This is a genomic window from Rhodococcus sp. BP22, assembly GCF_014281965.1.
Classification (GTDB): domain Bacteria; phylum Actinomycetota; class Actinomycetes; order Mycobacteriales; family Mycobacteriaceae; genus Rhodococcoides.
Map to the genome: position 1 here is coordinate 345,100 of NZ_JACFTB010000004.1, position 115,343 is coordinate 460,442.

The following is a 115,343-nucleotide window of genomic DNA, read 5'->3' on the forward strand; positions in this document are numbered from 1 at the left end:
GTCGCTGCAGTAGGCGCAATTCTGCTGGTAGGACTTCGTGCCGATGGCGGCCCTGCATTGTTCATCGCCGGATTCGTACTGGTCGGTGCCGGCGCAGGTACAGCACTGACTCTCACCTCGGACCTGGTCGTGAGCGCGGTCGAGCCCGAGCGCGCAGGTGCCGCGTCCGCAGTATCGGAAACAGCGTACGAACTCGGAATCGCACTCGGCGTCGCGATTCTCGGCACCGTCGTCATGTCGTACTTCCGTGGAGGCCTCGACGTGTCCGGGCTCGATCCGGTTCAGGCGTTGTCCGCCCAGGAGACGCTCGGTGGATCGGTTGCCCTCGCCCGCACGCTTCCTGCCCAGGCCGCTGAACTTCTATCCGAATCCGCTGACGCGGCATTCATCAGTGGCATGCACGCTGCATCGGTGGCTACCGCTGTTGTCATGGCTGCCACTTCGATTGCGGTATTCGTGCGGCTGCGAGGCACCACAACGCATGCGTGACGGGTCGGCTCAGCTGTAGCTCACTACTTTCTAGCTGCAGGCACGTCGGCTGCGAGGATAGTGAACGAATAACCGGGAATGGTTGTGGCCGAACCTGTTTCATCCGAGGTCGGCGGACTCCAAGACAGGAGAGGGGTGCCGCCGACCGGGACCGTCACCTCGTGCGGTGCGAGGTTGCAGGCCAACCGAAGCGATCCGCGGTGCAGTACGATCCAGCGCTCGTCCTCGTCGTAGTCGACGGAAAAGTTCTCGAGCCAGGGATCGGTCAGCTCTGGGTGTTCACGCCGTAACGACAGCAGATCGCGGTAGATCCGGAGTAGCTGCGCGTGTTCGCCGGTGCCGAGTTCGGACCAGTCCAGTGTCGATCGCTGGAATGTCTGCGGGTCCTGAGGGTCGGGAATGTCTGCGCTGTCCCAACCATGCTCGGCGAACTCCGCTTTGCGGCCCTCGGCAGTGGCCTTACCCAGCTCGGGCTCGGGGTGTGAAGTGAAGAATTGGAACGGCGTCGACGCGCCCCACTCTTCGCCCATGAACAACATCGGTGTGTAGGGGGAGGCCAACACCAGTGCAGCCTTGACTGCCAACTGGCCGGGTTCGAGATAGAAGCCCGGTCGATCACCGATCGCACGGTTGCCGATCTGATCGTGGGTCGTGGTGTAGGTCACGAACGAACTCGCTGGAATTCGGCGGGTGTCGATGGGACGGCCATGCGTCCGGCCTCGGAAGCTCGAGTACGTTCCCGCATGAAAGAACCCATGGCGGAGGGTAGTCGCCAACGTCTGCAGCGAACCGAAATCTCCGTAGTAGCCCTGTCTTTCACCGGAAACCGCAGCATGGATGGCATGGTGAATGTCATCGTCCCACTGAGCATCCAGGCCGTAACCGCCGCCGGACCGCGCAGTGATGAGGCTCGGGTCGTTGAGGTCGCTCTCGGCGATCAAAGTCAGTGGGCGTCCGAGATGAGCCGACAGTCGACGCGTGTCCATTACCAATTCTTCGAGCAGGTGGACGGCAGTGTGGTCGACGATGGCATGGACAGCATCGAGGCGGAGACCGTCGATGTGGAATTCGGAGAACCATCGAAGCGCGTTCTCGATTGCGTAGCGCCGCACCGGCCCCGAATCGGCCTCGGCGTAGTTGATCGCCTGGCCCCACGAATTGGACCCCTGAGCGAGATACGGTCCGAATCGGTCGAGGTAGTTGCCGGATGGGCCGAAATGGTTGTAGACCACGTCGAGTACCACTCCGAGTCCCCGTCGGTGGCAGGCATCGACGAAGCGCTGCAAACCTTCAGGCCCACCGTACGGCTCGTGAACGGTGTACCAGAGCACACCGTCGTAACCCCAGTTGTGGGTGCCGTTGAATCCGTTGACAGGCATCACCTCGACGAAGGTGACACCGAGGTCGACGAGGTGGTCGAGTTTGGCGATTGCCGCGTCGAATGTGCCTTCGGGAGTGAAGGTTCCGATGTGCAACTCGTACAGTGCGCCACCGGGTAGTTGACGGCCGGTCCATGTCGAATCGGTCCACTTCGACTCGTCCACACTGTGCAACTGCGAAGGAGCGTGCACCCCGTCCGGTTGACGCGGCGAACGGGGATCCGGAATCACGGTGTCGTCTTCGTCGAGAAGGAACCCGTATCGGCTGTCCGGCTGAGCTTCCTTTTCGGTGAACCACCAACCGTCGGATCGGCGCTCCATGTCGTGGACGTCGCCGTCCAGATGCAGTCGAACCTTCTCGGGGGTCGGTGCCCACACTTGGAAACGGTGGATCATGGGTGCAGCTCCTCAGTTTTCGCGTACCAGCAATGCCACGGGCAGCGAAGCGAAGAGCACCTCCGCTGAAATCTCGCCCGTGAACACGGAATCGGTCAGACGATCGCGCCACTGTCCGTCGGGGAGTACCACCGCTGTCGATCCCCAACCCTGTGATGCGAGTGTCAGCGAATGGCGGGTGGCAAGCGCGATCACATCGGGTTCGGCGAGTACCGATCCGCGGGCGAATCCGAGAACGTGCGTTGCAGCGGATCCGACGGCGTAGACGGGCGCGTAAGTTCCGCCGACGAAACTGTCGGGCCGCTCACGGCGGAGTCGGAGGGCGGTGCGGACGATATGAAATTTCGCCGAACCGCTGCCGTCGACGACGGGTATTGCGGTGTCCGCGAGATGTTCACGACGCACCGAGTAGTCGACGGGACGCCGATTGTCCGGGTCGACGAGCGAATCGTCCCACAGTTCGGTGCCTTGGTAGACGTCGGGCACGCCGGGCCCGACCAGGTGCAGAAGCTTCTGTCCGAGTGCGTCGTTGCGGCCGTGGGGATCGAGCCTCGAGACCAGCATGCTGACCGATTCAGCGATCGACCCCGCAGTGATGGAGTCGAGCCAATCGTGGACGGAGGATTCGAATATCGTCTCGACGTCGTTCCATCCGGTGCGGAGACCGGCTTCGCGGACGGCCTTTTCGGCATAGGCGTGAAGCCGTGCTCGAAATTCTTCGGTGATCGTGCCGTCAGCAGGCCACACACCGAAGACGTTCTGCCACAAGAACAGCCCGGTTGCCCCGTCCGGGCTCGGCGCGAGCAGTTCCCAGTCCGTCAGGCATCGCGCCCAGAGTTCGGGCGTCTGCGAAAGCACGCCGATGCGGGCGCGAACATCTTCTCCACGCTTGGTGTCGTGTGTGGACAGTGTCGTCATCGCGGCCGGCCACCGCACTGCTCGATCCGCGGACGCGAGATGGAATTGCGCTGGGCTGATACCGAATTCGGCGGGATCACCGCCGACCTCCTGCAGCGAGATGAGCCGCGTCGCGCGATAGAACAGGCAATCCTCGACGCCTTTGGCTGTCACGGCCCCGCAAACCTGCTCGAACCGCACGGCTGACTCGGCACCACGAATCAGCGCAGTTGTCACCGCATCGAGGCCTGCTTCGAGGGCCGGGTCGTTCGCGCTGACCTCGCCGACCACTCGTGCGACGGTGCCGGCGAGAGGGCCGTAATCAGATCTGTAGTACGGCATCCGAGCCACCAGTGCGACCACCGCAGCGCTGATGTCTTCGTGAGAGATGGCCGTTGAAGACTCGCGCGCGATCGCACGGCTCAGACGAGAAACCTCGGGTGCGAGATCGCCTTGTGCAACAGAGATTTTCAATGCCCGCTCGGTCTCGTGCAGCCATCTCGCATCGTTGACCACACCCGTGTAGACCCGCGACAGCTCGCCGAGCGCCTCCGCGCCGTCCGGGTCGACGAACACCCCGCCGAGATCGGCAAGAGCGTCGTATCCGGTGGTTCCGTCGACCGGCAGCGTTTCGTCCAGGGGTTCGCCGCGCGCGAGGATCTTTTCCACTACCAGCCAACGGTCCGGCCCGATCAGCTCGCGTAGTTCGGTCAGGTAGCCGGCTGGATCGGCGAGGCCGTCCGGGTGATCGACTCGCAACCCGTCGACGAGCCCGTCCGACATCCAGCTGCTCACCTGCTGGTGGGAGGCGGTGAATACGTCGTAGTCTTCTTGGCGAAGTCCGGCAAGACCGTTGACCGAGAAGAATCGTCGGTAGCCGACCAGGCCCGACTTCCAGCTGACCAAACGGTAGGCCTGACGGGCGTGTACCTGCTCCGCGTCACCGTTCTCGGTTCCCTCGGCGATGGGAAACCTGTGTTCGTAGTACGCGAGAAGAGGCTTCTCACCGGAGACATCGATCACCAGTTCTCGTGTGTCCTCTTCGGATCCGAGTACCGGGAGGGCGATCTTTCCATCGGTGCCGTTGTCGCTGCGCCAGTCGATGTCGAACCAATCGGCGTAGTCGGAATTTCTGCCGCGAGCGAGAACATCCCACCACCAGGCGTTCTGCTGTGGGTCCTCGACACCGACGTGATTGGGCACGATGTCGACGATCACACCCATTCCTCGTGAGTGAAGCTCGGCCACAAACGTCTCGAATGCTGCCCGACCACCGAGAGCGGACGAGATCGTCTGTGGATCCACGACGTCGTACCCGTGCGTCGACCCTTCGGTAGCTGTCAGGATTGGAGACAGGTACGCGTGGGTGACGCCGAGATCGTCGAGGTAGTCGACGAGGTCTCGGGCGTCGTCGAGAGTGAATCCATCCCCGCGCAGTTGAAGTCGATACGTGCTGGACGGGATCGGCATAGGTCAGTCCGTCTTTCGTAGAACGAGGAGCGACCGGGCGGCCACCTTGACCGGTGTACCCGCTTCGATGACATTCTCACTCAACCCGGTCGGCGTGGCAGTGTCGAGTGCGACAGTCCATTCCTTCGCGTAGTTCCCATCGGGTGTGACGAACTCGATGGCCTCGTGATGGGCGTTGAAACACATCAGGAACGAGTCGTCGACCACTCGTTCACCTCGCTGATTCGGTTCGGGGATGCCCTCGCCGTTCAGGAACACCGTCAGGCTCTTGCCGAACCCGCTGTCCCAGTCCTCCGGCGTCATCTCCTCGCCCGAAGGCGTCAGCCAAGCGATGTCGCGAGCCTGTTCACCGCTACGAATCGGTCGACCCTCGAAGAATCGACGACGGCGAAACACCGGATGGTCGTTACGCAGCGCGATGGCGTTGCGGGTGAACTCGATGAGGTCGGCATTGGTCTCGGCGAGCGACCAGTCCATCCATGCCAACTCCGAGTCCTGGCAGTAGACATTGTTGTTGCCCTGCTGCGTTCGGCCGAGCTCGTCGCCGTGCGCAATCATCGGCGTGCCCTGGCTGAGCAACAGCGTGGCCATGATGTTGCGGACCTGGCGACTGCGAAGTTCGAGAACCTCGGGGTCGTCGGTCGGGCCCTCGACGCCGCAGTTCCAAGAACGGTTGTGACTCTCACCGTCGTTGTTGCCTTCGCCGTTGGCCTCGTTGTGTTTGTCGTTGTAGGAAACGAGGTCGTTGAGCGTGAAGCCGTCGTGCGCGATGACGAAGTTGATGCTCGCCCCGGGGCGGCGTCCTGTCGCCTCGTACAGGTCCGAGGATCCGGTCAGTCGCGATGCGAACTCACCGAGGGTGGCGGGTTCGCCTCGCCAGTAGTCGCGCACGGTGTCGCGGTACTTGCCGTTCCACTCGGTCCACAAGCCCGGGAAGTTTCCGACCTGATATCCGCCTTCGCCGATATCCCACGGCTCGGCGATCAATTTGACCTGACTGACGACCGGATCCTGTTGCACCAGATCGAAGAACGCGCTCAGACGGTCCACGTCGTGGAGTTCACGAGCCAGTGTCGATGCGAGGTCGAATCGGAAACCGTCGACGTGCATCTCGGTGACCCAATAGCGCAGCGAATCCATGATGAGCTGCAGGGTGTGTGGATGCCGGGCGTTGAGGCTGTTACCGGTGCCGGTGTAGTCCATGTAGTGCTGTTCGTCACCGTCGACCAAACGGTAGTAGGCGGCGTTGTCGATGCCGCGAAAACTGATGGTCGGGCCCATGTGATTGCCCTCGGCGGTGTGGTTGTAGACCACGTCGAGAATGACTTCGATGCCGGCAGCATGGAACGCCCGAACCATCGCCTTGAACTCCGTCACTGCGCCACCGGCGGTGGGATTGGACGAGTAGTCGGCGTGCGGTGCAAGGAATCCGAAGGTGTTGTAGCCCCAGTAGTTTCGTAGACCTTGATCGAGCAGGGTCTGATCCTGCATGAATTGGTGGACCGGCATCAATTCGATCGCGGTGATCCCGAGGTTCAGCAGATGGTCGATGATCGCCGGGTGCGCCAGCCCCGCGTACGTGCCGCGAAGCGACTCCGGGATGTCGGGATGTGCCACCGTCATACCTTTGACGTGGGCTTCGTAGATGACCGTCTCGTGGTACGGCCGCTTGGGCGCTCTGTCGGACTGCCAGTCGAAGAACGGGTTGATCACCACGCTCGTCATGGTGTGACCGAGGGAGTCGTATTGCGGGAAGTCCTCGCGCGGCGAATCGTCGTGCGCGATCGGCTCTTCTTCGATTACTTCGCTGTCCGGATCGTCGAGATCGGTCTCGTCTTCGAAGGCTGTGCCGGCGCTCGGTGCCACCGGTTCCGCGGGAATTTCCGCTGTAGGTTCGGGGACGTCGAGGCTGTAGGAGAACAAGGAGCGGTCACCGTCGAAGTCGCCTTCGAACGCTTTCCCATACGGGTCGAGGAGCAGTTTGCTCGGATCGCACCGGTGTCCGTTGCTCGGATCCCACGGTCCGTGAACGCGGAATCCGTACTTCTGCCCGGGTACCACCGAGGGCAGATACCCGTGCCAGACGTAGCCGTCGGACTCCTCGAAACGGACTCGAGTTTCGGTGCCGTCGTCGGCGATCAGGCATAGATCGACAGCGTCGGCGACCTCGGAGAAGAGTGCGAAGTTGGTACCCGCACCGTCGTAGGTTGCTCCCAGTGGATAGGCGGAGCCCGGCCAGACTGCGATCTCGAATGTTTCGGTGGGAGCGTCCTCAGGCATGGATCAACCTTACTGTGGCCCGGTGCAACCGGCTCACCACCAACCGGTGGCCGACGCAATCTGCCGACTCAACTCGGTGGTCAGAGTGCGAACGTACGTTGCGGTGAGGTGGTGCTCGTCGCGATAGACAAGGACGTTCCCCTGGATCACCCGGCATACCGGACCGTCGCACAATGCGTTGGAAAGGTCGAGTAGATGTACGGCTGGGTAACGGAACGACGCGGCCAGCGCCGGGTCGAGGGGGGACAAAGCGTTCTGGCGGGGCACTCCGCACGAGGTAGCAGTGCCACCTTCGGCCAAACAGTCGGCCGCTCGGTACGCAACGCCGTCGCGATCGAGCCATGGATTGTCGCGGATGCCGAGAACCGGTACTCCGTGATCGGCCAACTGGGCCCACACCTGCACGTACGAATCCGGGGTGAAGTCGCCGGGGCCGTCGGGGCGTGGGCGCGTCGAGTTGGAGAAGACGTAGTCGGGTTTGCTTCGCTCGATCTCGCCGAGAACGGAGTCGGTCCAGTCGAGACAACCGGGGTATTCGCTGTCGCCGAGCATCGGCATGCTTCCGACGGTGAGTGGACAGCCCATCTTCAGATAGGTGACTACGCGGAAACCCTTCTCGCGTCCCAGTTGATCGAGGGCGGTGATCCAATGTTCGGCGTGCGAACCTCCGGCCAGGGCTATCGTCCGTTCGGCCTCCTTGTTCCCGTACTCGCAGCTGATGACATCACGGGTATCGAAGTCCGCGATGCATCCCTCGACTGTCGTGATGGGGAGGTCTGCGGGAGCGGAGAACAATGCGGGTACTACTTCGGCGTCCTCGGCGAGTGCGCCGTCGGTGAGGACGAGTGCGCCCGGATGCGTCGATGCATCGACGATGGCGCCGGCTTGCAGATCAGCGACGGAGCGGTCGATGTAATAGTTCCATCCGACCGAACCACAGACCACGACCGCTGCCGTCGCTGTTGCCACGACGGTGATCAACACCTTGGGAATCGACGGTCTCGGCGCTTGCAAGGGCTTTTCGACCAACCGAACTGTTGCCATTGCGAGAAGTACCGACAAGCCGACGACGACCAAACCCAGAGTCGGGCCGGCGGATGGCTCGCCGGTCAAGAACAGTGCGAAGATCAGGATCGGCCAGTGCCACAGGTACAGGGGGAAGGCAATCGAGCCCAGCCACACCCCGAACCGTGTGCTCATCAGGCGCGCGACGGGGGTCGCCGGGCCGGCGAGAATCAGCGCGACGGTCGCCGAGACTGGCAGCAGCGCCCACGGGCCGGGGAACTCCCGGACGCCGTCGAGAACGAACCCGCACAAGACGATGGCCGTCAGTCCGGCGACGGCGAGCAGCGTGCGTGCGGACCTACCGACCCACGACTGCCCGTCCCGCCATCGGTGTGCCGGGCGGTCGCGGGCTTGTCGGGCCGCGAACAATGCTGCGATTGCGGCTCCGACCAAGATTTCCCACAAGCGTGCTCCGGTGTCGTAGTAGTTCCACGACTGCATTTCGCTGGTGCCATCGGCGGCGTAGACGAAGGACAGGAGCGCGGCACCTGCGAACAACACGAGGTAGAGACCGGCAGGCGGGCTCATCGGCTGCCCACCCCTGGAACGTCGGACGATCCAAGCGAGTCCGAAGACGACGGCGATCGCGAGCAGATAGAACTGGAACTGCACGGCTACGGACCAAAGATGTTGAACCGGGCTGACATTCTGGTCGGCTGCCAGGTAGTCCTGTGCCGTCCACGCAAGTTCCCAGTTCGTGTAGAAGAACACTGCAGACACCAGCTGATCGCCAACGTCGGCCCATCGAGTGCGGGGCAGAAGAGTCAGGGTGGCAACTGCGACTGCAGCCAGAACCACCATCAGCGGGGGGCCGAGCCTGCGCAGAATTCGCCGCACCCGCGTGATGGGATCGATACTTCCGCCGGATTGCGCAGTGCGAATGAGCGAGGCGGTGAAGAAGAAGCCGCTCAACGTCAGGAAGACGTCGACGCCGCCGGAGACCCGTCCCATCCAGATGTGGAAGACGACGACGAGGGCGATAGCGATCCCACGGAGCCCGTTGAGATCGACTCGTACGTCGGAGGTCGAGGTCGGGCGCGGTGGAGCCGTCGCCTCGTTCTCGTCGCCGACGAGAAATTGGGGCTGGACATGCATGGGAAGTTGAATGCTCCGACTTTTCGGCGGTACTCGGTCGTTGATCGTTGATGAGGCCTGTTCGCGCCCACGATACTGGTCCACCCCACCAGACGAGCAATCAGCGGATCGTCACCGGGATTTCGAGTAGCGACCCTTCACGCGCAGTGGCCCCGAGCTCGAGCTCGGGGCCACTGCGGGTGAAGGGGTGCTCGTCAGCTGGTGGCGGCTTCGCGGTGTGGAAGCTTCCAGCCGGGACGAACGAAGTGACACGTGTAGCCACTCGGGTAGTTCTGCAGGTAGTCCTGGTGCTCGGGCTCTGCCTCCCAGAACGGACCGGCCGGCTCCACCTCGGTGACGACCTTGCCCGGCCACAAACCCGACGCGTCTACATCGGCGATCGTGTCGAGGGCGACGCGTTTCTGCTCCTCGCTCGTGTAATAAATAGCCGAGCGGTAGCTGACACCGACGTCGTTGCCCTGACGGTTCTTCGTGGAAGGGTCGTGGATCTGAAAGAAGAACTCCAGGATGTCGCGGTAGGAGATCTGCTCCGGATCGAAGACGATTTCCACGGATTCGGCGTGGGTTCCGTGATTGCGGTAGGTCGCGTTGGCGACGTCACCTCCGGAGTATCCGACGCGAGTCGAGACAACGCCCGGCCGATGCCTGATCAGTTCTTGTGCTCCCCAGAAGCAGCCTCCGGCGAGGATGGCGGTCTCGGTAGATGTGGTCACTTCTGCGCTCCTTCGTCTGAACTATCTTCGATGCTGTCGAACTGTGCGCGATAGTCACCGTAACCCTCGGCCTCGAGGCGATCGAGGGGGATGAACCGTAGCGCTGCCGAGTTCATGCAGTACCGCAAGCCGCCGTCGACCTTCGGACCATCTTTGAAAAGGTGTCCCAGGTGAGAATCGCCGGTCGCGGACCGTATTTCGGTGCGCACCATCAGGTGGCTGAAATCCCGCTTCGCAACCACATTCTGCGGCTCGACGGGCTTGGTGAAGCTGGGCCACCCGGAGTGAGATTCGAATTTGTCCGCCGATGAGAACAACGGTTCGCCCGTTACGACATCCACGTACAGACCGGCCTCGTGGTTATCCCAGTATTCGTTGTCGAAAGCTCGCTCGGTGCCGTTCTTCTGCGTGACTCGGAACTGCTCGGGAGTCAACCGATCGAGTGACTGCTCGTCCTTGCTGTACGAATGCGACATCTTCTCGTCCTTCCTGCGGTTCTCTTCGCTGAAGAACCCAGTTGAATCAACAACTGTGTCTTCGCATAATTCCCGTCCCCGTCGGCTCATCAGGTAAGGGCTTGCCGCTTCAGTAGGCTGGGAGAAAGAAGTGCCGAGGCACCGTTGATTCTTCTTCGTAGGTAGGGATTGGTAGATGGCATTGGGTTCTGATCGACTCTGGCGAGTACTCGGCCGTTCGGCGCAGAAGGGTCAAGCTCGCTCCAGAAGTCGGGTGGACCTGGCGTCCGAACATCAGGACTGGGCGCGCGGTCTCACCGACTCCGAACTCACCGCGGCGGCGACATCGCTGCGCGTCGACAGAAGCGAAGACCTCGATGTTCCGCGCTACCTGGCGCTCGTTCGTGAAGCGAGTGATCGGGCCGTCCAGCTGCGGCCTTTCGACGTTCAGTTGCTCGCGGCCGTCCGGATGATGGCGGGCGACGTGGTCGAGATGGCAACCGGTGAGGGAAAGACGCTCGCGGGCGCGGTCGCGGCAGGCGGATATGTGCTCTCCGGCCGTAAAGTGCATGTCATTTCCATCAATGACTTCCTCGCCCGACGCGACGCCGCATGGATGGCACCGCTGTACGAGATGCTGGGTCTGACAGTCGGGTCGGTCACCGAATCCTCGACTCCGGAGGAACGACGGAAGGCGTATGCCTGTGACGTCACGTATGCCTCGGTCAACGAGATCGGATTCGACGTTCTTCGTGATCATCTGGTCGACGACATCGCCGATCTGGTAGCGCCCACTCCTGATGTTGCGCTGATAGACGAGGCCGATTCGGTGCTCGTCGACGAAGCACTCGTTCCCTTGGTCCTTGCGGGGTCGGTACAGAAGGATGTGCCGGCGTCGAAGGTGTTCGAGGCAATTCGCGGCTTGGCGAAGAGCACCGATTTCGACACCGACGCCGACGGCAGAAACGTCTTTCTCACCGACGAGGGCGCTGCCCGGTTGGAGAAGGAACTCGGCGATATCGATCTGTACTCCGAGGAGCATGTCGGGACCACCTTGGTTGCGGTCAATGTCGCGCTGCACGCTCAGGTCCTTCTCCAGCGCGATGTGCATTACATCGTCCGGGACGGGAAGGTCCAGTTGATCAATGCATCTCGTGGGCGCGTTGCGGAGTTGCAACGGTGGCCGGACGGTCTGCAAGCAGCGGTGGAGACCAAGGAAGGACTGAAGCCGACGGAGACGGGAGAGATTCTCGACACGATCACCGTGCAGGCTCTGATCGGTAGATATCCGACAGTGTGCGGAATGACCGGTACTGCGCTCGCCGCCGGCGAACAGCTCAAGAAGTTCTACGGGCTCGGAGTCTCGCTGATTTCGCCCAACCAGCCGAACATTCGAATCGACGAGGCCGACCGTGTCTACGACACTGCCTCGAACAAAAATGCGGCGGTGGTGGCCTTCGTGAAGGAGGTTCACGAGCGAGAACAACCGATTCTGATCGGCACCCACGACGTTGCGGAATCCGAGGACCTGGCCGAGCAGCTTCAAAAGCAGGGAGTTCCGGTCGTCGTGTTGAACGCGAAGAACGACGCCGAGGAAGCCGGCGTCATCGCGGCTGCGGGCGTGATCGGAGCTGTCACAGTGTCGACTCAGATTGCCGGACGAGGAACCGATATCAAGCTGGGTGGACCCGGTTCCGACACGAAAGCCGCCAAGGACCGAGTGGCCGAACTCGGCGGGCTGCTCGTGGTAGGAACCGGTCGGCACACGACCGAGAGGCTCGACAATCAACTTCGTGGCCGCGCAGGCCGCCAGGGTGATCCGGGACGTTCGGTGTTCTTCTCCAGCTGGGAGGACGACGTCGTGACGGCGAATATCGGACCCAAGGATCAGCCCAGGAAGCACGACGACACCGGGCTGATAACTTCGGCGGGTGTTGCCGGAAAGATCGACCATGCGCAGCGGATAGCCGAGGGCACGATGCTCGAAGTGCATTCGCGTACGTGGCGGTACAACCAGCTCACCGCTGCGCACCGCGACATCCTCGATCGGAGGCGTACTACGTTGCTCGCAACTGCCGAAGCGTTGGACCTTCTGACTGTCGCTGCGCCGGAACGGGCTTCGGAGCTCCGCGCCGAGGTATCGGAGGACACATTGGTTGTTGCAGCCCGTCGAATCGTGCTGTTCCATCTCGACCGGGCGTGGTCGGATTACTTGGCACACCTCGCCGATGTGCGCGAGAGTATCCACCTGCGCGCACTCGGTCGAGAGAACCCATTGGACGAATATCACCGAATCGCTGTCGAGGCGTTCAAGACCGTCTCGGACAAGGCGATGGAACAAGCTCAGGTGACGTTCGAGACGGCCGAGATCACTTCCGAGGGAATCGATCTCGACAATGCGGGTCTGCAACGCCCGACGTCGACCTGGACGTACATGGTGCACGACAACCCGTTTGCCTCGAGTGCGGGCAACAGTGCCGGACTAGGTGCCGTCTTCGGCGGCTAGAGCCGCGCGGAGGCGCCCAGATTGTGCCGGACTCCGTCGATGAACAGCCCCAGACCGAAATCGAATCTGCTTGTCGAATCGGGACTTTCGAACAGCGGGGACGCTTCTTCGGTGAGGGCGCCGACGGAGTCCATCTGCATACGTGACTGCTCGTCGACAGTCTGGCCCAGCACGTAATACAGCAGCGTGTCAGCTGTGAGTTCGGCGTCGCTGCGGCTCGAACCTGCTCGGATGCAGACTGCGGCGATGCGCTCGCGAACCCGGTTGGTAGTCAGTCGCGACGCATAGGTCGCGGCAACCAGTTCGGCGCCGTCTCGGCGTGAAAGCAAGGCATCGCGTAAGCGATGGGCCAGTTCGCGGACCTGCTCATCCCATCCGGATCGAGTCGGGGGTGCGTCGACATCAGTGAGAAGGTGGTCGGCGATCGCGCCGAGAAGAGTCTGCTTGTTGGGGAAGTGCCAATACAGCGCACCAGGTTGAACGTGCAGAGACGTTGCCAACCGCCGCATCGTCAGATCGCCGAGGCCGTATTCGTCGAGGATCGATATCGCGCCGTCGAGGACGTCCGCTCTCCGCAGTTGCACTCGGCACTCCTGTTCTTCGGTTCGGCTTTGACAGTATCCGACCGCCAGCTTAACCTGAACACCGTTCAACTTGAACGGTGTTCAATTATGCCCGTGTGACCGAAGGAGCAGTTCGTGACCCAGATATCTGTGCAGTCCGACATTGTCGACAGAGCGCGTACGCAAGTGCTCGAGAACGGTGAGGGGCTGACACAGAGCCAGGTGCTCGAGATCCTTCGGTTGCCGGAGGAACGGTTGGAGGAAGCGCTTGCCCTGGCGCACGAGGTGAGAATGGCCTGGTGTGGTCCCGAGGTCGAGGTCGAAGGGATCATCAGTCTCAAGACCGGCGGATGCCCCGAGGATTGCCATTTCTGCTCGCAATCAGGCCTGTTCGAGTCGCCGGTTCGCGCTGCACGCCTCGACATTCCCTCCCTCGTGGAGGCTGCCAAACAGACGGCCAAGTCCGGAGCCACCGAATTCTGCATCGTCGCTGCAGTTCGTGGTCCGGATGAGCGACTGCTCGCCCAGGTGGCAGCAGGCATCGAGGCGATCCGCAACGAAGTCGACATCGACATCGCGTGCTCGCTCGGCATGTTGACCCAGGAGCAGGTCGATCAGCTTTCTGCGATGGGAGTTCATCGCTACAACCACAATCTCGAAACTGCCCGCTCGTACTTTCCGAAGGTCGTCACCACCCATACGTGGGAAGAGCGTTGGGGCACATTGGAAATGGTGCGAGCGGCAGGAATGGAGGTGTGTTGCGGAGGGATTCTCGGGATGGGGGAGTCGCTGGAGCAGCGAGCGGAGTTCACCGCGGATCTGGCTGCCCTGGAACCGGACGAGGTGCCACTGAACTTCCTCAATCCGCGACCTGGAACTCCGTTCGGAAACCTCGACGTACTACCACCGTCCGAGGCGCTCCTGGCTGTTGCGGCATTCAGACTGGCTCTGCCGAGGACGATTCTGCGATTCGCCGGTGGGCGCGAGATCACCTTGGGTGACCTAGGCGCACAAAAGGGCATTCTCGGCGGCATCAATGCCGTGATCGTCGGCAACTACCTGACCACTCTGGGACGGCCCGCGGAGGAAGATCTGGACCTCCTCGGCGAGCTTCGGATGCCGATCAAAGCCTTGAACTCGACCATCTAAGGTGGAGGCGTGACTACCGATCAGCGCTACAGCCTGCACACGGGAAAGCCTCTGGTCCCCGGTGTTGACGAGACCGTCACCGAGGCGGCTCGGCTGGGTCTGGAACCCCCACGGTTCTGCGCAGAGTGTGGTCGGCGCATGGTCGTGCAGATACGTCCAGACGGATGGACCTCGAGGTGCTCGCGTCACGGATCGAACGACTCCGCGGCCTCGGGAAGGCGATAGGGCCTGTGGAATCGACGATGGAATCGGACCGCGCCACCTTCGACGGGGACGCGGCACCGATACCTCGGTTCCGGATCTTGGCCATAACTGTCGCCGTTGCTGTCGGGGTCGGCGTTCTCGCAGGCGTGTGTTGGGCACTTCTGGCCCCGGCGGAACATCTCGTCGTTCTCGCACCCGGACGGGGTGCGCCGTTGACCGGCGAGAGCCTGCACCGATTCGATTCGGTCGCCATCTTCTTGTGCATCACCCTCGTCGCAGGTGTACTTCTCCCGGTCGGATTCTGGACGTGGACCGAGCGCCGCGGCCCTGCAATGGGTCTGGGGTTGGTGCTCGGTTCCTTCCTGGGGTCGGCAACGACGCTGGGCGTCGGGGTGTGGATCTCCGGAATCCTGCATACCCGACCGGACGATCCCGCCGTCGGATCCGTCGTAGCGCGGGCTGTGGGCGTGGAATCCCCGCTCGTGCTGATCGTGCAGGCTCTGGCGACCTCGTTCGTCGTACTGCTCCTGGCGGCCATGAACCCGCACGACAATCTTCGATTCACGCTGGACGACGAGGAGCCGGAGCCCAGAGCGAATTCTGTCGCCGAGGACAGGGTCCCGGGTCCACTATGGAACGACGAACCTTCTGACCTAACTGGGCGGGCGTAAAGCGGCGAACTCGTCGGTGACGCGCAAGGAAGCGTCGGCGAACCGGTAGAGGGCGGGTGGACGACCACCTGCCTTGCCCGACGGCGAGGTCTTGCCCGTCGCCTCCAGGACTTTTCGACGCCCGAGCACGCGCTGGAGATTTGTCGCATCCACCTGGTAGTCGAGGGCAGCGGCGTAGATCTCGCGCAACGTGGACATGGCGAATTCGACTGGCGCAAGCGCGAATGCGATGTTGGTATAGGACAGTTTCGCTACCAATCGGGTTCGTGCGTGGCGAACGACGGTCCGGTGGTCGAAGGACATCTCGGGAAGCCGCGCGACCGGATGCCACTCGGTGTCTTCCGGCAGTTTCGGGTCCGTGGAGATCGGGACCAGACCCAGGAAGGTCGAGGCGATCCGTCGGTCTCCGGGTACCCGATCGGGGTCGCTGAAGATGGACAGTTGTTCGAGGTGGGCGACTTTTCGGACGTCGACCTTCTCGGCGAGCTGGCGACGAGCGGAGGAGGGGAGGTCCTCGTCGGATTCGAGGACACCGCCGGGAAGGGACCACGAGCCCAACTCCGGCTCGAGTGCACGCTGCCAGAGCAGGACTCCGAGTTCGGGGCTCTGGCCTGCGGTGAAGGTCCGAACCTGGAACACCGCGATGAGTACTTCGTGGACGGTGCTACGATGAATCATGTTTTCGATCATAAGTCGAAAACCCCATCATAGGAAATCCGGACTTTTCGGGCCGGATGATCGGCGAAGGAGTTCCGCCATGGCGAGCAGTGCAATCGGCTACGAGACCAGTGGCTCCACGGCCACTGCTGCGATGGTCAGTGCGTCGACAACGAGCGGCTCCATGCAGCTGGAATCGAGCTGGGGTGGAGTGTCCGACATCGTCGACGGACCGGGAGGATACGGCGGCGTGGAGCCGACACAGGAGTGGGCGGCCGAGATCAAACGGCTTGCGCGCCGGCGGGGAGCCACCATTCTGGCTCACAACTACCAGGTTCCCGCCATCCAGGACATCGCCGATCACGTCGGGGATTCGCTTGCGCTCTCGCGGCTGGCCGCGGAGGTTCCGGAAGACGAGATCGTCTTCTGCGGTGTGCACTTCATGGCGGAGACCGCCAAGATTCTGAGCCCGAACAAGACCGTCCTCATTCCGGATCAGCGTGCCGGCTGCTCGCTTGCGGACTCCATCACCGCCGAGCAGCTGCGCGAGTGGAAGTCCGACTACCCGCACGCCGTCGTCGTGTCCTACGTCAATACGACCGCAGAGATCAAAGCACTGACCGATATCTGCTGCACGTCCTCCAATGCCGTCGAGGTCGTCGAATCGATCGACCCGAGTCGTGAAATTCTGTTCCTGCCGGACCAGTTCCTCGGTGCGCATGTAAAGAGGATCACCGGTCGAGAGAATCTCCACATCTGGGCAGGCGAATGCCATGTCCACGCCGGCATCAACGGTGACGAACTCGCCGAGAAGTCTCGCATGCATCCCGATGCCGAACTGTATGTCCACCCCGAATGTGGTTGTGCCACATCGGCTCTCTACTTGGCCGGCGAGGGTTTCGTCGCGCCGAACAAGGTCAAAATTCTTTCCACCGGCGGGATGCTCGACGCCGCGCGAACCACCGGCGCCAAGCAGGTACTCGTTGCAACCGAGATCGGCATGTTGCATCAACTGCGGCGCGCAGCACCGGACGTCGACTTTCAAGCGGTCAACGATCGAGCATCGTGCGGTTACATGAAGATGATCACCCCGGCTGCATTGCTGCGCTGCCTCGTCGAAGGTAAGGACGAAGTGCATGTGGATCCCGAGACCGCACACATCGCAAGCAAGTCGGTGCAACGGATGATCGAGATCGGTAACTCCGGCGGCGGCGAGTGACGCTGTCCTTCGGGGGAGGGACCACGCCGGTCTCGATCACGTGGGAGGCGTCGGCCGATCTCGTGGTGGTCGGCGGTGGCGTCGCGGGCCTCAGTGCAGCAATTGCAGCCGGTCAGCGGGGATTGCGGGTCATCACCGTGAGCAAGGGCGGTTCGGCGGACACGGCGACGCAGTACGCCCAGGGCGGGATTGCAGTCCCCGGTTCGGGCGCCTCCGGTGATTCCATCGACGATCACGTTGCCGATACCTGCGTGGCCGGAGCAGGCCTGTGTGACGAGCCTTCGGTTCGTTCCATCGTCTCCGGCGGTCCCGACGCAGTCGCGGCATTGGAAGCATTGGGTGCGGTCTTCGATCGAGGCGCCGACGGCACGGTGGCGCGGACACTCGAAGGCGGACACTCGAGAAGTCGGATCATTCATGCGGGAGGTGATGCGACCGGCGCTGAAGTGCAACGGGCACTTGATGTCTCGGGGCAAGCTGTATTGTTCGGCACCGCTGCCGTGTCCGTGCTCACTGCGCGAGGCGGGGTCAGCGGACTGCTTGCATCCTCTGCCGAGGGAATGGGCGTGATCCATTGCCCTGCCGTACTGGTGGCCACTGGTGGTGTGGGCCAGTTGTACTCGTGCAGTACCAACCCGCCCGGCTCGACTGCCGACGGAATTGCGCTCGCGCTCGCTGCTGGTGCGGAAGTGTCGGATCTGGAATTCGTACAGTTCCACCCGACGGTGCTGTTCGCTCCTGGTTCGGAGGGGCGACGACCATTGGTCAGTGAAGCTGTACGCGGCGAGGGCGGACACCTTGTCGATCTCGATGGCATCCGGTTCATGGACGGTGTCCATCCGCTCGGGGACCTGGCTCCACGCGATGTGGTCTCGCGAGCTATCGCCGAACGACTTCGTATCACCGGTACCGACCATGTTCTACTCGACGCACGCGCGATCCCCGGGTTTTCCAGACGGTTTCCTACCGTCACCGCCTCGTGCCTTGCAGCCGGAATCGATCCCGCCGAGGACCTGATTCCTGTCGCCCCCGCGGCGCACTACTCCTGCGGTGGCATCGTCACCGATGTATGGGGTCGCACCACTGTCCCAGGTCTTCTCGCTGCCGGTGAGGTGGCACGAACAGGCCTGCACGGCGCAAACCGATTGGCGTCGAACAGTCTTCTCGAAGGACTGGTCGTCGGGAGACGTGCTGGAATTGCAGCCCTGGAACGACAAGGCAGCCCCCGCGTCGATGCCGAACCCACCCTGCCGTCGATGCGCACAGTGCCGCGGCGAGAACTACAAGCTCTGATGACCGAGCACGTGGGAGTGGTCCGCGACGAAAGCGGCCTGGCCCACACGGCGTCGGTGCTGGGCTCGGCTGTGGACCTGGCGTGGCCGGACACCACACGCTCGCCCGATGCAGTCGCCTCGATCGAGGATGCAGCACTGACGGTCACCGCATCGGCAGTGGTGAAGGCGGCAGCTGCGCGACCCGAAAGTCGTGGGTGCCATACCCGTAGAGACCATCCAGCACCTTCGGACGCACTGCGGCACAGCACGCGAATTCGACAGGCCGAGGACGGTTCACTCGAATTCGTGTTGTCTTCCAACAAGATACGGCCACCGGCCATGACAGGAGTGAGTTGACAGTGAGTGCACTGACCGAACAGGGACTCGACCCACACGAGGTGCGTGCACTCATCCGAACCGCCCTCGACGAGGACCTGCGCTACGGGCCGGACGTGACCACCATCGCAACGGTCCCCGCCGACGCCATCGCGTCGGCATCCGTAGTCGCCCGCCAGGCCGGGACTGTGGCCGGGATCGACGTAGGGCTGCTCGTCCTGGACGAGGTCATCGGTGAAGGGGCATACCAGCTCGTCGATCGAGTTGCAGACGGAACCGAAGTCGAAGCCGGACAGTCGGTTCTGAGCCTGACAGCGCCGACGCGTTCCCTGTTGACAGCGGAACGGACGATGCTCAATTTGATGTGCCATCTGTCCGGCATCGCCACCACCACCGCGGCATGGGTTGCCGAGGTCGCCGACAGTGACGCGAAGATCCGCGACAGCCGCAAGACCTTGCCCGGTCTTCGTGCCCTGCAGAAATACGCCGTCCGCGCCGGGGGAGGAGTGAACCACCGGATGGGCCTCGGTGACGCTGCGCTGATCAAGGACAACCATGTGGCCGCTGCGGGCTCGATAGTCGCCGCTTTGCGGGCGGTTCGCGCTGCCTCGCCCGATATCGACTGCGAAGTCGAGGTCGACAGCCTCGAGCAGCTGGACGCAGTACTCGCCGAGGGCGTCGAATTGGTGCTGCTCGACAACTTCGCGCTGTGGCAGACCCAGATGGCGGTCCAGCGACGTGTGAAACTCTCACCACACACCAAGCTCGAGTCCTCGGGTGGACTCACCTTGGATGTGGCGCACGACTACGCGAAGACCGGTGTCGATTTCCTTGCGGTCGGGGGTCTCACGCATTCGGTGACGGTTCTCGACCTCGGTCTCGACATGTAGGTTGTGTTGTCGATGGTCGAAACACAGAGTGTGCGGGTAGACAGCTGGGTTTGGGCTGTCCGGCTGTTCAAGACGCGGTCGGCTGCTGCGGCAGCCTGCCGATCCGGTCATGTCCGCGTCAACGGCACCCCGGCCAAGGCCGGGCAACGTATCGGTCCTGACGACGAGATCCGCTTGCGCGTCGACGGTGCGGAGAAGATTGTCGTGGTCACGCGAGCAATTGCCAAACGTGTCGGTGCCGGTGTCGTGGCGGAATGCATGATCGATCGCAGCCCACCGCCACCGCCGAAGGAAGTTCTCGCCTCGCAGCCGCGGCGAGACCGCGGTGCAGGCCGGCCGACCAAACGCGAGAGACGCGACCTCGACAAGCTCCGAGGTATGTGAGTTCTGGGACATTTCGACACCATGTGGTTTGTCGACGAAACGGCACCAGAACGTGGAGGTCCGGTCACAGGACGTCCGCAACGGTCGAAGCCAATCTGCGTGACATATCGATCCCACGTCGGACTTGCACGTCGTGTGGGAATGACGGCCCGTACACGGGCCGCGCCCTGAATATGACCGCCGGGGCAGTTCGGCTTGCGCAGCAAAGGCGCTGACCAATCTGCGGTCGGAGTCTATCGCCGGGGTAAGCGAACACCCTTTTTATCGAGTGAACCCCCAAGCTCTTTCGAGAGCAAGGGGGTTCACTTGGCAAATAAGGTGCGCGGACAGCGCGGCAGCGGCCTATACACCGAGCCGACTAGTCCACAGGCGCCAACGGGACTGCCCCGGGTCCAGCCGACTCTCCATCGACCGAAGGGCAGCCCCTGGCGGACCTACTCGATCCAGGCCTGGTCGAGCAACATGATGGCGTCGAGCGACGGGACCACACCGTAGACGTTGTCGGTCCATGGCACGAAACTGACACCGGCCGCAAGTGGCAGGAACGGGGCCGTGGAATTGACCTCCGTCTGCAGGTCGGCCAACGCTGCGCGCTTCGCATCGTCGTCCTTCGCTGTCTGGACATCACTCAGGATTTTGTCCATCGTCGGGTCGTTGACTCCGATGATGTTGTTGCTCGACGTGCTGTTCAAAGCGCTGTACAGACGCGTGAATGGGGCAGGATCAGCGATGCTGTACGAGCCGGTGGCAATATCGAAGTCTTTGTCGACGTACAGGCGCTTGACGACATCGGTGACCGATGCTCCGTATTCGATGCTCACGTCGATACCGACAGGCTGCAACATCGCCTGGATGGCAAGAGCGGTGGCCTGTCCGGACTGCGTCTGGGTTGTGAAGTACGTGATCTTCCCGTCGAAGCCGTCTGCCTTGGCCTCGTCGACGAGTGCCTTAGCCTTGTCGGTATCGAGCGGCACAGGGGCGATGTCGTTGTGCCACTTGGACCAGGACTGGAACATCTCGGTGCCGGGCATGCCCTCACCGTTCTTGGCGCGCGTGTCGACGACGGTGGGGTCGATGGTCATTTGCATCGCTTTGCGCACCCGTACGTCGGCACCGGGACGGCCCTCGCGCTGGTTGATCTGCACAACGGAGTTGCCGAGGCTGACGGTCTCGAGGTACCCGGGCAGGGTGGCCTTGGCAGTGTCCACGGCGTCGTCGTTGATGAGGAACGCCATCTGGATGCCCCCGCTTTTGAGGGCGTCGATCTTGGGTTGCTCATCCTTGATGGCTACGAACTTGAGGGTGTCCAAGTGCGGTTTGCCGTTCCAGTAGTCCTCGCGGGCTTGAAGCACCAGATCGGCACCGGGGGTGAGACTCTCCATCGTGTAGGCGCCGGCACCGATCGGCTTGAACGTGCCGTCCGGCTGATCCGAGCTGGGAGCGACGACCATGCCGTGGCCGAAGGCGAGCATGGAGGGGAACTCGGTCCACGGTTGGTTCATCGTGTAGGTCACGGTGGAGGCGTCGGTGGCCTCGACGGACTTGACGCCGGCGGTGAACGCCTGGCTGTTGCCGCCGCGATTGGTGTTGAAGCGGTTAGTGCTGGCGACTACGGCTTCGGCGTCGAGCGGGGTGCCGTCGCTGAACTTGACGCCGTCACGGAGCTTGAGGGTCCAGACCGTCGCATCGTCGTTCGCGTCGAGTGATTTAGCCAACTGCGGCTCGAAGCCTTCGGTGGTTGCGTCGTAGCGGACGAGTAGGTCGTAGACCGCTGCCATCTCGGTGCCGCCCGTGGAACCCGCAGGCTGGGTCTTGGCGGGATCGAGCGTGGAGACCGGTGAGTAGCCGGCGAAGCTCAGCGTGCCGCCCTCAACCGGATCGCCGCCCTTGCCTTGGTCGCCAACGATGCCGATAGACCCGGGCTCGGACTGGGCGTCGGTCGAACCAGAGCCGTCGTTATCGCCGTTACTCGTGCAGCCTACGAGTAACAGGCCGCTGGCCATCGTGGCGATGGCTATGGTGCCAAATCGTCGTTTGCCAGGAAATAGCATCGTGCTCCTCCAGCTTGTTTGGGGCGGTCCATCACTGAGTTAAGTTGAGCAAGCGCTTGATTGCCCACTTGCGGATTTACATTACCAAGGAGAATGCGTCGCCGAGGGCTAAACGCAATCTACGAAGAGCATCTGCATTCAGGCACTCACACGGATCGATGACCGGCCACTCCAGCAAGAGTGGCGACGATCGAACACAGCTCATCTTCGACACTTCCGATAGCCACCGCAGTCAGTGGCTACGCGACCAATGGTCCACAACCAGCAATAGGAAAAAGCATGCAGAATATCGATCTTTCGGGCCGCTCCGTCATCGTTACCGGGGCGGGGTCCGGTCTTGGCCGGGCCGAAGCGTTGGGCCTGGCAGTGCGTTGACGCTGTCGACCGCCCGTGGGCTATCGCGCTACGGGGTGACGGCGAACGCCATTTGCCCGCGCGCTCGCACCGAGATGACGGCCGCAGTCTTCGGCGAGGGCGCCGAGCGAGGTGGTCTGGACATCATGGCCCCCGAGCGAGTCGTCGAATGGCTCCCGACGCTGCCGTCGACGGAACCAGCTCCGGGTTCAGGGGTTCAGGGGTTCAGGGGTCGATTGGTCCATGTCCCGTTCGGCCGCGCGAACCAGCCACCAGCGGCATCGCTGCCTCCATCTACGTGCAAGGTGGTGCCGGTGACGTACCGGGACATCTCCGAGGCCAGAAACAGCGCCGGCCCCGCTACGTCCTGCGGGGTACCCGGGCCGCCCAGTGGGGCCCACCGGGGCCAGCGGTGCCGATCCTCTTCGGCGACCAACCTCGTGTAGGGCACCTGCGGGGTTTCGATCAGGTCGGGCGCAATGTTGTTGACCCGGATGCCATGAGGTCCTACCTCCAAGGCGAGGCTGCGGGTGAAGTGCCGCAGCGCCGCCTTGTAGGTGGAGTACACGGTGTGGCCGGGGATGCCGCGGTGTGCTTCGACGGTGGTCAGGTTGATGATGGACCCGCCTCGTTCACGCTCGATCATGCCCGGCAGAACCGCGTGCGTAGCGCGCATGGCGTGGCCAAGATTGATCTCTCCGAGCTGGACCCACTCGCTGGGGTCGGCCTCGACGAAGGTGGTCGGGGGCCGCAGGAAGTGGCCGACGTTGTTGACGAGGATGTCCGGCTGATGCGCGGCGAGATCGAGCGCCACGGCCGGGTCGGTGGCGTCCGCGATGACGGCCGTGATGGCGGGCACCTCGCGGGCCAATGCTGCGGCCGCCACATCGTTGTCGACGACCACCACCGCAGCCCCGTGCGCGGCGAACAGCCGGCTGATTGCGGCCCCGATTCCTTGTGCCCCACCGGTGACGATGGCCAACTTGCCGATGAGCAGCGGCCCGAGCAGCGCGTCGGTATCGGTCATGCCAGGCCGGCGCGGGTCTGGGCGACCATTTCTGCGATCGCGCGGGGCGCGTCGCCCTGGGTGTAACCGAGCGCGGCCGTCTGCGCGGGGTCGGTCTCGTAGGAGATGACGTTGCCGCGGCCCTGCACGATGAACGCGTCGGGCAGCATCGGGTGCTCTTCGTCGCGCGCGACGAGCGTGATGGTGCTGCCCGCCGCGTCGAAGATCATCTGGAAGTACTCGCGGAAGGCGAGGTTCGCGTCGCCCAGCAGGTACGCCGTGCCGGTCTCGGCGTTGCGCAGCGCACCTCCGACCGCCTCGGCGAGCGAGCGCACCGACATGTAGTTGGTGCCGCCCGCGGGGGTGAAGTTCGGGATCTCGGGCTTGTTGCCGTCGGCCCAGTCGAGGAATCGGCCGATGCGGGCCATCGAGGGGCCGGGGGTGACGCCGAGGATGTTGGGCGCGTTGAGGGTGGAGACGGTGAACTGGTCGTCGCCGAGGGCTCGAGCGCGCTCATCGGCCAGCGCGCGGGCGCGGACGTAGTCGTCGGTCTCGACTAGCTCCGGCAGGACCTGGTGGTAGTAGCTTCCGAGTTGGACGAAGTTCGGGACGCCCGCCTCCTTGGCCAGCGCGGCGAACCGCGGCACGCCACCGATCTGCATCTTCTCCCAGAACTCGGCCCGGTCGGCGTCGGCGGGGATGTGTCGGATGTCGTTGCCCGCGGCGAAGACGATTCCCTCGAACGGGGCCAGGTCCGAGGCGTTGAAGCCTCCCTCGCTGTAGTCGCCGAGCAGGACGGGGAACTCGTTGGCGACCGTGCCCGGCGCCGGCGCAGTGCGGGCGGCAACTGTCACGTCGTTGCCCTGCTCGCGCAGGTATGTGGCGGTGGCGGTGCCGATCATGCCGGTACCACCGATAATTAGAACCTTCATCAGTCTCCTTGGATTTTCAACGATTCGAGGCCACTGGGCGCCCAGTGCTGTTTGTCGGGTTCGCTTGTCGAGGCCGGAGTGGTCCGACAATGAACCCTCTGAACTAGGACTGTGTCAGTTCGTTGCTGGTGCGGCTTCGGGTAGGTGGGCAGGCAAGAGTCCGGCGCGGCCGTGGCTGAGGAAATCGGCCTCGATCGCTGCCCGCTGAACGTCATCGAGTTTGCCGTAGGAGCTGGTCTTGCCGACCCGGATATAGACGGGGTCGGGGGTGTTCCACGCGGCACTACGAAGCGGTGCCTTGTTGACCTTGCCGCTGCCGGTCAACGGGATCTGGTCGATCACCCGCACATAGGTGGGCCACCACTTGGCACCCATATCCGGCTGCTCAGCGATAAACGCTCCGAAGTCCGCGGCATCGAACTGCTCGCCCGCGGCCATCTCCACTGCGCACATCACTTGATCGCCCGTGCTGGGGTCGGGCACCGCGAATACGGGTGCCGCAGCAACGCCGGGGACGCGCTGGAGAACTCGCTCCACTGGTGCTGCGGAGAAGTTCTCGCTATCGACCCGTAGCCAATCCGAGGACCGTCCGGCGAAGTAGAAGTACCCCGCCGCGTCTCGGTAGCCCAGGTCGCCGGACCAGAAATCCTCGCCTCGGACGCGGTCGCTCATTGCCTCGGGGTTTTTGTAGTAGCCCTCGAACCTGTGGGCAAGGCCAACGGCGACCATCTGGCCTACCGCCCCGGGATTGGTGAGCCGGCCGCTCGTGTCGAACTCCGCTCGCGGGCACTCCTCCCCGGTCTGCTCATCGAGCACCCGGATGTCGAGGTCGCCTTGAGGCCTACCCAAAGAGTAGGCCGGGGAATCGGGGGTGCGACCAAGGCGGAACACTCCTTCGCTGAGCCCGTAGCCCTCCATGACCTCGCAACCGAACCGCTCGGTGAAGCGTGCGACATCAGCTTCCGAGGCCTCGGTGCCGAAGGCAAGCTCGAGGGTGCCCGTCCGGTCGCGGGGATTCTCCGGTTGGCTGAGGACATAGGACAGTGCCCGACCGACGTAGTTGACGTAGGTCGCCCCGAAGCGGTGGATATCGTCGGCGAACCTGCTGGCGGAGAACTTTCTGGTCATGCCCACCGTCGCGCCGACTCGCATGGCGACCGCGAGGTTCATCATCACGGCGTTGCCGTGGAAAAGCGGCATGCACAAGTAGGTGACCGAATCCCTGCGCATCGACACCCGGTCGACGAGTACCTCGGCCAGACGGCCCAGTCTGCCCTGTCCGACGATGACAGCTTTGGGTGCGCCGGTCGAACCTGAGCTGAACAGGAGCAATGCCAGCTGATCCGGCGTCGTGATGGATTCGGGCAGGCCTGCGCCCCGGTACGGGGCCAGCGTCTCCAGGTAGGACGGCTGGTCGACATTGAGGACCAGCTCCGGCGGTACGCCGTGGCCGGTGCCCTCCACCAGGTGTGCGAGCTTGTCCTCGGTGATGATGATGTCGACGTCGGCGTGCTGGATATCGTGCGCCAACTCGGGCCCGCTGCGGCTGGCGTTGATGCCGACGACGGCCGCGCCGGCGAGCGGCCCCGCGGTGAGCCAGAAGACGAAGTCCGGCACGTTCTCCAGGAGCACGCCGATGTGGATTTGGCGGTCAGCCGGCGCGGGCGAGACGAGTCCCACGAGGGCTGCTGCGCGGTCGGCGCCTTCCTGGACGACCTGGCGCCATGTCCAGGACTGGTCGTCGAACCGGAGCCCGACCTTGTCGTCCTCGGCGCGCAGCCGGACGATTTCGGTGAATGTTTCCAACGTGCATTCTCCAAGATGATTGTGGCTCTCGCCGCCAGGGATGGGGCGGCACCAGGACCCAACAAATTTTCTGGGCCGCGAGGTTCGCGGGCCTGTTCACTCAGGCGAGCCGATCGATGCGCCCCTCTCGAGCGCATCGCCCAGCTCGGCGCCGATCGAGCCGGCGCTGCCCAAAGTGAACGCGATCTGCCGGCCCCACAGGAAGTAGCGGTGGATCGGGTAGTCGATGTCCGCGCCCATGCCGCCATGCAGGTGCTGGGTGGCGTGGACGGCGCGCAGGCCGCCCTTCGAGGCCCAGTACTTCGCGACCAGGGCCGCGGCCTCCGCCTCGTCCTCCTTGCCGAGGTCCATCAGCCAGGCGGCGCGCTGGGTCGTGAGCCGGATGCTCTCGGAGTCGAGATAAGCATCAGCGGCGCGTACGGCGACGGCCTGGTTCGTCGAGAGCGGACGACCGAACTGAATTCGCTGCGAGGTGTAGGCCGCGGTTTGCGCGAGCGCCTCCGAGCACACACCAATGGCGATCGACGCGAGTGCGACCCGTGCACGCCGGACCGTCCACGCCAGGATCTGCGCGCCGTCGCCGGGAAGGACGTCGCCGGCGGCCACGGAGACGCCGTCGAAGCTCACCGCTGCGCTGCTCTCGTAGTTGGTGACGCTGAGCGGGGTGCGGGCCAGGCCGTCGGCGTCGGTGCGCACCAGCACGACGGCGACGCCGCCGTCGGGTAGTCGGACCGGCGCCAGCAGGGCGGCGGCCACGTCGGCGGCGGGCACGGACGCGATCTCACCGTGCAGGCGCCAGCCGTCACCATCGGCCTCGGCGCGCACGGGGACGTCGTATCCGAAACCGGTCTCGAGCGCGCCGGTCACGATGTGTGAGCCGTTGATCAGACCCGGCAGCCAGGCCGAGATCTGCTCGGGGCTGCCGAACTCGGCAATGGGCAGCGCCGCGCCTGCGATCGAAGACCAGAGGGGCACGGACGCTACGCGGCGACCCTGCTGCTCCAGCACGGCCATCAGCCCGAGCATGCCCAGGCCAGCGCCGCCAGGTTCTTCGGGTAACGCGATGCCAAGTAGGTCGGAGTCCGCAAGGCTCTTCCACAACTTGGCGTCGTGGCCGCCGCTCTGCTCCACCGTCCGCAGGTGCGTCACATCGGACTGGGCGGAGAAGATCTGGTCTGCCAGGCCGCGGACGTCGGACAAATCCTCATTGAATTCGAATTCCATGTTACTTCGCTCCCGTTGTCGTCTTGGTGGCGTCGGTCTTGGCGGCGTCAGGGCTGCGACGTGCGCCCATCGTCATACCGAGGGTCTTGCCCGCGACGATCTCCCGCATGACCTCGTTGGTGCCGCCGCCGAAGGTGTTGTTCTGCGCACGCCGGCCGAGCTGCTCGACGCGGCCCTCGAGGGCCGCGCCCGGGGTACCGGGGCGCAGCAGGCCCTTGGCGCCGAGGACCTCCTGCAGCATGCCGTAGGCGCTCACGACGCCCTCGGTACCGAAGACCTTGGCGGCCGCGGAGTCGCCGCCGCCCAGGGTGTTGGAGGCTACGTCCGCGACGAGGCGCAGATTCATTAGATCCGCGGCGCTGAGCAGCGCGTACACCTCGGCCATCTTGTCGCGCACCCACGAGATATCGAAGACGACGCCCTCGCCGGCGGGCTCGGCCTTAGCCCACTCGAGCACCTCGGCGAACATTTCGTTGGCGATGCCGCCGCGCGCGGCCAGCGCCACCCGCTCGTGGTTGAGCTGGTTGGTGATCAGGCCCCAACCCTGGTTCAGCTCGCCCACCACGTTGGACAGCGGAACTCGCACGTCCTCGTAGTAGGTGGCAGAAGTGCTGATGCCGCCGACGGTGTGGATCTCGGTGACCGAGAACCCGGGTGCGCTGGTGGGGACGAGCACCACGGAGATTCCCTTGTGTCGGGGCGCGTCGGGGTCGGTTCGCACGGCCAGCCACACCCAGTCGGCGAACACTCCGGCACTGGTGTAGATCTTGTTGCCGTTGATGACCAGCTCGTCGCCCTCGACGCGCGCCCGGGTCTCCAGAGCCGCGAGGTCGGTGCCCGCGTTGGGCTCGGTGTAGCCGATCGCGAAGATGAGCTCGCCCGCCAGGATCGGCGGCAGGAAGAAGTCCTTCTGCTGCTGGGTGCCGTTCTTGATCAGCGCGGGGCCGACCGTGTTCAGCGTGACCAGCGACAGCGGGGCGTTCGCGCGCACGACCTCGTCGTAGAAGACGTAGAGCGCCTCGGGGTCCTCGCCCCGGCCGCCGAACTCCTCGGGCCAGCCGAGGCCGAGCCAGCCGTCGGCACCCATCTTGCGCAGAATGCGATCGAAGGTGGGTCCGCCCTCGGTCTGTGTGACCAGGTCGCGGCGGTCCTGTTCGTTGATGTTTTCGGCGAAGTACGCGCGAAGCTCCGCGCGGAGGGCCTTCGAGTTGTCGGACAAGTCCAGGTACATGTAGGTGTCTCCTGTTCAGGAATTTCTACGGAGTTTTCATGGGGTTCGAGAACGGTGGGTCGTCAGCGTGGCAAACCCAGAACACGTTGTGAGATCACGTTGAGCTGGATCTCCACGGTGCCGCCACCGAAGAGGACTGCCGGAAGGCCGATGTGGTCGATCACGTGGTCGGCGTCCGGATCCAAGACCGCAGCCTGTGGTCCCAGCAGTCGCAGCAGGTCCCGCGAGCCCTCGCGCTGGGCGAGTGCGTTGTAGACCTTGGCGACGCTGATCTCCGCCCCCGGACTCTGGCCGGAAAGCCGAGCCAACACACCGCGCAGATTGAGCGCAGAGAGCGCGAGCTCGCGGCTCGTGCTGTAACCGAGGGCACGTACGGCGTCCTCACGGGAGCAACTGTGCGCGCCCTTCGCCAGGACATCGCGGAAGCGGTTGCTCGAGCCATGGTCCAGGGCTCCGCCCATGCTGAGGCGTTCGTTCGAGAGTGTCGTCACCGCAAGGCGCCAACCCTTGCCCGGTTCGGAGACCAGGCACTCGTCGGGCACGAAAACTTCGTCGAGGAATACCTCGTTGAACTCGGAGAACCCGGTGGCCTGCCGAAGTGGACGCACATCGACACCGGTGCTGCGCATGTCCACCAGGAAGTACGAAATGCCCTTGTGCTTGGGCGCATCTGGATCCGTCCGCGCCAGGCACACGCCCCAGTCGGCCTCGTGAGCCATCGAATTCCATACCTTCTGGCCCGAGAGAATCCAGCCGCCGTCGACTTTGCGGGCCGCGGTGGACAGCCCCGCAAGGTCCGAGCCCGCGCCGGGCTCGGAAAACAGCTGGCACCAAACGATCTCGCCACGCAGCGTCGAGTGAACGAACCTCTGCTGCTGCTCAGCGCTGCCGTACTCGAGGATCGTGGGCAAGACCCACTCACCGATCACGGTTGTCGGCTGTTTCAGCCCGCGCACCGCGAATTCCTGCGCGATGACGGCCTGCTGTTCCGGGCCCGCGCCGAGACCGAACGGCTTCGGATAGTGAGGCGCCACCAGACCCGCGTCCGCGAGTAGAGCGCGACGACTGCCGCCACGCTCCGGGGCCCAGCCCTCGCTGCGCACAGCGTCGTCGGGCAGCGCGTCGAGCTGGTCTAGCACCGCCGCTACCTCTGCCCGGAGCGCAGGCAAGGTGTGCGTACCGATGAAGGAGAAGTCCCGGGTCGTGGTGATCGCGAGTTCGCCGAGTCGCTTGGCCCACATCTGATCGGAACCGGCGAGGGTGGCCAGGCTGATCGCGCGACGCCAATACAGGTGCACATCGTGCTCCCAGGTGAAGCCGACCCCACCCAGAAGCGTCACACATTCGAGGCAGTTGTCGATGCCGGCCGCTAGCGCGGCGACCACCGCCTGCGCGGATACGAGCGCCCGCTGGTCGGCACCATGCTCCTGTGCACGAGCGGCATCCCAAGCCGCAGCACACGCCACCTCAGCCCGCACCAGCATCATCGCGGACTTGTGCTGGACGGCCTGGAAAGTCCCGATGGCCCGGCCGAACTGCTCACGGGTTTTCACATAGTCGACGGCTGTAGAAAGCGTCCAGGACGCGATACCACTCGCCTCTGCAGCGAACAGGGTGTTACGCAACCATTCTGCATCCGCATCAGTGATGTCACCCAGCACGTCGGCCTGCGCAACCTCGTGCCCGTCGAGCGTGAGCACCCCGATGGCACGGGTCAGGTCGACGCCTTCCTCGGCGGTGACTTTGGCAGTCTCGCCCGACACCAGCCGGAACCACACCGACGAACCGTCGGAGTCGAGCGCGCGGACCAGCACGATTGTCGCACCGGGCAGGCCCAGGATGGGCTCGGACGCACCGTGCACGAGCCAGCCGGCAGCGGTGCGCTCAGCAGTCAATCCAGAGCCGAAGGCGGTCGCGCCCGTTGCGCCGTCCGCAAACTCCTCGAGCAACCCAACCGAAGGTTCCGAGTCCTCCGCGGGATCGAAGGCGCAGGCGAGAATGGCGCTCGTGATCACGGTCGGCAGGAACGGCCCTGGATACAGGGCTTTGCCCAGCTGCTCGACGACGACGGCCAACTCGGTGATCCCGGCCCCGTCCCCGCCGCTCTGCTCGGGTAAGTGGATGGCATGAAGGCGCTGCTGTACCAGCTGATCCCACGTGTCCGGCCGGTCTCCGGCCGCAAGGCCGGCGGTGTTCGCTCGACCGTGCGCGATGGCGTCGGCGCGGACGCCGAAAGCCGCCACCGAGTCGGCGAGGTGCCGATGTTCCTCTTCGAGTGCTAGTGCCACGATATGCCCCTCAGATCCGCTCGAGAATGAGCGCGGTGGTCGACGCGGAGGCGCAGATGGCCACCAACGCTGTGGATGCGTCGCGGCGCTCGAGCTCGTCGAGTGCCGTCGCGAGCAGTCGGATGCCAGTCGCACCGGCCGGGTGACCGACGGCGATCGCGCCCCCGTTGACGTTCAGCCGGTCCTCGCTGACACCGTGTACCTGGGCGAAGGACATCGGGACCGACGCGAAGGCCTCGTTGATTTCGAACAGGTCGATGTCGGCGATGGTCATGCCACTGCGCGCGAGCACTTTGCGGCCTGCGTCGATCGGGCCGTCGAGTAGGTACTCCAGATCACCTCCGATGATGCACTGGGCAACGATCCGTGCCCTGGGTTTCACACCGAGGTCGCGAGCGCGGGCAGCGGACATCAACAGGGCAGCGCTGGCACCGTCGGAGATCTGCGAGGAACTGCCCGCCGTGTGCAAGCCACCATCGAGGACGGGTTGCAGCCGTGCCAGCCCCTCCAGGGTGGAATCGCGCAGACCTTGGTCGCGGGTGACGCGGACCGGCTTCTGGCCCGGCTCGAGACTCGGAACCGTGACGGGGATGATCTGCGCATCGATCCGACCCGCGTCCCATGCCGCCTTCGCGAGCTGCTGCGAGCGCAGACCGAACGCGTCGAGATCCTCGCGTGTGAACCCGCGGTTGCGGGCTATGCGGTCCGCGCCCGTGTACTGGTCGGGATACTCGACCGACCAGGATTCGGGCCGCGGCGTGCCCAGGCCCGTGCCGACCTTCGCGGTCAGCGGTGCACGGGTCATCAGCTCTACGCCGCAGGCGACGCCCACATCTGTTGCGCCGGCAGCAATTTGACCAGCTAGTAGCTGCACAGCGCGCTGCGCAGTGCTGCACTGGGCGTCGATTGTGGTCGCGCCGGTATGCGGGGGTAGACCGGCGTGCAGCCATGAGGTGCGGGCGATGTTGCCGTATTGCTCACCCAGGGGGGTAACGCAACCGCCGATGACCTCCTCGACGATCTCCGGATCGATCCCGGTGCGCTCGAGCACTCCGCGCTGCGCCAAGCCGAGTAGCTCGGCAGAGTGGATCGTGGACATCCAACCGTTGCGCTTGCCGAACGGGGTCCTGGCAAGGTCGACGATCACCGGTGTCATGACAGCTCCTCAATTTTGCCCAAGACGTTCCGTCGAGGCTCATCCGAGACGTTTCGTCCGGGGTTGTTCCAGGACTTACCGTCCAGGCCGCGGGTGGTCAGGTTCCACTGGTCGATCAAGTCCAGGCTCACGCACACTCGCCCCGTCACGTCGGCGGCGCAGTCGCAGAGCGCGAGAACGCCCTCGACCATCTCCTCGATGGCTTCGATCTGGTCCGGACGGACAGTGGCACCGACCAACGCGGTGGCGCCCTCGCTGAGAACGGCTGCACGCGGCTCGACGGTATTGACCCGCACGCCCGTGCCGTAGAGCTCCGCGCCCATGCCGTGCGTGATCCGGTTCAGGGCGGCTTTGGATGCGCCGTAGACCGCCATCGAAGTGCCAGGGGGAACCAGGTCGAACGGCGGACCCTCACGGTGGCGGGCCGTTGCGCTCGAGACGTTGACGATCCAGCCCTCGCCGGCCTCGACCATCGACGGGATCGCAGCCTGCATAAGGTCGAGCGGAGCGTGCACGTTCGCTTCGAACGTGAGTTGGCGCCGCCGCAGCGGGTAGTCCGCGAGCGGCTGGTAGATCGCAGCTGCCGCGTTGTTGACCAGAATGTCGATCGGGCCGCCGAGCAACTCGGCCGCCTTCGCGATCACCTGCGAGCGTTCCTCGGGGTCGGTCAGGTCGACGACGATCATCTCGACCCTGCGGCCGTATCGGCGCAGCCGATCTGCGGTCTCCTCCAAGCTGCCGGGCAGGCGCCCGCCCGGACCGAGAGTGCGCGCGATGAGAACCACGTCGGCACCCTCGGCGACAAGCCGCTCCGCGACGCCCGCGCCGATGCCTCGGCTGGAACCGGTGACGACCGCGCGTCGTCCCTCGAATCGCTTGCCCATCATTTACTCGAACTTCGAGGCGAAGCGGTGGATGCTCTGACCGATGCGGACTACCTCTTCATCGGTGAGCCCGTGGCTCATACCCAAGGTCATGCCGCGGGCGAAGACCTCGTCGGCCACCGGCAAGCCCTCTGGGGGCTGACGGAACTCGACGTTGTTCATCATCGGGTGTCGAGTGATGTTGCCGCTCCAGACGGTGCGGGTGTCGATGCCGTCGCCCTCGATGGCCTCCTGCATCTGGCTGCGGGTGAAGGGTGCGTCGGCGTTGATCATCACCGGATAGCAGAGCCACGCGGTGTCCAGGCCTTCGAGCTCGACGGGCGTGGTGAAGAACTTCGGGAACGCGCTATAGGCCTCGGTGTAGGCGGCCCAGGTTGCCTTGCGGGTCTTGTAGTTGTCGGCGAGCTTGTCCAGCTGCACGACACCGTACGCGGCACCCAGCTCGGAGGGCTCGAAATTCCACGGCATGACGGCGTCGAAAATGAAGTCGTTGTCGTAGTCGACACCGTCGAGCTGCTCGCGGAAGACGCGGCCGATATCCTTGCCGCTGCCGAACAGGTTCGGCTCGCTGCGCCGGCCCCAACGACGCAGAAGCAGCGCCTTGTCGCGGCTTGCCTCGTCGTCGACCAGGACCATGCCGCCGGTGCCGGCGCACGTGATGATGTGCGCCATCGAGAAGCTGGTGACACTGATGTCGGCGCGGGCGCCGGTGGGGGTGCCGCGGAGCGTCGGGCCGATGGCGTCGCAGCAATCCTCGACGATTTTGAGGCCGTGGCGATCGGCGATCTCGCGGATCGCGTCCCAGTCGGGGCAGTTGCCGGCGAGGTTCGGCAACAGAATGGCACCGGTCTTCTCGGTGATCATCGCCTCGATCTTGCTGACGTCGATATTGACCGTGTTCGGCTCCACGTCCACGAAGACCGGGACCATACCGGCGCGAACGATGGGCGCAATATCAGTGGAGAACGTCAGGGGTGAGGTGATGATCTCGCTGCCCTTGGCCAGGTCCAGCAGTTCGACGGCGACATACAGGGCCGAAGAGCCCGAGTTCACCATCACGCCGAACTTCTTACCGCTGAGTTCCGCGATGCGGCGCTCCATCTCGGCGACGTTCTTGCCGATACGCAGGCCCTGATGGCCACTGCGCAGCACGTCGACGACTGCCTGAATCTCTTCCTCACCGTGAGTCGCGCGGGCGTAGGTGATGCGGTCGGTCATGGGAAAACTCCTCGATGGCTGATCGTGAAACAAGAAGGTGGGGAGTGCTAGCGGTCGGCTGAGAGCACGAGAGCGCTGTGGGGTACGGGGGAGCCGCCGGTGACCAGGACGTTGTCCAAGGTCTTGGTGGGCTGGTTCACAGAGGTGCCGCGGATCAGGCGCACGCCCTCTGCGATGCCGTTGACGCCGTGGATATAACCCTCGCCGAGCTGGCCGCCGTTGGTGTTGATCGGCAGGCGGCCGCCGAGTTCGAGGTTGCCGTCGGCGATGAAGTCCTTCGCCTCGCCCTTGCCGCAGAAGCCATACTCTTCGAGCTGGAGCAGCACCATCGGAGTGAAGGCGTCGTAGAGAATCGCGGCGTCGATGTCGGCGGGGCTGAGGCCGGACTGGCTCCACAGCTGCTGGGCGACGAGGTCGACTTCCGGCATGGAGTCGATGTCGTCGCGGTAGTAGCTGCTCATCGAGATCTGCTGCGGGCCCACGCCCTGCGCTGCGCCGGTGATGATGGCGGGCTTGTTCGGCAGGTTCCGCGCACGCTCAGCGCTGACGATGACCAGCGCGACGCCACCGTCGGACTCCTGGCAGCAATCGAGCAGCCGGATCGGATCGGCGATCAGGCGCGAATTCTGATGGTCCTCGATGGTGATGGGTCGCTCGTGGAACCAGGCCTTCGGATTGTTCGCCGCGTGCTTGCGCGAGAGTACCGAGATCGCCCCGAAGTCGGCGCTGGTGGCACCGTACTTGTGCATGTACAGCTTGGCCAGGAACGCCTCCTGCTGGGCGGGGGTGAGCAATCCGTAGGGGTTGATCCAGTTGCGGTACTCCTGGTCCGTGTTCTGGTTGTATGCGAAGGCGGGCGGGCCTTGGCCGAATCGGTGTCCCGACCGTTCGTTCATCGCGCGGTACACCACAACGACGTCGGCCACCCCGGTTGCGACCGCGAGCGCGGCCTGTTGCACGGGCGCACACGCGCCACCGCCGCCGTGCGGGATGCGGCTGAAGAACTTGAGCTGAGGAATGCCGAGCGCGCGGGCGACGGCGATCTCGGGGTTGTTCTCCATGGTGAAAAGGGAGAATCCGTCGACCTCCTCGATTCCGATCTGTGCGTCCGCGAGTGCGGCGACTACCGACTCGCAGGCCAGCTGCCACTCACTGCGTCCGGAGTTCTTGGAGAACTCTGTCGCGCCGATACCGGCGATGGCGGCGGCGCCTGAGAATCCGCGGGTCATGTGCTCTCTCCTTGTTGTGGGGTCGGCTCCACGGTCACCGTGGCGGTCACATGGGGGCCCCGCGCGTTGCTACCGATCACCTTGACGGTCACTGCGTCGCCGTCGACCGCGGTGACCTCACCGGTGAACGTCATGGTGTCGCCAGGGAAGTTCGGCACGCCCAGGCGCAGGGAAGTCTTCTTGATGCGGGAGGCGGGCCCGGACCAGTCGGTGATGTACCGGTCGATGAACCCGTTCGTGGAGTTGATGCTCATGAAGATGTCGGGGGTGCCGCGTCCCTGGGCCGCGCCCGGGTCGTGGTGGACATCCTCGTAGTCCTGCGAGGCCATAGCGGCCGCGACGATCAGCGTCCGGTCCAGGGGAAGATCGAGCTCGGGCAGCTGGTAGCCGACCTGGCACTTTGGCATGCTCATGACTGGGCCTCCCCGTCGAGACCAGCTGCGCTGCGGCGGCGCAGCTGCGGCAGGATCTCCCCGTGCGCATGCTCGGAGAACGCGACCTCGAGTTCCATGCCGAACTCGAGGTCGTCGTGGTCGATGCCGGCGATATCGGCAACCAGCCGTGTGCCCTCCTCGAGATCCACCAACCCGACGGCCAGTGGGTACTCGAACGCGGGGTCCTTCGGGTGGTGCAGCACAGTGAAGCTGTGCAGCGTGCATTTACGCGTCGACTCCACGGTGTCCCACTCGAAGGAGCGACACGCGGGGCATGCCGGGGCCGGGGGGTGGCGCAGCGTCCGGCAGTCGACGCAACGCTGGATCTCCAGTCGACCTTCCTTGGCCGCGGTGAAGAAGAAGTCGTTGTCCTGCGTCACGGTCAACCGGGGGACCGAGGTGTGCCGACCCTGTTCGGTGCTCTCGCTCATGAGTGGGTCTCCTGATTGTTGGGGTTGAACCGGAGCAGTCGGAACCGCTCCTCTACCAGCGTGTCGCCGACGTCATTGACGTAGTTCTTCAGCAGAGTGATGAAGCATCCATGACCGAGGCCCGTCTTTTTGAACGGCGAGATCGATTCGATGGTGAAGTAGGCCGTTACGTGATCGCCTGGGTACAGCTCTGCGAAGTACTCCTGCTCGACGTTGGTGGCTACCACCGAGGTGAAACCCGCGTCGTCGAGCAAGGCGAGCAATCGCGAATAGGCGAAATCCTCGATCACGCCTTCCGCGCGGAGACGCTGCACCTCGCGGTAACGGCGGTAACCGGACATGACCCAGGTAGAGATCATCGCGGGTGGACAGATGACATCTCTGCGGCCGGTTGCGCGTGCAGCCTCGGGGTCGACGTAGATCGGGTTGAAGTCGTCGTGGGCCTCGGCCCAGTTGCGGATCATGGCGGCATTGACGTCATAGCGAGCCACACGGGGCGGCTCGGCTTCCACTCCGATGAAGTCGGCGAATTGTTTTTCCAAGTTTTCCATTGATGCCCTTCGCAATTCCATACTTGAGCAAGCGCTTGATTTTGAGAGTATCAGCGCCTCGCAGAAATGAAAACAATGGTCCGAACAAGGGGCCCGTGGGGCAGACCAGCCCGTCCAGTCGGTTACGCTGAGCCCACGTCGCCGGCTAGCGAGGGGTGGATAACCTAGCCATGGAGTTCTTGCGGCCATAGTCGTGAATACGCTGCGGCACGCCTCCGGCCAGGGCGTATCTAGCTGGTCCTAGGCACCAAGAATTCATGACGCTGAGGCATCGGCGTGATTGTGTCCGACAACAGACAAGAAGTGATGACTTGACAACAACGACCCCGGACCGCAGGGCACAGATCCTTGATAGCTCGGCGGAGTTGTTTGCCAGGAAGGGCGTCGCGGGGACCACCGTGCGCGACATCGGTGAAGCGGCTGGAGTCTTCTCCGGAAGCCTGTACCACTACTTCAAGTCGAAGAACGCGATCGTGGCCGAATTACTCGCTGACTTGATGGGCGATATCTCAGCAAGGTTCAAACTGATCGAGGCGACGGCGTCGAGTCCCGTCGAGATCGTTCGCGGGCTGATCCGTGAGACGCTTACGGTGATCGAGTTGCATCCGTATGCGACCGCGATCTACCAGAACGATCGCAATTATCTTCGCGAACACGAACTACTGGAACCGGTCGACCGTGCGTCACGAGGGATCCGCGAGCACTGGCTCGAGGCGATCAAGCGGGGCGCGGACGAGGGTGCGTTCCGGGCCGATATCGCGCCGGAAATCGTCTACCGGACTGTGCGAGACACTCTCTGGTCGACCACTCATTGGCCGGACCGAAAGCAATACACGCTGGCAGAGTTCTCTGAGCTGATGACGACGCTATTTTTCAGCGGCTTCTGGCTCGTACAGGACGAGTAGCTCAGACGAGACTCCGAGCGCAGCGGACGGTTCCGTGTCCCGCCCATCGAGATCGGCGCGGTGACGCGCCCGGTGCTGTGCTTACAGTCGCCAGTGATGTAAGCGCCCCTGTTTTCATCACTTTTAGGAGGCCTGATGGGGACACCCGTAATTGTCGATGCCGTCCGATCGCCCAACGGAAAACGCGGCGGTTGGCTGTCCGGCTTACACGCGGCGCAACTGCTCGGTCAGGTTCAACGCGCAGCGGTGGAGCGAGTCGGTGTCGAATCCGCGATGGTGGAGCAGGCTATCGGTGGCTGCGTCACCCAAGCTGGCGAGCAGGCCTCGAACGTGACCCGCACAGCCTGGCTCAATGCCGGGCTTTCCGAGCAGACCGGCGCTACCACTATCGATGCCCAGTGCGGCTCGGGCCAACAGGCCGCGCACCTGATCGCTGGTCAGATCGCGCTGGGCGCGATAGACGTGGGCATGGCGTGCGGGGTCGAGATGATGTCGCGGGTGCCGCTGCTGTCGAACATTCCCGATGGCCTCGGCGGGCCGAAGCCGGCCGATTGGACGCTGGACCTCCCGAACCAGTTCGTCGGTGCCGATAGAATCGCGCGCCGGCGGTCCTTCACCCGTGAGGATCTGGACTTGTTCGGCCTGCGTTCGCAGCAGCGTGCGGCTGCGGCGTGGAGCGAGAAACGCTTTGATCGTCAGATCGTTCCGATTACAGTGCCCGGGCCCGATGGCTCCGCTGTCATCGATCACGACCAGGGCCTGCGGGAAACCTCCATGGACGCACTGTCCATGTTGCGTCCGGTGATAGACGGTGGGCTGCACACCGCAGGTACCGCCTCGCAGATCTCGGATGGTGCGACCGCAGCGATTCTGATGGACGAGTCCCGCGCCCGGCACCTCGGACTGCGTCCGCGCGCCCGCATGGTGAGCCAATGCCTGATCGGTGCCGAGCCCGAGTTTCTACTCGACGGGCCTGTGCAAGCTGCCCAACGGGTGCTCGATCGGGCCCGGATGAGCATGTCCGACATGGATCTGGTCGAGGTCAACGAGGCTTTTGCCTCGGTGCCCATGTCAATGGCGCAGGTGCACGCGGTGGATCCGGACAAACTCAACGTCAACGGCGGCGCGATCGCGTTGGGCCATCCGGTGGGCTCGACCGGTATCAGGTTGATCGCGGCGATAATCGACGAGCTCGAGCTTCGTGATCAGCAATTCGGTTTGATCGCAGTCTGCGCGGGCGGAGCCATGGCCAGCGCCGCGATTATCGAGCGGCTATGACGGGCGGCGCGCAGGCGAGCGGGCTCGTCGGCAAGGTGGCGGTGATTACGGGCGCAGGCCGCATACGATCCATCGGCCGCTCCATCGCGATGGAGCTCGCGCGCGAGGGCTGCGATCTGGTGCTCACGGGCACGGGGCGCACTCCCGACCGGTACACCGACGAGGAACGGGCCAGTGGATGGCGTGACATCGAGTCGGTGGCAGAGGAGGCGCGGGGCCTCGGGGTCCGCGCGCTCACCGCGGTACTGGACGTATCCGACGAGGCCGCAGTGGGCGACTTGCTGGACAAGGTGGTCGCGGAGTTCGGTGGAGCCGACATACTCGTGAACAACGCTGCGGCTGCTCGCGCTGGGGACCGCGTCCCGGTCACCGACCTGGCGGCGGACGTCTGGGACTTCGTGATGCGGGTGAACGTACGCGGGACCTTCTTGATGAGCAGGGCATTCGCTCGCCAATTCGTTGCGCAGGGTCGCGGCGGCACCATCGTCAACATCTCCTCCATTGCAGGAAAGATCAGCGGTGCCAACGCGGCGGCGTACTCCGCCTCGAAGGCTGCGGTGCAGTCACTGACCTCGTCGATGGCCAAGGAATTGGGTAGCGAGCAAATCCGGGTCAATGCGCTGTGCCCGGGAATCGTGTCCACTTCACGTCTGGACGATCTGACGGCGGACCAGTGGGGCGTGCTGATCGCAGAGCGAGTGCCGCTGGGCCGAGCCGGCACCCCGCAAGAAATTGCGTTTGCCGTGGCATTTCTGGCCAGCGACAAGGGACGGTGGATTACCGGGCAGTCGTGGAATATCGACGGCGGCCAGATGACGATTCGCTGACCGCGCCGCGTATCCAGCTGCGCCGCGCGCATCTGCGTGTAAAGCGGCTGATCACTATTGAGCTGCGGACCCCGGTAGGTCTGGCTTCTCGAAGGGCGTGATGGCCAGGTTCCGACTGGCCACCCTTGGTCTCGTGGGGCGGGTCTGACGCCTTGTGGCCGCGAGTGTTGATTTCCTTGCGGCCCGTGATCTCGTCCGTCCCACGACCTTGCCCATCCCGCGACCTTGTCCATGTCCTGAAAAGCCTGGTCGCGGGGTCATCACGGGGCGTGGTTCAAATCCCCCCGGCGAATCGATGTTGCGCAATCCCGGTGGCGTGCATCGACGCGGATATGCCTTTGTGACTGGTTTCACTTTGTTCGTATGTTTTTCGTCCGACTGCTGTTAGATTGAAATCAAGCGCTTGCTCAACACGCGCTCGGTTCCGCGCAGCACAGGCTGATCGGGAGAATCGGAACCGGCTTTCGGTGCCGGTGAAACGGCTATCACCTAGGCCGCGCTGCTGGTGCTCACCGCCGCGCACAGTGCATCCCCAAAGCTTTTCGGTCGAGTGTTCCGCGGCTTCGCACCGGTGCAGAGCGATCCCACAGAGAGGAAATCACCATCGAGAAAGTAAGGAAGTCCTCTATGTACGTCAACAAGGAATTGCTGTGGAAGTCGATCGCGGTACCCGTCGCGGCCACGCTGCTGCTTGTCGGCTGCGCCAGCGGGGCCGACACCGGTAGCGGGGCCGCCACCGACGAGTTGAGCGAGGGCATGAGGGGGGCCACCGACAGCGGTGATCCCGTCGCCGGCGGCACCCTTTCCTTCGGGGCGTACTCAGAGCCGGCGGCGCTGGACCCAGCAGTGGCGATCGCCGCAGTCACCACGGGTGGCATAGAGATGCTGAACATCTACGATTCGCTGCTGCGATTCGACACCGAGTCCAACGAATTCGTTCCGCAGATGGCGCAGGGCCTCGACCATAGTGACGACTTTCGGACCTGGACCCTGACGTTGCGGGACGGCGTGAAGTTCTCCAACAACATGCCCGTTGATGCGGCGGCGGTGAAGGCGAGCCAGGAACGTTATGCGGCGAAGCCTGCTCCGGAAGCGGCGCTCTGGAACGACAGCGTGGAGAGCATCGAGACGTCGGGCGACAAGACCGTTACCTACACACTCAATAAGTCCTGGGCCGACTTTCCCGGGTTGCTCACAACCGGACCGGGCATGATCGTCTCCACCGAGTCGGACGGTCCGGACGGAAAGTTCACGCCGATCGGGGCAGGGCCCTTCGCCCTTGCTACCTGGTCTCAGGCTGACAGCATGACGTTGTCGGCACGAGATGATTACTGGGCAGGCGAGCCGAACCTGGATGCGCTGCGCATCGTGTATCTCCCTGGTACACAGGTCGGACTGGAAACCATGTACAACGGAGGCATCGACTCGACGTTCGTCCGCGAGCCCGACGAGGTCCAAGAGGTCGTAGAGCGCGGGATGAGCGGCTATGTGAACATGACCGCCGCCGGAAACGCCGCGCTCATCAATGCCTCGGAGGGCCGTCCCGGCGCTGACCCGCGCGTGCGTCAGGCGATGCAGCTTGCCGTGGATCCGCAGCTCATCACCCAGCGCGCATTCGGCGATTCTGACCTTGGAAACGGCTCGATTTTCCCGGAGTATTCGCGCTGGCATACGCAGACCCAGGCCACACCCGTTGCCCCTGAAAAAGCCAAGCAATTGCTTGCGGAGGCAATGACAGACGGGTATGACGGCAAGCTCGAAGTGATCGACGCATCCGACCCGGCTTCGCAGCAGACTGCGCTCGCCGTCGAAGCGCAACTGGAAGCGGTTGGCTTCGATGTCCAGGTCAACTTGATGCCGACAATCGGAGACCAGGTCCGCACTATCGCCAAGGAACGGAACTACGATCTTGCGGCGTGGGGTCTGGCCTACCGCGAATCCGACCCATTTCCGAAGATGCAGGCAACGATGCACAGCGAGGGCAAGCAGGTCTATGGGATGTACACCAGCCCAGAAATGGACTCGCTGATCGATGAATTGCAGTTGGCCTCCGACAAGGACAAGAAGGCTGAACTGGTCGACCAGATCCAGCAGCAGGTCAACAAGGACGTGCCCTACTTGGTCTACAGCTCCTTCGCTGAGTTCGTCGTCTGGAATCCCACCGTGCACGGAGTAGTGGGCTCGTCCAATTCAATGGTGCTCTTCGGGACGGCGTGGAAGTCGCAGTAGCTCTTGGCCATCCGTGGCGGTGAAAATATCTACGCGGCCGGGGGAGGGAGTGCTGATCGAGCACTCTGCGGTGCGTCAACGCGTGGTGCGCCCTGGTCAGCAAGTTACAAAAAGCCCATTTCTATGGTCGCCGCGGGCGCTTGCCAGAAGAGGAATTCTTCTTGCTTCCTCGTGCGCCCTTGGCCGGCTGGCTCGCCTTCGCGGCCAGTTGCTGCTTCTTCTTTGCCGCACTGTTTTTACGGTTCGCTGCACTGGTGGGTGGCGTCGGAGTTCCCCGCGAGCTTCGGACCGAGCGTCCGCGGACGATGCCGACGAAGTCCTCGACCTCTTCGGTCGTCTTGTCGGTGAGCCATGCAATGGCGATAGGGGAGCCCGCTACGCCGTCGATCGGGCGATACACGAGGTCCTTGCGGCTGTGCAATCGCGCGATCGACTGTGGGAGAACGGCGATACCCAGCCCAGCGGCAACGTACTCGACCAGTTCGGCGTGTGAATTCACCTGCGGCGGTGCCAGTCGCGTGCCGTCGACGATTTCGGTGGCGATCGACGCCCATTCGGGAACCGCAGACGGTTCCTGCAGCAGGTGCTCGTCGGCGAGGTCTGTCACGGCGATGCGATCGAATGCGGCGACTGGGTGATCCTTGGGAACGACCACCACCGCCACTTCCTCGTAGAGGCCGATGACGCTGAGATCGTTCCGGTCGACCGGGAGTCGAACGAAACCGACATCGACCGCGCCCGATCGAAGCGAAGACTCCTGCGTGTCCGCTGTGGTGGGGACCAGCTCCAATGCGATGTCGGGGAATCGCTCGGACCAGATTCGGGTCCACTTGGCCGGCGTCACGCCTTCGGTGAAACCGACGGTGAGAGTGGCGGACTGCTCGTTCGACGCATCGGCAAGCAACGATTCATCTTCTTCGGCGACCATCACGCGTGCGGTCTGGAGGAAGTCGGTGCCGCGATCGGTGAGCTCTGTCGGCGACGCGCCGGGGACGAACAACGAGTAGCCGAGTTCGGTTTCGAGTTCGATGACCGCGGCACTCAACCGAGTCCGGGCGATGTTCAAGGTTTTGGCAGCGCGAGCGAAATGCAATTCTTCCGCGACGGCGATGTACCAGCGGAGGGACTGCACGTCGAAATTCACATCTCAACAGTAGGCGACTCGGACCGTTGTCCTGGACAGTGGCGTCCGGTCCAGCTGTGGGCAGATAGGCTGTCGGGGTGAGCCCGGAGAATAAACCACAGCAGATGAAGCCCCTTACCGCGGCAAACAAGCTCGGCATCTATCTTCCCGCAGCGCCGGAAGAGTTTCAGGCCGCGTCCATTTCCCGCGCCGAACTGGACGCATTGCGCAAAGAACCGCCGCAGTGGCTTGTCGACCTCCAAGAGAACGGCCCGTTCCCGAAGGACGTCATTGCGCGCAAGCTCGGGGTGTCCATCGCAGGTCTTGCACGAGCGGAGATCACCGACGCGCTGACCGAAGCCGAGATCGACACGCTACTTCAAGAGCAGCCCGAGTGGCTGGTTCGAGAGCGCAAGACGCAGGACGAGGTTCGCGCGGAAGCCGTGCGGGTCAAGGCCAAGGACGAAGCCCGACGGGCCGCTACGAACCGGCCACAGAAACAGCGGTAGTACAGGCGCTTACTGCGCCAGGACGCCGTCGAGGTAGACCCATCGGTTGTCCTCGCGAACGAATCGAGAAGATTCCCTGAGCACCCCGTTGCCCTCGGGATGGCGATAGAACGCACTGAACTCGACCTCGCCTGTCTGGTCCATCAGCCCTCCTTCGGAGGTTCGGTGGACGTCCAATCGATACCAGCGTTGCTGCGGGTCGAGCGTCAACTCGGTCGGCGCCGTCGAACTGTGCCAGGTGTTCATCAGGTATTCGGCGTCGCCGACGCTGAATGCGCTGTAACGCGATCGCATCAAGTGCTCGGCCGTCGGTGCAGTCGCCGTTCCGATAAGGAACGGTTCGCAGCAGCGGTCGAAGGGCTCACCGCGCAGACATGGGCAACTGCGACTCATATTACGGAAGCCTCGACGTGGGTCGTCACTTCGCCGTTCTCGCTCTGATCGACGCTCTTCGCTGCGGTCATCGGTCCATTGAACCTCTTCGGTCCGTCGCGGCTCGCATGGATGTACCGAATACGGGTATGAGCACGTCATGGCTTCTACACAGATCGTCGACCAAGGACATCGCATCGTTGCTCGTCGGATCGAGGTACGAGCGCCCGCCGCCGATCTCTTCGCTATCGTGGCGGACCCACATCGGCACGGTGAACTCGACGGCTCGGGAACGGTGAAAGATACGGTCAAGGGACCGGAGCGGTTGACCCAGGGAGCCAAGTTCTCGGTCGGAATGAAGCAGTACGGCGTTCCGTACCGCATCACCAGTACGGTGACCGACTTCGTCGATTCCGGCACCAGCAAGGCAATCGAATGGCGGCATCCCCTGGGGCATACGTGGCGGTGGGAGTTCGAGGAGACGACACCCGGTATGACCACGGTCACGGAATCGTTTCGCTACGCAACCGCCAAGGCGCCGAAAATGCTGGAGATATTCGGGATGCCGCAGAAGAACGCCGACGGCATCGGCGCGACTCTGGACAATCTGGCACGTCGGTATTCCTGACCTGTTCGTCGGGAGGTATGTGCACTAGGACTCGACACGTCGGCGGGTTCCGTTACAGGTCGGAATTGTCAGCCCCGTTCGTAAGTGGCAGTGATACTGTTCGCCGAACTAACGTCAAAGCATCGCCGGAGGGCGGACGCGTGAAGATCAAGAACGCAATCGTGACATGCACAGCGGTGATGTTGTGTGTGCTGACGCCGTCCGCGGTAGGTGTGAGCGTCGTGTCCGCCGAGGACCTACCCGTGACGTCGGCGACATCCGGCGATGGTTCGCGCATCGTGTCGTCCACCCGCATCGATGACCGTCGGTCGACGCTGGAGGTCTACTCGGCGGCCATGGACAAGAACATTCCAGTCCAGGTGATGACCCCCGCAGATGGCTCTGTTCCACGGCCAGTTCTCTACCTGTTGAACGGCGCGGGAGGCGGCGAGGACTCCGCAACGTGGCAGTCCCAGACGGACTCGACCGAATTCTTTGCCGACAAGAACGCTTTCGTGGTCACGCCACAGTCCGGAAAATGGTCCTACTACACCGACTGGATAAGCGATGATCCAGTCCTCGGTCGAAACAAGTGGCAGACGTTCATCGGCGAGGAACTACCACCGTTGATCGATGCACAGTTCGATACCAACGGAATCCAGTCGATAGCGGCCCTCTCCATGTCCGGCACCTCGGTTCTGAACTTGGCCATTGCCTATCCGGGTCTCTACAAGGGCGTGGCCGCCTACAGTGGATGCGCGCAGACGTCGGATCCGCTCGGGCAACAGTTCGTGAAGTTGGTTGTCGAGTTGTACGGCGGCGGAAACGTCGAGAACATGTGGGGACCGCTCGACGGACCGGTATGGCGTGAAAACGACCCACTCCTCAACGCTGAAAAGCTTCGCGGCACCGAGATCTACATGAGCACCGGCACCGGGCTACCCGGCATCCCCAACGACACACCGCTGAATCCTCGATTCGCGGAAGGCAAGGCCAAACTGTTCCCGGACCAGCTACTGGTCGGCGGCGGTATCGAGGCCGTCGTGAATTTCTGCACATCGAACATGGCCAAAGAGCTGTACCGACTCGGAATCCCTGCCGAGGTGAATTTCCGCCCGGTCGGGACTCACTCATGGGGTTACTGGCAGGACGACCTCCACGCGTCGTGGCCGATGCTGGCACATTCGCTCGGCATCTGAGCTAGGCACCTGAAGACACGACTTCTATTACTCCATCATCGGGGTGTTCGATAGAAATCAACTCGCGGCACAGGTTCTCCACGCTCTAGGGTCGGACTCATCCGAGCGTGCTCGACACCAAGCAGTAGTCGAGCGCGGGACGTGAAGCAGTAGCCGAATCCGGGGCAACTATCCTGGAGGTTCGCAACCGGAAACTTTCGACCCTCGAAGGGAAACACTATGTCTGCCCGCATCGAGCTCGCTCGCGTGGATCTGCGCGGTCGAACTCCATCCACTGCCGAACTACGCGGCGCTCTCCCACGAGGTGGAGTGGATGTCGATGCTGTTCTGCATCAGGTGCGCCCTGTCGTCGAGGCAGTTCGCGACCGCGGCGCCGACGCCGCACTCGACTACTCCGAGCAGTTCGACGGCGTCCGCCCGGACCGGGTTCGCGTCCCTGCTCAGGCGCTCGTCGACGCTCTTGCCGAGTTGGACCCCGCAGTGCGCGAGGCACTCGAAGTCGCCATCGCACGGACACGATTGGTGCATGCCGAACAACGGCGCACCGACACCACCACCACGGTGGTCCCCGGTGGAACGGTCACCGAGAGGTGGATCCCGGTCGACCGCGTCGGACTCTATGTTCCCGGCGGCAACGCTGTCTATCCCTCGTCGGTCGTCATGAACGTCGTTCCCGCTCAGACTGCGGGAGTCGGTTCCTTGGTGGTGGCATCCCCACCGCAGGCTGCGTTCGGCGGATTGCCGCACCCGACCATTCTGGCCGCCGCGCAGTTGCTCGGCGTCGAGGAAGTGTGGGCTGTCGGCGGCGGGCAAGGTATCGCGTTGCTCACCTATGGCGGCACGGACACCGACGGAACGGAACTGGCGCCGGTGGACTTGATCACCGGACCCGGCAATATCTACGTCACTGCAGCCAAGCGGCTGTGTCGGGGACTCGTCGGAATCGATGCCGAGGCCGGCCCCACCGAAATCGCAATTCTGGCCGACGATTCCGCTGACCCGAAACACGTCGCTGCCGACATGATCAGCCAAGCCGAGCACGACGTCATGGCGGCGAGTGTTCTCGTCACCACGAGTCCGGAGCTCGCCGACGCCGTCGACGCGGCCCTGGAGGCACAGCTCGCGTTCACCAAGCACGCCGAGCGCGTTGCGACAGCACTGTCCGGCCAGCAGTCCGGAACGATCCTCGTCGACGACATCGACCAAGGCCTTGCTGTCGTGAATGCGTATGCGGCCGAGCACCTGGAGATTCAGACGAACGATGCAGCTGCTGTCGCCGCGAAGGTGCGCAGTGCGGGTGCAGTATTCGTCGGCGCCTGGTCTCCGGTCAGTCTCGGTGACTACTGCGCGGGCTCGAATCACGTTCTTCCGACGGCGGGTTGTGCCCGTCACTCGTCCGGACTCAGTGTTCAGACGTTCCTGCGTGGAGTCCACGTCGTCGACTACTCGGAAGCGGCGTTGAAGGATGTCGCAGGTCACGTGATCGCGCTTGCCAATGCCGAGGACCTTCCAGCACACGGTGAGGCAGTCCGGCTTCGTTTCGAAGGGTTGTCCTCGTGAGCGCTGTCGTTGGTCAGTCGATCACCGTCGACGATTTGCCGTTACGGGACAGTCTGCGTGGGCAGTCGGCGTACGGCGCGCCGCAGCTGAACGTACCGGTGCAGCTCAATACCAACGAGAATCCGTATCCGCCTACCCAGGCCCTGGTGGACGATGTAGCCGAGTCGGTCCGTGCTGCTGCTGCTCAGCTGCACCGGTACCCGGATCGCGACGCCGTCGCCCTTCGTACGGCACTGGCCGAGTACCTGACCTCGCAAACCGGAATTGCGGTGGACACGGCCAATGTCTGGGCTGCGAACGGGTCCAACGAGATCCTTCAACAGCTTCTGCAGGCATTCGGTGGGCCGGGTCGAACATCGCTCGGCTTCGTGCCGTCGTATTCGATGCACCCGATCCTTGCGTCGGGAACTCAGACCGATTGGGTCGAGGCGAATCGGCGAGAAGACTTCTCGCTCGATATCGACTACGCCGTCAGGGTGATCGGCGATCGCAACCCCGACGTCGTCTTCGTGACGAGCCCCAACAATCCGACCGGGCACAGCATCGGTGAAGCGGATCTGCGACGGATACTCGACGCTGCGAACGGCATCGTCATCGTCGACGAGGCGTACGCGGAGTTCTCGGCACTGCCGAGCGCACTGGGTCTGATCGGGGACTACCCGAGCAAGCTCGTGGTCAGTCGGACCATGAGCAAGGCCTTCGCTTTCGCCGGTGGCAGACTCGGCTATCTTGCTGCAGCGCCGGCCGTGGTGGAGGCAATGTTGTTGGTGCGCTTGCCTTATCACCTTTCTGTGATCACCCAGGCCGCGGCGTTGGCTGCTCTTCGGCATGCAGCGGAAACTCTCGAAAGTGTTGCGCGCCTGTCGGCCGAACGTGATCGGGTCATGGCTGCGCTGACCGATATGGGATACGACGTCATTCCCAGTGACGCCAATTTCGTTCTCTTCGGCCGGTTTGCCGACTCAGCGGCGACGTGGCAGCGCTATCTCGACGACGGGGTGCTGATCAGGGACGTCGGCATCGCCGGTTATCTGCGTACCACGATCGGCCTCGACGCCGAAAACGATCGATTCCTCGAAGTGAGTGCGAGACTTGCACGCACCGAACTGCAGACCGAACAAGAAGTGGAGTCCACAAGATGACCACGGCGCCCAGGATCGCGCGTATCGAACGCGCGACGAAAGAGTCCGATATTTCGGTCGAGCTGAATCTCGACGGCACCGGTGTCGTCGACATCTCCACTGGGGTGCCGTTCTTCGACCACATGCTCACTGCCCTCGGCACACACGCCCGGTTCGACCTGACGGTGCACGCCAAAGGTGACATCGAGATCGAAGCCCATCACACCGTCGAGGACACCGCGATCGTGCTCGGCCAGGCACTCGGTCAGGCGTTGGGTGACAAAGCGGGGATCACCAGATTCGGTGATGCGTTCATTCCGATGGATGAGACCCTCGCACATGCGTCCGTGGATGTTTCCGGCCGGCCGTATTGCGTGCATACCGGTGAGCCCGACTACATGGTCCATTCGATCATCGGCGGCTATCCCGGAGTTCCCTACGCGACGGTGATCAATCGTCACGTTTTCGAGTCGTTGGCGATGAACGCTCGCATCGCGCTGCACGTACGTGTGTTGTACGGGCGCGATCAGCATCACATCACCGAGGCCGAGTTCAAGGCCGTCGCTCGAGCGTTGCGTGAAGCAGTCGAGTACGACCCGAGGATGACTGGAATTCCGTCCACCAAGGGCACTTTGTGATTTCGGTTTGAGTTCGTTGTTCGCCATCCGCGGGCTTCCCGCAGCGATGGTCATGGGCGCTGCGGCGTTCGGTGGATTCGGTCTTCTTCTGCCCGTGGTTCCACTGGCGATTTCGGAAAACGGTGGTTCGGACGCGTTGGCAGGCGCAAGCACTGCAGTCTTCATGGCCACCACCGTTGCTACGCAACTGTTGGTTCCTCGCCTTCTGCGACGCTTCGGCCATCGACTCGTCCTCGCCGCCGGTTGCGCATTGTTGGGTTTGCCTGCGATCGTGTTCGCCGTGTCCGTCGCTGCGGGACCCGCGTTGGCTATTTCTGCCGTGCGCGGTGTCGGCTTCGGCATGCTCACGGTTGCGGGTGCGGCCTTGGTCGCCGAGTTGGCTCCGGCGGCGCAGTTGGGTCGAGCAACGGGAGCACAGGGAATCGCTATCGCGTTCTCGCAGATGGTCACTCTCCCCGTGGGTCTTGCTGTCTTTTCCGTTGCCCCGACCCTGGTGTACGTCCTCGGGGCACTGGTACCGATGCTGGGGTTGATCGGGATCGCATTTCTGCCTCGAATTCGTCCGGTACCTCGGTCGAGGGGATCCCATGCCGAGATTCGAACCAGCAGAGTGCAGTTCGTCATCCCGTGCCTCGCCATCGCTGCGGCGTCGGCGTCGTTCGGGGGACTGACGACTCTGTTGCCGATCGCAGAATCCGAGCGCGCTTCGTTGATCGGCATCGCGCTCTCGGTTGTCAGCGGGGCGATGCTCGTCGGCCGTTACGGGGCGGGCTGGATCGCCGATCGGATCGGAATCGGCCGGTCGCTTGCACCGGCATTGGTGGGAGTTGCGGTGGGCGTGGCGGTCTTCGCCTTCGCGGTGTCGGGCAGTACTCCCGGTGCGGTGTTTCTCATCGCCGCCGTCATCTTCGGTGTCGGATACGGAGCCACCCAGAACGACAGCTTGGTGATGGTGTTCAACGCCGCAGGACCGGAGCGATACAGCCAAGCCAGTGCCGCCTGGAACATCGGTTTCGATGCCGGCACCGGCGCCGGTGCAATGGCTCTGGGGCTCATCGTCGGAACGGCCGGGTACACCGCCGGGTTCGGGATGGCCGCAACCGTGGCTGCGATCATGGCGGTAGCGGTGGCGATATCTGCTCGACGAGCGACCGATAGACTCGCGGCATGAAATCTGTGGTGTTGCTCGACTACGGCTCGGGCAATCTGCACTCCGCTAAGCGGGCACTGGATCGAGTCGGTGCCGACGTCACCGTCACTGCCGATCCGAAGGCTGCGCTTGCGTGCGATGGCCTCGTCGTTCCCGGGGTCGGCGCGTTTGCTGCGTGCATGGAAGGTCTGCTGGCGGTCAAGGGTGATCGGATCATCGGTCAACGGTTGGCCGGTGGGCGCCCGGTACTCGGCATCTGCGTCGGGATGCAGATCATGTTCGAACGGGGTGTCGAATTCGGGATCGAGGCGGCAGGCTGCGGTGAGTGGCCTGGCACCGTCGACCGGCTTGCGGCACCGGTTTTACCTCACATGGGATGGAATACCGTCCGCGCTCCCGAGAAGAGCGTCCTGTTCGACGGTATCGATGCCGAGACTCGCTTCTACTTCGTTCACTCGTACGCGGCGCAGCGTTGGGAACTCGAGCCGTCGGAGGTTTTGGCAGCGCCGATGCTGACCTGGGCCGACCATGGTGGTGACTTCCTCGCCGCGGTCGAGAACGGGCCATTGTCGGCCACCCAGTTCCATCCGGAGAAGTCCGGGGACGCAGGGGCCGCACTGTTGGAGAACTGGGTCGATTCGCTATGAGAAAGCGCGATCGCGAGTTTTCGTTCGGACGTCTCGCGATCGCGTCTCTGGGTAGCGCCACACTCATGTTGATGATCACTACGGTGGTCGTTGCGCTGATTCGCCCGGGCCCGGGGTGGGGTCTGCTCATCGTGGCGATCGGTATCACGGCGGCCATCACGGCTATGGGCGTCGTCTCGACACGGATGACGCGGCGCGGGCTCGGCCCCGACGAATGAGGGTCCCCGGCACGACCGGGGCTGGTCCGCCCCGACGTTCGGGTGAGGCAGACGGACCGGTAGTATAACCGCACGTGAGCCTGGTCCTATTGCCTGCTGTAGATGTCGCAGGCGGCGAAGCTGTCCGTCTCGTTCAGGGAGAGGCGGGGAGCGAAACCAAGTACGGATCCCCGCGGGATGCCGCACTTGCGTGGCAGAGGGACGGTGCAGAGTGGGTTCATCTCGTCGATCTCGATGCAGCCTTCGGTCGTGGTTCCAACCGCGAGTTGCTCGCGGACGTCGTCGGTGAGCTGGACGTCAAGGTGGAATTGTCCGGAGGTATCCGCGACGACGAGTCATTGCGAGCTGCCCTCGCCACTGGTTGCGCACGGGTGAACCTCGGCACTGCGGCACTCGAGGATCCTGAGTGGTGTTCGCGTGCCATCGGCGAGTTCGGCGATCGTGTTGCAGTCGGTCTCGATGTGCTCATCGTCGACGGTGCAAACCGGTTGCGAGGCCGCGGTTGGGTCAGTGACGGTGGAGACCTGTGGGAGGTTCTCGAGCGGCTCGAGCGCGACGGATGTTCGAGGTACGTCGTTACCGACGTGACCAAAGACGGAACGTTGACCGGCCCGAACCTCGAACTCTTGAGCCAGGTGTGCGCGAAGACCGACGCACCCGTAATAGCCTCTGGCGGCGTGTCGACTATCGATGATCTTCGCGCTATCGCGGGCTTGGTCGGCAGCGGTGTCGAGGGCTCGATTGTCGGAAAGGCTTTGTACGCAGGACGTTTCACACTGCCGGACGCCCTCGCGGCAGTATCCGGATAGCAGGATGAGCCTCCCTCTGGACCCGCAGCGACTGCTGAGCATCGCAAGCGGATTGCTCGACGGCACACACGATCGGTTCGTCGCCGGTGTCGGTGCCCCCAGCGCCATCCAGAAGGGGCCCGATGATTTTGCCACGGCCGTCGATCTCGAGTTGGAACGACGGCTGAGTGCAGAGCTGTTCGAGCAGACCGGGATTCCGGTTCACGGCGAAGAGTTCGGTGGTCCAGACCTGAACGAAGGCCCGGTCTGGGTCCTCGATCCGATCGACGGCACATTCAACTACTCGGCCGGACTGCCCTCTGCCGGAACATTGTTGGCACTTCTCGACGACGGTGTGCCGGTGCTCGGGCTGACGTGGTTGCCGCTGATTCAGCAGCGTTTCACCGCTACCGTAGGTGGGCCGATCCATCTCAACGGCGTTGCTGTACCGCGTCTCGAGCAGCGATCGCTCAGGGACTCGATGATCGGCTTCGGCGCGTTCAACATCGCGAGCCGGGGACGGACGCCCGGGCTGTACCGGGTCCGGATTCTCGAAGAGCTCTCCCGGGTGTCCTCTCGCATCCGAATGCACGGATCCACCGGAATCGACTTGGCGTACACCGCCAGCGGGGTTCTCGGCGGATGCGTCGTATTCGGACATCAAGCATGGGACAACGCCGCAGGCGCACTTCTCGTCAAGGCGGCCGGGGGCGTGGTCACCGACCTGGCCGGCGAACCGTGGACCATCGAGTCGAAGTCGGTCGTAGCGGCGTCGCCGGGTGCGCACGAAGAACTGTTGAACGTGATCAGTGCATTGGGAGATCCAGCTGACTTTCTCGAAGGGCGTGTTCGATGACCGTAGCCGTGCGTGTGATTCCGTGTCTGGACGTCGACGCCGGACGCGTGGTCAAAGGTGTGAACTTCGAGAATCTTCGCGATGCCGGTGATCCGGTGGCACTTGCCGCCGCATACGACGCCCAGGGAGCCGACGAACTCACATTCCTGGATGTGACGGCATCCACGTCGGATCGAGGCACGATGCTCGATGTCGTCAGTCGAACAGCCGAGCAGGTGTTCATCCCGCTCACCGTCGGTGGCGGTGTGCGGACCGTGGACGACGTGGATCGTTTGCTGCGTGCAGGAGCGGACAAGGTCAGTGTCAACACCGCAGCTATTGCTCGTCCGGACTTGCTACGCGAGTTGAGCGAGCGATTCGGATCGCAGTGCATCGTGCTCTCGGTGGACGCACGAACCGTTCCCGACGGGCAACCGGATACGCCCTCGGGCTGGGAGGTGACCACGCATGGTGGAAAGCGTGGGACCGGGATCGATGCGATCGAATGGGCAACGCGCGGTGCGGAACTCGGAGTCGGTGAGATTCTGCTCAATTCGATGGATGCCGACGGCACGAAGGCCGGCTTCGACCTGCCGATGATCGCGGCTGTTCGCGCGGCTGTACACGTCCCGGTCATCGCGAGCGGGGGAGCAGGCGCGGTGGAGCATTTTTCACCAGCGGTGACTGCAGGTGCAGACGCGGTACTCGCGGCCAGCGTATTTCATTTCGGAGATCTGACGATCGGTCAGGTCAAAGCCGCAATGCGCGGCGACGGCATCGTTGTTCGCTGAAAGGTATAACGGAGAAGATGACTCTCGACCCGGCAATCGCAGCCCGTCTCAAGCGAAACGAGGCGGGCCTGTTCAGCGCGGTCGCCCAGGAACGCAGCACGGGCAGTGTGCTCATGGTGGCGTGGATGGACGACGAGGCGCTCGCACGCACCCTCGAGACCCGGAAGGGCACGTACTACTCCCGCTCACGTGAGCAGTACTGGGTCAAGGGGGAGACGTCGGGACATACGCAGTACGTGCACGAGGTGCGCCTCGATTGCGACGGCGATACCGTCCTGCTGGTGGTCGATCAGGAAGGCGCCGCCTGCCATACCGGCGACCACACCTGCTTCGACTCGGACGTGTTGCTGAGCTGACTGCTACTGGCCTGACGTCTTGCCGGGCCGGCGACTCAGGCTTTGCCTGTTCCTTCGGCGATGCCTTTGTCGAGTTGCCGGAGCATGACTTCGCTGAGTGCGGCTAGTCGAGCGACTTCGGAGTCCCCGAGTCCTTCGAACAGCAATGCTTGAACTGTGGCGACGTGACCGGGCGCGGATTCGACGACCTTGTCCATCCCGCTGTCGGTGAGCACTGCGTACGAACCTCTGCTGCCGGGGATGCTCTCGCGGCGCACCCAGCCCACCTTCTCGAGTTTGGTGACCACGTGCGAGAGGCGGGACAGGGAAGCGTTGGCGAACTTGGCCAGATCGCGTAGCTGGATACGCCGCTCCGGATGTTCGGAGAGTACGGACAGTACGAAGTAGTCGAAGTGGGTGAGCCCCGAATCTCGTTGCAGCTGAGTATCGAGGGCGGCAGGGAGCCGTGTCAGGAGCGCTACCAGCGATCGCCACGCAGTTTGCTGATCGTCGGTGAGCCAACGAGGTTCGGCGCCTTCTGCCGTCACGTTCATCGACCTGTCCATCGCGGTGAGCCCTTCCTTCGAACACGATCACTCGTCGAGACAAGTCTGTCACTCTTCGTGAGAATAGAACTTGTCCGCCACGGCTCTTCGGTATCTGGGGTCTACTTCTTCGCTCGAGCTCGTAGGAATTCGAGGGCATGGTCGGCGTGCGCCTCGAACCGAAATTCGCTCGAGAAGGACTCGAGCAGGGTCCGGTCGGTGTCGATGACGAAAGTGGACCGTTTCACCGGAGACAGCTTGCCGAGAAGTCCGCGCTTGACGCCGAATTGCGTTGCGATGGAACCGTCCTCGTCGGACAGAAGTGGGTAGTCGAAAGATTTCACATCAGCGAATTCGGCCTGCTTGGCGACGGTGTCGTTGCTGATTCCGGCTCGTGACGCACCGACCTCGGCAAATTCGGCTGCGAGATCGCGGAAATGGCAAGCCTCCGCGGTGCATCCGGGAGTCAGTGCGCCTGGGTAGAAGAACAGCACCAGTGGACCGTCCTTCAGCAGGGCATCGAGCGAACGGGGCGTGCCGCTCTGGTCCGGAAGTGTGAAGTCGAGGACTTTGTCGCCTGGTTTCATGCACGGAGGCTACCGTGCGGCGAGAGTGGCGTGCAGCACCTGAGAGAATGGGGGTATGCATGGCGAGACCACGACACTGCCCGGTGCTCACGACGGCGTCGACAGGGGGGCGACGACCAGTCGAGCGGAATTCCGAGCGCTTGCCGCCGAACATCGCGTTGTTCCGGTAGTACGGAAGGTTCTCGCCGATTCCGAAACACCTCTATCGGCCTACCGAAAGCTGGGTGGAGATCGTCCGGGCACCTTCCTGTTGGAGTCGGCGGAGAACGGCCGATCATGGTCGCGCTGGTCGTTCATCGGTGCCGGCACCCCTGCAGCGTTGACCGTCGAAGACGGGGAAGCAGTGTGGCGCGGCAATGTCCCCGCCGGCGTCCCGTCGGGTGGTGACCCTCTGGAGGTCCTCGGTAGGACGCTCGAGCTGCTCCGTTCCGAACGCTTGCCGGATCTGCCGCCGCTTACCGGCGGAATGGTGGGGTACCTCGGGTACGACGCGGTCCGCCGGATCGAACGACTCCCCGAACATGCCCAGGACGATCTGCACGTACCCGAGATGGTCATGCTGCTGGCGACCGATATCGCCGCGGTCGATCATCACGAGGGAGCGATCACGCTCATCGCCAACGCGGTCAACTGGGATGGCACCGTCGACCGCGTGGACGAGGCGTACGACGACGCGATCGCCCGGCTCGATCGGATGTGTGCGGATCTGGCGGCGCCCGCCTCGTCCACGGTGTCGACCATGGCACGCCCGAAACCCGAGTATCGGCGGCAGCGTACCTCCGAGGGCTTCGGCAAAGATGTGCATCGGCTCGTCGAGGAGATCGAGGCCGGTGAAGCTTTTCAGGTGGTGTTGTCACAGCGCTTCGAAATGGATACCGATGCGGCCCCCATCGACGTATATCGCATGTTGCGTGCCTCGAACCCGAGCCCTTACATGTACCTGATGCACGTACCCGGTGCCGACGGTGAGACGGCGTTCTCGATCGTGGGTTCGAGCCCCGAGGCGCTCGTGACCGTCGTCGACGGTCTGGCGACGACGCATCCGATCGCGGGGACAAGGTGGCGCGGCGACTCCGAGGAAGAGGACGTTCTTCTCGAGAAGGACCTGCTGGCAGACGAGAAGGAGAACGCCGAGCACCTGATGCTCGTCGATCTGGGACGCAACGACCTCGGCCGAGTCTGCACGCCGGGCACCGTCCGGGTCAGCGAGTATCGGCATATCGAGCGCTACAGCCACGTCATGCACCTCGTGTCGACTGTTGCCGGTCGCCTCGCGGAAGGCAAGCAGGCACTGGACGCGGTCAAGGCATGCTTCCCGGCGGGCACGCTGTCGGGTGCTCCCAAAGTTCGGGCCATGGAATTGATCGACGAATTGGAGCCGACCAGACGCGGCGTCTATGGGGGCATCGTGGGGTATCTCGATTTCTCCGGTGACGCCGACACTGCCATCGCCATTCGTACCGCGCTCATCAAGGATGGGACGGCGTACGTGCAGGCGGGTGCTGGTGTCGTGGCAGATTCGGTCGCCGAGTACGAGGACACCGAGGCCAAGAACAAGGCGATGGCGGTTCTCGGTGCCGTTGCGGCCGCGCAGTCGCTCCGCCCGGTGGGAGGTACAGACCGGTGAGTGAGGACGCGACACCCGGCAAGGCGAGCTCGGACTCGTCGAATGTGAATTCCATCGATTCGAGCGCGACATCGTCGAAGGACGGCCGGTCCCGCTCTGGAGCAGTGGCCGTCGTTCTCCTACTCATCGGTGCAGCCTGCCTGTGGGGAAGTTCGAGGATGACGTGGGTGCACGTAACTTCGTTCGATGGGCTGGGGGAGGAACGATCGACGGATCTGCTCGGTAGCGCGTGGGCTGCGGCATCCACACCGCTTGCACTAGCGCTTCTGGCGGCCGTCGCAGCGTCATTCGCGGTCAAGGGGATTGCGTCGAGAGTCCTCGCAGTTCTCGTTCTGCTCGTTGCCGTCGGCGCGGGCCTGCCTGCACTGGAATCTCTGCTGGGCGAAGTCTCCGATTCCAAGGCGGCCAGTATCGCCGAACTCCCGGCGCGTGCGGAGGTGACTTCGACGGTTGCGTTCGCCTTGCCCGCTGTCCTTGCGTTGATCGGCGCAGTGAGTGCCCTGTTCGCGGCCGTTGCACTGTTTCGGAAACCGACCGCGCGGAAGGTATTATCTTCGAAGTACGACGCTCCGGCCAGTCGCCGCGAGGAAGTTGCACGTCGGGCCAAGTCGGCGGCAGACGGCACCGGGGCGAGCGGGGAGGGAGAAGACTTGACCGAACGAATGCTGTGGGATGCCCTCGACGCGGGCGAGGACCCTACCGACGAGTCTGGCACCCGGAATTCGTGACACAGAAACCGCCCTCTACGCTAGTGAAGACCTCGATGAGTTTCCTCACATCAGGTCACGGATGGAAAGGACTCGGGTCACCATGACTGTTCTCGATTCGATTCTGGACGGTGTTCGCGCCGATGTCGCAGCACGTGAATCGGTTGTCGATTTCGCTGCCGTGAAGGCTGCCGCTTTGAAGGCGCCTGCACCGCTGGATGCGACCGCGGCGCTGCACGAGGACGGAATCGGCGTCATCGCCGAAGTCAAGCGCGCAAGCCCGTCGAAGGGTGCATTGGCCGATATAGGCGACCCGGCTGTGCTGGCTCAGGCATACGAACTGGGTGGGGCAAGGATCATCAGCGTTCTCACCGAGGAACGCAGGTTCAACGGTTCGCTGGCCGACCTCGACGCCGTGCGCAGAGCAGTGAGCATTCCGGTGCTGCGCAAGGACTTCATCGTGGGGCCCTATCAAATTCACGAGGCGCGTGCCCACGGAGCAGATGTCATTCTGCTGATCGTCGCAGCGCTGGAGCAGCAGGCTCTGGCATCTCTGCTCGATCGGACCGAGTCGCTCGGTATGACAGCTCTCGTCGAGGTGCACACCGAAGCGGAAGCAGATCGGGCTCTCGAGGCGGGCGCCACCGTCATCGGGATCAACGCCCGCAACCTCAAGACCTTGGAGATCGACCGAGACAGTTTCGGCCGAATTGCTCCTGGACTGCCCAGCGAAATCATTCGGGTCGCCGAGTCCGGCGTCCGCGGAACGGCAGATCTTCTCGCTTACGCAGGTGCAGGTGCCGACGCTGTGCTCGTGGGCGAGGGACTCGTCACCAGTGGTGACCCGCGTACTGCCGTATCCGATCTGGTGACCGCAGGAACGCATCCGTCCTGCCCTAAGCCTGCACGCTGAATCACGACCTACCGGCGCTTGTTTGCGCCGGTTCGTCGTGTAAGGCAGGTAATAAAACCCCGAATTTCGGTCGTAGCGGTCGCTGGGGCAGACTGGAGAGGTGACCAGCCACCTTCAGAGCCCCCGTTTCAAGGGCGGCGATCTACCCGAGAGCAGCCTCGGGTTGACCGACCGCAGCAAACACGATCCCGATATCGGCGGGCACTTCGGTGTATACGGCGGTCGGTACGTTCCGGAGGCGCTCATGGGCGTCATCGAAGAAGTCACCGTCGAGTACGACAAGGTGCGCAGTGACGAGGCCTTTTTAGCGGAGCTGGACAGACTTCAGCGCGATTACACGGGGCGACCTTCCCCGGTGTTCGAGGCCACACGGTTGTCCGAGTATGCCGGCGGCGCAAGGATTCTGCTCAAGCGAGAAGACCTGAACCACACTGGTTCTCACAAGATCAACAACGTCCTCGGACAGGTGCTGCTCGCCAAGCGAATGGGCAAGACGCGGGTCATCGCGGAAACCGGAGCAGGGCAACACGGTGTCGCAACAGCCACGGCATGTGCACTGCTGGGCCTGGACTGCGTCGTGTACATGGGCGAGGTCGACACCGAACGTCAGGCTCTCAACGTTGCACGAATGCGGTTGCTCGGATCGTCCGTCGTGGCTGTCACCTCGGGGTCTCGGACGCTGAAAGACGCAATCAACGAGGCCTTGCGCGACTGGGTCGCGCATGCGGACGATACGTATTACTGCTTCGGAACCGTGGCAGGCCCGCACCCGTTTCCATCCATGGTCCGCGACTTCCAGCGGATCATCGGACTCGAAGCGCGACAGCAGGTTCAAGCGTCGACCGGACGCCTTCCCGACGCCATTGCCGCCTGCGTCGGCGGCGGTTCGAACGCTATCGGCATTTTTCACGCGTTCATCGACGATCCGTCTGTTCGCCTCGTCGGATTCGAAGCTGCAGGAGATGGCGTCGACACCGGTAGGCACGCGGCCACCATCAGTGGCGGCTCCCCGGGCACTTTGCACGGGACGTACTCATACCTTTTGCAGGACGAAGACGGCCAGACCACCGAATCGCACTCGATTTCAGCCGGATTGGACTACCCGGGCGTCGGCCCGGAGCATTCCTACCTGCACGACATCGGGCGTGCCGAGTATCGGGGCATCACCGATACCGAGGCCATGGACGCTTTTCGGCTGCTGTGCAGGACCGAGGGCATCATTCCGGCGATCGAATCGGCGCATGCGATCGCGGGCGCGCTGAAGCTGGGACGAGAACTCGGCAAGGACAAGATCGTGCTGGTCAATCTCTCCGGGCGCGGCGACAAGGACGTCGATACCGCGGCCGAATGGTTCGGTCTGGTGGATGCAGACGGTGAAGCACACGTAGACGGCGAAAAGGGTGACCCCGCATGACCGAACGACCTTCCAGGCTCGGCGCCACGTTCAGAGCGTGCAAAGACGAGAATCGGGCCGCACTGATCGGCTATCTCCCGGCGGGATTCCCGACGGTCGAGAAGTCGATCGAGGTCTTCGAGACCATGGTGTCCTCAGGCTGTGACATCGTCGAGGTCGGTATTCCGTACTCCGACCCCGTCATGGACGGGCCCACTATCCAAGCAGCGGCAGATACCGCACTTCGTGCTGGTGCCCGGGTGCGTGACGTGTTCACGGTCGTCGAGAGAGTCTCCGCGAGCGGCGGCAAGGCCATCGTGATGACCTATTGGAATCTCGTGATGCGCTACGGAATCGACGCTTTCGCCCGGGATCTCGCGAGTGCAGGCGGACTCGGCATCATCACTCCCGATTTGATCCCTGACGAAGCCGACGAGTGGATCGCAGCCTCGGATGCACACGATCTCGATCGCATCTTTCTCGTTGCACCGTCTTCGACCGAAGAGCGACTGGCCAGCACGCTGAAGGCCAGCCGCGGGTTCGTCTACGCGGCGTCGACCATGGGTGTCACCGGTGCTCGTGATGTTGTCAGCTCGTCCGCACCTGAACTTACTGCCCGGATCCGCAAGCATTCCGACATTCCGGTGGGTGTCGGTCTGGGCGTGCGCTCGGGTGCGCAGGCCGCCGAGATCGCACGATACGCCGATGCAGTCATCGTCGGTTCGGCTCTGGTGTCCGCAGTGGACGAGGGTCTGGATGCCGTCGCGGCTTTGACCAGCGAACTCGCCGAGGGTGTCCGTTCGGCTAACGTAGCCCTGTGAATTCCGTCGTAGGACCCTCGACTGCAGTTCTCGCGTATATTCCCAGTCCGCCGCAAGGTGTTTGGTACATCGGGCCGATAGCGCTGCGTGCATACGCTCTCTTCATCATCGTCGGAATCGTCGTTGCCGTCGTATGGGGTGATCGCCGGTGGGTGGCCAGAGGCGGTACCAAGGGCACCGTGCTCGACGTCGCAGTGTGGGCAGTCCCGTTCGGCCTGCTCGGTGGCCGCATCTATCACGTCATCACCGATTGGAGCACCTACTTCGGGCCGGGTGGTGATCCCGTTCGCGCGCTCAAGGTGTGGGAAGGCGGGCTCGGAATCTGGGGTGCGGTTCTTCTCGGAGGGGTCGGCGCCTGGATCGCCTGTCGTCGTCGCGGAATCCCGTTGCCCGCGTTCGGTGATGCAGTCGGACCGCCGATCCTGCTCGCCCAGGCGATCGGTCGTATCGGTAACTACTTCAACCAGGAACTGTACGGACGAGAGACCACGCGAGCATGGGGCCTCGAGATCTTCGAACGCGTCAACTCCGCCGGCCGCCTCGATCCTCTGACCGGGGTATCGAACGGTGTGATCGAAAAAGTCGTTCACCCGACGTTCCTGTACGAGCTTCTGTGGAGCCTCGCCATCGTTGTGCTGTTGGTGGTCGTCGACCGTAGATACGCCATCGGCCACGGGCGCTTGTTCGCTCTGTACGTCGCCGGATACTGCGCCGGAAGGTTCTGGGTCGAACTACTTCGCGACGACTACGCCACGCATATCGCGGGAATTCGGGTCAATACCTTCACCTCGGCCATCGTGTTCGTTCTGGCGGTCCTCTACTTCGTACTGGCGAAGAAGGGCCGCGAAGATCCGGCAAGTCTCGAGTCCAAGGACCACACGAGCGCCTCTGCGGATACCGAAAAGACCGAGTCGGAAGAGCCCGAGTCGACATCCGACCAGACGTCCGATGACGCGGCGGTCGAGCTCGAGAAGGACTCCGCCCCGACGCCGGGGCAGGAGAAGGATTCCCCCGGTAAGTGACGCCGGCGACCCGCAGCTTTCAGCGGGTGCCGAAAGCTGAAGGACCTTACGGTATGGATGTGGCAGGCTGTGCTGGCTGCCATCGATTTCGAGCAAGGAGTAGCCGGTGAGCGAGCCCGACAAGCAGCCCGAGAGTGGGTCCTCCGATGGGGGATCCAACAATGAGACGGAACGAATCGAGACGGAACGAATCGAGACGCCACCCGATTTCGGCACACCGTTCGACTACGACGCGACTGCCGAAGCGTCGTTGTCCGAGCAGCCTGCAACGTCGGAGACGGGACCGGTGACCGGTGCAATCGGATCGGGCTCGGGTTCGGGTTCGGGCCCTGGGTGGGCCGTGCATTCTGGTATCGGCAATGGTCCGGGGTGGGGCGAGTCACCGAGCTACCCACCTCTCACCGCCCCCGACTCCGCGTCCCCCTCCGACAATGGGCCGGATTCCGGCGTCAGCTTCGACAAGCCGAATACGGCACCGTCGCACGGCGATACTTCGCCCGAACAAAACTTCAGTGCATCTCCTTACGGCCAGCCTGGCCCGGTGTACGGAACACCGGATCCTGGCTACCCGCAGCCGAACCCCAACGATCAGTACTACGACCAGTACCAGGGCGGCGGTTACGGTCCACCGCCTTCGGGCCCGCCACCGGGAGGATTTCCACCACCGCCCGGGTATCAGCCGCAGCAGGGATATCCGCCGCCCGGATATCCGCCGCAACCTGCATACGGGGGTTATCCAGGAGCATCGTACGGAGTCGATCCCATGGCGCCGTACGGTAGGCATCCTGTCACCGGCGAGCCGTTTTCGGACCGGTCCAAACTGACAGCGGGGTTGCTCGGTATCCTTCTGGGTGCTTTCGGTGCCGGACGCTTTTACCTCAATCAGCCGGGCATGGCGGTCGCTCAGATCGCAGTCACATGGTTGACCTGCGGAATCGGCGGGATCTGGCCGCTGATCGACGGAATCATGATGCTGACCGGCAGCGTGCGAGACCAAAACGGTCGGCCCCTGCGGGACTGACACTTCGCACGATGAACCGCATATTGCTACGGCCGGGAACGGGCAGTCGACGATTCCGGCCGTAGCAATATGCGGACCAAAGTACGGCCACAAGCGGCGGGGCGGGGTCCCGCCGCTCGCTCGAGATCCTCCGTGAGCTCGCCATGTTGGTTGTGGCCCTGCCGCTCCCTCTCGTCGGTCTCGTGCTGGCGACGGTTTGTTTCGCGCTCGGTGCTGAAGCGGTTGCGACTATCTTGTCGGCGCCACTTGCATTGGTGTTCGCGAGCATCGTGCAGGCGAGTGTGACGGCGCGGCGTACTGTCTTGGCCGCCGTGGTGGGGTGGTGATAGGGACTATCGCTCTGATCGTGCGTGCCGTGGTTGTGGCGGCGACTGACCCGACTGTGTCTGTTCGCCGCTGGTGTCGAACGGGACACCGTGCATCCGGCCTCGGTCGGCAGGAAACTGAGAAGTGCAATTGGGGCGAGCAGCACCGGTATCTGAACCGATGCAGGTGCTTTGAGCACGGCCTTAGTCTTATTACTTGCGAGTAGATTTTCGTTGGTCGCCTCTGCCGACGAGTAGAAACGACACACCGACTAGGCTCGTCTTCGTGAGCCGACGTACGAAGATCGTTTGCACCCTTGGACCTGCGACCGCTACCAGTGAGCGAATCCGTGAACTCGTAGAGAGTGGAATGGATGTCGCCAGACTGAATTTCAGCCACGGTGATCACCCCGATCATCAGGCGAACTACGAGAGGGTCCGAGAGGCATCGAATCTCACCGGCAAGGCCGTGGGAATTCTTGCCGACCTCCAGGGCCCGAAGATTCGTCTCGGTCGATTCGCCGAGGGTAAAACCACCTGGGCCGCCGGCGAATTGGTGCGCATCACCGTCGACGAGGTCGAAGGCACTCATGATCGGGTGTCGACGACCTACAAGGAGTTGGCACAGGACGCCAAGGAAGGCGACCGCCTGCTTGTCGACGACGGCAAGGTCGGGCTCGTCGTCACCGGTGTCGAAGGCAACGACGTTCTCTGTCGGGTAACCGAGGGAGGACCGGTCAGCAACAACAAGGGCGTGTCCCTGCCCGGTATGGACGTATCGGTTCCGGCGCTGTCGGAAAAGGACATCGCGGACCTCGAATTCGCGCTGGATCTCGGTGTCGACTTCATCGCACTGTCGTTCGTCCGTTCGCCTGCCGACGTCGAACTGGTCCACTCCATCATGGACCGAGTCGGCCGCCGAGTGCCGGTCATCGCCAAGATCGAAAAGCCCGAAGCAGTCGACAATCTCGAAGCCATCGTTCTTGCATTCGACGCTGTGATGGTCGCCCGCGGCGACCTCGGCGTCGAATTGCCGCTCGAACAGGTACCGCTGGTGCAGAAGCGTGCCATTCAAATTGCTCGCGCCAACGCCAAGCCCGTCATCGTCGCCACTCAGATGCTCGAGTCGATGATCGAGAATTCGCGGCCTACGAGAGCCGAAGCGTCCGACGTGGCGAACGCGGTCCTCGACGGAACCGATGCAGTCATGCTCTCCGGTGAGACCTCCGTCGGCAAATACGTCATGGAGACCGTGCGCACGATGGCTCGGATCGTCGAAACAGTCGAGACCGAGGGTGAGGGCGTTCCACCGTTGACACACACGCCGCGTACCAAGCGTGGCGTCATCTCCTATGCTGCCCGCGACATCGGTGAGCGCCTCGATGCCAAGGCGCTTGTGGCGTTCACTCAGTCCGGCGACACCGTACGACGCCTGGCCCGTCTGCACACCTCGCTCCCGCTGCTCGCGTTCACCTCGATTCCGGAGGTCCGTAGTCAGCTTTCCTTGAGCTGGGGGACCGAGACGTTCCTGGTGCCAGAGGTCGAAACAACCGATGCGATGGTGCTCGAAGTCGACAAAGCCTTGCTCGAACTCGGCCGCTACAACAAGGGCGATCAGGTCGTGATCGTCGCCGGTGCGCCCCCCGGCACAGTAGGCTCGACCAACTTGATCCATGTGCATCGAATTGGGGAAGAGGACCGGTAAGTGGCAGATGTGGGGGGACCCGGTGCCGCAGCGTTACCCGGGACCGATGTGAAGACGGATCTGCAGACGCTTCTCGAGTTGCTCGACCTCGAGAAGATCGGTGACGGTGTGTACCGGGGGGTGCATCCGCGCCAGGTGGGCAGCCGCACTTTCGGCGGCCAACTTCTCGCGCAGGCTCTGATCGCGGCCGGTAAGACGGTCGAGGGCACCACCCGCGATGTGCACGCTGTCAACGCACACTTCATCCGTGGCGGAGACGTCAAGAAGCCCATCGACTATCACGTGTCCATCCAGCGCGACGGACGCGCCTTCGCCAACCGGCAGGTCACCGCGGTTCAGGACGGCAACGAGTTGTTCGTGATGTTGGCCGCGTTCCAGGACTTCGGTAAGGGGCTCGAGCACAGCGTCGAACTACCCGACGTGCCGTACCCGGATGCGTTGCCTCCGCTCGGCGATCACTTCATCGGATACGAAGATCGCCTGCAGATGTTCGTCAACGCACTCAAGCCGATCGATATGCGTTACGCCAACGACCCGACCTGGATCATGCAGGGTACCGGTGAGAGGCTCACGCACAATCGTGTGTGGATGAAAGCTGACGGCGAACTTCCCGATGCGTCGATCTACCATGCGGCCACGATGGCGTACGCGTCGGACACGACAGTGCTCGACTCGATCATCACCACTCACGGGCTTTCATGGGGGTTCGATCGGATCGTTGCGGCGACCGTCAATCACTCGATCTGGTTCCACCGGCCGTTCCGATTCGACGAATGGGCGCTCTATGCCACCGAATCACCTGTAGCCGCTGGTTCGCGGGGCCTGGCCACCGGTCGGTTCTTCTCGATGGACGGGCTGTTGTTGGCCACCGTCGTCCAGGAGGGTCTCATTCGACACTTTCCCAAGAAAGAACGACTGGCTACGTAAGTTGTCAGGCAGTGCCGTCGCTGACGGTGGAGGCCGTCAGGCGCTTTCCTCCACCGGGAGGACAAGGTCGCCGAGGGTGCCCAAGGGCTGACACGAACGGTGGGTGATCCGCCAACCCGCATCCGTGCGCAACCACCTGTCGTCGTATATCCCTACGAAGTCCCAGTGCTGTACCGGGCGCCCAGGCGCGGAAAAGTGTATGGCCCGGATGTAGCTCGTCGAGGTGGCCCGGTCTCCATCGACCCGGACGCGGTAGTTGCCGGTCAAGTGCTGGGTGGGCCCGCAGCGGCCGAGGTAGCGGATGGTGTTGGCGGTGATCGCCGGCAGACCCTTCTGGCCGTAGCCTTCGGCGTCCTCGGTGAAGATCTCGCCGAGGCGGTCCCACTCTTTGTGGTCGAGGATCCATGCGATTTCGATGAGCTGCTCGACGATCTCCTGGTGGTTCTCATTCATTGCATGCTCCATGGGTGGCTGGGATCATTGTTCTCTCACCGAAGATATAACCGCAGAGACGACCTGGAATACCAACGATGGCCCAGCGCAACCGAGTTCAGCGGCCGACGACAGCCCACGCAGCGAGCTTGGTCTCGAAATTCATGGACGCGTGCGCCGGGCTCGTCGACGGGAGCAGGGCCATCGTGACTTCGGCGGTGCGGGCCGTAGTCGGCGCATACCGTCGATAGCTGGCCTCGGCCTTGGCACCGTTGAAGAAGATGCGGTTGATCGACGGGTGAGATTCGAGGAGCGCGGTGATGTCGTTGATCTCGATGGAGGATTCGACGATCGCGGAGTCGAGGCTTCCTGTTCGCGTGCACAGCTTCATCACGTCCCAGACGGCGATACCGTGGCGTCGTAGCGCGGCAACTCGATCTTCGTAGTCCAGGTTCGGTCCGGCCTCGAACAGTTCTCCTATGATCTGCCAGAACGCATTTCGTGGATGTGCGTAGTAGGCCTGGGCAGTCAGTGACGCGACTCCCGGCATCGATCCGAGTATCAGCGTGTGCGCATTCTCCGAGACTATCGGCGCAAAGCTGTGGATGGTGGTCATGATCGAAACAGTCTCACGTTGCGAAAGCGCTGCATGGGTAGCAGTGGCTGACGGACAATGGTCATCATGTTGGACCCACGAGTACTCGACAACCATGAGCTCGACGCAGAACTGGCTGCACTCCGGCGGGGGCGTGACGCCTCGATGGACGAAGGAGCTGGAGACGATACTTTGGCCGAGGCGGATCGGCTGATCGAGAGGTTCGAGAAGGAAATTAAGGCGCGACATCAGGATTCCAGCCAGCAGGACCAGATGGACGTCTGAGCCACCGTTGTCAGTCGGTCACCGGGCGGTCGACATATCCGGTGGTGTGCTGATTGTCCGCACTGCACTGGTAGTAGACCCACTTGGCGTCCGAGGTACCGGCGGGATCACCGAACCGGTGAGTGACACGCTCCGCACATAAAGTGCCTGCGCCTCTGTCGTGGCAACGAAGATTGCTGGGTATGTACATGAGCCCACCATAGGCTCTATCTACAAGGCCGTTTACCAGGCGTTTTTAGATACGACTTATTCTTCGCGGAGCTTCGGTCGTCCCGTTCTCGTGATCACGCACAGGTCGGGTTGCACGAAGGGGAGTAGCGCGACATTCGGGCTGGTGTCTTCTTCGATTTCGAGGATTCGTTCGATCAGGCCGCGGTGCACCGAACACACCACTTGTGGATGCGCCACCGCCGAGTCGCGAAACGGACAGGCTCGCAATTCGATCGTTCCCTGGGCATCGGTGTGTGGGTCGAAGCCGAGTTGGTCGAGGACGGTCAGCAGTTCGACGCTGCCCGTCCCGGGCATCGTGTTCTGGGCAATGATGTCGTCTGCCCACTGCCTTCCTGCGTCTTCCGCACTCGCGCGGCCACCGTCGTCGTGGGTGGCCAACGCCTCGGCCAGTACGTCGATGAGTTGTACTCGAGAAGTCTCGCTCCGCACCACTGGCGTGGCAGTGTAGAAAGTTCGGGGGCGTCCGCGACGCTTCTCCGAGACCGGCTGGCGCCGAACCATTCCAGAGCCTTCGAGATGGTCGAGGTGAAACCGAACAGTGGTGAGATGCAAGTCGATTCTGGTGGCTATGCTCAGCGCGTCGAGTGGATCGCGAGCCTCGACGAGCATGTCGAGTATCTGCCGCCGCGTTTCGGATGCGAGCGCGGCGTGATGGGCGTTGTCGCTCCGATCAGCCATTGTTTGAAAGTATCACTATCCGCTAAATTCAGACATCACAGACCCGCTTGGATGCTGCGCGTACTCACGGATTCGTTCTCGCGACGTGAACTCGCGTGAAGCCGTCGATGAATCGAGTAGGCGATTCGGCGCGCCTGGGTCTTGGCTGCCTCGGCCTTCTGTCCGGCGAAGCTCTCGTCGACGTTGGCGACCCAGATTTCGAGCCACCGGTCGAAGTGTTCCTGCTCCAGTGGGAACCTGTCGTTCAGTGCGACGTGGAGTTGGAACGCGTTGCGCTTGTACTTGCCTGCGCGAAACAGCACTGTTTCCCAGAAGTCGCACATGATCGGCAGGTGATGGCCCAGATCCATCTCCGCGATCTCGGTGAATATCGGACCGATCAACGGATCGGCGAATGCTCGTTCGTAGAACTCGCCGACCATGGTCTCGACGTCGTGCCGGTCTCTCAAGTCTCGCATCATGCTGTCGATCCTAGGTGATTAAAAAGCATTGTGATACTTTCTATTCATGGAAGCGGCAACTCACGCGTTGGTAACCAGAAATACGATTGACGCGCAGCAAGTGCGTCCGGTCGAGAAGGGCAAGGTCAAGACTCGTCGTGTCTTCAAGGGGCCGGGAGTGACGATGATTCGTTTGACCATCGATTCCGGTGCCGTGATGACCGAGCACACTGCGGCGGTACCCATTGTGTTGCAGTCTATTTCAGGAAATGCCGTGATCGAGGTCGGCGGCGAACGGATCGACATGTCGGCTGGGGCGATAGTTCATGTCGATGCACACGTACCGCACTCTGTCGAAGCGATCACCCCAGCTCACCTACTGCTTTTCTTGCTAGAACGGGCTCCGTCCGAGAAGGCGAAGACACCAGAACCCATCCCGGAGCCGGCGCGATCCGATGTGGTCCTCGCCAGCACCGGCGCCGATGCCGCCGCTATCGAGGCAGTCCTGAATCGGCACGCTGAAGTATCCGGCACGCTTTCCGGTTACGCGACGCGTGTGATCGACGCCGCGAGCGCGGGGGATCAGGGCTTGGCCGTCGGAACGCGAATCGAACTCCTCGCGTGGTGCAGCGGTCCGTTGGCCGACCTCCTCGACGCCGAGGCAGCAGAATTCGGTCTGGCTTTGCGCGAGATCGACGAAGCATTGGCAGATCGAGTCGCACAAGAGCGCGACGCGGTCGTTGCGTCGAGCCTCCGAGTAGCGCAAGCGCAGTCCGCTGCGGAGGGCGCTGCCGAGGTCGCAGGTCTGCGGGTGCACGTCGGCCAATACCTGCGTACCTATGAAAGCCGCGCGCTGCCCGCTCTCGCACAGTCGAAAGCGGCATCCTTGGCGGCTCTGTGGGCGAAGGTCGAAGCCCAGACGTCGACCGTCGCTGCAGGAGAAGGCCATGCGGCAACCGATCATGTCTGCGAATGCGGTGTCGTGGACGAGCCTGAGTTGCCCGAACTCGATGTGCGCACAGTTCCGCATGCCATCCGTCATGCCACCGTTTTCGGCGCCCTCGATGCCGTGCAGGCGGGGGCGGGGATGATTCTGATCGCGCCACACGATCCGCTGCCCTTGCTGGCTCAGATCGAGCAACGGACGCCGGGGCGGTTCGAGGTCAGCTACCTCGAGCGTGGACCGCAAGCGTGGCGACTGCAGCTGTCCAACACCGCCTCGCACGACAGATGAAGCTAGACGCTCTACGTGTCACTTACGTTCTGGGCGTGTGCTTCGTCATTGCCGGTGGGCTCGTCGCTGCGGTGACGGGCCCACTGGACCTCGAGCGAGGCAGTTGGCTCGCGGCATATTCGGTATTGGTATGCGGTGTCGCACAATGCGCGCTAGCGGTCGGCCACACGGTAACCGGCGCCCCCGCTCCGACGTCGCAGCTGTCATGGATTCGGCTGGCCGGCTGGAATCTGGGCAATCTGCTGGTGATTGTCGGTGCGCTACTTCGGGTTCCGATCCTCGTCGATATCGGGGCGGTCCCGTTGGTGATCGCGTTGGTGCTCACTCTTCGGTCGACCCGGAACGCTATTCGGCGGATACCTGCGGTGGGCTATCGCCTGGTACTTCTCGTACTGATCGTGAGCATCCCGATCGGAGTGACTCTCAGTCACGCTCGGGCCGCAACGGAGTCTGCCGCACCCGTTCATGCCGCGATCGAATCCTGGTAACCGGTATGGCACGCGATGCGGGGCAAGGCACCGGGCGAAACACGACACCCTGGCGGGTGTCGGTTCACAATCGATCTTCGACCTGTACTACGTGGTGCCCTCGGTGAGACTCGAACTCACACTGGACGGGTTTTGAATCCGTTTCCTCTGCCAATTGGGATACGAGGGCTGGCATCTTCAAGCAACGATTGACGAGTCTAGAAGATGCGCCGCGGGGGTGTTGCACCGGTACCCTTCAAAGGCTCGAGCACTGATGGGCGATGACTGTCGAAGGAGACTGGTACGTATGAATGCTCCTGTTGCGCAAGGTAGTGGCAAGCCCGCACTTCGTGTCGTAGTTGCCGAGGACGAATCTCTGATTCGCCTCGACCTCGTGGAAATGCTTCGCGAGGAAGGGTACGAGGTGGTGGGTGAGGCGGCCGACGGTCAACGGGCGGTGGATCTGGCCATCGAACTTCGACCCGATCTGGTGATCATGGATGTGAAGATGCCTCGTCGCGACGGCATCGACGCCGCATCGGAAATTGCCGAGAAGCGGATCGCACCTGTGGTGATCCTGACCGCATTCAGTCAGCGAGAACTCGTCGAGAAGGCGCGCGATGCGGGAGCCATGGCATATCTGGTGAAGCCGTTCTCGAAGGCCGATCTGATACCGGCCGTCGAACTTGCGGCCAGTCGATACACGGAGATCTCTTCGCTGGAGAGCGAGATCGTCGATCTGCAGGAGCGACTCGAGACGCGGAAGCTGGTCGAGCGCGCGAAAGGCAAGTTGATGGAGTCTCAGTCGCTGACCGAGCCTGCGGCGTTCAAGTGGATTCAGCATGCAGCGATGGACCGTCGAACGACGATGAAAGCCGTGGCGCTCATCATTATCGAGACTCTGGACAACACTGCGTAAGCGAGGGTTTTCGGCTTCGGTGGAGTGCTCAGGCTACGGCCACGTAAAACTTTTGCCCATCAGGTCACAGTAAGGTCACGAGCCTCGTTCTCGCTGATCGCAAATCGCCTCGGACAGCTACCGTCTGATCCACACAAGAGCCTCATACGACTCAGGTGTGCTTCATAGCGATGAGCAAACCAAGGAGACCCTAGATGGCAAAACGGACCTACGTCCGCACGGCTGCGGTGTTGGGTGCTGCATCATTGGCACTGTTCGGATGTTCCTCGAACGACGATTCGAATTCGAGTGACAGCACCAGCGCCGCCGGCGGAAGCTCGGCAGCAGAAGAAACAGTCTCGACCGACTGCACACCTGAAGTGGCCACTGCGGGCGCAACGCCGGTCACCACTCCACTTGTCGTGGGAACTCTGCTCCCCGAGACCGGAACTCTCGCGTTTCTCGGGCCGCCTGAGGTTGCAGGTGTCCAACTCGCCATCAACGACGTGAACGAGGCCGGTGGCGTACTTGCCCAGCCCGTCCAGCTCATCCCCGGCGACTCGGGTGACACGACCACCGATACTGCGACGACGACCGTCGATCGTCTGCTCGCCGGTGGCTCCGACGTCATCATCGGTGCAGCGTCGTCCTCTGTGTCGCTCAAGGTCATCGACAAGATCGCCAGTGCAGGCGTGGTCCAGTTCTCACCGGCCAATACTTCCGATCAGTTCGTCTGCTACCCCGACAAGGGGCAGTACTTCCGTACCGCACCGACCGACGTGCTGCAGGCACAGGCGCTCTCGAAGCTCATCGCCGAGGACGGCGCACAGCGCGTGTCCATTCTCGCGCTGAACGATCCCTATGGAACGGGCCTCGCCAGCAATACCGTCGATAATCTCGAGGCGGCAGGCATTCCGTCGGATCAGATTCAGAAGATCATCTACGATCCCAACGCACAGTCGTTCAACGCCGAGGTCGACGACGTCAAGACCTTCGCGCCCGACGCCGTGGCCATCATCGGCTTCGAGGAGTCGGCGAAGATCATCACCCGCATGCATGAGGTCGGCATCGGACCGTCCGACGGAATGGCAGTCTTCGGCGTCGACGGCAACATGGGTAACGCACTCGGCGAATCCGTGGCGAAGCCGTTGCTGGACACGATGAGAGGCACGACGCCACTCACCGACGTCGGCCCGGCATTCCAGGACCGACTCAAGGCCATCAACCCGGCCCTGGTGGACTTCAATTACGCAGGCGAGTCCTACGACGCGGTGGTGATCTCGGCGCTGGCAGCCGAGGCCGCAAAGTCGACCGCAGGTACCGATATCGCGGCGAATATCAACGCAGTCACCAAGGGTGGCGAGAAGTGCACGACCTTTGCGCAGTGCCTTCCGCTGGCAAAGGCCGGAACCGACCTCGACTATGACGGAATTACCGGTGCGCTGAACTTCACCGATGGTGGCGAACCCGCCACCGGTTCCTACGGCAACCTGGTTTTCGGCCCGGACAACACACTGACCACCGATGGATTCATAGTGGTCGGCGAGTGATCGACTGACTCAACTAGTGGAGCCCCGTTCTGCTCGGCATAACGGGGCTCTTCTGGTCGTGCCCGACAGCATCCTGTGGCGCGCAGAAGTGAGAGCTACTCGGAGCTGGCATGTACATCAGGAGCGTTGTCTTGCAGGAGCTTTCGATCATGCTTATGGACCTGGGAAGGCAGTCGCGCGGGCCGGACGCTATTACTGAGGAGGAATGTATGTCGATGGATCAGTTGGCGTTCTATCAGCAGAAGCTGGAATACGAGATCGATTCGTGGGATCTGTACGAGGCATTGCAGTCTCAGAGTGAGCTGGGTACCGATGTCGTCGTGGTGCCAAAACTGCGATGAAGCTGGTGAGTCTCGGGTTTCGGGTGAAGGAGATGCTCGGCGGGTTGGATTGGTGGAAGCGTGACGGGTATGCGACGGACGGGCAGGATGCTCGGCCCGGGGTCGAGGTTCCAGCGTGCGGGTGCGATGGCGAGGCCGGCTGACGACATGCCCGGGTTGGCTTTGTCGATGACGACCAAGGATGTCGACGGGTTCTCCGACAGCGAGGAATCGCGCAAACGCCGACACGGAAACAACCGTGTCGGCGTCCTGCGTAGCGAACGAGGTGCGGTTACTTTTCTTTGCTTCCTGCCAACGTTCCGAGGTACAGCTCGATCACCTTCGGGTCGTTCATCAGATTGGTCCCGGTGTCGGTGTAGGCATTTCGGCCCTGATCGAGGACATAGCCGCGGTCGCAGATCTGAAGACACCGTCGCGCGTTCTGCTCGACCATGATGATCGAGACGCCTGCCGCATTGATCTTCTTGCAGCGGATGAACACTTCGTCCTGGAACATCGGCGACAGGCCCGCCGACGGCTCGTCGAGCAGCAGCACCGATGGTTCCATCATGAGCGCGCGACCCATCGCGACCATCTGGCGTTCACCGCCGGACAGTGCGCCTGCCTTGACCTTTTTGCGCTCACCCAGGAGTGGGAAGAGTTCGCTGACGAACTCGAAGCGTTCCGCGAACTTCTTGGGACGCAGATAGATTCCCATTTCGAGATTCTCTTCGATGGTCAGCGACGGGAAGACGTTCTGCGTCTGCGGGACGTACCCGACGCCTTTCGTCACCAGTACGTGCGCTTGCGCCGAAGTAATGTTGTCACCGCGTAGTTTGACCGAACCTTCGCGGACGGGAATCAGCCCGAACAGAGTCTTCAAAAGTGTCGACTTACCTGCCCCGTTGGGCCCGATGATGCCGACGATTTCGCCGTCCCGAAGGAAGAAGTTGCAGTCACTGAGGATGTTGACGCCGGGAATGTATCCCGCAACCAGATTGTCGGCTCGCAGAAGCGCGCCTTCGGCCAGCCGAGCATGCTCTGCCGGGGTCGCGGCAAATTCTGCGGCGGTCAATTTTTGTGTACCGGGTTCGCTCATTTGTCGTCTTCTTCCTTGGCATGCGTGCCAGCGGCAGCAGAGCCCGGAACGACGTCCGGAGCGACAAATTCGGGTTCCGACAGGTCACCGCCGGCCTCGAGCTCTTCGGCCTCTGCCTGCGCGAGTGCTTCGGCCAGTTCGGCGGTCGCACCTACGGGGTTGCCGTTCTCGTCGAATTCCAGCGCCTGGTCGTGGTTACTTCCCAGATACGCGTCGACGACAGCGCCATTGTTCGACAGTTCCTCTGGCGTCGATTCGGCGATGACACTGCCCTGTGCCATGACGACGACCCAGTCGCTGATATCTCGGATGACGTCCATATCGTGTTCGACGAACACCACGGTCATTCCATCGTCGCGCAGTGATTTGATATGCCCCAACAGGCTTTGTGTGAGAGCAGGATTGACGCCTGCCATCGGCTCGTCGAGCATCACCACAGCAGGGTCGGTCATGAGCGCACGGGCCATCTCGAGCAGTTTGCGCTGCCCGCCCGACAATGAGCCGGCGAGATCGTCGGCCTTGGCGTCGAGCTTGAATCGAGCCAAGAGATCGTAGGCGCGTTCGGTGATCTCCCGTTCCTGGGCTTTCCACGTCCATGGCATGAACGTGTTGAGTATGCGTTCGCCCTTCTGCCCGGTGGCGCCGAGGCGGACATTGTCCAGGACAGTGAGCTTCGAGAGTGCTTTCGTCAGCTGAAAGGTGCGCACGACGCCTTTGCGGGCAACCTGATGCGGATGCATCTTCCCGAGCGACTGGCCATCCATCGACCAAGTGCCGGTGTCGGGTCGATCGAAACCGGTCAGCAGATTGAACAGGGTGGTTTTGCCTGCGCCGTTCGGTCCGATGAGTCCGGTGATGCAGCCGCGCTGAATCTCGAGGTGGGCAACGTCGACCGCTTTGAGCCCGCCGAACGTCCTTGAGACGCCGTCGACGACCAGGGTTGGGTCGGGCTTCGGTGCGCCGGGAGTGCTCGGTACGCCTGCGAACAGTGCCCTTCGCTCTTCGGAGCTGAGAGCTTTGGCGGCGCGTGCGGCCAAAGCCGATGAGGTGTCAGGCATTGAGTTGGACCTCTCGCTTGTTCCCGAGAATACCCTGGGGTCTGAAGACCATCAGTACGGCGATCAGGATCCCCAACAGCACGAATCGAGTCGCACCGACCTGCTGCTCGCTGAGGTCCAGCAGAGGATCGGGGCCGGTGATCGCCTGGCGAAGGATGGCGTCGGGGATCGACAGTAGGAACCAGAACAACATGGCACCGAGCACCGGTCCGAACACCGTCGCGGCACCGCCGAGAATCAGAGCTCCGAATGCGAAGAAGGTCTGCGCGGTGGAGTAGAAGTCCGGGTTGATGGATTTGGTCTGCAGTGCGTTGAACACACCACCCATGCCGCCGATGACACCGCCCATGACGAGGGCCTGCATCTTGTAGACGAACACGTTCTTACCCAATGAACGCGCAGCGTCCTCGTCCTCGCGCACGGCCTTGAGGACGCGGCCCCACGGGCTGTGTGTGAGCAGGTACACGAAGCCACACAGAACGAGTACGAGCGTCCAACCCACCACCATCGACCACAGGTCGTCGCCATAGAATTTGACGCCCAGGAACGAGTACTGCTTCCCCGAGTCGAAGGGGCTCAGCGACGTGAACGGATCAGCGAAACCGAACAGTCCGTTGGTCGATGCAGTCACCGAATCCGTAGCGGTCGAGCGGAAGACGAGTCTGAGTATCTCTGAGGCCGCGATCGTGACGATAGCCAGATAGTCCGCCCTCAGCCGGAGCGTCGGGATGCCGAGGACGAGCGCGAGCAGTCCGGCCGCACCGAGACCGACGAGGATACCGACCCACAACGGCTGCTGATAGGTGACCGTCATGATTCCGACGCCGTATCCGCCGAGCAGGGCGAATCCGATCTGGCCGAAGTTGAGCAGACCCGCATAACCGAAGTGCAGGTTCAAGCCGATGGCGAGTAATGCGTAGAAGATTGCCGACGGACCGATCAGCTGCGCGAGTGAAACTTGAAGAGCCGCAAGAATATCCATCAGTTCACCCGATCCTTTGCCGCGAGCCGAGTATGCCCTGAGGTCTGACGACGAGGATGAGAATCAAGACGAGCAGGCCTCCGATGTATTTGAGATCGGGATTGATGAACATCGTCGACCACTGCACGAGCAGCCCCACGATCACGCAGCCGAGGAGCGCCCCGTATGCGGTTCCGAGCCCGCCGAGGGTGATGCCGGCGAACATGAGGAGGAGCAGCTTGAAGCCCATCTCCCATTGCACGCGACCGCCGAGTTCGGACAGTCCGAACAGGACGCCACCGAGAGCAGCGAGCCCGCCGCCCATGCACCAGACGAATGTCACGACGCGTTCGACATTGATGCCCGACGACGCCGCGAGGTCGCGGTTGTCCGCGACGGCGCGCATCGCTTTGCCGATCCGAGTGCGTTGCAACATGAGCGCGACGCCGACGAGCACGACGATGCTGATGATGATGCACGCCAGATTGACGTTGGTGATGGCGAACGGACCCCATTCGTTCTGGGTCTGAGCCTGGTAGTCGTCGAAGGGCTCGGCGCGGTCGGAGAAGAAGATGAGGATCAGGTACCGCAGCGCGATCGCAAGGCCGATGGACACCACAAGTTGTGCGATCAGACCGGTCTTGCGTTTTCGAAGTGGTCTCCAGATGGCCGCGTTGTTGAGCCATCCGATGGCGACGCCGACGATGACGGCCAGGATCGTGGCATAGATCAGTTGAATACCCATGCTGACGTTGAACACCCAGGCAGCTACGGCCCCGAGAGTGACCAGTTCACCGTGCGCGAAGTTGGTCAGGCCGGTGGTGCCGAAGATCAGACTCAGACCGACTGCGGCGAGGGCGATTACGAGACCGAAACGGAAGCCGTCGACCGTAGTCCTGATGAATTTCTCGTAGAAGGGAAGCTCGTTGGAGGTGCGGGCTTCACCGAACGAAAAGATCACGGTGTTCGTGCGTCCGGCCGCAATCTCGCGCTGCACTTCGCCCTGAACGCTGACCCCGTCGGGAAGCGTCTCGGAGTCGACCTCGAAAGTGTATGACCCTGGGGATAATTCGAGGGTCCAGCGGCCACCTTTCTCGGATGTCGTTCGAGCGACCTCGTCGCCGGTCGAATCGCGCGCCAGCACGTCGACGTCGGTCAGGCGTTCGCCACCGTTGTTGAGGCTGCCACTGACGGGGACGGCGTCGGCCGCAGGTGGTTGAGATATCGACGACGGTGGGGGAGTCGGCGTCGGTTCCTGGGCCAGCGCGGTGCCGCCGAACGTCACGGCGGCTATGGATCCGAGGATCGCCAGAAGGAGGGTTTGTTTGATGAAGTGAAGCGGGGTTCGGCTGCGATGCCGAAGTCGAATCTTCCTACGGGTCCATCGAACAATTGGGGCCACGCACGTCCTCCGGACGGTTGTCGGTTGAGCCTCGAGACCTCGGCTGCTGCAATTGTGGGACTGTAACCGTTGAAAGCGCACGAAATCGGAGTCTTGAATTTCCGGAAAGTATCGTTTGTGTTTCGAACTACCCGGTCGGTGGTTCGGGCCGGGAGTCGCATCCACTGACGCGGTGTCGGAGCTTCTACTTAGACTGGTCAACCGTGAGCCCCATAACCGAGCACAGCGCAGCATCGAAACCCTCGACCGGCAGTTCCGCCGACGGTGAGCAGCCGACGCTGTTGCTGATCGACGGTCATTCCATCGCCTTTCGCGCGTTCTTCGCGCTGCCCGTGGACAACTTCAAGACCACCAGCGGCCAGACCACCAACGCGGTGTACGGGTTCACCTCCATGCTGATCAACCTCCTTCGAGACGAGAAGCCGACGCATATCGCGGCGGCGTTCGATGTGTCTCGGCAAACGTTCCGGGCTGAGCGGTTCCCGGCCTACAAGGCGAACCGAAGTAAGACGCCCGACGAGTTCGCCGGTCAGGTGGACATCACCAAGGACGTCCTCGGTGCCATGGGTATCCCGGTGATGGCCGAAGCCGGATTCGAAGCAGACGACATCATCGCGACATTGGTGACTCAAGCGGAAGCGCTCGGCTATCGGATCCTCGTGGTGACGGGTGACCGAGACGCGCTGCAGCTCGTCACCGACAACGTCACTGTGCTGTATCCGAAGAAGGGTGTCTCCGAGCTCACTCGGTTCACCCCGGAAGAGGTCACCACCAAGTACGGACTCACACCGGCGCAGTACCCGGATTTTGCTGCGCTGCGCGGAGACCCGAGCGACAACCTGCCCGGTATCCCCGGTGTCGGCGAGAAGACGGCCACCAAGTGGATCGTGGAGTACGGCTCGCTGGAAGAGCTCGTCAACAACGTCGACAAGGTCAAGGGCAAGGTGGGTGACGCCCTGCGGGCCAACCTGTCCGGCGTGGTGCTCAACCGCGAACTCACCGAGATGGTGCGGGACGTTCCACTTCCGTATACGCCGGATCAGTTGGAGCTGGCGCCGTGGGATCGGGAGAAGATCCATGCGCTGTTCGACGATCTCGAGTTTCGAGTGTTGCGCGATCGGTTGTTCGACACCCTGTCCTCCACGGAACCCGAAGCCGAAGAAGGCTTCGACGTGCGTGGTGGCACCGTCCCGGTGGGTGAGCTCGCACAGTGGCTCGCGGTTCACGCCTCCACGGGCGAGCGTCACGGCCTCTCGGTCGTCGGCCCGAGACGACCGTTCGACAGCGATGCGGTGTCGATCGCGATTGCCGCATCCGACGGCGAAGGTGGCTTCGTCAATACCAGCTCTTTGGATCCATCGGACGAGCAGGCACTGGCGGCATGGTTGGCCGATGCCGGTCAACCGAAAGCGCTCCACGAAGCAAAATGGGCAATCCACGCGTTGCGTGGTCGCGGTTGGACCTTGGGCGGCTTGACCAGCGACACTGCACTTGCCGCGTACCTTGTCCGCCCGGGTCAACGGACGTTCAACCTCGACGACCTGTCGCTGCGGTATCTCAAGCGCGAACTGCGCGTCGAGGATCCCGCCGAAGGCCAGCTTTCACTGCTCGATACCGAGGACGTCGCGGAAGCGGCTGTCGCAGAGGGCGAGATACTGCGGGCGCAAGCAATTCTGGATCTTGCTGCCGCACTGGACGACGAGTTGGCGGCGATCGAATCGAGTTCATTGCTCTCGGAGATGGAATTACCGCTTCTGTCCTTGCTCGCGGACCTCGAGGCGACCGGCATCGCTGTCGACGAGACGCATCTCGGTGAGCTGCAGAGCCAGTTCGCCGACAAGGTGAGCGAAGCCGCCAATGCTGCCTACGAAGTCATCGGCAAGCAGATCAATCTCGGCTCCCCGAAACAGCTGCAAGTTGTGCTGTTCGACGAGCTCGAAATGCCGAAGACCAAAAAGACCAAGACCGGTTACACCACCGATGCCGATGCGCTGCAAGGGTTGTTCGAGAAAACCCAGCATCCGTTCTTGAAGTTCCTGCTCGATCACCGTGATGCGACACGCATGAAGGTCACCGTGGACGGGTTACTCAAGTCGATCGCCGACGACGGACGAATCCACACCACGTTCAATCAGACCGTGGCAGCCACCGGCCGGTTGTCCTCAACCGATCCGAACCTGCAGAACATTCCAGTTCGAAACGAGGCCGGACGCCACATCAGAGACGGGTTCGTCGTGGGCGAGGGGTTCAGCACTCTCCTGACCGCTGACTACAGTCAGATCGAGATGCGAATCATGGCCCACGTGTCCGGCGACGCCGGCCTCATCGAGGCGTTCAACACCGGTGAAGACCTGCACAGTTTCGTAGGCTCGCGCGCGTTCGGCGTGCCCATCGAGGACGTCACCCCCGAACTACGCCGACGTGTGAAGGCCATGTCCTACGGACTTGCCTACGGACTCAGTGCTTTCGGCTTGGCCGCGCAGTTGAAGATTTCGACAGAAGAGGCCAAAGCGCAGATGGAGGCCTACTTCTCGAGATTCGGTGGGGTTCGGGACTACCTGCGAAACGCCGTCGAAGAGGCACGAAAGGTCGGATACACCTCGACTCTCTACGGCCGCAGGCGCTACCTACCCGACCTCAACAGTGACAACCGTCAACGTCGTGAGGTTGCCGAGCGCGCTGCGCTGAACGCGCCGATTCAGGGAACAGCAGCGGACATCATCAAGGTGGCGATGATCGACGTTCACAACTCTTTGGCGGAATCGGGGCTCCGATCACGAATGTTGTTGCAGGTGCACGACGAATTGGTCCTCGAAGTCGTCGAATCCGAGCGCGAGCAGATCGAGCACTTGGTTCGAGACAAAATGTCCTCGGCCATCGAGCTTTCCGTTCCGCTCGAGGTGTCCGTCGGCACCGGAACGAGCTGGGACCAGGCCGCACACTAGACAGTCGCCTGTATGCAGAGAACAAGAAAGCCGGTCGCATATGCGACCGGCTTTCTTGTTCGTTCAGGCCTGAATTATTCGGCTGGAGCGTCGGCTTTCTGCTCTTCGATCTGTGCCTTCACCACGTCCATGTCGAGTGCCTTGATCTGTACTACCAGATCTTCCAGTGCTGCCGCAGGCAGTGCACCCGGCTGCGCGAACACGAGAATTCCCTCGCGGAACGCCATGATCGTGGGAATCGACTTGATGTTGGCAGCGGCGGCGAGTCCCTGCTCTGCTTCCGTATCCACCTTGGCATGCACCACGTCTGGATGCTCCTCGGAGGACTTCTCGAATGTCGGTGCGAACTGGCGACACGGGCCGCACCAGGACGCCCAGAAGTCGACGAGGACCACGTCGTTGCCTCCGACGATGTCGTCGAAGTTCTGCTGAGTCAATGTCTGTGTAGCCACGCCTGCCCTCTCATCGGTTTTTTCGTTCTCTAAAGTCCCTCAACGCAACACTGTGCCGAAAGCTTCCCGACCCCGCAGGCTGCGCCCAAAAGTCAAGCCGGTTGCGGTGACGCGCGGAACGTTCGACGATAAGAATTGGGTGTCGTGCACCGCACACGCACGAAATGCTGACGCATCACCGCTGCGTTGCCGAACCCGACACGTTCGGAGATGACATCCATCGACAGATCCGAATCTTCGAGCAGGTGCTGAGCCGCCAGAACACGTTGGTCGTTGAGCCACCGGGCGGGAGTAGTCCCGGTCTCGGCTTGAAACCGGCGCGCGAAAGTCCGGGCGGACATGTTGACCCGCGCAGACAGTTTCTGCACCGATAGGTCGTCGCCGAGGTTCTCCGTCATCCAGTCCAGCAGCGGAGCAAGCGTGTCGATCTCGGTAGTGGGCAGCGGAGTGGTGACGAACTGGGCCTGCCCACCGTCGCGGTGCGGTGGCACGACCATGCGTCGAGCTATCCCGTTGGCAACCTTGCTGCCCTGCTCTTTGCGAACGATGTGCAGGCACAAGTCGATTCCGGCTGCAGTGCCTGCGCTGGTGAAAACATTGCCGTCGCCCACATAGAGAACGTCCCGGTCGACCTCGGCAAGCGGATACTCGGCGGCAAGCCTGGCCGAGGTGCGCCAATGCGTCGTACATCTTCGTCCGTCGAGAAGCCCAGCCTTGCCGAGCACGAATGCGCCGTTGCAGAGGCTGGCGACGCTGGCACCGCGTGCAACCGCGGCACGCAACTTGACGAGCAGCGGCTCGATCGAGGCGTCGTACTCGCTGGTGCACAGGTAGCTGCCGTCCTCCGACGGGTAGGTGCCCCCAGCCGGAACGACGATCAGATCGGCCTCGTCGAGCTGTGACAGGTCGTGGGGAACATCGATGGTGAAGCCGAAACGGGTCCGGATGGGTTCGGCTACACCGGCAATGATCGAGAAGTCGTAAGTAGGTAGACCCTCGTCGGATCTGTCGAAGCCGAAGACCTCGCATGCCACTCCGAGTTCGAACTGCTCGGTCAGCGGCAGGAGTGGTACGACTACTCGTTTCAGCACGAAACCAAGTATGGCAGAAAACCGAGGTAACGTGTCATAACCGCCACTGTTGTACGAGATCGCGTGGCAGCAGGCTTGCCGCATGACCATTGCACTGCTCATCCTGGCTGTTCTGGCGGTGATCCACGGGGCGATATCCTTCGGATACTCTCCCGACACACACCGGGAGGAGAGCCAATTCGGTGACTACCGGTTCTGACGGACGATCCACTCGCGCTTCTCTTCGCCGTCCCATCGTCTCAACGCCGACGTGGTCCCGACGAGATCGGGCTGCGCAGAATCGAGACGGAGCAGAGCCTCGGCCAGTTCGATGCGAGTCATACGTCGTGCGAGCGTGACGTGCGGAGTCCATTTTCCTGGTGCGGTATGCGAACGAGAACCGTCCGCATCGCCTACCACCTCTGATGCGCGCGCGTGAAGATCGATGAGTCTCCGCGAGGGCACGACCAGTCGAGCCAACGTCGCGTGTCTGCCACGGAAGACCACGAATGCACCAAGTCTGACGGGCATGTCGACCAGAAGGTATTCGTCGTGCACCCGGGTGTCGAACTCGTTCATCTCGTCGGCAACCGACAACGTGATGTGTGGACGATTCGAGATGCCCTTGTGCCTGCCTTGGCTGGGTAGGTCTGCGTCGAGCAGCAGTTGCCATTCCCGCCTGACAGCAGCGTCGAGCGTGTCGTCGAGGAGCAATTCCAATGACTGGACCATAGTGAGTCATGATGTCTCACATGGCGCACGAAGAGGCTCGGACACTGCGAATCGGGTCGATGCTCGGCGACGGGATCGGCCACGAGATCGTGCCTGCCGCGATGCGCGTCGTCGACGCCGCAGTGGGCGCGGAGACGTCGCTGCGGGTCGAGTGGGTCGAACTACCTCTCGGACGTGAGGCGATCGACTCGCACGGAACACCGATACCGGACTCGACACTCGAAGAGTTGGCGTCACTGGACTCGTGGATTCTCGGGCCGCACGACAGTGCGTCCTACCCGGAGCCCTTTCGTTCGCGGCTCACGCCCGGTGGTGTGGTGCGCAAAAAGTTCGATCTGTTCGCCAATATCCGTCCTGCGCGTGCGTACCCGGACGTTCGGGCGCTGTCACCGGAGATGGACCTCGTCGTTGTCCGCGAAAACACCGAAGGCTTCTACGCCGACCGAAACATGTTCCTCGGTAGCGGGGAGTTCATGCCGACACCCGACGTTGCACTCGCCGTCGGAGTCTTCACCCGTACCGCCTGCGAACGGATTGCGCGCGAGGCTTTCGCGTTGGCGCGCACGCGCCGCAAGCACGTCACCATCGTGCACAAGACGAATGTTCTGTCGATGACGACGGGTCTGTTTCGCGATGCCTGCCGAACCGTCGCCGAGGACTTTCCGGATGTCACCGTAGACGAGGAACACATCGACGCCCTGGCCGCTCACCTCGTCAGGCGGGGTGGCGATTTCGACGTGATCGTCGCCGAGAACATGTTCGGTGACATTCTTTCCGATCTTGCCGGAGAGCTGTCCGGGTCCCTGGGAATGGCGCCGTCACTCAATTCCTCGGAGTCCAAAGCAATGGCCCAAGCCGCCCACGGCTCGGCTCCGGACATCGCAGGCAAAAACGTTGCGAATCCGACCGCGTTGTTTCTCTCGTCCGCGATGCTGCTCGATTGGCTCGGCGATCACAGCGGCGACAATCGGCTTCGTCATGCCGCCAAGCGCATCCGACATGCGGTAGAGGGCACCCTCGGCTCCGGCGTAGCTACGGCAGATCTCGGCGGCAGGGCATCGACGAGCGAGTTCACCGAGACTGTAGTCGCCAGAACCTTGCGTGTCTGAGCGACGCACAAGAGAATATGGCCGACGGAAACGACGCCGTACGCTCGAACCCCGCGTTACTGTTCGATTACCTGCGCTACACAGGTGACAGCTGTCGTCTAAGTTCGTATCTCTGGCAACATCGCACGCCGCGATGTCCTGTTTCGATTTCTGGAGGCATTCTCTTGTTTGCACGCTCGTATTCGAGGCCCGCGCGAATCATTCTGGCGCTCAGCGGCGCCGGGGCTCTTCTGCTGACGGCATGCGCTCAGAACACCGAGGACGGAGGCGCTCCGGCCGCCGACGAGAAGACAGCGGTGGAGATCAGCGAGGTGGCCGAAGTTGCCGCAACGCTCCCGCAGAAGAACCAGGACTCCGGCACGTTGGTCGTCGGCGTCAACGTTCCTTACTCGCCCAACGAGTTCAAGGACGCCTCCGGCAAAATCATCGGATTCGATGTCGACCTGATGGATGCCGTCGCAGGTGTTCTGGGAGTAACCGCCCAGTACGAGGAGGCCGACTTCGATCGGATCATTCCGTCGGTGCAGGCCGGAACCTACGACTTGGGTATGTCGTCGTTCACCGACACGAAGGAACGTGAAAACTCGGTCGACTTCACGACGTACTTCAACGCCGGCACTCAGTGGGCGCAGCAAGCGGGTGGCAAGGTCGACCCCACCGACGCATGCGGTCTCAAGGTGGCAGTCCAGACGACGACGATTCAAGACCAAGAAGAAGTTCCCGGCAAGAGCGCAGCGTGCGTCGCAGCGGGGAAGCCCGCCATCGACATTCTGAAGTTCGACAGCCAGGACGACGCGGCCAATGCTCTCGTTCTCGGACGGGTCGACGCCATGTCCGCGGACTCGCCGGTGACTGCCTACGCAATCAAGCAGACCGGTGACAAGCTCGAAGCTGCGGGTGAGGTCTTCGACTCCGCTCCGTACGGCTACCCGGTTGCCAAGGGATCGCCGCTGGCCGCGTCGTTGCAGCAGGCTGTGCAATACCTGATCGACAACGGTCAGTACCAGACCATTGCCGAGAACTGGGGCGTCGAAGCCGGCGTGATCAAGGAAGCAAAGATCAACGGCGCAGTCAGCTGATGTCGATATCGATCCAGATTCGTGGGGGAGGGGGCGCCGAGTGTCCACCTCTGCGGTGAATCCCTCCGAACACAGCGAGGGAGCCGATCAGGTACCCATCAAGGCCATTCCGTTGCGGCATCCGGGTAGGTGGGTAGCTGCACTGGTCGTGATTGTCTTGTTTGCACTGTTCGCTTACGGAGCAGCGACAAATCCAGCTTTTGCTTGGGACACGTACGGCCGCTACCTGTTCGACTCGAGGATCGGCACAGGTGTCGGTTTGACGGTGCAACTCACCGTGTACTCGATGATCATCGCTGTCGTGCTGGGCGTCGTGGTGGCCGTGATGCGGTTGTCGCCGAACCCGGTTCTTCGAAGCGCCGCGTGGGTCTATCTGTGGGTCTTTCGTGGAACTCCGATCTACGTCCAGCTCGTGTTCTGGGGCCTCCTTCCATCGATCTACAAGGAGGTGGCGCTGGGAATACCGTTCAGCGTGCAGTTCGCCACGTTCAACCTGCAGACGCTGAGTAACGCATTTGTGTTCGCAGTCATCGGCTTGGCCTTGAACGAGGCCGCCTACATGGCCGAGATCGTCCGCGCGGGTGTCAACTCCGTTGGTGAAGGACAGGTTGAGGCATCGACGGCGCTCGGGATGTCCTGGTCGCAGACGATGCGCCGAACTGTGCTGCCGCAGGCGATGCGTGTGATCATTCCGCCGACCGGCAACGAATTGATCAGCTTGCTCAAGACCACCTCGCTCGTCGTAGCCGTCCCGTTCAGCGGTGACCTCTACGGCCGCGCACGGGATATCTCTGGCGCGAACTTCGAGCCGGTTCCGTTACTCCTGGTGGCATCGACCTGGTATCTCGTCATCACGAGTGTGCTGATGGTTGGTCAGTATTTTCTCGAGCGTCACTATTCGAAGGGCGTGTCGCGAACCTTGACGAATCGTCAACTGCAGGCTCTCGCCGATGCCCAGGGCGGCAAGCCACTGATGGCGCCGCGTTCCTCCGAGGGTGGTGCGATGTGAGTCCCATGGTCAAGGCCGACCAGGTGTGCAAGAGCTTCGGTGCGCTACGGGTTCTCAACGGGATCTCGCTCGAAATCGACAAGGGCCAGGTCCTGTGCATGGTGGGGCCTTCGGGTTCAGGAAAGTCGACATTTCTGCGGTGCATCAATCACCTCGAGCAGGTCAATGCAGGGCGTCTCTACGTGGACGACGAACTGGTCGGGTACGAGGAGAAGAACGGCAAGCTCTACGAACTCCATCCGAAGAAGGCTGCCAAACAGCGCAGCGACATCGGAATGGTCTTCCAGCATTTCAATTTGTTTCCGCACCGAACTGCGCTCGAAAACATCATCGAAGCTCCGACTCAGGTCAAAAAGATCAAGAAGAAGGACGCGACCGCACGAGCTATGGAGCTCTTGGACCGGGTCGGACTCAGTGAGAAGTCGGGCGCGTATCCGGCTCAGCTCTCCGGTGGCCAACAGCAGCGCGTTGCCATTGCGCGGGCCCTCGCCATGGATCCGAAGCTGATGCTGTTCGACGAGCCGACCTCAGCGCTCGATCCCGAACTGGTCGGCGAGGTCCTCGGTGTCATGAAGCAACTCGCCAAGGACGGTATGACGATGATCGTCGTCACCCACGAGATGGGTTTCGCACGGGAAGTCGCAGACCAGCTCGTCTTCATGGACGCCGGAGTGGTCGTGGAAACCGGGGAACCGCGGGCGCTGCTCGCGAACCCGCAACACGATCGCACCAAGCTGTTTCTGTCCAAGCTGCTCTAGTCGGGCTTCCTGCAGCTGAAGATAGCGGTGCCCGGAAAAAGTTGCCCACGGAGCGGACTCCACTGTCCCCACTCCTGATCGAGCCATTCGGGCCAGTCGGGTTCGATGATGTCGCGCACCTCGAGGCCTGCTGCAACGATCTCGCGGACCCGATCGCCGATCGTGCGGTGGTGCTCGACGTACGTCGGTGTGCCCTCGCTGTCGAATTCGACATACGGCGTTCGGTCGAAGTACGGAATGGATGCGGTCAACCCGGCTTCCCCCGGGTCATCCGGAAAGATCCATCGCATCGGGTGGTTGACGGCGAACACCCAGATTCCACCCGGTGCGAGGATTCTCGCGACCTCGGCCATCACGTTCGCCGAGTCGGCGACGAACGGTACCGCCCCGAATGCAGAGCAGGCGATGTCGAAACTTTCGTCCGCGAAGGGTAAGGACTCTGCGCTCGCCTGAATCAACGGCACAGTTGTGCCCCCGGCGGCCATCGCGTCGAGTCCCCGAGTAAGCATTCCCGCGGAGATGTCGAGGCCGACGGCATGCGCGCCGTGAGCGGCCAGCCATCGGGCGCACGGCGCTGATCCGCAGCCCACCTCGAGGATGCGCTTGCCTGATATCTCACCGAGGAGGTGGGCGTCACCCTCGTGTAGTCCCTCCGGGCACCAGACGAATTCGCCCTGCTCGGATCCGACACCGAGAAACTCGCCGTGTGTGCGGTGATACTCGTCCGCATCCGAATCCCACCACGAGCGGCTTGCTCGATCACTGGCCTGGGAGCTGAGCCTTCCGCGACCAGGGTGAATCGGTAACTGTGGTTCCGCCGGTGGGGTGTTTGGAGGGAGCAAACTATCGGTCATCGACGACACGTTAGTCGGGTTTGCCGCAGTGTGATCATCTCGCGTACCCTGTTGGACGCGAGTGTGTACATGCTGCGGGCCAGCGCTGTTCGAGTGTCCGATTCTCGGACTCGAGAACAATGCCGGGTGCAGCGGTTCTGCAGAACCTCTCCGGGAACATTCTTGTCCGCCGTTTGTTCCACTGACTGGATCTACAGTTCAGCACTTGTTCCAACACTCGTTTCACAGTCCGACCGAACATCCATCAACCGATACCCAACCCGTCCGGAGCAACTCAACACATGCCCTCAACTACTACCTCACCGCAGGTGGCCGTAAACGATATCGGCTCCGCAGAGGATTTTCTCGCGGCGATCGACGCCACGATCAAGTACTTCAACGATGGTGACATTGTCGAAGGCACCATCGTCAAGGTCGATCGTGACGAGGTCCTGCTCGACATCGGTTACAAAACCGAAGGTGTCATTCCTTCCCGCGAGCTCTCCATCAAGCACGACGTCGACCCCAACGAGGTCGTCTCCGTGGGAGATGCGATCGAAGCACTCGTTCTCACCAAGGAGGACAAGGAAGGCCGTTTGATCCTGTCCAAGAAGCGAGCTCAGTACGAGCGCGCTTGGGGCACGATCGAAGAGCTCAAGGAGAAGGACGAGGCCGTCAAGGGCACCGTCATCGAGGTCGTCAAGGGTGGACTCATCCTCGACATCGGTCTCCGTGGCTTCCTTCCCGCCTCGCTCGTCGAGATGCGCCGAGTCCGCGACCTCCAGCCGTACGTCGGCAAGGAGATCGAGGCCAAGATCATCGAGCTCGACAAGAACCGCAACAACGTGGTCCTGTCGCGCCGCGCATGGCTCGAGCAGACTCAGTCCGAGGTTCGCAGCGAGTTCCTGCACCAGCTCCAGAAGGGGCAGGTCCGCAAGGGCGTCGTCTCCTCGATCGTCAACTTCGGTGCATTCGTGGACCTGGGCGGCGTCGACGGACTCGTGCACGTGTCCGAGCTTTCCTGGAAGCACATCGATCACCCGTCCGAGGTTGTCGAGGTCGGCACCGAGGTCACCGTCGAGGTTCTCGACGTCGACCTGGACCGCGAGCGCGTTTCTCTCTCGCTCAAGGCGACTCAGGAAGATCCGTGGCGCCAGTTCGCTCGCACACACGCGATCGGTCAGATCGTTCCCGGTAAGGTCACCAAGCTCGTTCCGTTCGGTGCGTTCGTTCGCGTCGAAGAGGGCATCGAGGGCCTCGTGCACATCTCCGAGTTGGCCGAGCGCCACGTGGAGGTTCCGGACCAGGTCGTGGGTGTCGGCGACGACGCACTCGTCAAGGTCATCGACATCGATCTCGAGCGTCGTCGTATCTCGTTGAGCCTCAAGCAGGCCAACGAGGACTACGCAGAAGAGTTCGATCCGTCCAAGTACGGTATGGCCGACTCGTACGACGAGGGTGGCAACTACATCTTCCCCGAAGGCTTCGACTCCGAGACCAACGAATGGCTCGAAGGTTACGAGAAGCAGCGTGAAGAGTGGGAAGGCCGCTACGCCGAGGCTGAGCGTCGTCACAAGATGCACACCGCTCAGATGGAGAAGACAGCCAAGGACGAAGCTGCCGAGGCTGCCAACACCAACTACTCCTCGGAGTCGGGCCAGGCCCCTGCCGAAGCAGAAGGCGATGCTCCCGCAGCATCGGCTCCGGCTTCGACCGGTGGATCGCTTGCCAGCGACGCACAGCTTGCTGCGCTGCGCGAGAAGCTGTCGGGCAACGCCTGATAGAAGTAGTCCACCCGTAAGGGTGTGAGAGTGATGCCCCGGTTCTGTACTTCAGAGCCGGGGCATTTCTTCGTCGATGGTGCGGGTTGATGTACAGATGCCCTGGTGAGTTACATCAGGCCCCGGTATGTGAACGCAAAAATAGACCCGATCCATGCGGATTCGGGCCCATTTTCAAATTCGATGGGGTTTGGCTCAGCCTGCGACGGCGGGACTCCACTGACCGACGGTGGACGTCCGTTTGCGCATGGTGGCGAAGCTGTGTCGAGCCGGGCTCAGCAACGTGGTGAACCAGTTTCGCCGATGGTCGGCCAACGCCAGGGCAATCTCGGGGATAAGCACGCAGTGAACACCTAATTCCATGCCGAGACGGTGCCGACCCTGGTGGATCTGATTGCTTCGCATCGAAGGGTCCTTTTCGCTAGCAGTGGGTCGGCAGATATTTATCTCGCACGTCGAAGATAACGGACATGCCGGTAAAGCTGGTGCATTTGGGGCTGGTGTGCTTCGGCGTGTTCGATGACAGACTGGACACCATGTTGAGACTCGGCCTCACCGGAGGCATCGGAGCAGGGAAGTCCACAGTGTCGAAGATTCTCGCCGGACTCGGTGGTGTTTTGGTGGACGCCGACGTGATCGCGAGAGAAGTAGTCGAGCCAGGGACTGATGGCTTGGCGCAACTCGTCGACACATTCGGAGAGGACATTCTCGGGCCGGACGGCGCACTCGACCGTGCTGCACTCGCGGCCAAGGCATTTCGCGACGAAGAATCGCGTGGGAAACTGAATGCGATCGTCCACCCTCTGGTGGGGCAGCGAACCTCGGAACTCGTCGAGGGCGCACCCGAAGACGCAGTGATCATTCAAGACATTCCGCTGTTGGTCGAAGGCAAGATGGGTGCACTGTTCCATCTCGTGGCCGTGGTCTACGTGGACTCGGAAGAGCGCGTGAAACGTTTGGTCGGGCAGCGGAAGATGATCGAGCAGGACGTCCGTGCACGGATCGCGGCCCAGGCGACCGATGACGCGCGACGTGCCGCGGCCGACGTCTGGATAGACAACAGTGGTGCGCCCGGTGACATCGAAGATGTGGCGCGCAGCCTGTGGTTCGACCGGCTCGTACCGTTCGAACGCAACATCCGCGAGGGCACCGTTGTCACTGCCCGACCCACCCTTGTGGAGTCGGATCCAACATGGGCGGACCAGGCAGGTAGGTTGGCGGCCCGTATTGCGGTCGCCTGCGGAAGTTCAGCCGTTCGAATCGATCACATCGGATCGAGTGCTGTTGCCGATATGGAAGCGGTCGACACCATCGACATCCAGATCACGGTCACCGGCCTGGGCGTCGCCGACTCGTTGGCAGAACCATTGGGACGGATCGGCTTTCCTCGCGTCCAGCACATCGAATCGGACGATCCCAAGCCCGCGTACGGCATCGGGGGAGAAGCAGATCCTGCGGTGTGGGGCATGCGATTTCATGGAGCTGCCGATCCGGGCCGAACGGCCAACATCTACGTCAGGGTCGACGGCTGGCCGGCTCAGCAGTTCGCGCTCGTATTTCGTGATTGGCTCCGCGCTGATCCTGCTGCCGCTGCCGAATACCTCGATATCAAGAGAAGAGCAGCCGCGGTGGCCGAGGGGATTGCCGACGATCAGGAAGCTGTCACCGCGTACACGGATGCGAAGGCGCCATGGTTCGATCGAGCCTACGTTCGTGCGTGGGAATGGGCCGAAAAGACCGGTTGGCAGGCCTAACGGGCAGCTTGCGGGCGCCACGTGGTCGGCATCCCGATCGATGCCAACCACGCGTCCAGGTCGTAGTCGAACCGAGCAAGTCCATCGATGGCGGTCACGGCACGGTGCATCGCAAGCTCGGCCGTTTCCGCGTCGAGGTGATGCTCCACGCGTGCCTGCAAGAGTTCGTCCGCATCGAGGAGGTCGAATCCGCGCCCGGTTCTCACCGTGATGTCGAGGTAATGGTCGGTCGACGTCCAGACGTGCGGCGCAGCTACGAATTCACCGATGTCGACATAGTAATTTTGATCACGTCGGTGTCCCGGTAGGTAGTGGAATATCGACGCACGTATTCCGAGGCTCGGGAGCAGCCAGGACTGCAGATAGTCGAACTGGGGATGGTCGGACGGCCTGGCCATGTACAGACCCCAGGGCTCGACCCGGTACTCGTCAACGGGGCGAACGACGCCCTTGGGGTCGGTGTTCGTCGACGCGTCGAGGTCGAAGTATTCGACTTTGGGGGCGTGCACGTGCACTCGAGTAGCCTCTGCGGCGTGTCCGTCCATGACTGACCAAGTTACCTGTTCGGTTCCGATCTGCACGGTCGAACGCAGCATCGCCTCGAACGTGTCAGTAGTCGCGTCTAACCTGTAAAGCATGGCCTTTGCATCCGAACATCCCGTGGTGGCTCACTCGGACTTCCGCCCCGTCGGAGACATCGAACGCACGGGGCCCGCATTCGAGGTCGTCAGTGAGTACGAGCCGGCCGGAGACCAGCCGGCCGCCATTGCCGAGCTCGAGCGTCGGATCAGGGCCGACGAGAAGGACATCGTGTTGCTCGGTGCCACCGGTACCGGTAAGTCTGCAACGACGGCTTGGCTCATCGAGAAGCTGCAACGCCCCACGTTGGTGATGGCCCCGAACAAAACCTTGGCCGCACAGCTCGCCAACGAGCTACGAGACATGCTTCCCAACAACTCGGTCGAGTATTTCGTGTCGTATTACGACTACTACCAACCCGAGGCGTACATCGCCCAGACGGACACCTACATCGAGAAGGATTCCTCGGTGAACGACGACGTCGAGCGGTTACGGCACTCTGCCACGGCCAGCTTGCTCTCGCGGCGCGACGTAGTGGTTGTCGCGTCGGTTTCCTGTATCTACGGTCTGGGCACACCGCAGTCCTACGTAGATCGGTCCATCGAGCTGCAGGTAGGTGTCGAGGTTCCCCGCGATGCCCTGTTGAGGCTTTTGGTGGATGTGCAGTACACCCGCAACGACATGGCCTTCACTCGTGGTTCGTTCCGGGTTCGAGGCGACACCGTCGAGATCATTCCCTCGTACGAAGAGCTGGCGATTCGGATCGAGTTCTTCGGAGACGAGATCGAGGCGCTGTATTACCTGCACCCTCTGACCGGTGACGTCGTCCGTCAGGTGGACTCCGTCCGGATCTTCCCTGCCACGCACTACGTTGCAGGCCCGGAGCGTATGGAGAAGGCAGTCAAGAACATCGAGGCGGAACTCGAGGATCGGCTCGCCGAGTTGGAGGGCAAGGGCAAGCTGCTCGAAGCCCAGCGACTGCGCATGCGCACTCAGTACGACCTCGAGATGATCAAACAGGTTGGTTTCTGCTCCGGTATCGAGAACTATTCGCGGCACATCGACGGCAGAGGCCCAGGCACAGCGCCCGCGACGCTCATCGACTACTTTCCCGAGGATTTCCTCATGGTAATCGACGAGTCCCATGTGACCGTCCCTCAGATCGGCGCGATGTACGAGGGCGATATGTCCCGCAAACGCAACCTGGTCGAATTCGGTTTCCGGCTACCGTCGGCGACGGACAACCGGCCATTGACATGGGAAGAATTCACCCAGCGGATCGGGCAAACCGTGTACCTGTCGGCGACGCCGGGCAAGTACGAACTGGGGCAGACCGGTGGAGAATTCGTCGAACAGGTCATTCGTCCCACTGGACTCATCGATCCAGCGGTGGTCGTCAAGCCGACCAAGGGGCAGATCGACGATCTCGTTCACGAGATTCGCATTCGTGCAGACAAGAACGAGCGCATCTTGGTCACCACACTGACGAAGAAGATGTCCGAGGACCTCACCGACTATTTGCTCGAGCTCGGCATCAGAGTCCGATACCTTCACTCCGACATCGACACTCTGCGAAGAGTGGAGTTGCTACGCCAACTGCGGCTCGGGGAGTACGACGTTCTGGTCGGTATCAACCTCCTACGTGAGGGGCTCGATCTGCCGGAGGTCTCACTCGTTTCGATTCTCGACGCGGACAAGGAAGGCTTCCTCCGTAGCGGCACCAGCTTGATCCAGACAATTGGCCGCGCAGCTCGTAATGTGTCCGGCGAGGTTCACATGTACGCGGACAAGATGACGGATTCGATGAAGTACGCCATCGAGGAAACCGATCGTCGGCGCGAGAAGCAGGTGGCATACAACAAGGAAAAGGGCGTCGATCCGCAACCGCTTCGAAAGAAGATCGCGGACATCCTCGATCAGGTGTACGAGGAGGCCGACGACACCGACGAATCGGTGGAAGTCGGTGGTTCCGGGCGTAATTCGAGTCGGGGTCGTCGTGCCCAAGGCGAGAAAGGACGCGCCGTCAGTTCCGGCGTATACGAGGGGCAGGACGTCAAGTCGATGCCGCGGGCCGAGCTGGCAGCCCTGGTGAAGAACCTCACCGACCAGATGATGAATGCAGCTCGCGAGTTGCAGTTCGAGCTTGCAGGCAGGCTACGGGATGAAATCCAGGACCTAAAGAAGGAACTCCGCGGGATGGACGCGGCGGGTCTGAAGTAACGCGGATTCGACCATGCCGTAGCCAACGCGCCGCGACCATGCCGTAGCCAACGCGCCGCGACGAAGGGTCCGGGCGTTCGCTACGGTTTACGGCATGGACGCATCCACTGCCGGCCGGAGTGCTCGCGCACTCGAACTTCTCCATTCGGTGGCGTACTTCGTCCCAGAGACTCAGGACGGGCTGGTGGAGGCGGGCCTGGCTGGCCGTGCCTGCTATTTCGCCGGACGTGCCGCGCCGTTGGGCGCGGTGGGGGCTGGAGTTGTGACAGCTACTTTCTACAACTTCAACCGTGAGCTGATTGCACCGTTGATTCCAGCTGCGTGGTCGATATGTGCCCCGGAAAAGATCATGCAGATCCGCTATCGCGCGTTGGACGCGGCCTTCACGAGGCTTCTGGGTGCTGACGTTATTTCTTCACACGAGATGAGCGAAGCTGCCGAACTTGCTTCGATAGCAGCTCGTGGAATTCCCGGGGACGATGGACGGCCGCTGTATTCCGCGTACGCCGAACTCGAATGGCCTACGGCACCGCACCTCGTTCTGTGGCATGCGCTGACGCTGCTTCGCGAGCACCGCGGGGATGGGCATATTGCTGCCTTGCAGACCGCAGAATTGAACGGTATCGAAGCCTTGATCACCCACACCGCAACGGGGTACGGATTCGAAAAGGAGTTCGCCCGTAAGCGTCGTGGCTGGTCTGTCGAGCAGTGGGACGAGGCCGTGGGGGCACTTGCCGATCGTGAAATCCTCGACACGGACGGTGCGTTGACCGAGCACGGGCAGGACATCCGCACACTTGTCGAGGACATCACGGACGATCTGGCGCTCGCACCGTGGGCTTCGTTGGGTGAAGACGGCGCCGCGCGTCTGGTCGAGCTCGCGTCGCCATGGCGCGACGCACTTCTCGCTCAGAACGTGTTCCCGGACGGCATTTTTGGGCCGGCCGTCGAAAAATAGCGGGTCGTTCAGGTCAGCTGGTGATGTCCTTGGTGGCGAACACCCGCCAGGCGAACACGCCGAAGACGGCCGCGTAGGCAAGCGCGGAGAACGATCCGACGAACATGTCGTTCCAGCTGATTGTCGGTTGCAGCGCATCTGTCCACGAATTTGCGTAATGCCCGGGCAGGTAGTTGCGAAGCGAGCCGAGCGCGGTGATCTGGTCCAGAATCTGCAACAGAATCGACGTCATGACTGCTCCGCCGACCGCGCCGAGTGGCGCATCGGTCAGAACCGAAAGAAGCATCGCCAGGCCTGCCACCCACAACAGGTTGACTCCGATGTAGGCCACTGCAATGGCAAGTCGACTGAGTGCGTCGACGTAGGGCAGTCCGTCACCGAATGGGGTTACGAGTGGTTCTGCGCCGTAGAGCGCGGTGCCCAGAATCAGCGATACGAGAACCAGAACGACTACGGCGGCGATGGACAACGTCGCCGATACCAGTGCTTTCTGCACGAGAAGCCGGGTGCGCGGCACCGGGATGGCGAGCAGATATCGCAGCGATGACCAGGACGCTTCGCTCGCCACGGAGTCTCCGAAGAACAACGAGACAACGACGATGAGCAGAAACCCGACTGACATGAACAGTGCGAACACGGTGAAATTGACACCGCCCCGGGTCCCGAGCTCTATCAGACCGCCCGTGTCGGAATCGGCCGAGGAACTTCCGACGGCAAAGGCGATTGCCAGAATCACCGGCAACAGTGCAAGGAATCCGATAGCGAACTGTGTGCGGCGCCGACCGAACTGTCGACGCAACTCGGTGCGGAACGGAAGGGTCTTGCCCGCGTGATATCCGGGTGCCCGCCCGTCTGTGTGCGTCGTACTCATTCGTGTTCTTTCGTCGATACGGTTCCACTGGCTTCAGCGTCGATTTCGGCTAACTGTGTCAGGTGCTCGGTGTCGCGATGTACCAGATCGAGGAAGACATCTTCGAGCCTCGTGGACTGGGAGAGCCCGCGCACTTCGAGGCCGGCGTCGAAGAGAGCCCTGATCACGATCGCCGGATCGACGCTTCCGATGTCCACTCGAACGACCGACTCGTCGACGACTGTCGGCGAACACCCCAGACCGCTCAGCACTGCCGATGCCTTCTCCGCGTCGTCGACTCGTACTTCGGTCATTCCGCCTGCCGCAGTCAGCTCCCGGACAGTACCCGAGCTGATCACCGACCCACGGTTCATCACTACGACGTGCGTACAGGTCTGCTCCACCTCGGCCAGCAGGTGACTCGAGACCAAGACGGTTCGTCCGGTTTTGGCGTAGTTGATCAGGACCTCGCGCATGGTGCGGATCTGTGGTGGATCGAGACCGTTGGTGGGTTCGTCGAGGACCATCAGATCCGGTAGCCCCAGCATTGCCTGGGCAATCGCCAAGCGTTGGCGCATCCCTTGGCTGTACGACTTGACCTTCCGCTCGACCGCAGTGCCGAGATCGGCGATCTCCAACGCTTCTTCGAGGTGTGCGTCTTCGAGGGGACGGCCGGTGGCCTGCCAGTACAGGCGCAGGTTTTCGGTGCCACTGAGGTGGGGGAGAAATCCGGACCCTTCGACGAACGACCCCAGCCTCGACAGGACGGGGGCTCCGGGCGAGACCTTGTGCCCGAAGACCCGGATGTCCCCGCTCGTCGGGGTGATCAAACCCATGAGCATCCGCAGGGTGGTCGTCTTTCCGGCGCCGTTCGGGCCGAGTAGGCCGAGCACCTGCCCCTGACGGACCTCGAAACTGACGTTGTCGACGGCCTTGAATCCGTTGGAGTAGGTCTTGGCCAAATCGGTGATTACCAGTGGGGTGTCGATGAGATCTTCGTCCACTTCGGCGATCAAGCGTCTGCGCGATCGGATGATGTTGACCGCGATCAATGCACCCAGTGCGGCGACGATGACGCCGATGCCGACGATCGGGCCGAGTGGAACGGTACTCGTGCTGCTCGCCACCCCCGCCACGGTCGGCACTCGTAGCGCCGAATCATCCAATGCAACAACGAACTGCGCGGGCTCGAGGGGAACTGCGTATGCCTGATCGGTCGTGGACACCGACACTTCGACGTGATGTCCCTCGGGGACTACATAACTGATGCCGGGCAGAACGACCGACACCGGAACGGGACCCGAATCGACGGTGTTCGGTAGGCGCACCGGGGCGACCGCGCCGCCGGGAAGGGTGCGCTTGCCGTCGGGGCCGACGTCGTACAGCTTGACGAACAGGACCGCCTGCTGTGGTTGCGCGAATGCTCCGATACGTAGGTCGATGCGGGATGCGCCCGTGATGGTGAGCGGTGCGGTCAGGGGATCGCCTGTGAAGGTGGCAGCTTGACCGGGGAGGTCCGCGGACAACTGCGAACCAGCTGATGTGGCGCTCAATGTGGCCAGCACCGAGCCGAGGCCCGGAACGGATGAGATCGCCGATGGGGATGCCCCTGGCGGTCTGATGATGGTTTGCTCGTTCGGGGCTCCCGATTGCTCCGACATGGACGAGGTGGGACCAGAGGGGCGCAGCTCGACGGGTACTTCTGTGGTTGCGCTCGGTGCGCCTGCGGCGTCGGAACCGGAGAGCCCGGGGTATTCCGGTGCTGTCATTCTGCGCCCGCGAGTTCGATTCTGTTCGATCGCAGGTGTCTGCAGCGAGTAGACGAACGGACGCGGCTGAGCTGCAACATCTACGGTTGTATCCGACATCAGTTGTGTACGAAGGAAATCCTTCATCGTGTTCTCGGCGTCGCCGCTTGTTCCACCGTCGTCGTGGCCGCCGTTGAACCAGCGAACCTGGACATCACCACCGGCGTCGGAGATTTGCCTCGCCGTGGTGTCGGATTGATCGAGCCCGAACAGGGTGTCCTGCATGCCCTGTACCAGGAGCGTCGGTGCCTTGATGTTCGACGCGACGGCCGCGGGGGAGTGCGCCGTCAGTAGCGCCGACAATTCTGGTGATGGCTCACCGGTTACCGCCGATTGCGCGTATGCGGAACAGAACTCGGGTGCGAACCGTCCGCATCCCGCTGCTGCGCCGGGCTCGCTGGCTCCAGGGCGCGAGGCTGCTCCAGCTCCGAAGAAGACTCCTGCCCATCCGCGTTTGAGTACTCCCTGTCCGCCGTAGACCGTAGCCGCAGGAGTTTTCGATGCATCCAGTCGAGCGCGGTCGTCGTCGTTCGTGACGCCGTAATTAGGGAACAGCGCTTGCCCCAGATCGTTCCAGGTGATGGCCGACGCGACTGCGTCGATCCGCTCGTCGGTTCCGGCAAGGCTCAACGCCAGTGCGCCGCCGTACGAGCCGCCGGCGACACCGACGCGGGGATCGCCGGGTCCGTCGAGTCGGACTTCGGGTCGATTCGCGAGCCAGTCCACCAGGCCGCGGCCGTCCGCGACCTCCCGATCGGGGTCATTGATCGATATCGACCCTGTGCTCAGTCCGAAGCCACGAGCGCTGTAGGTCAACACCGTGAACCCGTCGTCGGCGAGCGCTCGTGCCTGTCCGTCGACCGAGAATTTGTCGCCGCCGAATCCATGGGCGAGAAGGACGGCGGGGGCCGGGGTTGTCCGAGGTACGTAGAGGCGCGTGTCGAGTGCCACGGTCTCGGTACTCCCCGGACTCTCCGGTAGCGTCACCGTGGTATCGACGGTGGTCGACTCATTGTCTGCGCTGGGCGAACGGGTGACGAAGTAGACCGAGACGCCTGCAACCAGTATCACCAGAAGGATCGCAATGGAGGTCTTCACAGACCGTCTCGGCCGAGGGATGCGCATACAAGCCAATGTAGGTGAGACCGCGTGATCGTGTTGTCGGCGATCTCCGCATGACGAGTGACAGTTACCGATAGTGTCATCGCAACGATCTTCGAGGCCCGTCATGTCGAGCCTCGAAGGGATTCATGAAACAGCGGACCAAAGCGTCACGAATTTGTGTGACACAACCTACAACTGGAGGAATGAATGAGTGCCTACCGCACCGTCGTCGTCGGAACCGATGGCTCCGAATCGTCTTTGCGGGCTGTGGAGAAAGCCGCCGCGCTGGCGGGTGACGCCGACGCGAAACTCGTGATCGCGTGCGCCTACTACCCGTCGGATCCGAAGGACAACGCCAAGGCAGCCGATGCCCTTCGCGAAGATGCCTACCAGATCACCGGCTCTGCACCCACCCATGACATTCTTCGGACCGCTCGCGAGCACGCGATCAAATTCGGCGCCAAGAAGATCGACGAGCGAGCGATCGTCGGGGCCCCCGTCGAATCGTTACTGGAATTGGTAGGCGATGTCGAAGCCGACCTTCTGGTCGTCGGTAATCGCGGGCTCAACTCTTTGACAGGCCGTCTACTCGGATCTGTTCCGTCCGACGCTGCACGCAAGTCCACGTGCGACGTGCTTATCGTTCACACGGTGCGCTGAGCAGCCTCTCGCTTTTCGACTACCCCGCTTTTCGACTACCACCGATGGCAGTCGACCCAGAACGGGTCGGCTGCCATCGGTCGTTTCCGGCTGTCTCGCGGTCGTTTCAGTGGGCCGATACGGCGAACGAGGCCAATCCCGACAGTTCGCTCGGCAACGTCTGGGCATGAACGACGCCCAGGCGTTGCGTCGCACGAGTCAGCGCAACGTACAGGTCGCCCATTCCTCGTGGAGACTCCGCGAGGATGTCTGCTGGTTCGACGATGAGCACCGAATCGAATTCGAGTCCCTTGGCATCTCTTACTGTCGAGACGGTCACGAACTCCGATGTCAGATGCGACAAGTCTGCGAGAAGCCCGTGCGGCACCAGTACCGCGGTGAGACCGGGTCGCGGGTGCTCGGAAACACGCTCGGCGACAACCTCTACGAGATCGGCGCTCGTGACGTGCTGTGCCCACGGCAGATTGCCCGATTCGCGGATCGACCTGGGAACCGACTGAATTGGGTCGATGGCAGCCAGCACATCCCGCGCAACGACCATGATCTCCGACGGCGTCCGGTAGTTCACAGTCAATTCCGTGCGCTTCCACCGCTTCGCGACATACGGTTCCAACACTTCGCCCCACGATGTGGTGCCTGCTGGATCTCCGGTTTGGGCGACGTCGCCCACCAACGTCATCCAGCGATTGGGGATGCGACGCATCACCATCCGCCACGCCATGTCGGACAGTTCCTGAGCTTCGTCGACGATGACATGGCCGTAGGTCCAGGTGCGATCGCCTGCAGCTCGCTCGGCTGTGGTCAGTCGGGCACCGGAGTCCTGTCTGGCGGCCAGTTGGCTGGCGTCGATCAAGTCGTATGCCATCAGGATCTCAGGGTCCAGTTCGTCTTCCAGATCCTGTGGCGCCGACCCTGTCAGAATATCCAACGCACCTTGAGCATCGGCAATCTGACTGCGCCACTGCCGATTTGCCCGTTCGCGTTCGGCTGCATCGTCGATCCCCAGTAACTCGGCCAACTCGTCGAGCAGAGGTGCATCCCCTGCACTGAAACCGCGTCCCACGCGAAGTAGGGAGTCCCGTTCGGCCGCCGACAGGTTCGGGGTAGCGGACTCGATTCTCTCCGGGGATGCGAATAGCTCCAGCAGAACTTGCTGCGGCGACAGGTCCGGCCACAGTGCATCGATTGCTGCCATCACGTCGGCGTCTTCGCGCATTTCGTCTCGCATGTCGGCAATGTCATCGCGGCTGAGCAGACTTCCGCCGTCGACGAGGTTCTCACCGAGAGTTGCTGCGAGCTGCTGTGCAAGTCCGTCGATCACCGAGGACACGAACAGTGGACGCGCCAAGTTGTGTGGTCGTCGCGAGGATCGTGCGCGTCCGCGAGCCCGCGAGACGATCTTCTTGTCGAGGATGATGTCGTAAGTGTCGAAGCGCAAGCGCGTCGGCTCCGCCGGAATTTCTTGGCGATCGCGCACTGCCTTGGTCAGAACGGCGACCATCGACGTCGAGCCCTTCACCTCGGCCGCGGTGATCGAATCCTCCACCGTGGCCCGGACGCCCGGATACAGATTTCCGATCGTCGACAACAACACACCGGTTTCGCCGAGCGAGGGCAATACCTGGCCGATGTAATCGAGGAAGGTGGCATTCGGACCGATGATGAGAACGCCACTCTTCGCCAACTGCTGTCGATAGGTGTAGAGCAGATAGGCGGCACGGTGCAGGGCTACGGCCGTCTTGCCGGTTCCTGGGCCGCCCTGTACGACAAGCACGCTGCGGTGCTCCGACCGAATGATCGCGTCCTGTTCGCTCTGGATGGTCTCGACGATGTCGTTCATGTGCCCGGTGCGTGCCGCTTCGAGTGCAGACAACAGTGCGCTCTCACCCGCAACCCCGGTCGCCGTTGCATCGCGTCGCGCGTGCTGGGCCGCCTCCAGATCGAGGTACTCGTCGGCGATAGAGGTGACGCGGCGGCTGCGAGTGCGGATGTGTCTGCGGCGGACTACGTCCTCGGGCGCGGCGGGCGTCGCAAGATAGAACGGACGGGCCATCGGTGCGCGCCAGTCGAGCAGAAGCGACGCGTAGTCGTTCGCCTCGTCCAGAATGCCCACCCGACCGATGTAGCGGACACCGTCCTCCTCCGATTGTGGCGCGAGGTCGATGCGGCCGAAGCACAGTCCGTTTTCGGCGGCGTCGTACTTTGCGATGTCGTCGTTGTACATCTGACTGAACGATTCGCGCTCGCTGCGAGCCTGCGGAGTGCCGCCGGTTGCGAGGAGTACTGCACTGAGCCGTGTACTTGCGTACTGACGGAGCGCATCCAACTGGTTGTAGAGCATCGTGACGTACGACTGCTCGCGATCCTGGTCGGACAGGGTGTCTTCTGACTCGTCGGCGATTGTGGGGCCGTCGTCCGGCAAAGGGTCTCCTCGGGAGTTCGGCGACGAAATTTCGGTGAATCGAAATTCGCCCAAGCAGTCTATGACAAAAAAGAACCCCGCCGCAGAACCGCAGTTCAGGACGGGGCCCTTTTCGATCAGCCTGTCGAATCGGCTACTTGGAGTACTTCTGAACCTGCTTGTTCAGATCTTTCCGAGCCTTCTCGACCTTCTTCTCCAGCTTGGCCTGAGCCTTCTCGGTCGCCTTGTCGAACTCCCGGCTCTGCTGTGCTGCGCGCTTACGCGCACGCTTGCTGAGTGTCTCGGTCCGATCGGCGGCGACCTCGGCCCATTTACTGCCGCGATCCTGCGCTAGTTCGGCAAATTCCGATGCCCGCTCAGTGGCAAGATTGGCCCACTTGGTGCCACGATCCTGGGCCAGCTCGGCCAGAACGGCACCGCGCTCGGCTGCCGTATCGGCAAGCTTTGATCCCCGGTCGGCTGTCTTGTCGGCGAGCTTGTTGCCGCGCTTCTTTGCGACCTTTGCGAGCTCGGAGCTCCGGTCCGCTGTCTTGTCGGCGAGCTTGGAACCGCGCTTCTGTGCGACCTTTGCGAGCTCGGAGCCACGGTCTTCAGCCTTGTGCGCCCAGCGTGCGAGGACCGGCTGAGCGGCGTCGGCGAATTCCGAGCCCTTTTCCGCTGCGACGTCGGCCCACTTGGATACGACCGGCTGTGCGGCGTCGGCGAATTCCGTACCCTTTTCTGCTGCGACGTCGGCCCACTTGGATACGACGGGCTGTGCGGCGTCGGCGAAGTGCGAGCTACGAGTCGCAGCGACCGCAGCCAGCTCTTTCACGCGGTCGGAAGCGATACCGAGACGGTCCGCGGTGTCATGAGAGCCGGGTAGCGCGGACTGGACGGATTCGCTTGCCTTACGTGCGGCACGGCGACCACGCCATGCCAAGGACGGCTTGCCCTCGGTGTCGACCGCAGCGATGAGCAGGCCACCCAGCAGGCTGACGTTCTTGAAGAACTGAGTGCGCTGCGCAGCTTTGGCAGCGGGATCGGTCTCGTTCCAGAAGGCGTGGCCAACATAGGTCGTCGGAATCAAACTGCCCGCCAGTGCGAGTGAAGCAATCCGCGGTGCCTTACCGGTGGCGAGCAAAAGACCGCCACCGACCTGAATCGCTCCGTTGATCCGGACCAATGTCTCGGGATCGCTGGGGAGGTTCGAAGTGACGCTGTCCGGCAACGCGTCCTGGCCCTGTTCGATCAGCGGTGTGGCGGCTTGCGCCCTGCCTGTTGGGTTCCGGAGCGCGTCGATGCCCCCCGCGATGAAGATGGTCGACATCAGCGGTCGGGCGATACGGCGGACAAGCATTGACAGCCTCCTGCGTAGTTCGTGAGTTGACGAAGATGTTCTACGCGGCGCAGCACAGGAGCATGCCCCCATACCGACCACATTGTTCCAGCGTAGCCATACCCAGGCTTCGCTGGTTTCAAGCGCGACGGTGTTTCACCACCCGCGTTCTCGCCATTCGTCGAGGTGAGGGCGCTCGGCACCGAGCGTCGTGTCCTTGCCGTGGCCCGGGTAGACGATGGCATCGTCACCGAACCGGTCGAACAGCTTCGTGGTTACGTCGTCGACAAGCTGTACGAAGTTCTCCGGTCCCGACGTCTTTCCGACACCGCCTGGAAAGAGTGAGTCGCCGGTGAAGAGGTGAACGACGCCGTCCTTGGCGTCGGTGTGAGCCAACGCGATCGACCCAGGGGTATGTCCTCGCAGATGGATGACGTCGAATGTGAGTTCACCCACGTCGATGCTGTCTCCTTCTTGCAGCAGGCGGTCCGGCGTCACCGGGAGTGGCTCGGCGTCCAAACTGTGTGCAGCAGTAGGCGAGGCGGTGCCTGCTGCGATGTCTTCCAGTGCCTGCCAGTGATCAGCGTGTTGGTGGGTGGTGACGATGAGTGAGAGTCTTGGCGCGTTCTCGTCGATCAACTGCGCCAGGCGTGGTGCTTCGTTCGCTGCATCGATCAGCATCGATTCTCCAGTGGTGGAACAAACGATGAGATACGCATTGTTGTCCATGGGGCCGACCGACATCTTTGTGATCGTCCCGCTCGAGATCGTGCGTCGCGAAGGCGCTGATCCTGGGGAGACTGCGCCGGTGTAGTCGTCGTCGATGGCCATAGGGTGCTCGTCCATCTGGTGGACGCTACCGTCGGCGCGACTGCAAACCCTGTTCGGCCCTCCGAGTCAGAAGAACGTGTCAGAGGGTCGGCCTAGCATTGCTACTGCGTGAGGTTCGCCCTGACGCATGCATCCATGGAACGACGGTTCGACTGTTCAGGCCGGTGGTACTCGAGCCTGACAGCCTGGTCGTTCGACAAGAAGGGAAGACAGTGGCGGATCGCCTGATAGTGCGGGGTGCGCGTGAACACAACCTGCGAGGGGTCGACATCGACCTTCCTCGGGATAGCCTCATCGTCTTCACAGGTCTATCGGGTTCAGGCAAATCCTCGCTCGCCTTCGACACGATCTTCGCCGAAGGTCAGCGCCGTTATGTCGAGTCGCTGTCCGCGTATGCGCGCCAGTTTCTGGGACAGATGGACAAGCCGGACGTCGACTTCATCGAGGGTTTGTCGCCTGCTGTCTCCATCGATCAGAAGTCGACCAACCGAAATCCGCGGTCGACTGTGGGGACGATCACCGAGGTATACGACTATCTCCGCCTGCTCTTCGCTCGTGCTGGAACGGCCCACTGCCCGGTCTGTGGCGAAAGGATCGCCCGGCAGACCCCTCAGCAGATAGTCGATCAGGTGTTGGAGATGGAAGAGGGGATTAAATTCCAGGTCCTCGCACCGGTCGTCCGTACTCGCAAGGGTGAGTTCGTAGACCTGTTCGATTCCCTCAATACCCAGGGTTACTCGCGTATCCGTGTCGACGGCGTGGTCCACCAACTCAACGATCCTCCGAAGCTGAAAAAGCAGGAGAAGCACGACATCGAGGTCGTGGTCGACCGACTCACTGTCAAGGCCGGCTCCAAACAGCGTCTCACCGACTCCGTCGAGACCGCACTGCGTCTCGCCGACGGCATCGTGGTCCTCGACTTCGTCGACCGCGAAGAGGATGCCCCTGACCGCGAACGTCGATTCTCCGAAAAGCTCGCATGTCCCAACGCGCACCCACTCTCGATCGACGATCTGGAGCCGCGGTCCTTCTCGTTCAACTCCCCGTACGGCGCATGTTCCGAATGTCTCGGTCTCGGCGTGCGCAAGGAAGTAGACCCCGAGCTGGTCGTTCCTGATCCTGATCTCTCGCTTGCCGGCGGTGCGATCGCCCCGTGGTCGATGGGCCAGACTTCGGAGTACTTCGGCCGCCTGCTGTCCGGGCTGGCCGACGCCATGGAATTCGACCTCGACGCGCCGTGGAGCAAACTGCCCGCCAAGGTCAAGCGCGCAGTTCTCGAGGGCAGCGAGCATCAGGTTCACGTCAAATACAAGAACCGCTACGGTCGCACCCGCTCGTACTATGCAGAGTTCGAAGGCGTCATGCCTTTCTTGCATCGCAGGCTCGAGCAAACCGAGTCCGAACAGATGAAGGAACGCTACGACGGCTACATGCGCGACGTTCCCTGCCCTGCCTGCGGGGGAGACCGTCTGCGTCCGGAGATTCTGTCGGTCACGATCGAAGCGGGCGACTTCGGTGCAAAGTCCATCGCTGACGTCTGCAAACTATCCATCTCGGAAACCGCCGACTTCTTGAACAGCCTCACGCTGGGTTCCAAAGAGGAAGCCATCGCCGGTCAGGTGCTCCGAGAAGTTCAAGCGCGACTCGGCTTCCTTCTCGACGTCGGTCTCGAATATTTGTCGCTGTCGCGCCCTGCTGGTTCGCTTTCCGGCGGGGAAGCTCAGCGCATCAGGCTCGCCACGCAAATCGGGTCCGGACTGGTCGGCGTGTTGTACGTGCTCGACGAGCCGTCCATCGGGTTGCACCAGCGCGACAACCGTCGGCTCATCGACACGCTGACCAGGCTTCGCGATCTGGGCAACACACTGATCGTCGTCGAACACGACGAGGACACAATTCGAACCGCAGACTGGGTTGTCGACATCGGACCGCTCGCCGGTGAACACGGCGGCCGCGTCGTACACAGCGGTTCCTACGAGGATCTACTTACCTCGGAAGAGTCGCTGACGGGCGCATACCTGTCGGGGCGTTTGCAGATTCCACTGCCGGATGCGCGACGGGTTGTCGACAAGAAGCGTCAGGTCACCGTCGTGGGTGCTCGCGAGCACAATTTGCGCGGCATCGACGTCAGCTTCCCCCTCGGAGTGCTGACTGCGGTGACCGGAGTGTCAGGTTCGGGTAAGTCGACGCTGGTCAATGACATTTTGGCGACCGTCATGGCCAACAAGCTCAACGGGGCGCGGCAGGTGCCGGGCCGTCACACCCGTATCAACGGCTTGGACCAACTCGACAAGCTAGTGCGCGTCGATCAGTCACCGATCGGGCGTACGCCGAGGTCGAACGCAGCCACCTACACCGGCGTGTTCGACAAGGTTCGCACCCTGTTTGCATCCACCACCGAGGCGAAGGTTCGCGGCTATCAGCCCGGTAGGTTCTCGTTCAACGTGAAGGGCGGTCGGTGCGAGGCGTGCTCCGGCGATGGAACCTTGAAGATCGAGATGAACTTTCTTCCCGATGTGTACGTTCCCTGTGAAGTGTGCGAGGGCGCTCGCTACAACCGCGAGACGCTCGAGGTCCACTACAAGGGGAAGACGATCGCGCAGGTCCTCGATATGCCGATCGAGGAGGCAGCGGACTTCTTCGAGGCCATCACTTCCATCCACCGGTATCTCAAAACGCTCGTGGAGGTCGGCCTCGGATACGTCCGACTCGGCCAGCCCGCCACGACGTTGTCCGGCGGTGAGGCGCAGCGCGTGAAGCTCGCTGCCGAACTCCAGAAGCGGTCGACAGGACGGACCGTCTACATTCTCGACGAACCGACCACCGGCCTGCATTTCGAGGATATTCGGAAGCTGCTCGGTGTGGTCAACGGTCTCGTCGACAAGGGCAACACCGTCATCGTCATCGAGCACAATCTCGATGTCATCAAGGTGTCCGACTGGGTGATCGATATGGGACCAGAAGGCGGCAATGGCGGTGGAATGGTTGTAGCAGAAGGAAATCCAGAGGAAGTAGCAGCAGTTCCGGAAAGCTATACCGGAAAATTCCTGCAGGAGGCGTTGTCCCGTGAACCCGCGCCGGAGCCGAAGAAGGCGCCGGTCAAAAAGCGCCGACCACGAAAGGCCGCTTCGGTCTGACCATCCTCATGGATGTCCGGCCGAAGCGGGCCGAAGGTGGCCGGCGAGTAGAAAAGACGCAGGAAGCGGATCAGTACACCGGGCCGGTGTACTTCTCTCCGGGACCTTTCCCTGGCTCGTCGGGATGCGCGGACGCTTCGCGGAATGCTTTCTGCAGAGCCTGAAGCCCTTCGCGGATCGGTCCGGCGTGTGGTCCGAGGTACTCGACCGACGCCGTGACGAGCCCTGCGAGTGCAGTGATGACTCGTCGCGCTTCGTCGAGATCGAGATAGGGGCTTTCAGACGGGTCCGGCTCGGACAGGCCGAGCTTCTCGGCTGCGGAGCTCATGAGCATCACGGCGGCGCGGCTGATTACTTCGACAGCGGGAACGTCTGCGAGTTCGCGGACTTCTGGTTCGCGGCCGTCATTGACAGGTTCGGGAGTGCTCGTCATGCTCACGAGGATGGCACGGCGGCACGAGCCACTGACATCAGGTGTACCCGCGGCAACGCCCACACCGCTTGAATGGTCCAGTCATACGATCAGATCGCGCGAGCGCGCCATTGATGTTGTCGGCTTGTTCCTACTGGCGTCGATTTCTCGAAACCCCGGCCGGCTGGTACTGTTCCTCATCGACCGTCTTCGGCGTGTTCTTTCTTACGAGAGTGCACTGTACGGAGGCAGCAAGTGGAGCCCGACTCCCACCGGTACCCAGTGTTTCAAGCTGGTTCCGGTCCGGTCGCCCGCAGTGGCAGAGATGCCACTCGGGCTTCCTCTTCGGAGGAGACGATATTGCGATGTATGCGGTATTTGTCGATCGGTCGACATCGGGCCCTGCGCCAGCGGAATGCTGGAGCAGGGTTTTTTCGTTGTAGGAGAGAGTGTTCTCCGGCAATGAGTGTCGAAGGACCCGGGCAGGCGGGCTGTGCCAATGGCGGGCGGTCGGCTAGACCCCTCACCGCACTACCTAGGAGGCCCCATCAGCACTGAGACTCGCATCAACGATCGCATTCGTGTTCCCGAGGTTCGTTTGGTCGGACCTGGCGGTGAACAGGTTGGCATCGTGCGTGTTGAAGATGCACTCCGCTTGGCTCTCGAAGCTGATCTCGATCTCGTAGAAGTGGCTCCCGACGCTCGTCCGCCGGTCTGCAAGATCATGGACTACGGGAAGTTCAAGTACGAGGCAGCGCAGAAGGCGCGCGAATCGCGCAAGAACCAGACCCTCACCGTGATCAAGGAGCAGAAGCTCCGCCCGAAGATCGACGCCCACGACTACGAGACCAAGAAGCGCAACGTTGTTCGCTTCCTCGAAGCCGGGTCGAAGGTCAAGGTCACCATCATGTTCCGCGGACGTGAGCAGTCTCGTCCGGAGCTCGGATTCCGTCTGCTGCAGCGGCTGGGCGCAGACGTCGCAGATCTTGGCTTCGTCGAGACTTCGGCCAAGCAGGACGGTCGCAACATGACGATGGTATTGGCCCCACACAAGGGTGCCAAGACTCGCGTCAAGGCACAGGAAAGTGCGGCGGCTCCGCCCGCTCAGCGTGCTCCCGCTCCGGAACCGACCACCTCGGCTTCGGCTGCTCCGGCACCCGCCGCTGCAGAGCCGGCTCCGACAGATGCTCCGGCAGCAGCAACGCCGCCGAGCAACTAGAGACTGCGCTACCGAACCGAGTACGACCCGTAAGACGTCCATGCCGACGCTATCGGCATGGACGTGCCGAGCAAGACCGAAGAGCAACACAGAACTGAGGACTCCATGCCCAAGCAGAAGACTCACAGTGGCGCCAAGAAGCGATTCAAGGTGTCCGGCAGCGGCAAGATCATGCGCCAGAAGGCTGGTCGTCGCCACTTGCTGGAGCACAAGTCCAGCAGGAGAACCCGTCGTCTCGACGGCGTCGCAGTTGTGACCAAGGCCGACGTGCCGCGGATGAAGCGCCTGCTCGGCATCTGATCTGGACTTCATAGTCGACCGTCTTGGTCGGCGCCATCCCATTACCATTCGGGGTTTCTAGAAGCCCCCAGATCGACAGGATTTACCAGTGGCACGCGTAAAACGGGCGGTCAACGCCCAGAAGAAGCGCCGTTCGATTCTCGAGGCATCCAAGGGATACCGCGGACAGCGCTCACGTCTGTACACCAAGGCCAAGGAGCAGCAGCTCCACTCGCTCACCTATGCATACCGTGACCGCAAGGCACGCAAGGGTGACTTCCGTCGGCTGTGGATCACGCGTATCAACGCAGCAGCTCGCGCCAACGACATCACGTACAACCGCTTGATCCAGGGCCTGAGGCTCGGGGGCGTCGAGGTCGACCGCAAGATCCTCGCCGAGCTCGCTGTGTCGGACGCACCGGCTTTCGCCGGCCTGGTGGCCATCGCCAAGGCTGCACTGCCTGCCGACGTCAATGCTCCTGCTGGAGAAGCAGCCTGAGCAAGCTGACGCACGACGATCTAGATCCTGAACGGCCCGTGGACATGCTCACCGAGCGGACTCCACGGGTCGTTTCGGCTGTGAAGCTGTTGCGTGCGTCGGAGCGTCGCAAGTCGGGGCTTTTTCTGGCCGAAGGAACCAACTCGGTAACCGAGGCACTCGGTGCGGGTGTCGTCCGAGAGTTGTTCTATGCGGAAGATTCCGCCGATCGCAACGGCAGTGTTCTCGATGCGGCCCGCAGCGCGGGAATTCGAACCCATGCCATCAGCGCGCGAGCGGCAAAGGGTCTTTCCGACACGGTGACGCCGCCTGGGATCGTCGCGGTCTGTCGACTCGTGGATGTGGCGCTCGGCGAAGCCCTCGGAGTCGATCCCACGTTGATCGCTGTTCCGGTGGAGGTATCGGAGCCGGGCAACGCGGGCACGGTCATCCGGGTCGCCGACGCTGTCGGTGCCGATTCGGTCGTGCTGCTGGGGGATTCGGTCGATCCGCACAACGGCAAGTGTGTGCGAGCGTCGGCGGGGAGTCTTTTCCACTTGCCGATCGCTCGTGAACGCTCGGTCGAACAGGGGCTGGATGCTCTGCGGGCGAGTGGAGTGCAAATTCTTGCCACCGCTGCCGATGGTGAGATCGACCTCGATGATGCCGACGAACTGCTGAGTGGTCCGACAGCGTGGTTGTTCGGCAACGAAGCTCACGGATTGGACGCGGCTGTGGCGGCTTCGGCCGATCATCGCGTCAGGATTCCCATTCATGGTCGTGCCGAGAGCTTGAACCTCGCAACAGCGGCAGCTATCTGCTTGTACTCGAGTGCCCGCGCTCAGCGCAGGTCCCGCAATAATTGACTCGACCTTCTCGCTTAGGATCGGCAGAGTCGTTCGAACGACATCAACCACCATCAAGGAGTTGCACCTCTCGTGGCGAAGAAAGATGGCGACAACGCCCAGCCTGTCGATCCGAGCGTGCTCGAGGAGTCCGCACTCGCTGCTGCAGTCGATGGTGCGGAGAAGGCATTCGCTGACGTACCTGATCTGGACGAGTTGTCGAAGGTGAAGATCGAGCATATCGGCAACCGCGCGCCGCTGGCCCTTGCTCAGCGTGCTCTCGGCTCGATTCCGGGGGATCAGAAGGCTGACGCCGGCAAACGCGTCAAGGTCGCGCGCGATCGTGTGCAGAAGGCGTTCGAGGCGCGCCGCGAGGTTCTTCTCGCCGAGCGCGATGCGGCGATTCTCGTCGCCGAGACGATCGACGTGACGTTGCCGTCGAATGTTCGCCCGGTGGGCGCTCGCCACCCCATCACGATCATTTCCGATCAGGTAGCGGACGTTTTCGTCGCAATGGGATGGGAAGTCGAGGAGGGTCCGGAAGTCGAGACCGAGCATTTCAACTTCGACGCTCTCAACTTCTTGCCTGATCATCCTGCGCGCACCATGCAGGACACGTTCCATATCGCACCCGAGGGTTCACGTCAGGTGCTTCGGACTCATACCTCGCCTGTACAGGTGCGCTCGATGCTGTCGCGCGAGTTGCCGATCTACATTGTCTGCCCTGGTCGGACCTTTCGCACCGACGAGCTCGACTCGACGCACACCCCGGTGTTCCACCAGGTGGAGGGTCTTGCGATCGACAAGGGGCTGACGATGGCTCATCTGCGTGGAACTCTCGACGCGTTCGCGCGAGCTCTGTTCGGTGACGAGACGCGCACGCGTATGCGTCCCAATTACTTCCCGTTCACCGAGCCTTCGGCGGAGGTGGACGTGTGGTTCCCGAAGAAGAAGGGCGGAGCCGGCTGGGTGGAATGGGGCGGCTGCGGAATGGTCAATCCCAAAGTTCTGCGTGCCAGTGGAATCGATCCGGAGGTGTACTCGGGATTTGCTTTCGGCATGGGCTTGGAGCGGACTTTGCAGTTCCGCAACGACATTCCCGACATGCGCGACATCGTCGAGGGCGATATTCGTTTCACGTTGCCCTTCGGCGTCGAGGCCTGACGGACGCAACGTTTCTTTACCGACTGCCCGCGAGGCACCACCGTTTTCGACACGCAGAAAGAGCTGAGCAGACGTGCGAGTTCCACAATCCTGGTTGACCGAGGTTCTACAGCGCACGGCGCCGGAGTGGAAAGTGACGCCGGAAGAACTCGACGAGGGCTTCGTTCGGGTCGGCTTCGAGGTCGAGGAGCTCGATTCGCTCGACCAGGTCACGGGGCCCCTGGTCGTCGGTCGTGTCTCTTCGATCACCGAGTTGACGGAGTTCAAGAAGCCGATTCGGTTCTGTTCGGTGGACGTCGGGGCAGACGAACCGCAGGAGATCGTGTGCGGGGCTCGTAACTTCGCCGAAGGTGATCTGATCGTCGCCGCGCTGCCTGGCAGCGTGCTTCCGGGTGGATTCGCCATTGCCGCGCGTGAGACGTACGGCAAGACGTCGAACGGCATGATCTGCTCGACGATGGAGCTCGGTCTCGGCCGCGATCATGCCGGTATTCTGGTCCTGCCCGAGGGGACTGCGACGCCCGGCGACGATGCCAAAGTGGTTCTGGGTCTGGATGATTCGGTCATCGAGCTCAACGTGACACCGGACCGTGGATACGCGTTCTCGGTGCGTGGTCTCGCGCGAGAGCTTGCGAGTAGCTTCGACCTCGAATTCGCCGATCCGGCCAGTGGCCCGGTGCAGAACAACGAAGGTGAAGCGTGGCCTGCGACGGTCGAGAAGGAGTCGAACGCCGCTCGCTTCGCGTTGCGGAAGGTCAGTGGAATCGATCCGGCTGCGGTCACGCCGTGGTGGATTCAGCGTCGTCTGCTTCTCGCGGGCGTCCGGCCGATTTCGGCGGCGGTCGATGTGACGAATTACGTCCTGCACGAGCTGGGGCAGCCTTTGCACGCGTTCGACGCTGCGAAGTTGTCGGGTGACATCGTCGTCCGTCGTGCAAAGGCCGGGGAGAAGCTCACTACTCTCGACGACGTCGAGCGAACTCTGGACGCGGAGGATGTCGTCATCGCCGACGATTCCGGTGCGATTTCGCTGGCAGGAGTCATGGGTGGGGCATCGACCGAGGTCGGCGCCGACACCGTAGATGTGATTCTCGAAGCTGCCTCGTTCGATCCTTTGGCGGTGTTTCGGACCGGTAGGCGTCACAAATTGGTGAGCGAGGCCAGTAAGCGTTTCGAGCGCACGGTGGATTCCGCTCTGCCTGTCGCTGCGCTCGATCGTGCCGCTCAGCTGCTCGTGGACATCGCCGGTGGCCGAATCGAACCAATGCTGACCGATGTCGGATCGGCAGTGGTGTTTCCCGCCGTCCGCATGGCTATCGACCTACCCGACCGCATCGCCGGGGTGGCGTATCCCAATGGCGTCGCGGCGCGCAGACTCACCCAGGTCGGGTGCGAGGTCGAGGTCGGCGTCAGCGAGTCGGGCCACGGCGAACTCGTCGTGACGCCGCCGACCTGGCGGCCGGATCTGCAGCAACCCGCAGACCTCGTCGAGGAAGTTCTGCGACTGGAGGGTCTGGAGAAGATTCCGTCCGTTTTACCCTCAGCACCCGCGGGCCGCGGACTGACCCCCACGCAGAGGCGAAAGCGCGCAGTCGGCAAGTCGCTAGCCTTCGCCGGTTACGTCGAGGTGTTGCCGACAGTGTTCCTTCCGGCCGGGGTCTTCGATACGTGGGGCCTTCCAGCGGATGATGCGCGTCGGAGAACCACGACGGTGCTCAACCCGTTGGAAGCCGATCGGCCGGAACTGGCGACGACCATTCTTCCCGGCTTGCTCGAGATTCTCGCGCGGAACGTCGCTCGTGGTCAGCGTGATCTGTTGTTGTTCGGAATAGCGCAGGTCGTCCTGCCCGGTGACGACACCGTCACGGTGGAGCCCATTGCCGTCGATACTCGGCCCTCGGACGCGGAGATCACTCACCTTCGTGGGTCGCTGCCGGATCAGCCCGTTCATGTGGGTGCGGTCCTCAGCGGTCACAGTGTGCCGGCTGGTCCATGGGGTCCGGGCCGACCAGTGGAGGCGGCGGACGCTTTCGCCGCGGCGAGAACCGTTGCGACTGCAGCGGGGGTCGAGATCGAGTTGAGGGCGGCACAGAAATTGCCGTGGCATCCGGGGCGGTGCGCGGAGTTGGTTGTCGAGGGCGTAGTGGTGGGTTATGCGGGGGAGCTGCACCCGGCAGTGCTCGAGCGGGCTCAATTGCCGGCACGTACCTGTGCGGTCGAGATGAATCTGGATGCACTCCCGATCGTCGAATCTTTCCCGGCACCGGTCGTCTCTCCGTACCCGGCCGTGATGCAGGATGTCGCCGTAGTGGTTGCCGACACGGTTCCAGCTGCCGAGGTGGAGTCGGCGTTGAAGTCCGGCGCGGGTGAGTTACTCGAGAGCATTCGGCTTTTCGACGTCTACGAAGGCGAGCAGGTAGGCGAGGGGCTGAAGTCTCTGGCTTTTGCGCTCGTCTTCCGCGGTGCGGACGGAACTTTGACCGAGGCGCAGGCATCGAAGGCGCGCGATGCGGCAGTAGCTGCAGCGGGAGAAGCCGTCGGAGCGCGCTGGCGGAGCTGATACGTCCGTTGTCGTTCTTCCGTAGCGTGGGGGCACGGACTCGAGGAACAGAGGAGGAATCATGGGCACTGGTAGCGCAGAAGATCGATCCGATGTTGCGGTGTTGCGGGAGGTGCTCGCTTCGGTTGGCGGCCGTCCGGCTCTCGCGCCGGTCCATGCCGCTGCATCGGCGTTGCTGGAAGAAATAGATACGGCCGGTAGTGATGTCGAGCCTGGCAAGGTTCCGCCGGGCGATGTTCCGGATATCGACGTTCCGGAATTGACGCGACCGCGAATCGACCAGCCGCTCGGTGACCCGCCGTTGGGCATCCTGGATGCAGAAGTTGTCGGTGACAGCGGCGTCGCTCAGTCGATCGGAGGCGTGAGCACCGGTTACTCGGCCCATGAGTCGCCGACCGGATACAGCGAAGGGGGTGTTCCCACGTGGGACAGCGTTCGGGACAAGGTCGAGATTCGGACGGGTACCGCGCTGGGCGCCGAGGAACTCGATCAGCTTGGCCCGGCTGGTCGTACGTTGGATGAGCAGTGGAACGAACGTCAGGAGTCGGGGCGAAGGAAGCTCGAGGAGATCCGACGGTCGATGAAAGACAGTTGAGCCGACAGTCGACCCAACTATGAATGAGCTTGCATGATGGTGCATAATCAAACGTATGGTTGATGCTGGGAAAGACGGTGAGCGGACAGCTCCGCTGAGAATCGCAGTCGCGGGGGCAAGTGGATACGCAGGCGGCGAGATTCTGCGATTGTTGCTCGGCCACCCGGGCGTGCGATCAGGAGCGCTAGTTATCGGATCGTTGACCGCCGGAGGTAACGCGGGCGCGGCACTGGGCGACTTCCATCCCCATCTCCTGCCGCTCGCAGATCGCGTGCTGTCGGAAACGACTATCGACGAACTTGCCGGACACGACGTCGTATTTCTGGGACTTCCGCACGGCAAGTCCGCAGAGATCGCCAATCAGCTTCCCGACACCGTCGTCATCATCGATTGCGGTGCCGACTTTCGACTCACCGATCCCTCCGCTTGGGAGAAGTACTACAAGACTCCGCACGCGGGAACATGGCCTTATGGTTTGCCCGAATTGCCGGGCGCACGGGAGAAGCTCATCGGTGCCACGCGCATCGCTGTGCCGGGGTGTTACCCGACGGTGTCGAGTCTTGCGCTCGCTCCGGCCGTCGCTGCCGGCATTATCGAACCGCGCGTCAATGTTGTTGCCGTGACCGGAACTTCGGGGGCCGGACGAGCCCCGAAGGCAGACCTGCTCGGGTCCGAAGTCATGGGCTCTGTACGGGCTTACGCAGTCGCAGGTGCCCATCGGCACACTCCGGAGATTATTCAAAACCTCTCTGCGCTTTCCCCGGTCCCGGTTTCGGTGTCGTTCACTCCCATCCTCGCTCCCATGCCCCGCGGAATTCTCGCCACCTGCACGGCCGTCACGACGGCGACGCAGGAGCAGGCGATCGAGGTGTACGAAAAGGCTTATGCAGCTGAGCCGTTCGTGCACGTACTCGGTGGTGGCAGGTTGCCGCAGACAGGTGCTGTGATCGGGTCCAATGCAGTGCAGCTCAGTGTGTCGGTCGATGTCGATGCCGGTTTGCTCGTCGTCATCGGTGTGATCGACAACCTTGCCAAAGGCACCGCAGGCGGCGCAGTGCAATCGATGAATCTTGCCCTTGGAATACCCGAGACCGACGGTCTCTCGACAGTGGGAGTTGCACCGTGACCAGTCTTGCTGAT

General features: G+C 62.6%; 109 protein-coding genes, 1 tRNA gene and 1 pseudogene (2 of these 111 only partly in view). 63 read left to right on the forward strand and 48 right to left on the reverse strand.

All coding sequences use genetic code 11. The annotated features are described in order from the left end of the window. Window positions 1–489, forward strand: partial view of an MFS transporter gene (locus H2510_RS11210; protein WP_186628507.1) — the end only. 1,032 nt of this gene lie to the left of the window's left edge; the window shows 489 of its 1,521 coding nt (coding positions 1,033–1,521); its start codon lies off the left edge, out of view; its stop codon occupies window positions 487–489. 23 nt (window positions 490–512) lie between these two features. Here H2510_RS11210 and treZ read toward each other — a convergent pair whose 3' ends face one another. From treZ to msrB, 6 genes are all read right to left on the reverse strand, one after another. Beyond that, window positions 513–2,261 (reverse strand): malto-oligosyltrehalose trehalohydrolase, encoded by a 1,749-nt coding sequence (treZ, locus tag H2510_RS11215; protein ID WP_186628508.1) that lies wholly within the window; start codon window positions 2,259–2,261, stop codon window positions 513–515. Window positions 2,262–2,276: 15 nt separating this feature from the next. After that, window positions 2,277–4,631 (reverse strand): malto-oligosyltrehalose synthase, encoded by a 2,355-nt coding sequence (gene treY, locus H2510_RS11220; protein WP_186628379.1) that lies wholly within the window; start codon window positions 4,629–4,631, stop codon window positions 2,277–2,279. A gap of 3 nt (window positions 4,632–4,634) precedes the next feature. Beyond that, a complete protein-coding gene (glgX, locus tag H2510_RS11225) occupies window positions 4,635–6,911 on the reverse strand; it encodes a glycogen debranching protein GlgX (protein WP_186628380.1) in 2,277 nt (758 codons plus the stop codon). 33 nt (window positions 6,912–6,944) lie between these two features. Further along, complete coding sequence (locus H2510_RS11230) at window positions 6,945–9,071, reverse strand: acyltransferase family protein (RefSeq protein WP_186628381.1); 2,127 nt, start codon at window positions 9,069–9,071, stop codon at window positions 6,945–6,947. A 194-nt stretch (window positions 9,072–9,265) separates the two neighbouring features. Continuing rightward, window positions 9,266–9,784: a peptide-methionine (S)-S-oxide reductase MsrA gene (gene msrA, locus H2510_RS11235; RefSeq protein ID WP_186628382.1), complete on the reverse strand. Its 519-nt coding sequence runs from the start codon at window positions 9,782–9,784 to the stop codon at window positions 9,266–9,268. Next, window positions 9,781–10,260 (reverse strand): peptide-methionine (R)-S-oxide reductase MsrB, encoded by a 480-nt coding sequence (gene msrB / locus H2510_RS11240; RefSeq protein WP_186628383.1) that lies wholly within the window; start codon window positions 10,258–10,260, stop codon window positions 9,781–9,783. Before msrB ends, msrA begins: the two co-directional genes overlap by 4 nt. Before the next feature lie 175 nt (window positions 10,261–10,435). On the opposite strand from msrB, the gene secA2 reads away from it, so the two are divergent. After that, window positions 10,436–12,745, forward strand: a complete 2,310-nt coding sequence (secA2, locus tag H2510_RS11245; protein ID WP_186628384.1) for an accessory Sec system translocase SecA2 — start codon at window positions 10,436–10,438, stop codon at window positions 12,743–12,745. On the opposite strand, the gene H2510_RS11250 is transcribed toward secA2, so the two are convergent. Beyond that, complete coding sequence (locus tag H2510_RS11250) at window positions 12,742–13,329, reverse strand: TetR/AcrR family transcriptional regulator C-terminal domain-containing protein (protein WP_186628385.1); 588 nt, start codon at window positions 13,327–13,329, stop codon at window positions 12,742–12,744. The two genes, secA2 and H2510_RS11250, sit on opposite strands and share 4 nt — an antisense overlap. A 114-nt stretch (window positions 13,330–13,443) precedes the next feature. On the opposite strand from H2510_RS11250, the gene bioB reads away from it, so the two are divergent. Next, the gene (gene bioB / locus H2510_RS11255) at window positions 13,444–14,457 is read left to right on the forward strand and encodes a biotin synthase BioB (protein ID WP_186628386.1); all 1,014 of its coding nucleotides are present in this window, start codon (window positions 13,444–13,446) and stop codon (window positions 14,455–14,457) included. A gap of 242 nt (window positions 14,458–14,699) precedes the next feature. Then, window positions 14,700–15,332: a DUF2567 domain-containing protein gene (locus H2510_RS11260; protein WP_186628387.1), complete on the forward strand. Its 633-nt coding sequence runs from the start codon at window positions 14,700–14,702 to the stop codon at window positions 15,330–15,332. Here the strand turns inward: H2510_RS11260 and H2510_RS11265 are convergent. Then, window positions 15,315–16,010, reverse strand: a complete 696-nt coding sequence (locus tag H2510_RS11265) for an NUDIX domain-containing protein (RefSeq protein WP_088945878.1) — start codon at window positions 16,008–16,010, stop codon at window positions 15,315–15,317. The two genes, H2510_RS11260 and H2510_RS11265, sit on opposite strands and share 18 nt — an antisense overlap. A gap of 163 nt (window positions 16,011–16,173) precedes the next feature. On the opposite strand from H2510_RS11265, the gene nadA reads away from it, so the two are divergent. The 4 genes from nadA to H2510_RS11285 are packed head-to-tail and all read left to right on the forward strand — an operon-like array spanning window position 16,174 to window position 20,092. Continuing rightward, window positions 16,174–17,208, forward strand: a complete 1,035-nt coding sequence (gene nadA, locus H2510_RS11270) for a quinolinate synthase NadA (RefSeq protein WP_186628509.1) — start codon at window positions 16,174–16,176, stop codon at window positions 17,206–17,208. Then, window positions 17,205–18,839, forward strand: a complete 1,635-nt coding sequence (locus tag H2510_RS11275) for an L-aspartate oxidase (RefSeq protein WP_315901332.1) — start codon at window positions 17,205–17,207, stop codon at window positions 18,837–18,839. Before nadA ends, H2510_RS11275 begins: the two co-directional genes overlap by 4 nt. A 2-nt stretch (window positions 18,840–18,841) precedes the next feature. Continuing rightward, window positions 18,842–19,708, forward strand: coding sequence for a carboxylating nicotinate-nucleotide diphosphorylase (gene nadC / locus H2510_RS11280; protein WP_186628388.1), 867 nt, complete (start codon window positions 18,842–18,844; stop codon window positions 19,706–19,708). Between the two features lie 12 nt (window positions 19,709–19,720). Further along, window positions 19,721–20,092 carry an RNA-binding S4 domain-containing protein gene (locus tag H2510_RS11285; protein ID WP_084346750.1) on the forward strand — a complete coding sequence of 124 codons (372 nt, stop codon included), beginning with the start codon at window positions 19,721–19,723 and terminating at the stop codon, window positions 20,090–20,092. Window positions 20,093–20,526: 434 nt separating this feature from the next. Here the strand turns inward: H2510_RS11285 and H2510_RS11290 are convergent, their stop codons facing one another. Then, window positions 20,527–22,095, reverse strand: coding sequence for an ABC transporter substrate-binding protein (locus H2510_RS11290; RefSeq protein WP_261392860.1), 1,569 nt, complete (start codon window positions 22,093–22,095; stop codon window positions 20,527–20,529). Window positions 22,096–22,508: 413 nt separating this feature from the next. On the opposite strand from H2510_RS11290, the pseudogene H2510_RS20795 reads away from it, so the two are divergent. Then, window positions 22,509–22,688 (forward strand): annotated as a pseudogene (locus H2510_RS20795) (short chain dehydrogenase); the annotation flags it as partial. 26 nt (window positions 22,689–22,714) lie between these two features. On the opposite strand, the gene H2510_RS11295 reads toward H2510_RS20795, so the two are convergent. The 13 genes from H2510_RS11295 to H2510_RS11355 all read right to left on the reverse strand — a co-directional run bounded on the left by H2510_RS11295 (window position 22,715) and on the right by H2510_RS11355 (window position 36,887). Next, on the reverse strand, window positions 22,715–23,524 hold the full coding sequence (locus H2510_RS11295; protein ID WP_186628390.1) for an SDR family NAD(P)-dependent oxidoreductase: 810 nt from the start codon (window positions 23,522–23,524) through the stop codon (window positions 22,715–22,717). After that, window positions 23,521–24,435 carry an NAD(P)-dependent oxidoreductase gene (locus H2510_RS11300; RefSeq protein ID WP_186628391.1) on the reverse strand — a complete coding sequence of 305 codons (915 nt, stop codon included), beginning with the start codon at window positions 24,433–24,435 and terminating at the stop codon, window positions 23,521–23,523. Before H2510_RS11300 ends, H2510_RS11295 begins: the two co-directional genes overlap by 4 nt. A gap of 114 nt (window positions 24,436–24,549) precedes the next feature. Next, window positions 24,550–26,241, reverse strand: a complete 1,692-nt coding sequence (locus H2510_RS11305) for an AMP-binding protein (RefSeq protein ID WP_186628392.1) — start codon at window positions 26,239–26,241, stop codon at window positions 24,550–24,552. Between the two features lie 96 nt (window positions 26,242–26,337). Next, complete coding sequence (locus tag H2510_RS11310; protein WP_186628393.1) at window positions 26,338–27,465, reverse strand: acyl-CoA dehydrogenase family protein; 1,128 nt, start codon at window positions 27,463–27,465, stop codon at window positions 26,338–26,340. Window position 27,466: 1 nt separating this feature from the next. Beyond that, a complete protein-coding gene (locus H2510_RS11315; protein ID WP_186628394.1) occupies window positions 27,467–28,696 on the reverse strand; it encodes an acyl-CoA dehydrogenase family protein in 1,230 nt (409 codons plus the stop codon). A 62-nt stretch (window positions 28,697–28,758) separates the two neighbouring features. After that, a complete protein-coding gene (locus H2510_RS11320) occupies window positions 28,759–30,984 on the reverse strand; it encodes an acyl-CoA dehydrogenase (protein WP_186628395.1) in 2,226 nt (741 codons plus the stop codon). Between the two features lie 10 nt (window positions 30,985–30,994). Continuing rightward, on the reverse strand, window positions 30,995–32,140 hold the full coding sequence (locus H2510_RS11325) for a steroid 3-ketoacyl-CoA thiolase (RefSeq protein ID WP_186628396.1): 1,146 nt from the start codon (window positions 32,138–32,140) through the stop codon (window positions 30,995–30,997). Then, window positions 32,137–33,027, reverse strand: coding sequence for an SDR family NAD(P)-dependent oxidoreductase (locus tag H2510_RS11330; protein WP_315901333.1), 891 nt, complete (start codon window positions 33,025–33,027; stop codon window positions 32,137–32,139). The genes H2510_RS11325 and H2510_RS11330 overlap by 4 nt, the downstream gene beginning before the upstream one ends. After that, window positions 33,028–34,242 (reverse strand): DegT/DnrJ/EryC1/StrS aminotransferase family protein, encoded by a 1,215-nt coding sequence (locus tag H2510_RS11335; RefSeq protein WP_186628397.1) that lies wholly within the window; start codon window positions 34,240–34,242, stop codon window positions 33,028–33,030. Between the two features lie 47 nt (window positions 34,243–34,289). After that, window positions 34,290–35,471 (reverse strand): lipid-transfer protein, encoded by a 1,182-nt coding sequence (locus tag H2510_RS11340; RefSeq protein WP_186628398.1) that lies wholly within the window; start codon window positions 35,469–35,471, stop codon window positions 34,290–34,292. Then, window positions 35,468–35,884: a MaoC/PaaZ C-terminal domain-containing protein gene (locus tag H2510_RS11345; protein ID WP_186628399.1), complete on the reverse strand. Its 417-nt coding sequence runs from the start codon at window positions 35,882–35,884 to the stop codon at window positions 35,468–35,470. The genes H2510_RS11340 and H2510_RS11345 overlap by 4 nt, the downstream gene beginning before the upstream one ends. Continuing rightward, window positions 35,881–36,336, reverse strand: a complete 456-nt coding sequence (locus H2510_RS11350) for a Zn-ribbon domain-containing OB-fold protein (RefSeq protein WP_186628400.1) — start codon at window positions 36,334–36,336, stop codon at window positions 35,881–35,883. The genes H2510_RS11345 and H2510_RS11350 overlap by 4 nt, the downstream gene beginning before the upstream one ends. Further along, window positions 36,333–36,887: a MaoC family dehydratase N-terminal domain-containing protein gene (locus tag H2510_RS11355; RefSeq protein WP_186628401.1), complete on the reverse strand. Its 555-nt coding sequence runs from the start codon at window positions 36,885–36,887 to the stop codon at window positions 36,333–36,335. Before H2510_RS11355 ends, H2510_RS11350 begins: the two co-directional genes overlap by 4 nt. 311 nt (window positions 36,888–37,198) lie before the next feature. On the opposite strand from H2510_RS11355, the gene H2510_RS11360 reads away from it, so the two are divergent. The 4 genes from H2510_RS11360 (at window position 37,199) to H2510_RS11375 (ending at window position 42,126) form a co-directional block, all read left to right on the forward strand. Further along, window positions 37,199–37,792 (forward strand): TetR/AcrR family transcriptional regulator, encoded by a 594-nt coding sequence (locus H2510_RS11360; RefSeq protein WP_261392861.1) that lies wholly within the window; start codon window positions 37,199–37,201, stop codon window positions 37,790–37,792. Between the two features lie 135 nt (window positions 37,793–37,927). Beyond that, window positions 37,928–39,070, forward strand: a complete 1,143-nt coding sequence (locus H2510_RS11365) for a steroid 3-ketoacyl-CoA thiolase (RefSeq protein ID WP_186628403.1) — start codon at window positions 37,928–37,930, stop codon at window positions 39,068–39,070. Beyond that, the gene (locus H2510_RS11370; protein WP_186628404.1) at window positions 39,067–39,897 is read left to right on the forward strand and encodes an SDR family NAD(P)-dependent oxidoreductase; all 831 of its coding nucleotides are present in this window, start codon (window positions 39,067–39,069) and stop codon (window positions 39,895–39,897) included. The genes H2510_RS11365 and H2510_RS11370 overlap by 4 nt, the downstream gene beginning before the upstream one ends. 627 nt (window positions 39,898–40,524) lie before the next feature. Then, window positions 40,525–42,126 (forward strand): ABC transporter substrate-binding protein, encoded by a 1,602-nt coding sequence (locus H2510_RS11375; protein ID WP_186628405.1) that lies wholly within the window; start codon window positions 40,525–40,527, stop codon window positions 42,124–42,126. Window positions 42,127–42,247: 121 nt separating this feature from the next. On the opposite strand, the gene H2510_RS11380 is transcribed toward H2510_RS11375, so the two are convergent. Further along, complete coding sequence (locus H2510_RS11380; protein WP_186628406.1) at window positions 42,248–43,270, reverse strand: LysR family transcriptional regulator; 1,023 nt, start codon at window positions 43,268–43,270, stop codon at window positions 42,248–42,250. A 77-nt stretch (window positions 43,271–43,347) separates the two neighbouring features. Here H2510_RS11380 and H2510_RS11385 point away from each other — a divergent pair, with 77 nt between their 5' ends. After that, a complete protein-coding gene (locus H2510_RS11385) occupies window positions 43,348–43,758 on the forward strand; it encodes a DUF5997 family protein (protein ID WP_315901334.1) in 411 nt (136 codons plus the stop codon). 9 nt (window positions 43,759–43,767) lie between these two features. On the opposite strand, the gene H2510_RS11390 is transcribed toward H2510_RS11385, so the two are convergent. Beyond that, entirely contained in the window at window positions 43,768–44,151 is a 384-nt protein-coding gene (locus H2510_RS11390; protein ID WP_186628407.1) for a YchJ family protein, read from the reverse strand. Window positions 44,152–44,290: 139 nt separating this feature from the next. Here H2510_RS11390 and H2510_RS11395 point away from each other — a divergent pair, with 139 nt between their 5' ends. The 12 genes from H2510_RS11395 to hisI all read left to right on the forward strand — a co-directional run bounded on the left by H2510_RS11395 (window position 44,291) and on the right by hisI (window position 54,040). After that, entirely contained in the window at window positions 44,291–44,758 is a 468-nt protein-coding gene (locus tag H2510_RS11395) for an SRPBCC family protein (RefSeq protein ID WP_186628408.1), read from the forward strand. A 179-nt stretch (window positions 44,759–44,937) separates the two neighbouring features. Beyond that, on the forward strand, window positions 44,938–45,936 hold the full coding sequence (locus tag H2510_RS11400; protein ID WP_186628513.1) for an alpha/beta hydrolase family protein: 999 nt from the start codon (window positions 44,938–44,940) through the stop codon (window positions 45,934–45,936). A 219-nt stretch (window positions 45,937–46,155) separates the two neighbouring features. Continuing rightward, window positions 46,156–47,496 (forward strand): histidinol dehydrogenase, encoded by a 1,341-nt coding sequence (hisD, locus tag H2510_RS11405; RefSeq protein WP_186628409.1) that lies wholly within the window; start codon window positions 46,156–46,158, stop codon window positions 47,494–47,496. After that, a complete protein-coding gene (locus H2510_RS11410) occupies window positions 47,493–48,638 on the forward strand; it encodes a histidinol-phosphate transaminase (protein ID WP_186628410.1) in 1,146 nt (381 codons plus the stop codon). The genes hisD and H2510_RS11410 overlap by 4 nt, the downstream gene beginning before the upstream one ends. Further along, on the forward strand, window positions 48,635–49,255 hold the full coding sequence (gene hisB / locus H2510_RS11415) for an imidazoleglycerol-phosphate dehydratase HisB (protein WP_084346562.1): 621 nt from the start codon (window positions 48,635–48,637) through the stop codon (window positions 49,253–49,255). The genes H2510_RS11410 and hisB overlap by 4 nt, the downstream gene beginning before the upstream one ends. A gap of 46 nt (window positions 49,256–49,301) precedes the next feature. After that, complete coding sequence (locus H2510_RS11420; protein WP_186628514.1) at window positions 49,302–50,426, forward strand: MFS transporter; 1,125 nt, start codon at window positions 49,302–49,304, stop codon at window positions 50,424–50,426. Beyond that, the gene (gene hisH, locus H2510_RS11425; protein ID WP_186628411.1) at window positions 50,423–51,052 is read left to right on the forward strand and encodes an imidazole glycerol phosphate synthase subunit HisH; all 630 of its coding nucleotides are present in this window, start codon (window positions 50,423–50,425) and stop codon (window positions 51,050–51,052) included. The genes H2510_RS11420 and hisH overlap by 4 nt, the downstream gene beginning before the upstream one ends. Continuing rightward, window positions 51,049–51,270 (forward strand): hypothetical protein, encoded by a 222-nt coding sequence (locus H2510_RS11430; RefSeq protein WP_186628412.1) that lies wholly within the window; start codon window positions 51,049–51,051, stop codon window positions 51,268–51,270. Before hisH ends, H2510_RS11430 begins: the two co-directional genes overlap by 4 nt. Before the next feature lie 74 nt (window positions 51,271–51,344). After that, window positions 51,345–52,079, forward strand: a complete 735-nt coding sequence (priA, locus tag H2510_RS11435) for a bifunctional 1-(5-phosphoribosyl)-5-((5-phosphoribosylamino)methylideneamino)imidazole-4-carboxamide isomerase/phosphoribosylanthranilate isomerase PriA (protein ID WP_186628413.1) — start codon at window positions 51,345–51,347, stop codon at window positions 52,077–52,079. A gap of 4 nt (window positions 52,080–52,083) precedes the next feature. Next, window positions 52,084–52,914, forward strand: a complete 831-nt coding sequence (locus tag H2510_RS11440) for an inositol monophosphatase family protein (protein ID WP_186628414.1) — start codon at window positions 52,084–52,086, stop codon at window positions 52,912–52,914. Next, window positions 52,911–53,684 carry an imidazole glycerol phosphate synthase subunit HisF gene (hisF, locus tag H2510_RS11445; RefSeq protein WP_186628415.1) on the forward strand — a complete coding sequence of 258 codons (774 nt, stop codon included), beginning with the start codon at window positions 52,911–52,913 and terminating at the stop codon, window positions 53,682–53,684. Before H2510_RS11440 ends, hisF begins: the two co-directional genes overlap by 4 nt. Before the next feature lie 17 nt (window positions 53,685–53,701). Continuing rightward, complete coding sequence (hisI, locus tag H2510_RS11450; protein ID WP_084346556.1) at window positions 53,702–54,040, forward strand: phosphoribosyl-AMP cyclohydrolase; 339 nt, start codon at window positions 53,702–53,704, stop codon at window positions 54,038–54,040. Window positions 54,041–54,075: 35 nt separating this feature from the next. On the opposite strand, the gene H2510_RS11455 is transcribed toward hisI, so the two are convergent. Continuing rightward, entirely contained in the window at window positions 54,076–54,573 is a 498-nt protein-coding gene (locus H2510_RS11455) for a MarR family winged helix-turn-helix transcriptional regulator (RefSeq protein WP_186628416.1), read from the reverse strand. 113 nt (window positions 54,574–54,686) lie between these two features. Then, window positions 54,687–55,151, reverse strand: a complete 465-nt coding sequence (locus tag H2510_RS11460) for a peroxiredoxin (protein WP_186628417.1) — start codon at window positions 55,149–55,151, stop codon at window positions 54,687–54,689. Between the two features lie 55 nt (window positions 55,152–55,206). Between H2510_RS11460 and H2510_RS11465 the strand changes: the two genes are divergently transcribed. The 10 genes from H2510_RS11465 (at window position 55,207) to H2510_RS11510 (ending at window position 65,592) form a co-directional block, all read left to right on the forward strand. Then, window positions 55,207–56,778 carry an anthranilate synthase component I gene (locus tag H2510_RS11465; protein ID WP_186628418.1) on the forward strand — a complete coding sequence of 524 codons (1,572 nt, stop codon included), beginning with the start codon at window positions 55,207–55,209 and terminating at the stop codon, window positions 56,776–56,778. Between the two features lie 44 nt (window positions 56,779–56,822). Next, window positions 56,823–57,506, forward strand: a complete 684-nt coding sequence (locus tag H2510_RS11470; protein WP_397517353.1) for a TIGR02234 family membrane protein — start codon at window positions 56,823–56,825, stop codon at window positions 57,504–57,506. Between the two features lie 82 nt (window positions 57,507–57,588). After that, on the forward strand, window positions 57,589–58,398 hold the full coding sequence (trpC, locus tag H2510_RS11475; RefSeq protein ID WP_186628419.1) for an indole-3-glycerol phosphate synthase TrpC: 810 nt from the start codon (window positions 57,589–57,591) through the stop codon (window positions 58,396–58,398). Window positions 58,399–58,498: 100 nt separating this feature from the next. Beyond that, complete coding sequence (gene trpB, locus H2510_RS11480; protein WP_186628420.1) at window positions 58,499–59,812, forward strand: tryptophan synthase subunit beta; 1,314 nt, start codon at window positions 58,499–58,501, stop codon at window positions 59,810–59,812. Next, on the forward strand, window positions 59,809–60,612 hold the full coding sequence (gene trpA, locus H2510_RS11485; RefSeq protein WP_186628421.1) for a tryptophan synthase subunit alpha: 804 nt from the start codon (window positions 59,809–59,811) through the stop codon (window positions 60,610–60,612). Before trpB ends, trpA begins: the two co-directional genes overlap by 4 nt. Then, window positions 60,609–61,634, forward strand: a complete 1,026-nt coding sequence (gene lgt, locus H2510_RS11490; RefSeq protein ID WP_315901335.1) for a prolipoprotein diacylglyceryl transferase — start codon at window positions 60,609–60,611, stop codon at window positions 61,632–61,634. Before trpA ends, lgt begins: the two co-directional genes overlap by 4 nt. A 106-nt stretch (window positions 61,635–61,740) precedes the next feature. Next, window positions 61,741–62,655 carry a TM2 domain-containing protein gene (locus H2510_RS11495; RefSeq protein WP_186628422.1) on the forward strand — a complete coding sequence of 305 codons (915 nt, stop codon included), beginning with the start codon at window positions 61,741–61,743 and terminating at the stop codon, window positions 62,653–62,655. Between the two features lie 143 nt (window positions 62,656–62,798). Further along, complete coding sequence (locus tag H2510_RS11500; RefSeq protein ID WP_186628423.1) at window positions 62,799–62,981, forward strand: hypothetical protein; 183 nt, start codon at window positions 62,799–62,801, stop codon at window positions 62,979–62,981. Window positions 62,982–63,246: 265 nt separating this feature from the next. After that, entirely contained in the window at window positions 63,247–64,665 is a 1,419-nt protein-coding gene (gene pyk, locus H2510_RS11505) for a pyruvate kinase (RefSeq protein WP_136172103.1), read from the forward strand. After that, on the forward strand, window positions 64,666–65,592 hold the full coding sequence (locus tag H2510_RS11510) for an acyl-CoA thioesterase II (RefSeq protein WP_186628424.1): 927 nt from the start codon (window positions 64,666–64,668) through the stop codon (window positions 65,590–65,592). It abuts the gene before it with no gap. Between the two features lie 36 nt (window positions 65,593–65,628). Here the strand turns inward: H2510_RS11510 and H2510_RS11515 are convergent, their stop codons facing one another. Both H2510_RS11515 and H2510_RS11520 read right to left on the reverse strand, forming a co-directional pair. After that, window positions 65,629–66,045 carry a nuclear transport factor 2 family protein gene (locus H2510_RS11515; protein ID WP_186628425.1) on the reverse strand — a complete coding sequence of 139 codons (417 nt, stop codon included), beginning with the start codon at window positions 66,043–66,045 and terminating at the stop codon, window positions 65,629–65,631. A gap of 97 nt (window positions 66,046–66,142) precedes the next feature. Continuing rightward, complete coding sequence (locus H2510_RS11520) at window positions 66,143–66,640, reverse strand: DNA-deoxyinosine glycosylase (RefSeq protein ID WP_186628426.1); 498 nt, start codon at window positions 66,638–66,640, stop codon at window positions 66,143–66,145. Between the two features lie 66 nt (window positions 66,641–66,706). On the opposite strand from H2510_RS11520, the gene H2510_RS11525 reads away from it, so the two are divergent. Further along, window positions 66,707–66,904 (forward strand): hypothetical protein, encoded by a 198-nt coding sequence (locus H2510_RS11525; RefSeq protein WP_186628427.1) that lies wholly within the window; start codon window positions 66,707–66,709, stop codon window positions 66,902–66,904. 10 nt (window positions 66,905–66,914) lie between these two features. On the opposite strand, the gene H2510_RS11530 is transcribed toward H2510_RS11525, so the two are convergent. The 3 genes from H2510_RS11530 to H2510_RS11540 are packed head-to-tail and all read right to left on the reverse strand — an operon-like array spanning window position 66,915 to window position 68,274. Then, window positions 66,915–67,094: a hypothetical protein gene (locus tag H2510_RS11530; protein ID WP_186628428.1), complete on the reverse strand. Its 180-nt coding sequence runs from the start codon at window positions 67,092–67,094 to the stop codon at window positions 66,915–66,917. Window positions 67,095–67,150: 56 nt separating this feature from the next. Then, window positions 67,151–67,813: a metalloregulator ArsR/SmtB family transcription factor gene (locus H2510_RS11535; RefSeq protein ID WP_186628429.1), complete on the reverse strand. Its 663-nt coding sequence runs from the start codon at window positions 67,811–67,813 to the stop codon at window positions 67,151–67,153. 35 nt (window positions 67,814–67,848) lie between these two features. After that, a complete protein-coding gene (locus H2510_RS11540) occupies window positions 67,849–68,274 on the reverse strand; it encodes a group III truncated hemoglobin (RefSeq protein WP_222438590.1) in 426 nt (141 codons plus the stop codon). 46 nt (window positions 68,275–68,320) lie between these two features. Between H2510_RS11540 and H2510_RS11545 the strand changes: the two genes are divergently transcribed. Both H2510_RS11545 and H2510_RS11550 read left to right on the forward strand, forming a co-directional pair. Then, window positions 68,321–69,487 (forward strand): DUF2249 domain-containing protein, encoded by a 1,167-nt coding sequence (locus tag H2510_RS11545; RefSeq protein WP_186628430.1) that lies wholly within the window; start codon window positions 68,321–68,323, stop codon window positions 69,485–69,487. Next, entirely contained in the window at window positions 69,484–69,975 is a 492-nt protein-coding gene (locus H2510_RS11550) for a hypothetical protein (RefSeq protein ID WP_186628431.1), read from the forward strand. The genes H2510_RS11545 and H2510_RS11550 overlap by 4 nt, the downstream gene beginning before the upstream one ends. Before the next feature lie 92 nt (window positions 69,976–70,067). Here H2510_RS11550 and H2510_RS11555 read toward each other — a convergent pair. After that, window positions 70,068–70,144 (reverse strand) — tRNA-Leu (locus tag H2510_RS11555). A 117-nt stretch (window positions 70,145–70,261) separates the two neighbouring features. On the opposite strand from H2510_RS11555, the gene H2510_RS11560 reads away from it, so the two are divergent. The 4 genes from H2510_RS11560 (at window position 70,262) to H2510_RS20635 (ending at window position 72,886) form a co-directional block, all read left to right on the forward strand. Further along, complete coding sequence (locus H2510_RS11560) at window positions 70,262–70,873, forward strand: ANTAR domain-containing response regulator (protein WP_088945552.1); 612 nt, start codon at window positions 70,262–70,264, stop codon at window positions 70,871–70,873. Window positions 70,874–71,067: 194 nt separating this feature from the next. Further along, window positions 71,068–72,402 (forward strand): ABC transporter substrate-binding protein, encoded by a 1,335-nt coding sequence (locus H2510_RS11565; RefSeq protein ID WP_186628432.1) that lies wholly within the window; start codon window positions 71,068–71,070, stop codon window positions 72,400–72,402. A 209-nt stretch (window positions 72,403–72,611) separates the two neighbouring features. Further along, window positions 72,612–72,743, forward strand: a complete 132-nt coding sequence (locus H2510_RS20805; RefSeq protein WP_261392862.1) for a hypothetical protein — start codon at window positions 72,612–72,614, stop codon at window positions 72,741–72,743. Further along, window positions 72,740–72,886, forward strand: a complete 147-nt coding sequence (locus tag H2510_RS20635; protein ID WP_222438591.1) for a hypothetical protein — start codon at window positions 72,740–72,742, stop codon at window positions 72,884–72,886. The genes H2510_RS20805 and H2510_RS20635 overlap by 4 nt, the downstream gene beginning before the upstream one ends. Window positions 72,887–73,014: 128 nt before the next feature. On the opposite strand, the gene H2510_RS11575 is transcribed toward H2510_RS20635, so the two are convergent. The 4 genes from H2510_RS11575 to H2510_RS11590 are packed head-to-tail and all read right to left on the reverse strand — an operon-like array spanning window position 73,015 to window position 77,170. After that, window positions 73,015–73,821 carry an ABC transporter ATP-binding protein gene (locus tag H2510_RS11575; RefSeq protein ID WP_186628433.1) on the reverse strand — a complete coding sequence of 269 codons (807 nt, stop codon included), beginning with the start codon at window positions 73,819–73,821 and terminating at the stop codon, window positions 73,015–73,017. Continuing rightward, the gene (locus tag H2510_RS11580) at window positions 73,818–74,879 is read right to left on the reverse strand and encodes an ABC transporter ATP-binding protein (protein ID WP_186628434.1); all 1,062 of its coding nucleotides are present in this window, start codon (window positions 74,877–74,879) and stop codon (window positions 73,818–73,820) included. The genes H2510_RS11575 and H2510_RS11580 overlap by 4 nt, the downstream gene beginning before the upstream one ends. Next, window positions 74,872–75,861 carry a branched-chain amino acid ABC transporter permease gene (locus H2510_RS11585; RefSeq protein ID WP_084346533.1) on the reverse strand — a complete coding sequence of 330 codons (990 nt, stop codon included), beginning with the start codon at window positions 75,859–75,861 and terminating at the stop codon, window positions 74,872–74,874. The genes H2510_RS11580 and H2510_RS11585 overlap by 8 nt, the downstream gene beginning before the upstream one ends. A gap of 4 nt (window positions 75,862–75,865) precedes the next feature. Continuing rightward, window positions 75,866–77,170, reverse strand: coding sequence for a branched-chain amino acid ABC transporter permease (locus H2510_RS11590; protein WP_186628517.1), 1,305 nt, complete (start codon window positions 77,168–77,170; stop codon window positions 75,866–75,868). A 284-nt stretch (window positions 77,171–77,454) separates the two neighbouring features. Between H2510_RS11590 and polA the strand changes: the two genes are divergently transcribed. Then, entirely contained in the window at window positions 77,455–80,187 is a 2,733-nt protein-coding gene (gene polA, locus H2510_RS11595; protein ID WP_397517354.1) for a DNA polymerase I, read from the forward strand. 74 nt (window positions 80,188–80,261) lie between these two features. Here polA and trxA read toward each other — a convergent pair whose 3' ends face one another. From trxA to H2510_RS11610, 3 genes are all read right to left on the reverse strand, one after another. Next, a complete protein-coding gene (gene trxA / locus H2510_RS11600; RefSeq protein WP_084346531.1) occupies window positions 80,262–80,639 on the reverse strand; it encodes a thioredoxin in 378 nt (125 codons plus the stop codon). 92 nt (window positions 80,640–80,731) lie between these two features. Beyond that, window positions 80,732–81,730, reverse strand: coding sequence for a helix-turn-helix domain-containing protein (locus tag H2510_RS11605; RefSeq protein WP_186628436.1), 999 nt, complete (start codon window positions 81,728–81,730; stop codon window positions 80,732–80,734). A gap of 186 nt (window positions 81,731–81,916) precedes the next feature. Next, complete coding sequence (locus H2510_RS11610) at window positions 81,917–82,441, reverse strand: 2'-5' RNA ligase family protein (RefSeq protein WP_186628437.1); 525 nt, start codon at window positions 82,439–82,441, stop codon at window positions 81,917–81,919. 20 nt (window positions 82,442–82,461) lie between these two features. On the opposite strand from H2510_RS11610, the gene H2510_RS11615 reads away from it, so the two are divergent. From H2510_RS11615 to H2510_RS11630, 4 genes are all read left to right on the forward strand, one after another. Next, a complete protein-coding gene (locus H2510_RS11615) occupies window positions 82,462–83,550 on the forward strand; it encodes an isocitrate/isopropylmalate dehydrogenase family protein (RefSeq protein ID WP_186628438.1) in 1,089 nt (362 codons plus the stop codon). A 164-nt stretch (window positions 83,551–83,714) separates the two neighbouring features. Beyond that, window positions 83,715–84,629, forward strand: a complete 915-nt coding sequence (locus H2510_RS11620) for an ABC transporter substrate-binding protein (RefSeq protein WP_261392863.1) — start codon at window positions 83,715–83,717, stop codon at window positions 84,627–84,629. 40 nt (window positions 84,630–84,669) lie between these two features. After that, window positions 84,670–85,638 (forward strand): amino acid ABC transporter permease, encoded by a 969-nt coding sequence (locus H2510_RS11625; RefSeq protein WP_315901336.1) that lies wholly within the window; start codon window positions 84,670–84,672, stop codon window positions 85,636–85,638. 5 nt (window positions 85,639–85,643) lie between these two features. Further along, on the forward strand, window positions 85,644–86,396 hold the full coding sequence (locus tag H2510_RS11630; protein ID WP_186628519.1) for an amino acid ABC transporter ATP-binding protein: 753 nt from the start codon (window positions 85,644–85,646) through the stop codon (window positions 86,394–86,396). Here the strand turns inward: H2510_RS11630 and H2510_RS11635 are convergent. Then, window positions 86,393–87,250, reverse strand: coding sequence for a class I SAM-dependent methyltransferase (locus H2510_RS11635; protein ID WP_186628440.1), 858 nt, complete (start codon window positions 87,248–87,250; stop codon window positions 86,393–86,395). The two genes, H2510_RS11630 and H2510_RS11635, sit on opposite strands and share 4 nt — an antisense overlap. A gap of 281 nt (window positions 87,251–87,531) precedes the next feature. Here H2510_RS11635 and rpsA point away from each other — a divergent pair, with 281 nt between their 5' ends. Continuing rightward, window positions 87,532–89,010, forward strand: a complete 1,479-nt coding sequence (gene rpsA / locus H2510_RS11640) for a 30S ribosomal protein S1 (protein ID WP_084346524.1) — start codon at window positions 87,532–87,534, stop codon at window positions 89,008–89,010. 195 nt (window positions 89,011–89,205) lie between these two features. On the opposite strand, the gene H2510_RS11645 is transcribed toward rpsA, so the two are convergent. Further along, window positions 89,206–89,415, reverse strand: coding sequence for a hypothetical protein (locus H2510_RS11645; protein ID WP_186628441.1), 210 nt, complete (start codon window positions 89,413–89,415; stop codon window positions 89,206–89,208). 131 nt (window positions 89,416–89,546) lie between these two features. Between H2510_RS11645 and coaE the strand changes: the two genes are divergently transcribed. After that, the gene (coaE, locus tag H2510_RS11650; RefSeq protein WP_186628520.1) at window positions 89,547–90,764 is read left to right on the forward strand and encodes a dephospho-CoA kinase; all 1,218 of its coding nucleotides are present in this window, start codon (window positions 89,547–89,549) and stop codon (window positions 90,762–90,764) included. On the opposite strand, the gene H2510_RS11655 is transcribed toward coaE, so the two are convergent. Continuing rightward, window positions 90,761–91,273, reverse strand: coding sequence for a DUF402 domain-containing protein (locus H2510_RS11655; RefSeq protein ID WP_186628521.1), 513 nt, complete (start codon window positions 91,271–91,273; stop codon window positions 90,761–90,763). The genes coaE and H2510_RS11655 overlap by 4 nt on opposite strands. A 127-nt stretch (window positions 91,274–91,400) precedes the next feature. On the opposite strand from H2510_RS11655, the gene uvrB reads away from it, so the two are divergent. Then, on the forward strand, window positions 91,401–93,563 hold the full coding sequence (gene uvrB, locus H2510_RS11660) for an excinuclease ABC subunit UvrB (protein ID WP_084346522.1): 2,163 nt from the start codon (window positions 91,401–91,403) through the stop codon (window positions 93,561–93,563). Between the two features lie 94 nt (window positions 93,564–93,657). Continuing rightward, entirely contained in the window at window positions 93,658–94,521 is an 864-nt protein-coding gene (locus H2510_RS11665; protein ID WP_186628442.1) for an SCO6745 family protein, read from the forward strand. Between the two features lie 13 nt (window positions 94,522–94,534). Here the strand turns inward: H2510_RS11665 and H2510_RS11670 are convergent, their stop codons facing one another. Both H2510_RS11670 and H2510_RS11675 read right to left on the reverse strand, forming a co-directional pair. Then, on the reverse strand, window positions 94,535–95,392 hold the full coding sequence (locus tag H2510_RS11670; protein WP_186628443.1) for an ABC transporter permease: 858 nt from the start codon (window positions 95,390–95,392) through the stop codon (window positions 94,535–94,537). Next, entirely contained in the window at window positions 95,389–98,277 is a 2,889-nt protein-coding gene (locus H2510_RS11675; protein ID WP_315901337.1) for an alpha/beta fold hydrolase, read from the reverse strand. The genes H2510_RS11670 and H2510_RS11675 overlap by 4 nt, the downstream gene beginning before the upstream one ends. Window positions 98,278–98,490: 213 nt before the next feature. Here H2510_RS11675 and H2510_RS11680 point away from each other — a divergent pair, with 213 nt between their 5' ends. Continuing rightward, window positions 98,491–98,943, forward strand: a complete 453-nt coding sequence (locus H2510_RS11680) for a universal stress protein (RefSeq protein WP_186628445.1) — start codon at window positions 98,491–98,493, stop codon at window positions 98,941–98,943. 106 nt (window positions 98,944–99,049) lie between these two features. Here the strand turns inward: H2510_RS11680 and H2510_RS11685 are convergent, their stop codons facing one another. The 3 genes from H2510_RS11685 to H2510_RS11695 all read right to left on the reverse strand — a co-directional run bounded on the left by H2510_RS11685 (window position 99,050) and on the right by H2510_RS11695 (window position 103,529). After that, window positions 99,050–101,284: an ATP-binding domain-containing protein gene (locus tag H2510_RS11685; RefSeq protein WP_186628522.1), complete on the reverse strand. Its 2,235-nt coding sequence runs from the start codon at window positions 101,282–101,284 to the stop codon at window positions 99,050–99,052. A gap of 214 nt (window positions 101,285–101,498) precedes the next feature. Continuing rightward, window positions 101,499–102,704 (reverse strand): DoxX family protein, encoded by a 1,206-nt coding sequence (locus H2510_RS11690; RefSeq protein WP_186628446.1) that lies wholly within the window; start codon window positions 102,702–102,704, stop codon window positions 101,499–101,501. Between the two features lie 135 nt (window positions 102,705–102,839). Next, window positions 102,840–103,529, reverse strand: a complete 690-nt coding sequence (locus tag H2510_RS11695; protein ID WP_186628447.1) for an MBL fold metallo-hydrolase — start codon at window positions 103,527–103,529, stop codon at window positions 102,840–102,842. 197 nt (window positions 103,530–103,726) lie between these two features. On the opposite strand from H2510_RS11695, the gene uvrA reads away from it, so the two are divergent. Beyond that, complete coding sequence (gene uvrA, locus H2510_RS11700) at window positions 103,727–106,651, forward strand: excinuclease ABC subunit UvrA (protein WP_186628448.1); 2,925 nt, start codon at window positions 103,727–103,729, stop codon at window positions 106,649–106,651. A 70-nt stretch (window positions 106,652–106,721) separates the two neighbouring features. On the opposite strand, the gene H2510_RS11705 is transcribed toward uvrA, so the two are convergent. Then, window positions 106,722–107,084: a DUF1844 domain-containing protein gene (locus H2510_RS11705; protein WP_186628449.1), complete on the reverse strand. Its 363-nt coding sequence runs from the start codon at window positions 107,082–107,084 to the stop codon at window positions 106,722–106,724. A gap of 478 nt (window positions 107,085–107,562) precedes the next feature. Here H2510_RS11705 and infC point away from each other — a divergent pair, with 478 nt between their 5' ends. The 9 genes from infC to argJ all read left to right on the forward strand — a co-directional run. Next, window positions 107,563–108,282 carry a translation initiation factor IF-3 gene (gene infC / locus H2510_RS11710; protein ID WP_084346514.1) on the forward strand — a complete coding sequence of 240 codons (720 nt, stop codon included), beginning with the start codon at window positions 107,563–107,565 and terminating at the stop codon, window positions 108,280–108,282. A gap of 105 nt (window positions 108,283–108,387) precedes the next feature. Further along, window positions 108,388–108,582 (forward strand): 50S ribosomal protein L35, encoded by a 195-nt coding sequence (gene rpmI / locus H2510_RS11715; RefSeq protein ID WP_084346736.1) that lies wholly within the window; start codon window positions 108,388–108,390, stop codon window positions 108,580–108,582. Window positions 108,583–108,670: 88 nt separating this feature from the next. Next, window positions 108,671–109,060, forward strand: a complete 390-nt coding sequence (rplT, locus tag H2510_RS11720; RefSeq protein ID WP_084346513.1) for a 50S ribosomal protein L20 — start codon at window positions 108,671–108,673, stop codon at window positions 109,058–109,060. A gap of 38 nt (window positions 109,061–109,098) precedes the next feature. Beyond that, a complete protein-coding gene (locus H2510_RS11725; protein ID WP_186628450.1) occupies window positions 109,099–109,905 on the forward strand; it encodes an RNA methyltransferase in 807 nt (268 codons plus the stop codon). Between the two features lie 72 nt (window positions 109,906–109,977). Then, the gene (gene pheS, locus H2510_RS11730) at window positions 109,978–111,048 is read left to right on the forward strand and encodes a phenylalanine--tRNA ligase subunit alpha (protein WP_186628451.1); all 1,071 of its coding nucleotides are present in this window, start codon (window positions 109,978–109,980) and stop codon (window positions 111,046–111,048) included. A 73-nt stretch (window positions 111,049–111,121) separates the two neighbouring features. Continuing rightward, window positions 111,122–113,608, forward strand: a complete 2,487-nt coding sequence (pheT, locus tag H2510_RS11735) for a phenylalanine--tRNA ligase subunit beta (RefSeq protein WP_186628452.1) — start codon at window positions 111,122–111,124, stop codon at window positions 113,606–113,608. A 61-nt stretch (window positions 113,609–113,669) separates the two neighbouring features. Next, window positions 113,670–114,203, forward strand: coding sequence for a hypothetical protein (locus H2510_RS11740; protein ID WP_186628453.1), 534 nt, complete (start codon window positions 113,670–113,672; stop codon window positions 114,201–114,203). 55 nt (window positions 114,204–114,258) lie between these two features. Next, window positions 114,259–115,329, forward strand: coding sequence for an N-acetyl-gamma-glutamyl-phosphate reductase (gene argC, locus H2510_RS11745; protein ID WP_186628454.1), 1,071 nt, complete (start codon window positions 114,259–114,261; stop codon window positions 115,327–115,329). Then, window positions 115,326–115,343, forward strand: the 5' portion of a protein-coding gene (argJ, locus tag H2510_RS11750; RefSeq protein ID WP_315901338.1) for a bifunctional glutamate N-acetyltransferase/amino-acid acetyltransferase ArgJ. Its footprint extends 1,209 nt past the window's final position; 18 of the gene's 1,227 nt are visible here — the first part of the coding sequence; the start codon lies at window positions 115,326–115,328; its stop codon lies beyond the right edge, outside the window. Before argC ends, argJ begins: the two co-directional genes overlap by 4 nt.

Coding starts and splice junctions, on each gene's coding strand:
- treY (WP_186628379.1), bottom strand. CDS start 4,631: ATGCCGATCCCGTCCAGCACGTATCGACTTCAACTGCGCGGGGATGGA.
- glgX (WP_186628380.1), bottom strand. CDS start 6,911: ATGCCTGAGGACGCTCCCACCGAAACATTCGAGATCGCAGTCTGGCCG.
- H2510_RS11230 (WP_186628381.1), bottom strand. CDS start 9,071: ATGCATGTCCAGCCCCAATTTCTCGTCGGCGACGAGAACGAGGCGACG.
- msrB (WP_186628383.1), bottom strand. CDS start 10,260: ATGTCGCATTCGTACAGCAAGGACGAGCAGTCACTCGATCGGTTGACT.
- secA2 (WP_186628384.1), top strand. CDS start 10,436: ATGGCATTGGGTTCTGATCGACTCTGGCGAGTACTCGGCCGTTCGGCG.
- H2510_RS11260 (WP_186628387.1), top strand. CDS start 14,700: ATGGAATCGGACCGCGCCACCTTCGACGGGGACGCGGCACCGATACCT.
- H2510_RS11265 (WP_088945878.1), bottom strand. CDS start 16,010: ATGATTCATCGTAGCACCGTCCACGAAGTACTCATCGCGGTGTTCCAG.
- nadA (WP_186628509.1), top strand. CDS start 16,174: ATGCAGCTGGAATCGAGCTGGGGTGGAGTGTCCGACATCGTCGACGGA.
- H2510_RS11285 (WP_084346750.1), top strand. CDS start 19,721: ATGGTCGAAACACAGAGTGTGCGGGTAGACAGCTGGGTTTGGGCTGTC.
- H2510_RS11290 (WP_261392860.1), bottom strand. CDS start 22,095: ATGGCCAGCGGCCTGTTACTCGTAGGCTGCACGAGTAACGGCGATAAC.
- H2510_RS11295 (WP_186628390.1), bottom strand. CDS start 23,524: ATGACCGATACCGACGCGCTGCTCGGGCCGCTGCTCATCGGCAAGTTG.
- H2510_RS11300 (WP_186628391.1), bottom strand. CDS start 24,435: ATGAAGGTTCTAATTATCGGTGGTACCGGCATGATCGGCACCGCCACC.
- H2510_RS11310 (WP_186628393.1), bottom strand. CDS start 27,465: ATGGAATTCGAATTCAATGAGGATTTGTCCGACGTCCGCGGCCTGGCA.
- H2510_RS11315 (WP_186628394.1), bottom strand. CDS start 28,696: ATGTACCTGGACTTGTCCGACAACTCGAAGGCCCTCCGCGCGGAGCTT.
- H2510_RS11325 (WP_186628396.1), bottom strand. CDS start 32,140: ATGACACCGGTGATCGTCGACCTTGCCAGGACCCCGTTCGGCAAGCGC.
- H2510_RS11330 (WP_315901333.1), bottom strand. CDS start 33,027: ATGATGGGCAAGCGATTCGAGGGACGACGCGCGGTCGTCACCGGTTCC.
- H2510_RS11335 (WP_186628397.1), bottom strand. CDS start 34,242: ATGACCGACCGCATCACCTACGCCCGCGCGACTCACGGTGAGGAAGAG.
- H2510_RS11340 (WP_186628398.1), bottom strand. CDS start 35,471: ATGACCCGCGGATTCTCAGGCGCCGCCGCCATCGCCGGTATCGGCGCG.
- H2510_RS11345 (WP_186628399.1), bottom strand. CDS start 35,884: ATGAGCATGCCAAAGTGCCAGGTCGGCTACCAGCTGCCCGAGCTCGAT.
- H2510_RS11350 (WP_186628400.1), bottom strand. CDS start 36,336: ATGAGCGAGAGCACCGAACAGGGTCGGCACACCTCGGTCCCCCGGTTG.
- H2510_RS11355 (WP_186628401.1), bottom strand. CDS start 36,887: ATGGAAAACTTGGAAAAACAATTCGCCGACTTCATCGGAGTGGAAGCC.
- H2510_RS11365 (WP_186628403.1), top strand. CDS start 37,928: ATGGGGACACCCGTAATTGTCGATGCCGTCCGATCGCCCAACGGAAAA.
- H2510_RS11370 (WP_186628404.1), top strand. CDS start 39,067: ATGACGGGCGGCGCGCAGGCGAGCGGGCTCGTCGGCAAGGTGGCGGTG.
- H2510_RS11375 (WP_186628405.1), top strand. CDS start 40,525: ATGTACGTCAACAAGGAATTGCTGTGGAAGTCGATCGCGGTACCCGTC.
- H2510_RS11390 (WP_186628407.1), bottom strand. CDS start 44,151: ATGAGTCGCAGTTGCCCATGTCTGCGCGGTGAGCCCTTCGACCGCTGC.
- H2510_RS11395 (WP_186628408.1), top strand. CDS start 44,291: ATGGCTTCTACACAGATCGTCGACCAAGGACATCGCATCGTTGCTCGT.
- H2510_RS11400 (WP_186628513.1), top strand. CDS start 44,938: ATGTTGTGTGTGCTGACGCCGTCCGCGGTAGGTGTGAGCGTCGTGTCC.
- hisD (WP_186628409.1), top strand. CDS start 46,156: ATGTCTGCCCGCATCGAGCTCGCTCGCGTGGATCTGCGCGGTCGAACT.
- hisB (WP_084346562.1), top strand. CDS start 48,635: ATGACCACGGCGCCCAGGATCGCGCGTATCGAACGCGCGACGAAAGAG.
- H2510_RS11420 (WP_186628514.1), top strand. CDS start 49,302: ATGGTCATGGGCGCTGCGGCGTTCGGTGGATTCGGTCTTCTTCTGCCC.
- hisH (WP_186628411.1), top strand. CDS start 50,423: ATGAAATCTGTGGTGTTGCTCGACTACGGCTCGGGCAATCTGCACTCC.
- H2510_RS11430 (WP_186628412.1), top strand. CDS start 51,049: ATGAGAAAGCGCGATCGCGAGTTTTCGTTCGGACGTCTCGCGATCGCG.
- H2510_RS11440 (WP_186628414.1), top strand. CDS start 52,084: ATGAGCCTCCCTCTGGACCCGCAGCGACTGCTGAGCATCGCAAGCGGA.
- hisF (WP_186628415.1), top strand. CDS start 52,911: ATGACCGTAGCCGTGCGTGTGATTCCGTGTCTGGACGTCGACGCCGGA.
- hisI (WP_084346556.1), top strand. CDS start 53,702: ATGACTCTCGACCCGGCAATCGCAGCCCGTCTCAAGCGAAACGAGGCG.
- H2510_RS11455 (WP_186628416.1), bottom strand. CDS start 54,573: ATGAACGTGACGGCAGAAGGCGCCGAACCTCGTTGGCTCACCGACGAT.
- H2510_RS11460 (WP_186628417.1), bottom strand. CDS start 55,151: ATGAAACCAGGCGACAAAGTCCTCGACTTCACACTTCCGGACCAGAGC.
- H2510_RS11465 (WP_186628418.1), top strand. CDS start 55,207: ATGCATGGCGAGACCACGACACTGCCCGGTGCTCACGACGGCGTCGAC.
- trpC (WP_186628419.1), top strand. CDS start 57,589: ATGACTGTTCTCGATTCGATTCTGGACGGTGTTCGCGCCGATGTCGCA.
- trpA (WP_186628421.1), top strand. CDS start 59,809: ATGACCGAACGACCTTCCAGGCTCGGCGCCACGTTCAGAGCGTGCAAA.
- H2510_RS11500 (WP_186628423.1), top strand. CDS start 62,799: ATGTTGGTTGTGGCCCTGCCGCTCCCTCTCGTCGGTCTCGTGCTGGCG.
- H2510_RS11515 (WP_186628425.1), bottom strand. CDS start 66,045: ATGAATGAGAACCACCAGGAGATCGTCGAGCAGCTCATCGAAATCGCA.
- H2510_RS11520 (WP_186628426.1), bottom strand. CDS start 66,640: ATGACCACCATCCACAGCTTTGCGCCGATAGTCTCGGAGAATGCGCAC.
- H2510_RS11525 (WP_186628427.1), top strand. CDS start 66,707: ATGTTGGACCCACGAGTACTCGACAACCATGAGCTCGACGCAGAACTG.
- H2510_RS11530 (WP_186628428.1), bottom strand. CDS start 67,094: ATGTACATACCCAGCAATCTTCGTTGCCACGACAGAGGCGCAGGCACT.
- H2510_RS11535 (WP_186628429.1), bottom strand. CDS start 67,813: ATGGCTGATCGGAGCGACAACGCCCATCACGCCGCGCTCGCATCCGAA.
- H2510_RS11540 (WP_222438590.1), bottom strand. CDS start 68,274: ATGATGCGAGACTTGAGAGACCGGCACGACGTCGAGACCATGGTCGGC.
- H2510_RS11545 (WP_186628430.1), top strand. CDS start 68,321: ATGGAAGCGGCAACTCACGCGTTGGTAACCAGAAATACGATTGACGCG.
- H2510_RS11550 (WP_186628431.1), top strand. CDS start 69,484: ATGAAGCTAGACGCTCTACGTGTCACTTACGTTCTGGGCGTGTGCTTC.
- H2510_RS11560 (WP_088945552.1), top strand. CDS start 70,262: ATGAATGCTCCTGTTGCGCAAGGTAGTGGCAAGCCCGCACTTCGTGTC.
- H2510_RS11565 (WP_186628432.1), top strand. CDS start 71,068: ATGGCAAAACGGACCTACGTCCGCACGGCTGCGGTGTTGGGTGCTGCA.
- H2510_RS20805 (WP_261392862.1), top strand. CDS start 72,612: ATGTCGATGGATCAGTTGGCGTTCTATCAGCAGAAGCTGGAATACGAG.
- H2510_RS20635 (WP_222438591.1), top strand. CDS start 72,740: ATGAAGCTGGTGAGTCTCGGGTTTCGGGTGAAGGAGATGCTCGGCGGG.
- H2510_RS11575 (WP_186628433.1), bottom strand. CDS start 73,821: ATGAGCGAACCCGGTACACAAAAATTGACCGCCGCAGAATTTGCCGCG.
- H2510_RS11580 (WP_186628434.1), bottom strand. CDS start 74,879: ATGCCTGACACCTCATCGGCTTTGGCCGCACGCGCCGCCAAAGCTCTC.
- H2510_RS11585 (WP_084346533.1), bottom strand. CDS start 75,861: ATGGATATTCTTGCGGCTCTTCAAGTTTCACTCGCGCAGCTGATCGGT.
- H2510_RS11610 (WP_186628437.1), bottom strand. CDS start 82,441: ATGGTCCAGTCATTGGAATTGCTCCTCGACGACACGCTCGACGCTGCT.
- H2510_RS11615 (WP_186628438.1), top strand. CDS start 82,462: ATGGCGCACGAAGAGGCTCGGACACTGCGAATCGGGTCGATGCTCGGC.
- H2510_RS11630 (WP_186628519.1), top strand. CDS start 85,644: ATGGTCAAGGCCGACCAGGTGTGCAAGAGCTTCGGTGCGCTACGGGTT.
- H2510_RS11635 (WP_186628440.1), bottom strand. CDS start 87,250: ATGACCGATAGTTTGCTCCCTCCAAACACCCCACCGGCGGAACCACAG.
- rpsA (WP_084346524.1), top strand. CDS start 87,532: ATGCCCTCAACTACTACCTCACCGCAGGTGGCCGTAAACGATATCGGC.
- H2510_RS11645 (WP_186628441.1), bottom strand. CDS start 89,415: ATGCGAAGCAATCAGATCCACCAGGGTCGGCACCGTCTCGGCATGGAA.
- coaE (WP_186628520.1), top strand. CDS start 89,547: ATGTTGAGACTCGGCCTCACCGGAGGCATCGGAGCAGGGAAGTCCACA.
- uvrB (WP_084346522.1), top strand. CDS start 91,401: ATGGCCTTTGCATCCGAACATCCCGTGGTGGCTCACTCGGACTTCCGC.
- H2510_RS11665 (WP_186628442.1), top strand. CDS start 93,658: ATGGACGCATCCACTGCCGGCCGGAGTGCTCGCGCACTCGAACTTCTC.
- H2510_RS11670 (WP_186628443.1), bottom strand. CDS start 95,392: ATGAGTACGACGCACACAGACGGGCGGGCACCCGGATATCACGCGGGC.
- H2510_RS11680 (WP_186628445.1), top strand. CDS start 98,491: ATGAGTGCCTACCGCACCGTCGTCGTCGGAACCGATGGCTCCGAATCG.
- H2510_RS11685 (WP_186628522.1), bottom strand. CDS start 101,284: ATGCTCTACAACCAGTTGGATGCGCTCCGTCAGTACGCAAGTACACGG.
- H2510_RS11690 (WP_186628446.1), bottom strand. CDS start 102,704: ATGCTTGTCCGCCGTATCGCCCGACCGCTGATGTCGACCATCTTCATC.
- H2510_RS11695 (WP_186628447.1), bottom strand. CDS start 103,529: ATGGACGAGCACCCTATGGCCATCGACGACGACTACACCGGCGCAGTC.
- H2510_RS11705 (WP_186628449.1), bottom strand. CDS start 107,084: ATGACGAGCACTCCCGAACCTGTCAATGACGGCCGCGAACCAGAAGTC.
- infC (WP_084346514.1), top strand. CDS start 107,563: ATGGCGGGCGGTCGGCTAGACCCCTCACCGCACTACCTAGGAGGCCCC.
- rpmI (WP_084346736.1), top strand. CDS start 108,388: ATGCCCAAGCAGAAGACTCACAGTGGCGCCAAGAAGCGATTCAAGGTG.
- H2510_RS11740 (WP_186628453.1), top strand. CDS start 113,670: ATGGGCACTGGTAGCGCAGAAGATCGATCCGATGTTGCGGTGTTGCGG.
- argC (WP_186628454.1), top strand. CDS start 114,259: ATGGTTGATGCTGGGAAAGACGGTGAGCGGACAGCTCCGCTGAGAATC.